This window comes from Psychrobacter nivimaris, from assembly GCF_009812035.1.
GTDB lineage: Bacteria > Pseudomonadota > Gammaproteobacteria > Pseudomonadales > Moraxellaceae > Psychrobacter > Psychrobacter nivimaris.
In genome coordinates this window covers 1-97373 of the sequence record NZ_VZIZ01000022.1, presented here as the reverse complement: position 1 = coordinate 97373, position 97373 = coordinate 1, and the positions used below count along the sequence as shown (strand labels likewise).

Annotated in this window: 85 protein-coding genes, 1 other RNA gene and 2 pseudogenes; 46 read left to right on the top strand and 42 right to left on the bottom strand. The window is 42.3% G+C overall.

Annotated elements, in window-relative coordinates:
* The first annotated feature begins 170 nt into the window (after nucleotides 1-170).
* From FQV37_RS10000 to FQV37_RS09980, 5 genes are read left to right on the top strand one after another with little or no spacing between them, the layout of a single operon-like run.
* Nucleotides 171-422, top strand: coding sequence for a hypothetical protein (locus tag FQV37_RS10000; protein ID WP_160022744.1), 252 nt, complete (start codon nucleotides 171-173; stop codon nucleotides 420-422).
* Complete coding sequence (locus tag FQV37_RS09995) at nucleotides 415-1020, top strand: HNH endonuclease signature motif containing protein (protein WP_160022742.1); 606 nt, start codon at nucleotides 415-417, stop codon at nucleotides 1018-1020. Before FQV37_RS10000 ends, FQV37_RS09995 begins: the two co-directional genes overlap by 8 nt.
* Nucleotides 1017-1592, top strand: coding sequence for a hypothetical protein (locus FQV37_RS14160; protein ID WP_205962080.1), 576 nt, complete (start codon nucleotides 1017-1019; stop codon nucleotides 1590-1592). The genes FQV37_RS09995 and FQV37_RS14160 overlap by 4 nt, the downstream gene beginning before the upstream one ends.
* A gap of 1 nt (nucleotide 1593) precedes the next feature.
* Nucleotides 1594-2373, top strand: a complete 780-nt coding sequence (locus FQV37_RS09985; RefSeq protein WP_160022740.1) for a GIY-YIG nuclease family protein — start codon at nucleotides 1594-1596, stop codon at nucleotides 2371-2373.
* A gap of 11 nt (nucleotides 2374-2384) precedes the next feature.
* Nucleotides 2385-2618, top strand: coding sequence for a carbamoyltransferase HypF (locus tag FQV37_RS09980; protein ID WP_160022738.1), 234 nt, complete (start codon nucleotides 2385-2387; stop codon nucleotides 2616-2618).
* A gap of 114 nt (nucleotides 2619-2732) precedes the next feature.
* Here the strand turns inward: FQV37_RS09980 and ffs are convergent.
* Nucleotides 2733-2829: signal recognition particle sRNA small type (gene ffs / locus FQV37_RS09975), an RNA gene on the bottom strand.
* A 308-nt stretch (nucleotides 2830-3137) separates the two neighbouring features.
* Here ffs and FQV37_RS09970 point away from each other — a divergent pair.
* Nucleotides 3138-3854, top strand: a complete 717-nt coding sequence (locus FQV37_RS09970) for an SIMPL domain-containing protein (protein WP_102091728.1) — start codon at nucleotides 3138-3140, stop codon at nucleotides 3852-3854.
* A gap of 118 nt (nucleotides 3855-3972) precedes the next feature.
* On the opposite strand, the gene FQV37_RS09965 is transcribed toward FQV37_RS09970, so the two are convergent.
* Nucleotides 3973-4716, bottom strand: a complete 744-nt coding sequence (locus FQV37_RS09965; protein ID WP_160022736.1) for a DUF4124 domain-containing protein — start codon at nucleotides 4714-4716, stop codon at nucleotides 3973-3975.
* Nucleotides 4717-4917: 201 nt separating this feature from the next.
* Nucleotides 4918-6327, bottom strand: coding sequence for a type I glutamate--ammonia ligase (gene glnA / locus FQV37_RS09960; RefSeq protein WP_057760355.1), 1410 nt, complete (start codon nucleotides 6325-6327; stop codon nucleotides 4918-4920).
* An 827-nt stretch (nucleotides 6328-7154) separates the two neighbouring features.
* On the opposite strand from glnA, the gene FQV37_RS09955 reads away from it, so the two are divergent.
* The 5 genes from FQV37_RS09955 to FQV37_RS09935 all read left to right on the top strand — a co-directional run bounded on the left by FQV37_RS09955 (nucleotide 7155) and on the right by FQV37_RS09935 (nucleotide 11718).
* A complete protein-coding gene (locus tag FQV37_RS09955) occupies nucleotides 7155-7778 on the top strand; it encodes an anthranilate synthase component II (RefSeq protein ID WP_160022734.1) in 624 nt (207 codons plus the stop codon).
* A 98-nt stretch (nucleotides 7779-7876) separates the two neighbouring features.
* Nucleotides 7877-8998, top strand: a complete 1122-nt coding sequence (gene trpD, locus FQV37_RS09950; RefSeq protein ID WP_160022732.1) for an anthranilate phosphoribosyltransferase — start codon at nucleotides 7877-7879, stop codon at nucleotides 8996-8998.
* A gap of 170 nt (nucleotides 8999-9168) precedes the next feature.
* On the top strand, nucleotides 9169-10038 hold the full coding sequence (gene trpC / locus FQV37_RS09945) for an indole-3-glycerol phosphate synthase TrpC (protein WP_160022730.1): 870 nt from the start codon (nucleotides 9169-9171) through the stop codon (nucleotides 10036-10038).
* Between the two features lie 108 nt (nucleotides 10039-10146).
* Nucleotides 10147-10878 carry a Smr/MutS family protein gene (locus tag FQV37_RS09940; RefSeq protein ID WP_102093003.1) on the top strand — a complete coding sequence of 244 codons (732 nt, stop codon included), beginning with the start codon at nucleotides 10147-10149 and terminating at the stop codon, nucleotides 10876-10878.
* A gap of 207 nt (nucleotides 10879-11085) precedes the next feature.
* Nucleotides 11086-11718 carry a DNA-3-methyladenine glycosylase family protein gene (locus FQV37_RS09935; RefSeq protein WP_160022728.1) on the top strand — a complete coding sequence of 211 codons (633 nt, stop codon included), beginning with the start codon at nucleotides 11086-11088 and terminating at the stop codon, nucleotides 11716-11718.
* Between the two features lie 61 nt (nucleotides 11719-11779).
* On the opposite strand, the gene FQV37_RS09930 is transcribed toward FQV37_RS09935, so the two are convergent.
* Nucleotides 11780-13705 (bottom strand): mechanosensitive ion channel family protein, encoded by a 1926-nt coding sequence (locus FQV37_RS09930; protein WP_420877005.1) that lies wholly within the window; start codon nucleotides 13703-13705, stop codon nucleotides 11780-11782.
* 497 nt (nucleotides 13706-14202) lie between these two features.
* On the opposite strand from FQV37_RS09930, the gene FQV37_RS09925 reads away from it, so the two are divergent.
* The 9 genes from FQV37_RS09925 (at nucleotide 14203) to FQV37_RS09885 (ending at nucleotide 29524) form a co-directional block, all read left to right on the top strand.
* Nucleotides 14203-16095 (top strand): TonB-dependent receptor plug domain-containing protein, encoded by a 1893-nt coding sequence (locus FQV37_RS09925; protein ID WP_160022724.1) that lies wholly within the window; start codon nucleotides 14203-14205, stop codon nucleotides 16093-16095.
* Nucleotides 16096-16448: 353 nt separating this feature from the next.
* Nucleotides 16449-17873, top strand: a complete 1425-nt coding sequence (gene ahcY / locus FQV37_RS09920; RefSeq protein WP_160022722.1) for an adenosylhomocysteinase — start codon at nucleotides 16449-16451, stop codon at nucleotides 17871-17873.
* Nucleotides 17874-17886: 13 nt separating this feature from the next.
* Nucleotides 17887-18735 carry a methylenetetrahydrofolate reductase [NAD(P)H] gene (gene metF, locus FQV37_RS09915; RefSeq protein ID WP_160022720.1) on the top strand — a complete coding sequence of 283 codons (849 nt, stop codon included), beginning with the start codon at nucleotides 17887-17889 and terminating at the stop codon, nucleotides 18733-18735.
* 300 nt (nucleotides 18736-19035) lie between these two features.
* A complete protein-coding gene (locus tag FQV37_RS09910) occupies nucleotides 19036-19902 on the top strand; it encodes a 16S rRNA (uracil(1498)-N(3))-methyltransferase (protein ID WP_160022718.1) in 867 nt (288 codons plus the stop codon).
* A gap of 153 nt (nucleotides 19903-20055) precedes the next feature.
* Complete coding sequence (locus tag FQV37_RS09905) at nucleotides 20056-21768, top strand: putative bifunctional diguanylate cyclase/phosphodiesterase (RefSeq protein ID WP_160022716.1); 1713 nt, start codon at nucleotides 20056-20058, stop codon at nucleotides 21766-21768.
* A 594-nt stretch (nucleotides 21769-22362) separates the two neighbouring features.
* Nucleotides 22363-24156: an acyl-CoA dehydrogenase C-terminal domain-containing protein gene (locus FQV37_RS09900; RefSeq protein WP_160022714.1), complete on the top strand. Its 1794-nt coding sequence runs from the start codon at nucleotides 22363-22365 to the stop codon at nucleotides 24154-24156.
* A 348-nt stretch (nucleotides 24157-24504) separates the two neighbouring features.
* Nucleotides 24505-26289, top strand: a complete 1785-nt coding sequence (locus tag FQV37_RS09895) for an acyl-CoA dehydrogenase C-terminal domain-containing protein (RefSeq protein WP_160022712.1) — start codon at nucleotides 24505-24507, stop codon at nucleotides 26287-26289.
* Between the two features lie 237 nt (nucleotides 26290-26526).
* Nucleotides 26527-28971, top strand: a complete 2445-nt coding sequence (locus FQV37_RS09890) for a site-specific recombinase (RefSeq protein ID WP_160022710.1) — start codon at nucleotides 26527-26529, stop codon at nucleotides 28969-28971.
* Between the two features lie 193 nt (nucleotides 28972-29164).
* A complete protein-coding gene (locus FQV37_RS09885) occupies nucleotides 29165-29524 on the top strand; it encodes a hypothetical protein (protein ID WP_102092992.1) in 360 nt (119 codons plus the stop codon).
* A gap of 382 nt (nucleotides 29525-29906) precedes the next feature.
* On the opposite strand, the pseudogene merA reads toward FQV37_RS09885, so the two are convergent.
* The 8 genes and pseudogenes from merA to rsmA all read right to left on the bottom strand — a co-directional run.
* Nucleotides 29907-31298 (bottom strand): annotated as a pseudogene (gene merA / locus FQV37_RS09880) (mercury(II) reductase); the annotation flags it as partial.
* A 68-nt stretch (nucleotides 31299-31366) separates the two neighbouring features.
* The gene (merC, locus tag FQV37_RS09875) at nucleotides 31367-31786 is read right to left on the bottom strand and encodes an organomercurial transporter MerC (protein ID WP_008467331.1); all 420 of its coding nucleotides are present in this window, start codon (nucleotides 31784-31786) and stop codon (nucleotides 31367-31369) included.
* Nucleotides 31786-32070 (bottom strand): mercury resistance system periplasmic binding protein MerP, encoded by a 285-nt coding sequence (gene merP, locus FQV37_RS09870; RefSeq protein ID WP_008110847.1) that lies wholly within the window; start codon nucleotides 32068-32070, stop codon nucleotides 31786-31788. The genes merC and merP overlap by 1 nt, the downstream gene beginning before the upstream one ends.
* Before the next feature lie 46 nt (nucleotides 32071-32116).
* Nucleotides 32117-32464 (bottom strand): mercuric transporter MerT family protein, encoded by a 348-nt coding sequence (locus tag FQV37_RS09865; RefSeq protein ID WP_016899520.1) that lies wholly within the window; start codon nucleotides 32462-32464, stop codon nucleotides 32117-32119.
* A 187-nt stretch (nucleotides 32465-32651) separates the two neighbouring features.
* Nucleotides 32652-33023 carry an Hg(II)-responsive transcriptional regulator gene (merR, locus tag FQV37_RS09860; RefSeq protein ID WP_033011277.1) on the bottom strand — a complete coding sequence of 124 codons (372 nt, stop codon included), beginning with the start codon at nucleotides 33021-33023 and terminating at the stop codon, nucleotides 32652-32654.
* Between the two features lie 376 nt (nucleotides 33024-33399).
* On the bottom strand, nucleotides 33400-34236 hold the full coding sequence (locus FQV37_RS09855; RefSeq protein ID WP_160022708.1) for a symmetrical bis(5'-nucleosyl)-tetraphosphatase: 837 nt from the start codon (nucleotides 34234-34236) through the stop codon (nucleotides 33400-33402).
* Between the two features lie 76 nt (nucleotides 34237-34312).
* Nucleotides 34313-35064, bottom strand: a protein-coding gene (locus FQV37_RS09850; RefSeq protein ID WP_420877004.1) for an IS5 family transposase whose coding sequence is annotated in 2 segments (ribosomal slippage) — nucleotides 34313-34833 and nucleotides 34833-35064 — 753 coding nt in all. Because the reading frame shifts where the segments join, the coding sequence is not laid out codon by codon here.
* A 156-nt stretch (nucleotides 35065-35220) separates the two neighbouring features.
* A complete protein-coding gene (gene rsmA, locus FQV37_RS09845) occupies nucleotides 35221-36084 on the bottom strand; it encodes a 16S rRNA (adenine(1518)-N(6)/adenine(1519)-N(6))-dimethyltransferase RsmA (RefSeq protein ID WP_102091795.1) in 864 nt (287 codons plus the stop codon).
* A 520-nt stretch (nucleotides 36085-36604) separates the two neighbouring features.
* Here rsmA and FQV37_RS09840 point away from each other — a divergent pair.
* Complete coding sequence (locus tag FQV37_RS09840; RefSeq protein WP_102093417.1) at nucleotides 36605-37384, top strand: transglutaminase-like domain-containing protein; 780 nt, start codon at nucleotides 36605-36607, stop codon at nucleotides 37382-37384.
* A 161-nt stretch (nucleotides 37385-37545) separates the two neighbouring features.
* Here the strand turns inward: FQV37_RS09840 and pdxA are convergent, their stop codons facing one another.
* Nucleotides 37546-38646 carry a 4-hydroxythreonine-4-phosphate dehydrogenase PdxA gene (gene pdxA / locus FQV37_RS09835; RefSeq protein WP_160022704.1) on the bottom strand — a complete coding sequence of 367 codons (1101 nt, stop codon included), beginning with the start codon at nucleotides 38644-38646 and terminating at the stop codon, nucleotides 37546-37548.
* Between the two features lie 297 nt (nucleotides 38647-38943).
* Between pdxA and dnaB the strand changes: the two genes are divergently transcribed.
* The 3 genes from dnaB to argF all read left to right on the top strand — a co-directional run bounded on the left by dnaB (nucleotide 38944) and on the right by argF (nucleotide 42773).
* Entirely contained in the window at nucleotides 38944-40347 is a 1404-nt protein-coding gene (gene dnaB / locus FQV37_RS09830; protein ID WP_057760393.1) for a replicative DNA helicase, read from the top strand.
* Nucleotides 40348-40525: 178 nt separating this feature from the next.
* Nucleotides 40526-41632 (top strand): alanine racemase, encoded by a 1107-nt coding sequence (gene alr / locus FQV37_RS09825; protein WP_160022702.1) that lies wholly within the window; start codon nucleotides 40526-40528, stop codon nucleotides 41630-41632.
* A gap of 217 nt (nucleotides 41633-41849) precedes the next feature.
* Entirely contained in the window at nucleotides 41850-42773 is a 924-nt protein-coding gene (gene argF / locus FQV37_RS09820; protein WP_057760398.1) for an ornithine carbamoyltransferase, read from the top strand.
* Nucleotides 42774-42909: 136 nt separating this feature from the next.
* Here the strand turns inward: argF and rpiA are convergent, their stop codons facing one another.
* Nucleotides 42910-43569: a ribose-5-phosphate isomerase RpiA gene (rpiA, locus tag FQV37_RS09815; RefSeq protein ID WP_057760400.1), complete on the bottom strand. Its 660-nt coding sequence runs from the start codon at nucleotides 43567-43569 to the stop codon at nucleotides 42910-42912.
* 306 nt (nucleotides 43570-43875) lie between these two features.
* Here rpiA and ilvA point away from each other — a divergent pair, with 306 nt between their 5' ends.
* From ilvA to FQV37_RS09780, 7 genes are all read left to right on the top strand, one after another.
* Complete coding sequence (gene ilvA / locus FQV37_RS09810; RefSeq protein WP_101205019.1) at nucleotides 43876-45429, top strand: threonine ammonia-lyase, biosynthetic; 1554 nt, start codon at nucleotides 43876-43878, stop codon at nucleotides 45427-45429.
* Between the two features lie 244 nt (nucleotides 45430-45673).
* Nucleotides 45674-46102, top strand: a complete 429-nt coding sequence (locus tag FQV37_RS09805; RefSeq protein ID WP_057760405.1) for an RNA-binding S4 domain-containing protein — start codon at nucleotides 45674-45676, stop codon at nucleotides 46100-46102.
* A gap of 207 nt (nucleotides 46103-46309) precedes the next feature.
* The gene (locus tag FQV37_RS09800; protein ID WP_160022700.1) at nucleotides 46310-46810 is read left to right on the top strand and encodes a low molecular weight protein-tyrosine-phosphatase; all 501 of its coding nucleotides are present in this window, start codon (nucleotides 46310-46312) and stop codon (nucleotides 46808-46810) included.
* A 315-nt stretch (nucleotides 46811-47125) separates the two neighbouring features.
* The gene (murB, locus tag FQV37_RS09795) at nucleotides 47126-48166 is read left to right on the top strand and encodes a UDP-N-acetylmuramate dehydrogenase (RefSeq protein ID WP_240991006.1); all 1041 of its coding nucleotides are present in this window, start codon (nucleotides 47126-47128) and stop codon (nucleotides 48164-48166) included.
* A gap of 49 nt (nucleotides 48167-48215) precedes the next feature.
* On the top strand, nucleotides 48216-48944 hold the full coding sequence (locus tag FQV37_RS09790) for a YdcF family protein (RefSeq protein ID WP_240991004.1): 729 nt from the start codon (nucleotides 48216-48218) through the stop codon (nucleotides 48942-48944).
* A gap of 115 nt (nucleotides 48945-49059) precedes the next feature.
* The gene (ccoS, locus tag FQV37_RS09785; protein ID WP_240991003.1) at nucleotides 49060-49320 is read left to right on the top strand and encodes a cbb3-type cytochrome oxidase assembly protein CcoS; all 261 of its coding nucleotides are present in this window, start codon (nucleotides 49060-49062) and stop codon (nucleotides 49318-49320) included.
* Nucleotides 49321-49417: 97 nt separating this feature from the next.
* Nucleotides 49418-50305 (top strand): sulfite exporter TauE/SafE family protein, encoded by an 888-nt coding sequence (locus FQV37_RS09780; RefSeq protein WP_160022696.1) that lies wholly within the window; start codon nucleotides 49418-49420, stop codon nucleotides 50303-50305.
* Between the two features lie 107 nt (nucleotides 50306-50412).
* On the opposite strand, the gene FQV37_RS09775 is transcribed toward FQV37_RS09780, so the two are convergent.
* Nucleotides 50413-51567: a DEAD/DEAH box helicase gene (locus FQV37_RS09775; protein WP_102091784.1), complete on the bottom strand. Its 1155-nt coding sequence runs from the start codon at nucleotides 51565-51567 to the stop codon at nucleotides 50413-50415.
* 290 nt (nucleotides 51568-51857) lie between these two features.
* Nucleotides 51858-52073 (bottom strand): cold-shock protein, encoded by a 216-nt coding sequence (locus FQV37_RS09770; RefSeq protein WP_057760416.1) that lies wholly within the window; start codon nucleotides 52071-52073, stop codon nucleotides 51858-51860.
* Nucleotides 52074-52519: 446 nt separating this feature from the next.
* Here FQV37_RS09770 and aroQ point away from each other — a divergent pair, with 446 nt between their 5' ends.
* Nucleotides 52520-53053, top strand: coding sequence for a type II 3-dehydroquinate dehydratase (gene aroQ / locus FQV37_RS09765; protein WP_160022694.1), 534 nt, complete (start codon nucleotides 52520-52522; stop codon nucleotides 53051-53053).
* Nucleotides 53054-53176: 123 nt separating this feature from the next.
* On the top strand, nucleotides 53177-54478 hold the full coding sequence (locus FQV37_RS09760) for an ABC1 kinase family protein (protein ID WP_160022692.1): 1302 nt from the start codon (nucleotides 53177-53179) through the stop codon (nucleotides 54476-54478).
* Between the two features lie 33 nt (nucleotides 54479-54511).
* On the opposite strand, the gene FQV37_RS09755 is transcribed toward FQV37_RS09760, so the two are convergent.
* Nucleotides 54512-55342, bottom strand: coding sequence for an ion transporter (locus tag FQV37_RS09755; protein WP_057760421.1), 831 nt, complete (start codon nucleotides 55340-55342; stop codon nucleotides 54512-54514).
* Nucleotides 55343-55659: 317 nt separating this feature from the next.
* Between FQV37_RS09755 and FQV37_RS09750 the strand changes: the two genes are divergently transcribed.
* Nucleotides 55660-56409 (top strand): YebC/PmpR family DNA-binding transcriptional regulator, encoded by a 750-nt coding sequence (locus tag FQV37_RS09750; protein WP_160022690.1) that lies wholly within the window; start codon nucleotides 55660-55662, stop codon nucleotides 56407-56409.
* An 86-nt stretch (nucleotides 56410-56495) separates the two neighbouring features.
* Here the strand turns inward: FQV37_RS09750 and FQV37_RS09745 are convergent, their stop codons facing one another.
* Complete coding sequence (locus tag FQV37_RS09745; RefSeq protein ID WP_160022688.1) at nucleotides 56496-57062, bottom strand: methylated-DNA--[protein]-cysteine S-methyltransferase; 567 nt, start codon at nucleotides 57060-57062, stop codon at nucleotides 56496-56498.
* 54 nt (nucleotides 57063-57116) lie between these two features.
* Nucleotides 57117-58028: a signal recognition particle-docking protein FtsY gene (gene ftsY, locus FQV37_RS09740; protein ID WP_227526712.1), complete on the bottom strand. Its 912-nt coding sequence runs from the start codon at nucleotides 58026-58028 to the stop codon at nucleotides 57117-57119.
* Nucleotides 58029-58802: 774 nt separating this feature from the next.
* On the opposite strand from ftsY, the gene FQV37_RS09735 reads away from it, so the two are divergent.
* The 3 genes from FQV37_RS09735 to FQV37_RS09725 all read left to right on the top strand — a co-directional run bounded on the left by FQV37_RS09735 (nucleotide 58803) and on the right by FQV37_RS09725 (nucleotide 62159).
* Entirely contained in the window at nucleotides 58803-58952 is a 150-nt protein-coding gene (locus FQV37_RS09735; protein WP_160022686.1) for a hypothetical protein, read from the top strand.
* Nucleotides 58953-59017: 65 nt separating this feature from the next.
* The gene (locus tag FQV37_RS09730) at nucleotides 59018-60514 is read left to right on the top strand and encodes a M16 family metallopeptidase (RefSeq protein WP_160022684.1); all 1497 of its coding nucleotides are present in this window, start codon (nucleotides 59018-59020) and stop codon (nucleotides 60512-60514) included.
* 67 nt (nucleotides 60515-60581) lie between these two features.
* Complete coding sequence (locus FQV37_RS09725; RefSeq protein ID WP_160022682.1) at nucleotides 60582-62159, top strand: M16 family metallopeptidase; 1578 nt, start codon at nucleotides 60582-60584, stop codon at nucleotides 62157-62159.
* A gap of 148 nt (nucleotides 62160-62307) precedes the next feature.
* Here FQV37_RS09725 and FQV37_RS09720 read toward each other — a convergent pair whose 3' ends face one another.
* Both FQV37_RS09720 and FQV37_RS09715 read right to left on the bottom strand, forming a co-directional pair.
* Entirely contained in the window at nucleotides 62308-62883 is a 576-nt protein-coding gene (locus FQV37_RS09720; protein ID WP_102093395.1) for a hypothetical protein, read from the bottom strand.
* Nucleotides 62884-63151: 268 nt separating this feature from the next.
* Nucleotides 63152-64099 carry a D-Ala-D-Ala carboxypeptidase family metallohydrolase gene (locus FQV37_RS09715; protein ID WP_160022680.1) on the bottom strand — a complete coding sequence of 316 codons (948 nt, stop codon included), beginning with the start codon at nucleotides 64097-64099 and terminating at the stop codon, nucleotides 63152-63154.
* Between the two features lie 284 nt (nucleotides 64100-64383).
* Here FQV37_RS09715 and rodA point away from each other — a divergent pair, with 284 nt between their 5' ends.
* Complete coding sequence (gene rodA, locus FQV37_RS09710; protein WP_160022678.1) at nucleotides 64384-65526, top strand: rod shape-determining protein RodA; 1143 nt, start codon at nucleotides 64384-64386, stop codon at nucleotides 65524-65526.
* 1107 nt (nucleotides 65527-66633) lie between these two features.
* Nucleotides 66634-66975 (top strand): annotated as a pseudogene (locus FQV37_RS14385) (septal ring lytic transglycosylase RlpA family protein); the annotation flags it as partial.
* Nucleotides 66976-67137: 162 nt separating this feature from the next.
* Here the strand turns inward: FQV37_RS14385 and radA are convergent.
* The 11 genes from radA to FQV37_RS09650 all read right to left on the bottom strand — a co-directional run bounded on the left by radA (nucleotide 67138) and on the right by FQV37_RS09650 (nucleotide 77982).
* The gene (radA, locus tag FQV37_RS09700) at nucleotides 67138-68574 is read right to left on the bottom strand and encodes a DNA repair protein RadA (protein ID WP_102094543.1); all 1437 of its coding nucleotides are present in this window, start codon (nucleotides 68572-68574) and stop codon (nucleotides 67138-67140) included.
* Between the two features lie 392 nt (nucleotides 68575-68966).
* A complete protein-coding gene (gene lptB / locus FQV37_RS09695; RefSeq protein WP_379544987.1) occupies nucleotides 68967-69677 on the bottom strand; it encodes an LPS export ABC transporter ATP-binding protein in 711 nt (236 codons plus the stop codon).
* A gap of 143 nt (nucleotides 69678-69820) precedes the next feature.
* Complete coding sequence (gene lptA / locus FQV37_RS09690; RefSeq protein WP_057760441.1) at nucleotides 69821-70378, bottom strand: lipopolysaccharide transport periplasmic protein LptA; 558 nt, start codon at nucleotides 70376-70378, stop codon at nucleotides 69821-69823.
* An 89-nt stretch (nucleotides 70379-70467) separates the two neighbouring features.
* Nucleotides 70468-71052: an LPS export ABC transporter periplasmic protein LptC gene (gene lptC, locus FQV37_RS09685; RefSeq protein ID WP_102094540.1), complete on the bottom strand. Its 585-nt coding sequence runs from the start codon at nucleotides 71050-71052 to the stop codon at nucleotides 70468-70470.
* Entirely contained in the window at nucleotides 71049-71615 is a 567-nt protein-coding gene (locus FQV37_RS09680) for a KdsC family phosphatase (protein ID WP_102094539.1), read from the bottom strand. The genes lptC and FQV37_RS09680 overlap by 4 nt, the downstream gene beginning before the upstream one ends.
* A 77-nt stretch (nucleotides 71616-71692) precedes the next feature.
* Nucleotides 71693-72685, bottom strand: a complete 993-nt coding sequence (locus FQV37_RS09675) for a KpsF/GutQ family sugar-phosphate isomerase (protein ID WP_160022676.1) — start codon at nucleotides 72683-72685, stop codon at nucleotides 71693-71695.
* A gap of 220 nt (nucleotides 72686-72905) precedes the next feature.
* On the bottom strand, nucleotides 72906-73433 hold the full coding sequence (gene hfq, locus FQV37_RS09670; RefSeq protein ID WP_160022674.1) for an RNA chaperone Hfq: 528 nt from the start codon (nucleotides 73431-73433) through the stop codon (nucleotides 72906-72908).
* A 327-nt stretch (nucleotides 73434-73760) separates the two neighbouring features.
* Nucleotides 73761-74927 carry a tRNA (adenosine(37)-N6)-dimethylallyltransferase MiaA gene (gene miaA, locus FQV37_RS09665; protein ID WP_160022672.1) on the bottom strand — a complete coding sequence of 389 codons (1167 nt, stop codon included), beginning with the start codon at nucleotides 74925-74927 and terminating at the stop codon, nucleotides 73761-73763.
* A gap of 82 nt (nucleotides 74928-75009) precedes the next feature.
* Entirely contained in the window at nucleotides 75010-76788 is a 1779-nt protein-coding gene (gene mutL, locus FQV37_RS09660; RefSeq protein ID WP_160022670.1) for a DNA mismatch repair endonuclease MutL, read from the bottom strand.
* Between the two features lie 53 nt (nucleotides 76789-76841).
* A complete protein-coding gene (gene tsaE / locus FQV37_RS09655) occupies nucleotides 76842-77372 on the bottom strand; it encodes a tRNA (adenosine(37)-N6)-threonylcarbamoyltransferase complex ATPase subunit type 1 TsaE (protein ID WP_160022668.1) in 531 nt (176 codons plus the stop codon).
* Complete coding sequence (locus FQV37_RS09650) at nucleotides 77365-77982, bottom strand: 6-pyruvoyl trahydropterin synthase family protein (protein WP_160022666.1); 618 nt, start codon at nucleotides 77980-77982, stop codon at nucleotides 77365-77367. The genes tsaE and FQV37_RS09650 overlap by 8 nt, the downstream gene beginning before the upstream one ends.
* 393 nt (nucleotides 77983-78375) lie before the next feature.
* On the opposite strand from FQV37_RS09650, the gene FQV37_RS14315 reads away from it, so the two are divergent.
* A complete protein-coding gene (locus FQV37_RS14315) occupies nucleotides 78376-78498 on the top strand; it encodes a hypothetical protein (protein ID WP_021815223.1) in 123 nt (40 codons plus the stop codon).
* Nucleotides 78499-78606: 108 nt separating this feature from the next.
* On the opposite strand, the gene FQV37_RS09645 is transcribed toward FQV37_RS14315, so the two are convergent.
* The 4 genes from FQV37_RS09645 to FQV37_RS09630 form a co-directional block, all read right to left on the bottom strand.
* The gene (locus FQV37_RS09645) at nucleotides 78607-78939 is read right to left on the bottom strand and encodes a YnfA family protein (protein ID WP_057760460.1); all 333 of its coding nucleotides are present in this window, start codon (nucleotides 78937-78939) and stop codon (nucleotides 78607-78609) included.
* Nucleotides 78940-78945: 6 nt separating this feature from the next.
* Entirely contained in the window at nucleotides 78946-79758 is an 813-nt protein-coding gene (locus FQV37_RS09640; RefSeq protein ID WP_160022664.1) for a PhzF family phenazine biosynthesis protein, read from the bottom strand.
* 244 nt (nucleotides 79759-80002) lie between these two features.
* Nucleotides 80003-81277: a saccharopine dehydrogenase family protein gene (locus tag FQV37_RS09635; RefSeq protein WP_160022662.1), complete on the bottom strand. Its 1275-nt coding sequence runs from the start codon at nucleotides 81275-81277 to the stop codon at nucleotides 80003-80005.
* A 275-nt stretch (nucleotides 81278-81552) separates the two neighbouring features.
* Nucleotides 81553-82794 (bottom strand): carboxynorspermidine decarboxylase, encoded by a 1242-nt coding sequence (locus tag FQV37_RS09630; RefSeq protein ID WP_160022660.1) that lies wholly within the window; start codon nucleotides 82792-82794, stop codon nucleotides 81553-81555.
* A 99-nt stretch (nucleotides 82795-82893) separates the two neighbouring features.
* Between FQV37_RS09630 and FQV37_RS09625 the strand changes: the two genes are divergently transcribed.
* Nucleotides 82894-83559, top strand: a complete 666-nt coding sequence (locus tag FQV37_RS09625) for a DUF924 family protein (RefSeq protein WP_101205049.1) — start codon at nucleotides 82894-82896, stop codon at nucleotides 83557-83559.
* Between the two features lie 267 nt (nucleotides 83560-83826).
* Here the strand turns inward: FQV37_RS09625 and FQV37_RS09620 are convergent, their stop codons facing one another.
* Together FQV37_RS09620 and lpxB are read right to left on the bottom strand one after the other, a co-directional pair.
* Nucleotides 83827-84705, bottom strand: a complete 879-nt coding sequence (locus FQV37_RS09620; RefSeq protein ID WP_160022658.1) for a ribonuclease HII — start codon at nucleotides 84703-84705, stop codon at nucleotides 83827-83829.
* 22 nt (nucleotides 84706-84727) lie between these two features.
* Nucleotides 84728-86044: a lipid-A-disaccharide synthase gene (lpxB, locus tag FQV37_RS09615; protein ID WP_160022656.1), complete on the bottom strand. Its 1317-nt coding sequence runs from the start codon at nucleotides 86042-86044 to the stop codon at nucleotides 84728-84730.
* A gap of 429 nt (nucleotides 86045-86473) precedes the next feature.
* On the opposite strand from lpxB, the gene FQV37_RS09610 reads away from it, so the two are divergent.
* A complete protein-coding gene (locus FQV37_RS09610; protein WP_160022654.1) occupies nucleotides 86474-87556 on the top strand; it encodes a 3-deoxy-7-phosphoheptulonate synthase in 1083 nt (360 codons plus the stop codon).
* A gap of 72 nt (nucleotides 87557-87628) precedes the next feature.
* On the opposite strand, the gene FQV37_RS09605 is transcribed toward FQV37_RS09610, so the two are convergent.
* Together FQV37_RS09605 and pepN are read right to left on the bottom strand one after the other, a co-directional pair.
* Nucleotides 87629-88285: a hypothetical protein gene (locus FQV37_RS09605; protein WP_160022652.1), complete on the bottom strand. Its 657-nt coding sequence runs from the start codon at nucleotides 88283-88285 to the stop codon at nucleotides 87629-87631.
* Nucleotides 88286-88410: 125 nt separating this feature from the next.
* Nucleotides 88411-91011, bottom strand: a complete 2601-nt coding sequence (pepN, locus tag FQV37_RS09600; protein WP_240991005.1) for an aminopeptidase N — start codon at nucleotides 91009-91011, stop codon at nucleotides 88411-88413.
* A gap of 420 nt (nucleotides 91012-91431) precedes the next feature.
* Between pepN and FQV37_RS09595 the strand changes: the two genes are divergently transcribed.
* The 3 genes from FQV37_RS09595 to FQV37_RS09585 all read left to right on the top strand — a co-directional run bounded on the left by FQV37_RS09595 (nucleotide 91432) and on the right by FQV37_RS09585 (nucleotide 93742).
* Nucleotides 91432-92040 carry a DUF6231 family protein gene (locus FQV37_RS09595; RefSeq protein WP_160022648.1) on the top strand — a complete coding sequence of 203 codons (609 nt, stop codon included), beginning with the start codon at nucleotides 91432-91434 and terminating at the stop codon, nucleotides 92038-92040.
* Nucleotides 92041-92181: 141 nt separating this feature from the next.
* Nucleotides 92182-92700: a peptidoglycan-associated lipoprotein Pal gene (gene pal, locus FQV37_RS09590; protein WP_057760480.1), complete on the top strand. Its 519-nt coding sequence runs from the start codon at nucleotides 92182-92184 to the stop codon at nucleotides 92698-92700.
* Nucleotides 92701-92926: 226 nt separating this feature from the next.
* Entirely contained in the window at nucleotides 92927-93742 is an 816-nt protein-coding gene (locus FQV37_RS09585; RefSeq protein ID WP_160022646.1) for a 4'-phosphopantetheinyl transferase family protein, read from the top strand.
* 131 nt (nucleotides 93743-93873) lie between these two features.
* Here FQV37_RS09585 and FQV37_RS09580 read toward each other — a convergent pair whose 3' ends face one another.
* Nucleotides 93874-94752 carry a hypothetical protein gene (locus FQV37_RS09580; RefSeq protein ID WP_160022644.1) on the bottom strand — a complete coding sequence of 293 codons (879 nt, stop codon included), beginning with the start codon at nucleotides 94750-94752 and terminating at the stop codon, nucleotides 93874-93876.
* Nucleotides 94753-95345: 593 nt separating this feature from the next.
* Here FQV37_RS09580 and FQV37_RS09575 point away from each other — a divergent pair.
* Nucleotides 95346-96104 (top strand): IclR family transcriptional regulator, encoded by a 759-nt coding sequence (locus tag FQV37_RS09575; protein ID WP_102078462.1) that lies wholly within the window; start codon nucleotides 95346-95348, stop codon nucleotides 96102-96104.
* Nucleotides 96105-96304: 200 nt separating this feature from the next.
* Here FQV37_RS09575 and mmsB read toward each other — a convergent pair whose 3' ends face one another.
* A complete protein-coding gene (gene mmsB / locus FQV37_RS09570) occupies nucleotides 96305-97255 on the bottom strand; it encodes a 3-hydroxyisobutyrate dehydrogenase (RefSeq protein ID WP_160022642.1) in 951 nt (316 codons plus the stop codon).
* Between the last annotated feature and the right edge of the window lie 118 nt (nucleotides 97256-97373).

Genomic DNA, 97373 nt, shown 5'->3' with positions numbered 1-97373 from the left:
GCAGTGCGGGCTAATACACTGACGCGCATAGCTAGATGGTGGCGTACAACTACTAGCAGCCAAGATTGACACTCCTTACGTGTGAAAGCATGTTGCTCTGAAAAAGCAGTCGAGGCAAAGCCGATTGACCTACGAGACAGGTCATCTATTTACTAATGAGGATAATAAGAATGAGTAATACACGTAGAGATATTCACGCGGTTATTGGTTTTTCGCACGATATGCTGAACAACTTAATGAATCCCGATCTAACACCCGAGCAGCTAGACGCTGAGATTGCTAGAGCAAAGGCCGTTACCCCTATTATTGCACAAGCCATTGATGGTGAACGCGTTATCAATGAGCGCGTAAAGATTGTCAGTGAGTACGCCCCTGAAAAGGTGGTCGATGTCATGCGTAATCAGGCGCTCGGTTATGATTAAATGCAGCGTTTACAATAAAGAGTTAGTTGATTGGGTTCGTAGCAATCAAAAAGGCATATCGAGAGCTGAGCTTACCGCCAGGCTAAATAAGCGGTTTAATACTGATTTTAGCGTTAATGTCGTTTCATCTTTTTGCAGACGATGCGGATTTAAGAGTGGCGTTAATGCTGGTCAGCTTAAAAAAGGCGGCACACCTTGGAATAAGGGCAAGCCGCACCGCACCAATTCCGACTACTTCTTTAAAAAAGGTCATGGCGGATTTAAGACAAAAGAAGTCGGTGCTGAGAGATTTTGCAGTAAAGATGGTTATGTGATTATCAAGACCAAGCAGCCGCGAACCTGGCGACGTAAGCACGTTGTTGTATGGGAGCAGCATCACGGGAAAATACCGCAAGGTCACTGCATACGGTTTTTAGATAATGATCGCACTAATTGTAATATTGATAACCTGGTGTGTATTCATCGTGGCGCAAATGCTGTTATAAATCATCAAAATCCTGCCAACAGCGATAACCCTGACGTTAATCACGCAATCATACTTACTGAGCAAATCAATCACACCATTAAAAATATAGATAGATATAGGAGTGCAATATGAGTAATTTACAGCCGTTGAAGTGGGTTGACCACACTACAGTTGATTATATAGACCATAGAGCGCAGGGCGCAGGTGTTTTATATCGAGTGTGCCATTTTGCAGACAAGTTTAGGGTTTATTGGGTCGACTCAATGGGTGGCAGCGATGGCAACAAGGAGTTTGATAGCTTGGACGAGCTAAAGCATTGGGTTGATACTGACCATTACCCTCACAAGATGCAGCCGTATGTTAAGCCATCGCCTACTAAGGTGCTTGAACTAACTTATGACTACGATGACGGATATTTCACCGTGCTTATGACGACTGATAAGCAAGTTGCACTTGATTTTATCGAGAGCGTACAAGTCCATGATGCTGGTTTTGCTAAATGGCATGGTATCAAAGATGATGCTGACGAAGCGATTGCTGATCGGTACAACGACACTCACCCACTCAAGCCGTATGCGAGTAAGATATTTAACTCGCTATATGAGGATAGTTTTAGCGAATGGGCAATGTCATATGCGGGTAACTCTCTTGTATCGCAGATGAGCATTATTGAGCATAAATTATTTGTAAAACAAGGAGAGTGATGTGAGTAAATTACGACGACTGCGAGTTGACCAAGTAGCTGACAAGGTAGCTTTGCCTGATTTTATAGATGCAGAAATGCTGGGCCAAAGGCTAACTACTACTGCTATATCGAAGTTATTTAGTGTAGGCGGAATGGCGGCCAGTAGTTATATCTATAAACTCGAAAGAGAGGACCGACCGCTGTCCTTTATAAAAGAAAGCTGTAGCAATGTCCACGGCTTTAGAAAACTGTTTTTAGTAAGTGATGTTTTAGATGCTGCTATCAAAGACGGAATACCTATCGGCGCCCCAAAAAAGAAAGCCGAAAAAGAAAAGACCGAAAATTTGACGCTGACGCAGAAAAGACTAAAAAGCGAAATATCAGAGTTAAAGCAAATAAAAGCGGATTTGCAAAAAGAGCTTAAATTGATGACCGGCAATCTGTCAGATATTGCACCTGTACTTAGTCAAACTAGATTTTCTTTGGTGCCGCAAGCGGACTTGATAAAAAAATCGCTGTCTTACGGTGATGCGTGTGGCGTCTACTTCTTAATTAAAGATAGCGAGATTGTCTATATAGGCCAAAGCATAAATATAGCTAGCCGTATAACGCAGCATAGAGATAAAGAGTTTGACAGTGTTAGTTATGTTGCTTGCCATAGATCAGAGTTAGACGTACTAGAAAGTTTATATATTTTAGCTTACAAACCGCCGCTTAATGGCGTGGCAGGTGGCAACGGCGATAATAGACCATCAACACCAATATCGCTACAAATGATAATCAGCAAGTGTAAAAGATAGGAGGAGGCAAAGTGAATAACGATAAAATCAATTTTTCCGAAAACCCTGACGCGCTTACATCGTTAAAAAATGTTGCTAAGTTTTTCGATGTGACCAATCAGACTATCAAAAACTGGTACAAGGCAGGTAAGTTTCCATTACCGGTGGTAAATCCGCTAGACGACTCTAGCAGCTCTCATAAGTTTTTTAGAAATAAAGATTTGATAGAGTTTCAAGAGAGCTTAACTTACGAAGAACCCGCTTAACGCGGGTTTTTTTATGTCTAAATTTTAGCTAGTGGTAATCAAAGAGGTAATCAAAATATCGTTATTTGTACGCATTGCTATACAAATCAACGTCTTACAGAAATGAAAAAGCGACTCCATCAGCACATCCTCGGCACACACTATAACTATTACCGTTGCTACCTTCCGGTCCTGGCGGGATTCATAGAACAATGTTGCGAGGCTACCAATGGAGCCACCAGTCGCAAATTATACAAGAAATTTTTAATTTTACAACCCCTATCTTAAAACTGTTTGCTTTAGACCCTAAATAGCACTGTTAATCAGTTCATTATCTTATGTCAGCAATGTATGAGCACAAATTATATCAGTAACTTAGGTCACAAAATTCTCACAGCAACTTATATGAATTTTGCTATTTTAGTGAATGAAGTTGCACCCATGTCGATTTCTAGAGAACAATAGGGACGACTTTTCATGTATAAATGAGCGTTGATAATTGTCATTTATATATTATTAGAATCAACTTAGGAGATAATAATGAAAAATACTTTATTGAATAAAGCAGCACTAGCTTCTGGTACGGTTTGTCTCATGACAGCGATGATGGGTAGCGCCCATGCAGAGCCAACAGGCTATGATCAACTGACATTTCAGACAGAAATAAAAGAAGAGATTCAGAACGATGAAGTACGAGCCAGCTTGTACAAGAAAGCACAAGCAACTGACTCTAAGACTTTAGCTACAATGCTTAACACCTCAATCAACAATGCCATGAAAATTGCCAAGCGCTACCCTAGCGTGACCGTGAGCACAGGGCAACAGCGCACCTATCCACGCTATGACAAAAACGATAAAATCATCGGCTGGACAGGTCAAGCAAACATAGATTTAAAAAGCACAGACTTTTCAGCGACTAGCCAACTAATTGCTGACTTACAAGAAACCTTGGTGATGGACAATCTTAATTTTGGCGTATCAGATACCAAAAAAGATGCGCTAGAACAAAAATTAATGACCGAAGCTTCTCGCGCTTTTCAGCAGCAAGCTAAGAGCCTTACCCGCGCTTGGGATGCTCGTGGCTACCGCGTCGTCAATGTTAACCTAAACACAGGTAGCAACTATCCACGTCCGATGTATAGCGCTATGAGCATGAAATCAGGAATGGCAGACGAGTCAGTACCAAGCCAAAGCTTTGAGTCTGGTAATAGCACTATTTCGGTGACTGCTAACGGTACCATCGAGTTAACTAAATAAGACAGCTTATAGTTAAAATAAGTGATTTACATTAAAAAAGGCAAGCATCGTTAACGGTGCTTGCCTTTTTATTTTGCTAGCGATATCTATCCATTATATTCAATCATTATTGAGACCATTATTGTGACTGAGCAACTTCCTGTTGACGCAGCTTTAACATCAATTTTTGATACCAAGCTAGCTTTTGATAAGCCAATAGCTGCGCTGCCTTTCTTTTGTTGTCTTGCAATGTGGTTGTATTTTGAATCACATATACAGTACGTGTGATTTGCTCAAGTGTTTGGCCAGTTTCGCTTTGTATAATGGCCTTAATTGTATGAGTACCTGGCAAAACATCAACAGTAGCAATAGACGCGCTCAAACCTTGTGCAACCTCTTTATCATCAAAATAAATACGGGCATTATCACCTGCCTGTAACGCAGGCTTAATCTGCACATTGACATCGATATTCTGTACGGGACGACGATAGGCTCTCTCTTCGCTAGGTTCAGTAATGGCTAACTGATAGTTTACTGGCGTGGTAACCTTAGTATTTATCGCAGGCGACTCAGTAGCAGTCACTGTCTGCGACGCATTTGATGATTGGCGACTTGTATTAGGATTGGTTGTCGTATTCAGACTAGTTGACGTGCTCGTCTCATTACCCGTCGTAATAGCCATTTGACTGACTTGTTTGCCAACTTGCTGCTCATAATCCTGTGGACGGTCGGTAAAAGTAACTTGACCGGTTTGCTCATCGACCACCTTATAAATGGGTGCAGCATTCGTGAGAGATGTACAAAGACTAGCGAGAGCAACCGTAGTCCATAACCCAACTCTAATCTTATCCTTCAAGAAACTCGGTTTTGCTAATAAAGTCATAATCCATCAACCTAGATAGTGTCTACTATTAATATAATTTTATAAAACTATTATGCGTGAGTTTTGACATGAAATCAGTAGCGATTTCAAAGAAAATTCAGCAATTGGACTGATACACTTTATTAATACGCATAAAAAAACCAGCCAAGTTAACCTTAGCTGGTTTTGTGACTCAAAATAAATGAGTGTTTTAGCGACTAATTAGCAGCTGTAGTACATGTCAAATTCAACAGGGTGTACAGTTACGTTCAAACGTTGTACTTCTTCTTCTTTCAAAGCGATAAACGCTTCTAGCATGTCTTCAGTGAAGACATCACCTTTTAATAAGAAGTCATGATCGTCACGCAGTGCTTGCAATGCAACATCTAAGCTCTCTGCAACCGTTGGGATTTGTGCTTCTTCTTCTGGTGGCAAGTCATACAAGTTTTTGTCAGCAGCTTCACCTGGATGCATTTTGTTTTGGATACCGTCAAGGCCGGCCATCAACAATGCAGCAAACGCTAAGTATGGGTTAGCCGTTGGATCAGGGAAACGTGCTTCTACACGTACCGCTTTCGGGCTGCTTACGTGTGGAATACGAATAGATGCTGAACGGTTAGATGCTGAATAAGCAAGTTTAATAGGCGCTTCATAATGAGGAACTAGGCGCTTATAGCTGTTCGTTGATGGGTTGGTAATCGCATTCAACGCACGAGCATGCTTGATAATACCGCCAATGAAATACAATGCTGTTTCAGACAGACCAGCATACTCATCACCAGAGAATGTGTTTACGCCGTCTTTTGAGATTGACATATGTACGTGCATACCTGAACCGTTATCACCAACGATTGGCTTAGGCATAAAGGTCGCTGTTTTGCCAAACTGATGCGCAACGTTATGAACAACATATTTCAATTGCTGAACTTCATCCGCTTTACGTACCATCGTGTTGAATGCAACACCGATTTCAGATTGGCAAGAAGCCACTTCATGGTGATGAACTTCAACCGAACCTTCACCAACGATTTCTTCGATGCGTTCACACATAACAGCACGCATATCATGTGAGCTATCGATCGGTGGTACTGGGAAATAGCCGCCTTTCACACGTGGGCGATGCGCCATGTTGCCCCACTCGTAAGTCTCGTTAGTCGACCATGCTGCTTCTTCAGCCGTGATTTTATGACTAACGCCAGACATATCAACTGACCATTTAACATCGTCAAATACAAAGAATTCAGGCTCTGGACCGAAGTAAGCAGTATCACCGATACCAGTAGACTTTAAATACTCTTCAGCGCGACGTGCGATAGAACGTGGGTCACGGTCATAACCTTGTAGCGTTGATGGCTCGATGATATCGCAAGTCACTACCACAGTCACCGCGTCAAAGAACGGGTCAACAAAAGCAGTTTCTGGATCAGGACGCAAGATCATATCTGACGCTTCGATACCTTTCCAACCAGCGATTGATGAACCATCAAACATTTTGCCATCTTCCATGACATCTTCATCAACGGTATGCGCTGGGAAGCTGATGTGCTGCTCTTTGCCGCGTGTATCAGTAAAGCGAAAATCAACCCATTTAGCATTAGAGGATTGGATAAGATCTAATAGTTTATTCGACATGAATAGTCTCCGTTGTGTTGATCACGTAATTGCGATTTAAAATTATTAATATGATGTTCTTGTCCAAGAATGTCAGATGTGCTCTCAATACTAAAACAGCGCATTCGATATTATGCTTATTATCAGCACTATTTTACGTATTAGTCAAGATGCTCATCTAAAGCGTTTACTCAATCAGACCAATATTTGTGCACATGGTCCAACATACGCCAATTCAATCCTAACGACATTCTAGCAATATATAACTCATAATGCTGAACTCTTCGGGCTCTTGTTAATAATTATTTTTAGACCAGTTTTTGGCTTTAAAAATAACCATAACAGCAATAATGCAAAGGCTATGCCAATGTATTAACACTCTGATAACAGATATAGTTATAGATAGATTTAATTATCAATATTTACAGTGATTTATACGATTAATATCGTTATATATTCATTAATTCTCATCTAGTTCAGTTTTAGAATAGCACTTAATTAGAGCACCAGTTGAGAACTAAACGCACTTAATCGGTGCAAATACAAGTATGTTTATCGTTATAATGCTATTTACTGGTGCAATGCTAATAGTTGAATTTATAACATTGTCTCTGACTACATTATTTTATGCGTCAAAAAAATAATAAAAAATATGTTTTTACTTGGTGCTTACTTAGATAGCCCGTACCCTACATTTGATAGAGAACAAAATAGTGGTAAGATAACCGCGCGCAATAACCCCCTCTGTTATAGTCATAGCTATTTATGTTTGGCAATCAAGTGACTCGATAACAGTGAGAACCAATTTTATGTTAAAAATATAATAAAACTGATAAGTTGAAGCCTTAATGATTTTGATGATCGATAATTACGATAGCTTTACGTACAATATCGTACAGTACTTCGGTGAGCTAAAGCAGGACATCACTGTCTGGCGTAATGATCAGGTCAGCATTGAGCAGATTAAAACCCTTGCACCTGATGTTATTGTGATTGGCCCAGGTCCGTGCGATCCTGACCGTGCGGGTATTTCTCTGCAAGCCATTGAGACATTTAAAGGGGTTATTCCTATACTGGGTATTTGTTTGGGTCATCAAGCGATCGGTCAAGCCTTTGGCGGTCAAGTGGTTAAAGCTGGCGAAGTCATGCATGGCCGCTTATCAGCTATCTATCACAACGAGCAAGGCGTGTTTGCTGGATTACCTAATCCGTCACAGGTTACGCGTTATCATTCGCTCGTCATTGACAAGACAAGCCTACCAGACTGCCTTGAACTCACCGCATGGACACAGAATGCTGATGGTAGTATTGAGGAAATCATGGGTATTCGCCATAAGGAGCTGCCTGTAGAAGGCGTCCAGTTCCATCCTGAGTCGATATTGAGCGAAGCAGGTTACCAATTACTCAATAACTTTTTACAGACTCATGGCTTGGCTACTCTGACATCCGATGAGCTACCACAAGTTGGCTAGATTTGACTAAAAGCACCTTGGTAAAAAATGCTGCTTTCATAAGCCTATGCCAAATTTCACACAGATTCATATAAAAAATAATAGTAAGTGAGACCATAATGAGTACGACAAGAATAGAAGAAACGCATACGCCAGAGAGTATTGCAAAATTGTCTGATGAGCAAATACATCAACTGTTAACCACAGCTTTGGGTAGAATATTTCAACACATCGATTTAACTTTTGATGAGATGTATCAAGTGATGCTGATTATCATGCAAGGTAGATGTAGCGACGCTATGATGGGCGCTATCTTGACGGGACTACGTATGAAGGGCGAATCCATTGACGAGATTACTGCTTCAGCCAGCGCCATGCGTGCACTAGCCGCCAATATTGAACCAAAGAACTGTGATTATTTGGTAGATATCGTTGGTACTGGCGGCGATGGTGCTAACTTGTTCAATGTCTCAACTGCATCGGCATTGGTTGTTGCGGCAGCTGGTGCACAAGTTGCTAAGCACGGCAATCGCGGCGTCTCGACCAAATCTGGTAGTTCAGACTTACTTGAGCAAGCAGGTATCAGTCTTGCGCTCACGCCAAAGCAGGCGAAAGACTGTATCGAAAACCAAGGTATCGGGTTTTTATTTGCACCCAATCATCACAGCGCCATGCGTTATGCCAACCCTGTACGCCGTGAATTAAAAGCGCGTACCATCTTTAATATTCTGGGCCCATTGACCAACCCTGCTGGCACGCCAAACTTAGTCATCGGTGTATTTACTGCGCAGCTATGTGAGCCGATTGCTAAGGTGATGAAAAACTTAGGCGCACGTCATGTCATGGTAGTAGGCGCAAAAGATGGTCTTGATGAAATCAGTCTTGCGACTTCGACCACAGTCGCTGAGCTAAAAGATGGCGAGATATCAGTCTATGACATGATGCCAGAAGATGCGGGTATCGAGTCCCAAACCCTTATTGGCCTCGATGTCGACTCTCCAGCACAAAGCCTTGAGTTGATTCGTGCTGCGCTATCTGGAGCCGACACTCATGACCGTGCCGTACTTAAAGCACGTGACATGATTGCGCTAAATGCAGGTGCCGCGATATACACTGCAGGACTTGCCAGCAACTACCCTAACGGTGTTAGCCGAGCACAAAAAATCATTCAAAATGGCGATGCTTTACTCAAACTTGAGTCTTTAGCCAACTATACCCAACAGCTAGTCGCTCAAGGTTAACTTATAAGCACTCATCTACTGTCTATAGTCAAAGAAATCTAAAACGGATACAAGGCAGCCAACCACAGATTGTACAAATCGTACATCTAGGAAGGGAAACGCCGTATCCGCTTAGTAATTACTAATAGCTCTCTGACTGTATTTACATTTAACGATATTCGGATACCAGTATGACCACAACCCATTCAGACATACCATCAGTGCTACAGCGCATTGTCACCACCAAAGTAGAAGAAGTAAAAGCCGCTCGCGAAGCATTGTCTTTAGAGGACTTGAAAGCACAGGTCGCAGCTGATGATAAACCGCGTCGAGGTTTTGCCGCGGCATTACGTGCTGCTGGCACTAAAGGAAATGGTATCGGTATCATTGCTGAGATTAAAAAAGCCTCACCGTCTAAAGGCATTATCAATCATAACTTTACCCCTGCTCTATTTGCGCAGCAGTATGAGCAAGCGGGCGCTAGTTGTCTGTCTGTATTGACCGACCGTGATTACTTTCAGGGCGATGACATCTATCTTATTCAAGCAGCTAATACCTCAAGCTTACCGATATTACGTAAAGACTTTATGATTGATGTCTATCAAATCTATCAATCTTACCTAATGGGCGCTGACTGCATCCTCCTCATTATGGCTTGCCTAGATGATGCGCAGGTACAAGAGCTACATGCACTCAGTACTGAGCTTGGTATGGACGTATTGATAGAAGTACATACTCAGTCTGAGCTTGAGCGTGCGCTACAGTTGCCACGCTCAGCGCACAATATTTATGGTATCAATAACCGTGATTTGAACACCTTCGATGTTGACCTGCAAACCACGCTTGATCTTAAGAATATTTTAAACGACGCACTCGCTGCTGATAGTGCTGAGCAAAAACCACTTATCGTGACTGAGAGTGGTATTCATAGCAGTGATGATATTCGTCTCATGTTAAATAACGAGATTCAGCACTTTTTGATCGGTGAGCAATTTATGAAAACTGATCATCCTGGGCAAGCGTTACAATCCTTACTTGCGAGCGTCGCAGCAGACGGGTAAAGTAACTCAATAATTTATGCTTAAATAAATGCTCAATAGCTTGAACAATGTCTATGCTATATACACAGTTCAATCAACCATTCATCAATCAACGATACGTTAACTTTTATGTCAAACTCTCTGTTTTCAAAAGAAATGCAAGACCAGCTCAAAGAACTCAAAGGCCAGCTGAGCAAGGGCCGTGATACTAATTCACCTGAAGGTGAGAATCAAAAGCCAACTGAGCCGGTGTCGCTACCGACTCAAAAGCAAGTAAAAAAGACAGTCAAGCAGCTAGATAGTGAACATATCGATGACGATAAAGTTCTGTTTATGCAAGCCATGCACGGTGTCAATCAGCTAGAAGACAAAAATGTTCGCTCACCTGCCAGCGCAACTAGAGCAGGCAAACCTGATGCAGCGACACTATCAAAACGTGCTGCGGCTCAAGGTAGTGAGGCCAGTGATTTAGGCGCAGGCTTGTCAGATATGCAAGCACTACTGAACCCTGTTGCTGCTGAAGCTTATTTGTCTTATAAGCAACCAACACTGCAAAATAAAATCTTTGATCAGCTCAAAAAAGGCAAGCTGCGTTGGTATGATGCGGTAGATATCCATGGCTGTACGATAGAAGAAGCACGTGAAGCGATGACTCAACTATTGAGCCAAGCCAAGCAGAAAAACGAAACCATGGTAAAAATCGTCCATGGTAAAGGTAGCGAAGCGATTCTAAAAACCTGTATCAATGGCTGGTTACGTCAATTGCCAGAAGTACTGGCATTTTGTTCTGCTCCACCAAAAGATGGTGGTAACGGTGCTGTACTAGTACTACTTAAAAAACCTAAAGCAGATGGCGAATAGGTCTATTGTTAGTGATACGGTACTACATAAAAAGGACTGCTTATTTGCAGTCCTTTTTTTATCAATCACTTATGGTCTAGACGTAGACTATAACGATGTTTCCTTTAATGAATGCTCTCTTTCATGTACATTCCATTTAATCTGAGCTTCTCACCCTCTATTAGTATATTGACTGAAGCACCTTCTAATTAGCAAAGCGAAATCACTATGAATATACAGACTATTGAAAACATTAACGAACTAGAACAGCAGATTGCTGCGCTGATTGCCATTGAACCAAGGTTTGCTCCTGTCCATAAGCAGGTCGGTACACCTAACCTTAGGCATAATGCAGGTGGGTTTGAGCAGTTGATGAGAGCGATGGTCGGTCAGCAGTTATCAGTTGCCGCCGCTGCCAGCATTTGGAAACGGTTGGTTGATGCAGAATTAATCACTCCGCAAGCTATACGCGAGGCGACAGATGATACTTTGAAGACACAAGGATTGTCTAAGCAAAAAACTCGTTATGTGCGTTCATTAGTAGATCATGATATAGACTTTGCAGCCTTAGAAACCTTGCCAAATGAAGAGGCCATAACAACCTTGACAGCTGTGACAGGGATTGGACGTTGGACAGCTGAGATGTATTTACTATTTTCGCTAAAACGTACAGACATACTCGCTGTCGATGATTTGGCCATTAAAGTTGCAGCCATGGAGTTGTTAGGCTTAGCAGAGCGCCCAACACCCAAGCAGCTTAAAGATCTAACTCAGCACTGGTCACCTCATCGCAGTGCTGCCAGCCTATTGCTTTGGTCGTACTACGGCTCATTACGTAATAAAACCGCAGTACCTTTATAACTAATAGAGCAAAAAACATAGCTAGTGTTATTCACTAGCATTCGTGAGCAAAAAGTCTCTTTTAAGGCTGGTTCCATATAGAAAAGCCAGATTTGTTTTTAGTGTGCTTAAACTTACTTTTTCTTAGCATATGACTTTTATGCTTTAGTGCCTTAAGCGCACCACTTCTGCTGACGGTCGCCATAGAGAATTTGTGGTGACTTGCAACATCATTTTTAGCCTTGTCACTATCTTTACGAATATCAACGCCATCGTCGTTGTAATCTTTCCTGTATACGCTTGTGTTTACTTCCTTGTTATCAGACACTTCATTATTAGCAGAGTTACTACTGTTGTCTGATTCATCTCCTTCTGCTGATTCATCAGTGCTACTTCCCACATGATGTTCAAGCTCCGTTTGATTAACAATCAACTGCTGAGTCGGCAATGCATGTTCTACTTTATATTTCGCGACTTTCTTTAATATATCGACAAACAAAGCGTTTTGTTTGTCATAGAACTCAATGATACCAATAGCATTCACATAAGCTTGCAACTGAATAACATAGCAATCTTGGCGCAGCTCTAAAATATTGACCTGATTCCACTCCTGATTGGTCAAATCATGCGCTTTTATAAATTCATCCAAGTCATTAACCATTTTGAATATTACGTCAAGATCAGCGGTACGCTTAATATATAAGTAATGGAAAAAACGAAACATATCACGCGAGGTAAAGTTTTCAATTTGCATCGATGAAAAATCACCGTTTGGCACCGTGACAACGGTCCGTGTCAATGTGCGCACACGTGATGAGCGAATACCGATGTCAATAACAGTGCCTTCATAAGTACCAAACTTACAATAGTCACCGATACGTACTGGTGAATCCGCGACGACTACGACACTACCAACGAGATTTTCAATGGTTTTTTGTGCACCAAGTGCCAATGCCAAACCACCCACACCCAGTGCAGCAATACCCGTGGTTAAGTCAAAACCCAAATTACCAAAAATGACAATGACCGCAAATATTAAGAGTAGCGCTTTGACGACTTTTCGCATCAATCCCAAGATTGAGACACGCTCAGTATAGTTTTTCTTATAGCTTAGATTTACCGCTCGAGTAAATATCGCATCGATCACTCGTAATAGCAGCCAAGTTAGCGCAAGCCAAGAAGCAATATCAGTAAAGCGATTGACTGGTTCACGCAGCGTGACGGACACGCCTGCATAGACCATCACTTCAGATAAGATCAGCGCCATAATAACCACAGAAAGCGGCAGTATCACTTTGTCCGGTAAAGGCAAAGGCACACCGCGCACACGAGGATAAACAATCCTCAATAGATGGTATAACAGCCATACTGCGATATAAGTCAGGACAAAGCTACTCACAATCATGGATAGCGCAGCGACCAAATCAGCCAGCTGATAACCAAAGAGCTTTTTGCCATCTAATGAATCCACCGTATAGCGCGATACCAAGGTCGGCTCTGAGTTTTCTATCACTTCCGGTATAGAACTCAGCGTCTCACTCGAGAACTGCCAATACTGCTCGTTCTCCTTGGAGACCACTCTTTCTAGTAACAACGACACACTTTTTTCACCGATGTTAATCACACCGACATTTTCTTGACTTGGTGGTAGTTGATCGGTGAGATTGCCCTCAGGGGTATTACTGATTTGCAAATCAGGTTGGAATCGCCCACCCGCATCGAGCGCTTGTTTAAACTGGCGTACGACAGTCGTTGGATTATCAGACTTGGATAAATTTAGATAGTTACTTGCCAGCAAGTAGTCGTTTTCGCCCAGCGCACTGATAAAACCCTGTACAGTATGACGCGGCGTATCTCGGCCAAACGAATCAGGCAATGGCGTACTTACTGTCTCTCCACTACTGTCATTACCCACTCCAAGCGCACCAGCCTCGACAGCATAAGCATTATTTGGCAAGGCAATGCTCAACAGCATAGTCAATAATAGCATTGCGACTATAAATGGCATCTTAGTAATAGCAGAGAATAAATTAGGCGAAGGACTGGGAGTCAGATTATGCTTGATAGACAAAACAAACCTCTTAGTTTAAAAATGGCATGATAAATGACAGGTGGCGTCCATACTATAGTAACAATTATTTATAACAGCAGTGCTTTTGATTACGCAATTTTGTAGCTAACTGTATTAATATTCGGTTTCTTACTCTAGGTGCGCTTCTAATAGTATGTATCTTTAAGGATAGGCTTCTCAGATAGGGTTGAATTATTTCTCCTAGAATATATAAGTAAAGTAACTTTTAATAGACTATTTAGTAGGCTAACATGAGTAACATTCAGCCTAACCTGAATAAACATTAGGTTAAAGTAGTTTATAAAGCAGGTTAATTTGTAGATAATGAGCGCAGTTTTGCTTATATACTGTTTTTTGTAACTTTTGACCCTTTTTACGTCATAATAGTTACCTCTCATTTCTGCATTTTTAACTTGATTACTTTGGAATCGACTATGTCTGTATCACGTGCATCTTCACGTACCTATCTTCGTTTAAGTATTTTGAGCGCGCTTGGCTTACTTGCAGTAAATACTGCAATGGCAGCCATTTCTGAAAACGCTTCCATCAACGATAGCAATTTGCCACAAGTTGAGCTTGATGAAATTGTCGTGACAGCCACTCGCACACCTACTAAGACAAGTAATGTAATTGCGCAAACACGAGTAATTAATAAAGAAGAGTTACAACGTTATCAAGGTCAAACTGTTTTGGACGTACTCAAACGTCAGCCAGGCATTGCTTTTAAACAAAACGGTGGTCTTGGCGCTTCTTCAAACTTTTATATGCGCGGCTACGATAGCAAACAAGTCCTCGTATTGATTGATGGTATACGTTATAGCTCAGTCAGTGCTGGAGGCGCCGCGTTAAACTTGCTACCTGCTGATCAAATTGATCGAATTGAAGTTCTCTATGGTGCATCAGGTTCTAGCATCTATGGTGCGGATGCGATGGGTGGTGTGATTCAAGTATTCACTAAAGGCAGCAATATAGATCGAAGTAGCATGTCAGTTACCGCAGGTATCGGCTCAAACGATCATTACGTATATGGTGCGAGCGCACAACTTGCCAATACTAATGGTACTACATTAAGCCTTTCAGCCAGTCACAACGAAACAGATGGTATCAATGCGACCCGACCAGATCCCAGTAATCAAAACGACCCTTATAACAAAGACGCTGATGGTTTTGAGAGCGACAGTGTAAGCCTAGCAGTCAATCAGCGTTTTGGCGATACGTTACTGACAGGTGCTAGTATCTTGTATAGTAAATCCACTACTGAATATGACGACGGTATTTTTGAAGACGTTCATGCTGATCAAGAAAACGGCGCAGCGCAAGCTTATGTCGACTGGCAATATATGCCTGATGCCTCTGTTAAGCTCCAATATGGTCACTCTGTTGATAAAAGTGAGTCTTATGCTAAGTATCCGAATGTATTCGATGGTACTCAAGACCAGATTAGCTTAGTTGGTAAAAACAAGCTGCTAGCTGGTGAAGCTGTTTATGGTCTCGAATACCTCACTCAAGACTTAGACAGTACGGCTTACAGTATTGATGACCGTAATGTCAAAAGTGCCTTTGCTGGCTATGTCGTCGCCAATGACCGCTTTGATGCTCAAGCTAACCTACGCTACGATGATGACTCACGCTATGGTGATGAAACCACCTATAATTTGGGCGGTGCGATGCATCTTAGTCCTAATTTTCGTGTTGGTGCGAGCTATGCTAAAGGCTTCCGCGCACCTGTCTTTAATGATTTAAGCCCTGCATATGGTGGCGATCTTAACCTTAACCCTGAGACTAGCGACAACTATGAAGTATTTGCTCAGTACGATAGCACTCGGCACAGCACACGTCTGACAGGTTATCGCAGTGATGTGGATAATTTAATTGCTTACTCTAATTTCAAAGCAAAGAATATCAATAGCGCTAAGATTGAAGGCATATCATTAACCTCTGACTGGGAAATGAACGACTATCTGTTTGGCGGCAGCTATGATTACCAGAAGGCAAAAGACAATAGTGGTGGAAGTGATGATGGCAACTATCTTCCCTATCGCCCTAAGCATCAGGGATTGGTATATGTCGGATACCGTCTACCAAGTTTAGATATACGCGCTGAATATCAGTATGTGGGAAACTATTACAGCAGAATTACCAATACTGACGCTCAATTTGTGGACAATTATGGATTGTTGAATATCAGTGGTAACTACAAACTTACTGATAACTTGTCTATGACTGCACGTCTAAATAATATTACTAACGAAGATTATATAACAGATATTGGCTATAATACTGACGGTATTAACTACTTTACCTCTCTAACCTACAACTGGTACTAAGTTTAACTTAGTCTGATTAAAACCATCTGAACTAAAATAAAAAAGGTCATCTAAAGGTGGCCTTTTTTATGGCTATAGATTCCTGTTTAAAGTTTTATCTGCATAAGCCGTCAGCTATTTATCTCAGTCAATAGGTGACAATTAACCACTCATCTATTACAATAACGACCTCCGAGAGGTGTTGCGCCATAATAGTGATTTACTGCATTAACATTCTATAGTTATGCAATCACAGGTTATGTTAGGCTCGGTTAACTGTCGAGAGTCCATATTTTTGGTCGCTCACAGCGCAAACAACGGCACCTGCGTTTTTATTCTTTTTATCATTCGTTAACCACTGATAGGAGCATATTATGGACGCAGTGTCTACTACACCATCTGCCCATACGATCGATCCCTCTTTCACTGACTACAAAGTCGCTGACATCAGCCTTGCTGATTACGGCCGCCGTGAAATTACCCTTGCTGAAGCCGAAATGCCTGCCCTAATGGGTTTGCGTCGTCGCTACGAAGCAGACCAGCCGCTTAAAGGCGCGAAAATCGCTGGCTGTATCCACATGACCATTCAGACAGCCGTACTTATCGAGACACTCGTCGCGCTTGGTGCTGAAGTACGCTGGACATCATGTAATATCTTCTCAACTCAAGACCATGCTGCTGCTGCAATTGCTGCTGCTGGTATCTCTGTTTATGCTTGGAAAGGCGAAACAGAAGAAGAGTATGAATGGTGCCTACGTCAGCAAGTCCATGTTGGCGGCGAAGCATCAGGCCAACTTTGGGATGCTAACTTAATCTTGGATGATGGCGGTGATTTGACTGCTTTGATTCACAATGATTATGCAGAGCTTCTTGATAACATCCACGGTATTTCAGAAGAGACCACCACTGGCGTTCATCGCTTGGTTGAGATGCTTGGTAAAGGTACGCTTAAAGTACCAGCCATCAACGTCAACGATGCAGTTACCAAGTCTAAAAACGACAACAAATACGGCTGCCGTCATAGCTTAAACGATGCTATCAAACGCGCTACCGATATGTTCCTTGCTGGTCGCCGCGCTTTGGTTATCGGTTATGGCGATGTAGGTAAAGGCTCTACACAAAGCTTACGCCAAGAAGGCATGATCGTACGTGTCTCAGAAGTCGATCCTATCTGTGCCATGCAGGCATGTATGGATGGTTTTGAAGTCTTATCACCATACATCGATGGTGACAACACTGGCGGCGCAGACAACATCAACAAACGCTTGCTTGAAGACACTGACATGATCGTCACGACCACTGGTAACTACCATGTTTGTGATAGACATATGCTAGCAGCTCTTAAGCCTGGTGCTGTGGTATGTAACATCGGTCACTTTGATACCGAAATCGACACTCAGTTTATGCGTGATAACTGGCGCTGGGTTGAGATCAAGCCACAAGTTCATCAAATCTTCCGCTCAGACGATGAGAACGATTATTTGATCTTGCTTGCTGAAGGTCGCCTAGTAAACCTAGGTAACGCAACTGGTCACCCATCACGCGTTATGGACGGCTCATTTGCCAACCAAGTATTGGCTCAAATGTATCTGTTCGAAGAAAAATTCGCTGACCTGCCAGCTGACCAACGTACTGACAACCTATACGTAAAAGTATTGCCTAAGAAGTTAGACGAAGAAGTGGCCGCTGCGATGGTTGCAGGCTTTAACGGTACGCTAACTAAGCTGACCCAAAAGCAAGCTGAATATTTGGGTGTGCCAGTTGAAGGTCCATTCAAGCCTGACGCTTATAAATACTAAAAGGAGCCTGACTGTGAGTAAGCCTGCTTTCTCCTTTGAGTTCTTTCCTGCAAAGACCGAGCAAGGTCACGAAAAGCTTCTCAGCACTTATGATGAGCTTAATAAGTTGTCACCAGCTTATTTTTCGGTGACTTACGGTGCGGGCGGTTCAACCCGTAGCCGCACCTTAGATATCGTACAGGCACTAAGTACGCGTGGTACCACTGAAATCGCACCGCACATGTCCTGTATTGGTGATGACAAAAGTGAAATCGCTGAATTGCTTGAGTATTATAAGACTTTAGGTATTAGACGCTTAGTAGCGCTACGCGGCGACTTGCCATCAGGTCAGGTGGGCATGGGTGAACTACCATTTGCGGTAGATTTGGTAAAGTACATTCGTGAGCATTCAGGTGACCACTTCCATATTGAAGTGGCCTCCTACCCTGAAATGCACCCACAAGCGCGTAGCTTTGAGTTTGATATCGATAATCTGGTAAATAAATACCAAGCTGGTGCCAATGCGTCGATTACCCAGTTTTTCTACAACGCTGACAGCTATCTGTACTTGCGTGATAAGTTAGAGAAACGCGGTATTGATACAGTAGCTCAGCCTTTGGTCGCTGGTATCATGCCAATTACTAATTCAAGTAATCTCTTGCGTTTTGCTGATAGCTGTGGCGCTGATATTCCGCGCTATGTACGTAAGCAGTTGACAGATTTTGGTGATGACAGTAAGGCTATTCGTGAGTTTGGCTTTGATGTGGTTTATCGCTTGTGTGAACGCTTGATTGCCGAGGGCGTACCTGCCATGCATTTTTATAGCATGAATAAAGTCGAGCCAAACAAACGCTTAGTAGAAGCTTTGGGATTGACTGCTTAAGCACTTAAGCATTCTATAATATCCTTTAATCATTCTTGAATACATTATTAATGACTGGCGCTTCTAGGAGCGCCAGTTTTTTATTGTCAAAATTTTGACCAATAACCCTTTACCGTTTTATTCATACACTTTATCTTATTTGATTTTTAAAAATTTCTTCACTGTGTAATAATGCTGCTCTAAAAATAATTATCTTTATTAAGAAAAATTCTCATAAAACAAATGTCATTAATTGTCTCAAGTGATATTCTATAGATCTAATAATAACTATACTCAATCAAATAATAGGAATAAGACCACGTGCGACGTTTTTTTTATGCCGTTAGCAACGACAACGCTGATGCCTCAGCACTACCTAAATTGGGTGAGTTACCGATAGGTAGCAATGTCGAATTACCCGATAGTATTGTTCATCACTGGTGCCGTGTACTACGAGCCAATATTGGTGATCAAGGGATTTTGTTCGATGGATTTGGTGGCGAATATATAGTAGAGCTACAGGCAATCAGTAAAAAAAATGCCACTGCTACTTTGCTTACACATATAGACGACGATCGTACGCCGCCTACTATCACTCAGATTGGTTTGGTAATGAGCCGCGGTGAGCGTATGGACTATGCTATCCAAAAAGCAACTGAGCTTGGAGTGACTGCCATTCAGTTGCTCAGCAGCCACCATGGCGAAGTCACATTAAAACCTGCTCAAGTAGACAAAAAACTCGCACATTGGCAACAAGTGGCTATCGCTGCCTGTGAGCAGTGCGGTCTCAACCGCCCACCGTTGATTCTCTCCCCTTTGTCTATTAATGACTGGCTAAAATCTTTAGATTCTGATACTTCTAATAGACAGCTGACCGTTAGCCCCATTGTTGCTCTGCTCAGTCAAGATACTTATTATCAAGCCTTACTACAACCTGCAGACCTGTGTATGCAAATGAGTGTGCCAGCAGCGGGGCAGCCTGCAATGCCTGATAACTTACTCCAAATCCTTAAACAAGAAACCCCTTATATTAAATTACTGATTGGCCCTGAAGGCGGTTTAAGTCCTGATGAGCGTCAGCAGGCATCATCCGTTGGTTTTAGACCTTGGCAAATTGGTCCCAGAGTACTACGTACCGAAACAGCACCCGTGGTCGCACTGTCTACCTTGCATGCATTAAGTGTTTGATAAAACTGATAAATAATGGAATAACAATAGCATTTTAGATCATTTACACCTACTATCTAAGAGCCTGCTGTTTTTTATTTGTCACTGATTAAGCATGCCTTGATAGTTCAATTCTTATTTCCTATAAGCCATTCTCTTTTGTGAGATCTTATTATGAGCAATTTTGAACCCTTGTCAGTATTGACCAAACAACAATTAATGACCGAACTGTGCGAACGCCTCGAAGATGCCATATTTATATTAGATAGCAATTTACGCTATCTATCTGTTAATGCCAGCTATGAGCTTATGATAGGCTATAAAGAGGCCTTTTTGGTTGGTCGACCACTAGGTATTTATGCTGCTGAGTTTTTATCAGTTGAAGAACAGTCTATTTTAAGAGACATCCATCACAACTTAGATGAGCACGGGTTTTATGAACTTGATTTTTCGATGGCCAACCGTTATGGACAGAATATTGACTGTCATATTACTTATCGCAGAATTTATATAGATCAAATGGCTTATCATATTGGTATGCTGCGTGATATGTCTGCAGTTATTAAAGATCAAAAACAGGTCGCCCATTTACTCAACTATGATCAGCTCACAGGTCTCCCTAACCGCAAGGTATTTTTGAGTCAGACAAGTGACATGCTATTGGATAGTTACCAAGAGGTTGTCCTTGTACGCTTAAACATTGACCGTTATCGCAATCTTGCCAGCCTATTAGGGCCTGATGGTGCCAATGATTTAATAAAAAACTTTGCAGAAGGAGTCGAAAAGCTCAAACTGCATAATTTACGCTCCTTTTCTCACTTTGGGGGTGATGATTTTGCGCTATTATTTGAAGTTAAAGATGCCAATATGGTACGTCATCAGCTAGACACACTCATGCAAATGTGTGAGCGTCCCTTCTCTACTGACAAGAGCCATGCGACAGATGCAAATATCTATTACCATATTTCTGTGGGTGTGAGCTGTTTTCCAAAAGACGATAACGAAGTAACGGGTTTATTGACCAAAGCAGAAAAAGCATTGGACTATGTCAAGCAGCATGGAGGCGATGATATACGTTGGTACGATGAGGCCATTGAAAGCGCTACCGCTGGCAGTTTAGAGTTAGAATCTGAGCTTAGGACTGCTACCATTGAAGGTCAATTCGTTCCTTATTATCAGCCAAAGTTCTCATTAGAGACTGGAGCTATCACAGGCTTTGAAGCATTGGTACGTTGGCAACACCCTACTCGTGGATTGCTCAAGCCCATTCATTTTATCAATGCCATTATCGCGCATAAGCTCTCCTTTGATTTGTTTTCGCAACTGGCCATTAAAAGTGTCAAACAACTCTCCCTTTGGCAACAGCAAGGGTTTCATCAACACGTCTGTATCAACGCTGATGCCGCGGAATTTAGCCACCCTGACTTTTTTGATATGGTGAGCACACTACTGACCGAGAATGACGTTGCTGCCCATCAGTTACATATCGAAGTGACCGAGTCGTCTTTGATTCAGCGTCATGATAATGTAAAAAAACAGCTTAACTCGCTTAGAGAGCTTGGCGTACGTCTAGCGCTCGATGATTTCGGTACTGGTTATGCGTCATTGAGCTACTTGCAAGAATACCCATTTGATTTTATCAAGATTGATAAGAGCTTTATCTCCAATATTGAAACCGATCGTACCCAGCATGCGATTGTAAAAGCCATTTTAGACTTAGCAGTCGCCTTAGACATGCAGGTCGTTGCTGAAGGTATCGAGACTGAGCAGCAGCGCGATGTGTTGTTAGATATGGGTTGCAAAATTGGTCAGGGCTATTGGTTTAGCAAACCCGTGGCTGCTGATGTCGCCACTGCTATGCTGATTAAACAAAACACTTCTGAGTAAATGCTAAGCTATTCGCTATAACTTATTAACCATAAGCTACTATGTTCAGACTCCTAGCATACGAGCATGTTTAATGTTTATCGCATTTATACCTGTGAAATAACTTACAGGCTCGGTTCTACCAAATAGTGTTGTAATTTATACCGATGCGTTTGTCTTTATGGCGAACGCTATTTTTTTGGCTGTCGTTTTGTCACGTTAATACTAATCATATAAAGGACTATCTGTCTTAGTAACGTTAGAGTTTTCATATGCTTAATGCTGCTGCTTCCTAGCGCCTAACGTCGATTGCATAACCGATGCAAGATAGGTTCATGACTTATCAGTCCTGTCACCAAACTTGTATAATCACCTATGAAAGCCTATCTTTTATAGTGAATTTGTTAGAGCACATTTAATCTTTCTTTGACTCTGACAATCACCACTCTTTTTAACACTATTTTATGTAATCGATAGCATGGTTGACCTGCTTTACTGTTTATCATTTATTTAGATTTCCAGACTGGCTAGGTAAGAATAACGCACTAGAGGATAGTGCGACCATATGCTCATTATTGGCTATACTCGGTTACATTACAAAAAGGACAGGAAGTTATGCAATACAAAGCGCCCTTACGTGATATCCAATTCGTTATGCATGAACTACTCGATAGTGAAAGCCACTACAAAACTTTGCCTGCGTTCCAAGAAGCTGACCGTGAGCTAATGGACAGCCTATTTGAAATGGCTGCAAGCTTTGCTGAAAACGAACTGTCACCATTGAATCAAAGCGGTGATGCTGAAGGCTGTAAGTTTGACAATGGTAAGGTCACCACGCCAAAAGGCTTCAAAGAAGCTTATGATGCGTATTGTGAGCTTGGCTTCCCTGCTTTATCTGCTGAAGAAGATTTTGGCGGTCAAAACATGCCGTTCTCATTATCTACTGTCATCAATGAAATGGTTGGTACGGCTAACTGGTCATTCTCTATGTACCCTGGCCTATCACATGGTGCTATTCAAACCATCGAGCATCATGGTACTGACGAGCAAAAACAAACCTATTTAGAAAAAATGGTCACTGGCGAATGGTCAGGCACCATGTGTCTTACTGAAGCGCATGCGGGTTCTGACTTAGGTATTATCCGTACCAAAGCTGAGCCTAAAGAAGATGGGAGCTATAGCATCACTGGTCAAAAGATTTTCATCTCTGCCGGTGAGCATGACCTAACCGGTAACATTATTCACATTGTATTGGCTCGTCTACCAGGCGCACCTGCTGGTACCAAAGGTATCTCGTTGTTTATCGTCCCAAAAATGACGGTTAACGCAGATGGTAGCGTTGGCGAAAGCAACAATGTCGTTTGTGGCTCTATCGAACATAAAATGGGTATCAAAGCCTCTGCAACTTGTGTGATGAACTTCGATGGCGCAACAGGTTACTTGATTGGACCTGAAAACCGTGGCCTACAGTGTATGTTCACCTTTATGAACGTGGCACGTATCGGCACTGCCGTGCAAGGTTTGACTGCAGCAGAGTATGCATTCCAAGGTTCATTGACTTATGCAAAAGACCGCTTAGCGATGCGCTCACTATCAGGTACGAAAGCACCAGAAAAAGCGGCTGATCCTATCATCGTACATCCAGCGGTTCGTAACATGCTATTGACTGAAAAAGCCTTTGCTGAAGGTGGTCGTGCGCTAGTTTATTATCTCTCACATTTTGCAGATACCGTCGCAAAAGGCGAAGGCGAAGAGTTGAAGTTTGCTGACCAAATGTTATCACTACTGACACCAATTGCTAAAGCGTTCTTGACTGAAACAGGTTTAGAAGCTGCTAACCATGGTATTCAGGTTTATGGTGGTCATGGTTTCGTTAGCGAATGGGGTATGGAGCAGAACGTACGTGATACGCGCATTTCTTGCTTATACGAAGGTACCACAGAGATTCAAGCGCTTGACTTGTTAGGCCGTAAAGTCCTAGGTTCACAAGGTAAGCTACTTGCTAACTTTGTAAACGTTATCAAAGAATTCTGTGAAGAAAACAAAGAAAATGACGAGATGGGTCAGTTCATTCGCCCACTTGCCAAGCATCTTAAAGAATGGGGCGATTTGACTGCACGCATCGGCATGCAAGCAACTGAAACGCCAGATGCTGTCGGCGGCGCTGCAGTAGACTATATGTATTTCAGCGGTTATGTAACTCTAGCTTACTTATGGGCGCGTATGGCACTGGTTGCTCAAACTGCTATCGCAAACGGTACTGGCGAAAAAGCATTCTATGACGCTAAAGTTAAAACGGCTCAGTTCTACTTTGCTAAGCTATTGCCACGTACTACTACGCACGTACAGCGTATCAGCACTGGTGTAGAGCCATACATGAGCATGGACGTTGATCAGTTTGCCTTTTAATTAAAGCGCTAAACTTCGCTATCGTATAATCTTGAGCGGCAACATACTTCGGTGTGTTGCCGCTTTGTTTTGCAGATACTTATGACAACTATCAACATAGTTTTGACTATAGCAACTGTCTATAAGTACCGACCCGCCTACCTTCTCACATTATAGTTATCAGCGAGGTGTCTATAAGCACTTCAATAGCCGTTGCTAACTTTTGGTGTACGCACAATTCACGAAGAAATACACTCGCTCACAAGCTTATTTGTTAAACTTTGATTATTAATCGCTAAGGTTATACCAAAAGAACAGTTGATAATCTTAACAACTTCAATTTTAATTATTTGAACCAAAGGAATGTTTATGGCTGTTTATAATGCCCCTCTTAATGACATGCGCTTTATCTTAAATGACGTATTCAAGGCGCCAGAGTTTTGGCAAAACAACGAAAACTTGGCTCATGTCGACATGGAAACTGTCGATATGATTTTAGAAGAAATGGGAAAACTGTCAAAAAACATTCTACTTCCTATTAACCGTAGCGGTGATGAAGAAGGCGCAACTTTCGAGGGTGATGGCGTCGTCACGACTCCGACAGGATTCAAAGAAGCCTATAAGCAATATGCTGAGTCAGGCTGGGTCGGCTTAAGCGGTAATGCTGAATACGGCGGTCAGGGCTTCCCTAAAATGGTTACCATGCTCACCGAAGAGATGGTTTTTACTGCTAACCAATCATTTGCTCTGTATCCAAACCTAACGGTTGGTGCGACGCTTTGCTTAAATGCGGCTGGCTCTGAAGAGCAAAAGCAAACTTATCTAGAAAAAATGTACAACGGTGAATGGGCTGGCACCATGTGCTTGACAGAGCCGCATGCTGGTACTGATTTGGGTATTATCAAAACCAAAGCCGTGCCTAATGATGACGGTAGCTATGATATCTCTGGTACCAAAATATTTATCACTGGTGGTGAGCATGACCTTACTGACAACATCATTCATTTGGTATTGGCAAAAACACCAAATGCACCAGAAGGCTCAAAAGGTATCTCGCTATTTGTCGTACCAAAATTCTTGGTCAATGCAGATGGTAGCTTAGGTGAGCGCAACACATTAGCGGTAGGCTCTATCGAACACAAAATGGGTATCAAAGCCTCTGCGACTTGTGTCATGAACTTTGATAATGCCAAAGGCTGGATGGTTGGCGCGGAAAATACTGGTCTATCATCAATGTTTATCATGATGAACTATGAGCGTGTCACTATGGGCTTGCAAGGCCTTGGTGGTTCTGAGCTTGCTTATCAAAATGCAGCGTTATATGCCAATGACCGTGGTCAAGGCCGTAGCGATACTCAGCTACAAAGCCCAGAAAAACCTGCTGACGCTATTATTCATCATGCTGACGTCCGTCGTATGCTATTGAACGCCAAAGTAAACACTGAAGCATCGCGCTGTTTTGCGATGTATGTTGCCAAAAACCTTGATGAAGAGAAATTTAGTACCGATCCTGAGTCAGCCAAAGCGGCTGCAGCTCGTGTTGCTCTATTAACACCAGTTGCTAAAGCGTTCCTGACTGATAAAGCACTAGAAGCCACTGTTGATTGTCAGCAAGTATTTGGTGGTCATGGCTATATCCGCGAATGGGGTATGGAGCAGATCGTTCGTGATACACGTATTGCGCAAATTTATGAAGGCACCAACGGTATTCAAGCGCTTGACTTACTAGGTCGTAAAGTTGCTCGTAACAACGGCAAGTACGTCACTCACTTCTTGGGTGAGATTCGTGACTTTGTTAGCAACATGCAAGCAGACCACGCTATTAAACAAGCTACGTTAGATGCAGCGGATACCATCGAAGAGCTAACCACAACTGTGCTTAACAACATCGGCGAACGCAAAAACGAAATCAATGGCTGTGCGGTTGACTACATGCATGCGTTTGGCTACCTCGCCTACTCGTACATGTTTGCGTTGATGGTAGAAGCTGCTAATGGTAAAGAAGGCGAGTTTTATACCAATAAAGCCAAGCTTGCTGACTATTTCGTCGGTCGTGTCTTACCGCGTATCGATGCTCATGCACAGATGGTCAAAGCTGGTAGTGACCCAATGATGAACTTTGATCTTGCTTATTTTGATGTTCCTGCAAGCTAAGTTAGCTTTAAAACTAACCTAAAATACCTTGATTAAAAGGACAGTCGTGTTACTGTCCTTTTTTTTGTCAAAATAACTGCTAACAAAATAATTCAATATCAATTGGCAGTTCCGATTAAAATAACGCAAGACAAGATGTCGCTCGACTACAATTGAACGATTGGCAAACATTACTCAACCACTTATACCGACTTAAATAATAAAAACGATTGAAACAACCATGATAAAGGGTGCGACGTGTCAGAATTAAAACGCATTTTACAACAGATTACCGCCTTGAGCGACGTGCCAGATCCTGCGGTACTCAAACGCTTGATTGATGAGCTACGAGTCAGTGATAAAGAACCTGCATTGGCCAACGAAAAAATTCAATCCCTTATTGATATCATACATCAGCATCCAGAATATGGAGATGGGCTGTCTAGTTTTGTGCTAAAACTGATTATCCAATATCGACAAATTGCGTTGTATACCGATACTGGTATCATGTCCGATCAAGGATTCTTCAACAGTTTACGCCGTTTAATAGGCCATCGGTTTTTACCATTATTACCGCAAGATGACTCTGTCGTTGAATTGGTGGGCTACTTATTTAATAAACGCTCTGATGAACGTTGGCTGGCCAATATTGAAAAGGAAAAATGGGACAAACTGGTTGAGCTGGTTCGCGTAGAAGAGAAACATTTAAATCTAGTGGCTACTGCAAAAAATAGTATTTTAAACGCCATTATCATTTTGTCTTATCGCATCAGCGGTATCGGCTTGCATCCTGATTTGATGGAGTCCTATCCACAAATACTGAACTATTCCGCATCTTTCGTTGCACAAAATCAAGAAGCCGTACTCTTCGTCAATCAATATCGTCAAGCACATGAGCTTGATACCTTGACAGATATTACGCCTGAGCAAGCAGTCGATCCTGCACCTCTATTGGTTATGCTTGAACAGTGCGAAGATATCGTCGCTACCGTACGCAAGCGGATTTATAAAACTGGTATCTCTATCCGTTTGACTAATATGATGCTGCGTTTAGATCAAAGCTTGCAGCGTATGCGAATTTTGACTGAGCTGGTCACAGACGATAATCAAAAGCGAGATCGCGCTGTTATCGAACTGATACAGGCGCTCATCACTACGGCTAATCAGCGCTATAGTATTGGTTATTTGATTGATAACAATACCAAACTGCTCTCTCGAAAAGTCACAGAAAATGCCAGCCGCGTCGGTGAGCATTATATTAGTACCGATAAAGCTGGCTATCAAAAAATGCTCAAAAAAGCCTCTATCGGTGGCTTTATCATCGCATTTATGGCAACCATAAAAATACTGGCGTATCACTTAGCGCTCGCACCCATGGGTCGCGCGTTCATCAACAGTATGATTTATGGGTTGGGTTTCGTATTTATTCATGTTATTCGCGGCACAGTAGCGACCAAGCAGCCCGCCATGACCGCGGCTGCGATTGCCTCCACCATATCTGAAGGCTCTGGTAAAAAATCACATCAGTTAACTAAGCTATCAGAATTGGTCGTCGATATCTTGCGTACCCAGTTTATCGCTATCATGGGTAACGTCATGTTGGCCGTACCCGTCGCTTTGATTATCTCTTTTGCTTGGTTGCAATATACTGGCGCGCCAATGATTGATACCGAAAAAGCAGGACACTTGCTACATGATCTCGACCCGTTCCACTCATTAGCACTGCCCCATGCTGCCATTGCTGGGGTTTACCTGTTCTTATCTGGTTTGATTGCCGGCTACTACGATAACTTGGCAGTTTATAACAACGTAGGCGCGCGTATACAACGTCACAAATTATTAAAATACATATTGCCTAGTTCATGGCTTCAGCGTTTAGGCGGCTTTATAGAAGCCAATTTGGGCGCTATCATGGGTAACTTCTTATTCGGGGTGTTCTTAGGTAGTACCGCGACTATCGGCTATATCTTCGGCTTACCAATTGATATTCGTCACATTGCCTTTGCTTCAGCAAACTTGGCACACGGACTATTCAACATATCTGCTGATGATATCAGCTGGAGCCTCATTCTAATTTCTATACTTGGTGTGGCACTTATTGGTCTGGTCAACTTAATCGTTAGCTTTTCACTGGCACTGTTTGTCGCCCTACGTTCTAAAGAAGTTCGCTTTTTTGAATGGAGTCGCCTCACAAAACTGGTGTTTGGCCATATTATTAGTCATCCGTCTGACTTTTTCTGGCCACGTGATAAGCCAATGAAATATGCGCGTATCGACAGTCAGGGTCACATGATATTTGATGACACTTCCGCACAAAAAAATGGCAAATCTATACCAAGTAATTATGTGGTGAGGCGTTTGTCCGATGTCAGAATCTTGCCTGAATCTAAACATGCTGATGCTCAACACTCCCAGACGAATACCGACATCAACTATGAAAAACAGCCGACAGATGAGCATACGCAGCCGTATAACTCTCCTGAAAAGATCATGGATCTGGATGATGGTTTAGTCGATGACGAACTAAACAGCGTTCCTTATACCGATGATATCCAATACGATAAGGCCACCAAAACGATAAGTGCGATTGATAGCGATGTCGTTAGTGATGAGCCATACCACACTGACTCTGATGACAAGCAGACTGGTGACGCAAAAACACCTCTACCAAAACCTAAAAAACCACCAAAGCTGCCTAGTTAAATAGGTAGTTGCGGTGGGTTTTTGCTCGATCGACTGTTGTTACTAAAATTATTTGTCATAACGTCTGTTATCAGAGTATGTTCGATGCGCTATAAAGGTAGCGAAGCATTGGCTATATAATTAGCATTCTTTTGTCTATCATCCTAAATTGTACTAAATTAATTGACCACAGACTTTGATCATAGGAAAGAAAATGTCGTTCTTTTATCCTAAAGATGTAGATTTTATGGAGATGTTTGGATGCGAGAGTCATATAGATAATGATGGTTTGCTAGAATCCACATTCATTGATACACAAAATAAAAAAATGGTTTTTTCTATCAGTGATATTCAGAACTCAATATCTGCTTATATATATCAAGATGAAGCATTAATATTTAAGATATATGAAGAAGGAGCGATGAGGGTCATGATATATGAAAATCAGATCATTATAGAATATCTGAATTATCAGGATTTATACGCTAAAAGACTTACTATTATTGATGTGTATCCAATATTTAAAATTGACCACTCTACTCTGATAGACAAGGATATGAACCAGCTAAACTAAATACTTTAAAGGTATTATCATATTAAGATGTACCTACAGCGAACCAATCAGGTGCTTTCACTGGTTCGGTACCCTAGTAAGGACTTGAATCTTGGACTGTATGCTAATGATAGCAATAGTTTGAGTTATTGAAGCAACATCGGTGTACTTCGTTGTGTACATCCAGTGAGTTTTTCGAGAGTGAATTAGCTTATTTTTGATTTCTATAAGTACTGTTATGGAGACCATCCCAGATTCTGTGTAACTGACGTTTAGATTAAATACTTACACAAAATTTAGGAAGGTCTCAGATTTTGAGAAAAAACCGCTAGAAAATTATTTGAAATAACAGCTATTAATGGCACTCCATTAACATTTCTGTAAGTACATTACCGTTAAATGATTACCCTGCGCAGCAAGATAGCTCTTTAACGTCTTTGCTAAAGGTTTGAGCGCATAACTTCAATCCTTCAACCATCGTCAAATACGGAAATAGTTGACCTGCCAATTCTTCGACTGTCATTTTATTATGAATAGCAAGAGCCGCACTTTGAATCAGTTCTCCGCCTTCATGGGCTAAAATTTGTGCGCCTATCAGTTTTCCCGTGGATTCTTCAGCTACCAACTTGATAAAACCATCCGTTTCAAAATTTGCTAAAGCTCTTGGTACGTTTTCCATATCAAGTACACGACTTATCGTATTTATTCCTACCGCTGAAGCTTGTACTTCGGTTAGACCTACCGTAGCAACTTGTGGGTCGGTGAATATAACAGCAGGCATGGTAGATAAGTCGAGTTGCGCATTTCCACCTGTCATATTAATTCCAGCCCTACTTCCGGCAGCAGCAGCAACATAAACAAATTGTGGCATATTGGAGCAATCTCCAGCGGCATAAATGTTAGCTGTTGATGTTTCCATCATACTATTAACAACAATGGCACCACTTTTATCTGTTTCAACACCAACATTTTCTAAACCAAGCTTTCCAGTATTTGCATGGCGACCCGTAGAGATAAGCAATTTTTCAGCGATTAATGTTCCTTCGTTAGTTTCCAATGAAAAACCATTGCTATCATAAGAAACATGACTTGCTTGCGTATTATTAAGTACCCTAATACCTTCTTTTTCAAAGCACTCTGCCAGTTTTTCACCTAATAACGGATCTTCAGCATATAAAAGGGTATGTCTGGCTAGAATTGTCACACGGCTACCTAAACGGGCATAAGCTTGCGCAATTTCCAGAGCAACAACGGAGGAGCCGATGACAACTAGACTACTCGGTAACTCTTCTGCAAATAAGGCTTCTGTTGATGTCCAATAAGGTGTATCAACTAAACCCTTAATTGGCGGAATGCTTGGTGTAGAGCCTGTTGCAATTAAAATGCGATCTGCAACCAGCTCTTCTTCACTACCATCAGACTTGTGAACTAGCAAGGTATTTTGATTTTTAAAACGTGCATAACCTTTAAGTAAAGATAGCGCGGGATTACTCTCTAAAATACGTTGATATTTAGCATCGCGTAGTTCTTCGACGCGAGCGTTTTGCTGATGTGCTAATAAGGAGCGGCTAAGTTGTGGCTGAATATTTTCTAAACCATCAAACGGGTTAGTACGTTGCTGATGCGCTAATTGCGCAGCACGGATCAATATTTTTGAAGGAACACAGCCGACATTTACACAGCAACCTCCGATTACATCGGCTCCTTCAATGATAGTAACTCTTGCTCCGCCTTCTGCTGCTTTAATCGCACTGGCAAAGGCCCCTGAACCACTACCAATAATGGCTACATGTAATTGTTCTGGCTGGATGTCATTTGGCGAGCAACAACTATTCGTTGACATATTTTATTCTTCTTAAAAAGTTAAGCGGTACAAGTTTCATCATCACAGCGTTTATTCGCAGGAGAAACCATGTCCCAAATTGATACAGCAACCATTAGTCCTAGCCCCGTATAAGTAACGTATGAACTCCACCCGTACTGGAACCAAGGGTATAAAGAGAGTAAAACCAAAATGGGGCCAATTGAACCGATAAAACTACGGTGCCATTGACGATGGCTAAACCAGCCTAAGATATTCATTGCCAGCGCTAATACTGCAAACAGTGGTAACAACGTATTGATAAATACCCCTTCCCACTGACTAAGAAATCCCATCCCAATTGCCGCACCAAGACTAGCTATCGCGGGAAAACACATGGCGCATCCCATTGCCGAAACAAGTGCACCTATAGAGCCTGCTTTATCTCCGATACGCGTAACTAGTTCTAAGGGGCTAAATATTACTTATTTTCACTTTTTAAATTTGAAGGGTAGCCAGCGTTGGTAGTCGCTGCAATTAATGCATTGATGTTGGTTTTAGTGTCATCAAAAGAAACAACAGCTAGCTTAGGCTTGTAGGTAACTTTCGCATTTTCAACGCCATCAACATTTTCTAATGACTTTTTAACTGTGATTGGACATGTCGCACAGTTCATCGTTGGCACTTCCAGTGTAACTGTTTTTACTTCAGCAAAAGCACCAAAACTAGAAAGTGAAAGCAGTGCGGTTAATAATAATTTTTTCATAATTAGCTCCAAATTTTAAAATGTTATAAATTTCTTGATCTGTATATTAAGCAAACAAAAGTATCCAATAATTACTGGTCACTAAAATTGTCGCAACTATAGCGCTCAGCCAGAAAATGACTTTTCGTTGTTGCTGTTTCTTAGGAATTGCACAGGCCGTTCCCGGCTCACACTCTTCTACAGGACGGTAAATTTTCCAACCTGAGTAACCAAACAACAACACTACAAATGCGATAAATAATGGCCTATAGGGTTCAAATGCAGTTAAATTACCAATCCATGAGCCACTTACCCCAAGTAATAACAGGAGCAAAGGACCTACACAGCATACGCCTGCGCCTAATGCTGCTATGATGCCTCCTATCATTGGAAGGTTTGATTCTTTTTGATTCATATAGATACCTCATTAGATAATGCAAGTGTATTGCATGTACCTAAGTACGGAGTCAAGGGTGATTTATAAAAAATTTATCTTTGATAATCTGCTACGACAGATACGGGGAATAAGCTAACTTGAATTAAGGCGCAGAAGTAAAATTGGATATGCTGTTTTAGTGGGAAATGGTAGTTAAGTGAATCATTTACTTCGGTTGCAACGAATCAATTATTGGGCAGTGGCTATCGTCATCATTATTTTGGCATTGTCCTAAATGTTCTTCCAAAGCGTGTTCTAACAACAACAAGTCAGCCATCTTTTTTTGTACTGCGATCAGTTTTTTATTAGCTAATTCTTGTACTTTACTACATGGACTATCGTTTAACGCAAGTAACCCTTCAATCTCATTTAGCGTAAAACCTAATTCTTGAGAACGCTTGATAAAATGTATTCTATTTACCGTTTCTTTCGGGTAATGTCTATAGCCCTGCATAGGCTTTGGTGGTTGTTTAATTAAGCCTTTGCGTTCATAAAAGCGAATTGTTTCGACATTTACACTCAGTTCTTTAGCCAACATACTTATGGTTCGTTTAGACACGTTATCAATTACCTTACTGACTTTTTGTTTACTTACTTTATATCTAATTAAAGTGACCATCAATGAATACCAGTTTAAACATCGCTAATTGATTTTGTTTTTTCTTCTATTAAATAAGTAAAGTTACCGTTGTTACAACAATATTAAACCACAACAATGTATGGTTTATCCTTTTTCATTATCAAAGTCCAAATTAGTGTTATTACATGCAGTTCTACATGAGTATACTCCAAGGGAACCAGGTATTTTACCTCTCAAACCCATTAACATACCACTTAAAATAGACTGGTATAATGGAACTACTTATAACAGACTGTTTATTTAGCCTTATATATTAAGACGCTTATAACCCTCTTTATGGACTCGGGCACTGTGCGCTTGAAGTAAAAACCTTGCCGTCACCCAATCGATAAGCCAATAGATAATTACCCCACACGCAGCCACCGTCGAGTGCGCGCGCATGTGGCAAATCAATTTCGCCTTTTAGCGCAGCCCAATGTCCAAATAGTATCTTACGAGTGCGCGGTACTTGCCACTCAAACCAAGGCAAAAAATCGGTTGGCATAGCCTCATCTAAACCTGCTGAAAAGCTAAACTCAAGTGACCCGTCCTGCTTACACAAGCGCATACGCGTAAAGTAATTAGCAATTGCACGCATCTTGGTAAATCCTTCGATACCTGCATGCCATTCATCCGCTTCTTTGCTATATAGATTCGGTAGCAATTGGTCGAGCTGCTCCAATCTACTTTGCAGCTGAGCTTCTAATTGCTGTGCATATCCTGCGGCAGCTTCAATACTCCAATGCGGTGGAATACCCGCATGTACCAACACCGTGCACTCATCAGGATAGGCTAATATCGGCTGCCTGCGTAACCATTCGAGTAACTCATCACAGTCATCCGCAGCAAAGATAGGTGCTGTTTTGTCTTTATTTTTAAGCTTGGCGGCCCCGCGCCAGACTGCTATCAAATTAAGATCATGATTGCCCAATACCGTTGCCGCAGCGCCTTGCTCACACAACGCTTTGACATGGCGCAGCGTGTTCAATGAGTCCTCGCCGCGTGCTACCAAATCACCAGCAAACCATAATTTGTCTTGGGCAGGATCGAAATCCAGTGTCTTTAGCAATTGTAGATATGCAGCATAGCAACCTTGTAAGTCACCGATAACATACTGATGGCGAAAACTCATAACACCTCAACGATTTAAATACGATAGTTAAAGACAGCTCGATAAGAAATAAATACTTAAGTACTAGGGCGTGTCTTCAATTCATCTTACAATGAACGATAGTACACGCCAGATAAAGCATTGACTTAAAATTACGAGCTAACTTTTCATAGCGAGTAGCGATACTACGAAAATGCTTGAGCCTTGCAAACATATTTTCAACAAGATGACGTAGCTTGTATAAGTAGCTATCAAATTCTGGATTAGGCTGTTTGGCATTCTTCCTTTTAGGGATGACAGGTATCATATTATGGCTTCGAGCTTTATCTCTGATAGCCTCTGAGTCATAGCCCTTGTCAGCAATAAAGTAATCAGCTTGTCCAATCATGTCAATCAATTCACCTGCAACTTGACTGTCGTGGACGTCACCCCCAGTGATTTTAAAATTGAGCGGATATCCATCGGCATCACAGGATAGGTGTATCTTTGTAGTTGCTCCGCCACGGCTTTGTCCAATTGCTCGTTCTTCACCAAGCCGAGCTCCACTTGCATGCTGATGACAGCGAACATAGCTTCCGTCTGTGAATACCCATTCCGTATCAACTTCTTTTCGTAAGCCAAAAAAAAATCCGCCCATAAGCCAGTTTTCGACCAGCGGTTGAAACGACTATAGGCTGTTTTCCACGAACATAATTCTTCAGGTATGTCACGCCAAGGCGCCCCTGTGCGTAGTTTCCACAGTATGGCTTCCATGATCTCTCGGCTGTTTTGAGTTTGATAGCAGCCGTACTTTATCATCGTCGATTGCAATTGATCCCAAAGCGTATCTGTTAATGCTTTTCTTGCCATAACTTGTATTTCTCGCATCGACTCAATAGATGCGGTATTGTAACTATTATTTAGGGCTTATCCAATTGAAGACACGCCCTAGTCATAAAAATAAAGCATAAAAAACCGCCATTATAATTGACGGTTAGTAGCATGCTTTTATGTATCAAAAATACATTATACGTCTAGCTGTTGTGAATGATTGCTTAGGTTCACAAAGTCTGTGACGCTTAATGTCTCAGGTCGTGCCTGCGGATCAATACCACAAGCCTCAAAATCGTCTTCGCTCAATGTCGGTAGCAACGTTGATTTTTTGAAGATAGCACGTAGCGTCTTGCGACGATGGTTGAAAGTCTCACGCACGACAATGGCAAAATGCTCTTCATCATTTGCGACTACTGGTTTGTTGATATGCGGCGTCAGGCGGAAGACAGCACTAGTCACCTTGGGTGGTGGATTAAATGCACCGCGAGGAACGGTTAGCAAATAATCTGTATCACAGTGGTACTGCATGATGACTGATAAACGGCCATAGGTCTTGCTACCCACGTCGGCCGTGATACGCTCGACCACTTCTTTTTGCAACATAAAATGCATGTCTTGGATCACATCGGCATAGCTAAGCAGATGAAATAAGATAGGCGTTGAGATGTTATATGGCAGGTTACCTACCACGCGCAGCTTACCGCGCTCTTCACTATATAGCTCACGGTAGTCCACATGCATCGCGTTATCTTTGATAATCTCAAAGTTTGGATGGCTATTGGCACCGATACGAATACGCAAGCTATCTGCCAAATCGCGATCCAGCTCCACCACGGTCATCGCATCCACTTCTGCCAATAACGGCTCGGTCAATGCGCCCATACCAGGCCCAATCTCGATCAAATTGTCATCGCGCTCTAGACGAATACTTTCGACGATTTCGCGAATGACGCTAGTATCATGCAAGAAGTTTTGGCCAAAGCGCTTACGCGGCTGATGTTTGGCAGCACGTAAGCTGTTAGAAATAGTTTGAGCATCAAATGAAGTTTTGGACATAAAAGAGTCTTAATGTATAAAAGATAAATGGGCGATGATAATGTCATGGCAGCGATATACTGACTTTATAATAACAAATTATAGCACAGCTCATAATTAGGCTGTATTTTTGAATAATTATTATCGATAGACGAGCCATGCTTTTGAGTAACTGACTCGGTAACTTTTTATCCCTACATCCATATAATATAAACTCTGATTATGCTAAATGGCAGCGTCAAATCAAGTGCTAGCAGACAGAAACAGGTACAAAGATGGAGTCATCATAACGATTGCGGCGTAAAAATAAATCGATAATTAATCAATTTCTGACACTTCTCAGGTTTAATAAAGCCCGACTGCATAACGCAATTGGTTATGTTTCACCTTTTGAGTTTGAAAAGCGCTATTATGATAATTTAACCCTGTCAGGCATTGCTGTCTGACTCCAGTAAAGTAAGCCAGTCTCTGATATAGTCGAGGCGGTTCAGCCCTACGCGATCGTCAGCCCGCCAGATAAATACCCTTAGGGAATTCACATATGATCCTGAAACTTAACGTCACCCTCCATTATCGACTCTCAGAGCCAATGGATCTTTTGCTTCAGATCGAAGCTGCTGATCTTGCGGATCAACGGGTACGGTCAGCCGAGATTTGGACATCAGACGTTGCGCATTTTTCACGGGTTACCGCCGATGATGGCATAGGAGAGCGGATTTGGATTCACGCTGAAGGGGATTTTAGCTGCACTTATCTCGCAGAAATCGCCGTTGACCGTCCTGCCTTAGACATATCGGTACTGTCCCAAACGCCCCTGCATCTTTTGCCCGGAGAGACGATCAGGCATTTAATGCCGTCTCACTATTGCCCGTCAGAACAGTTCCATGCCTTCGTGGACGCCGAGTTTGGCAATCTCGCTGGCGGCGCACGAATTGCCGCGATGCGCGACTGGATCGAGTCGGCATTTAGCTACGTACCCGGATCAAGCCATGCACAAACCACCGCGCTTGACAGCTTTGCTCAACGTCAGGGCGTATGCCGCGACTTTGCGCATGTTCTCGTAACCCTAGCGCGCGCGTCGTCGATACCAGCTAGGTTTGTGAGCGTTTATGCGCCCGATATGACACCACAAGACTTTCATGCCGTGGCCGAGGTCTATCTTGAAGGGAGCTGGCACCTCATTGATCCGACTGGCATGGCAGATGCCGACACAATGGCCCGCATCGGTGTTGGGTCCGATGCGTCCAGCGTCGCGTTCTTAACTTCGTTCGGATCCATGGATCTGATCAACCAATCGGTATCCGTAACCAGACAAGCTTAGGGTCCTGATCCTAGGCTTTCGAGCCTGTGTTTAAGACAGATGCTGTTCCTCATGCACGATAAAAGCTTTACTAAATCGTCTTAAGTGGCTGCCTTTTTAGATAGGCATTACTGATACTAAAATTATTAAGTACTATGTGAAAAATATCTATAAGCACTGATTTATACAGCAGGTACATCGATAAGTGATTTATCAGCCATCTCATTAGCCATATTTAGTGCTTGATATAAGCTAGTCGCACTCGCACCGCCACTTCCTGCCAAGTCTAGCGCCGTACCATGATCGACAGAAGTACGAATATAAGGCAAGCCCAAGGTTAGATTGACCGTATCGCCAAAACCGTGCGATTTTAATACTGGCAATCCTTGGTCGTGATACATGGCAATGACCGCATCACAGTTTGCTAAATGTCTGGTGGTAAATAACGTATCCGCTGGCATCGCCTCTGATATATTGACGCCTGCATCGATGAATTCTTGCAACACGGGATTGATAATCTCAATCTCCTCGCTCCCCAAATGCCCGCCCTCGCCTGCATGTGGATTGAGGCCGCAAACCAAGATGCGAGGCTGCGCGAGACCAAACTTTTCTCGCATATCATCGATGACAATTTGTACCGTTTGGCGCACGTTCTCCGCGGTGATGGCAGCAGGGATGTCCTTTAATGGTAAATGCGTAGTGACAAGCGCGACTTTCATCGCTTGGTTGGCAAGCATCATGACGACTTTTTCACAGCCACTTTGCTGCATGAAAAACTCGGTATGACCACTAAACATGGTGCCATCTAATAGCTTGATACCAGCATCTATCAACGCTGATTTTTGCAATGGCCCAGTGACGATGGCAGCGACTGTATTATTTATTGCCAGTTTATGAGCAATATCTAATTGCTGAGCCACCATCGCTGAGTTAGCGATATTGATTTGCCCGCAGACAACTGGTGCGGCACAAGGAATATCCAGTAGGATGAAAGCACTATCAGCGTCTATATCTTGCTGCGATATCTGATCTACCAAGTTAACATCGACGTTATCGGCATTTATATCTGTATTGATAGTATGCCAACTAGGTATGCTTTTGAGAACGCTAGCTGCAACCAATTCCTCCGCGCGAGTTTGCATCGCTTTAGCATCAGCAGTCACCCAAATTGGTCGAGCAAAGTCTTGCAACTTACTCTCTGTTGCTAGTCTTAGTACTACGTCCATGCCAATACCCGCAGGCTCACCTGTGGTGATTAATAGCGGGCGCTTTTCTTCTGTCATAACAATAGCCTTTTTTATTTAAATTACTGATTTTATTATATTTATAATTATTATTCTAAGTTTTTATACTTAGACATTGTATGGTATCTCTTACTTCATAAAAAACAATCACTTCAGATTTAGTGCTTTATCAAGTCTAAAAAACCACATTATGTGTTAAACTTTCGCATCTGATTGTAGCATTTACAGACAAACCTGAGACCGCGTTTTGGTACTTCTATCGTAGAGGCGCGCTACGTTTGTATTGCTCTATCATCGACATCTTTTTTCATACCCATTTTAACTCATTAGGCACTCATGGCAGAAAACGACAAAACCGACGACTTACTCAATCAGACACCGCCACACAATATCGATATTGAAAAGGCATTGCTCGCGTCTTTGATGAGTATCGAAGAGGCGTACGACAAGATTGCCGATATTGTCACCAAAGATGACTTTTATGCTGGGCGACATCAATACATTTTTGATGCCATTGCTCATTTGGCGGCAGTGAATGAGCCTTATGATACGGTCATGGTACACGACTGGTTAGAAGCGCAAAAGCTACTAAAAGGCGCAGGTGGTGACAGTTATTTGGCTGATATTTTGAGCCAAAGTCCTGCGACTTTGTTTAACCTGACTGCCTACGCCCAGCGTGTGCGTGAGCTATCAACCCTACGCCAGTTAATTACCACTGGTAATGACATGCTGACGCTTGCCTATAATCCAAAAGACCAAAGCGTTAGCGACATTCTAGACAATGTCGAAGGCAAGATATTTAGTATCAATGAGCAGCATAACAAACGTGCGGAACAGCGAGGACCTGTTGGTATTACCTCTGTCTTAACCAATGTTATCGATAAGATTCAAGAACTCAAATCAAACCCCGATGGCATGATTGGTTTGCAGACACCATTTGCCGAGCTGAATAATAAAACCCAAGGCCTACAAGCGGGTGACTTGATTATTGTCGCTGCGCGTCCTTCGATGGGTAAAACCACTTTTGCGATGAACTTGGCAGAAGGGATTTTGTTTAATGAAGATTTGCCCGTCGTGGTGTTTTCGATGGAGATGCCCGCTGAATCAATCGTCATGCGTTTGCTGTCCTCATGGGGCGCGATTAACCAGACGCACCTGCGTTCTGGGCAAATGAATGAAGATGAATGGGCAAAGATGATGAACGCCATTCAACATTTGCAATCAAAGCATTTATATATTGATGATAGTACTGCGCTACCGCCGTCTGAGATGCGTTCTCGCTGCCGCCGTATCGCCAAAAATCATGACGGTCGCTTGGGTGCTATCGTAGTCGATTATCTTCAGCTGATGAAAGTGCCAAGTCTAGATGGTAACCGTGTTGGCGAGATTTCTGAGATTTCTCGTAGTCTAAAGGCGCTCGCACGTGAGCTTGAATGTCCTGTGATTGCGCTATCACAGCTTAACCGTAGTCTAGAAAACCGTCCAAATAAACGCCCTATCATGTCGGATCTACGTGAATCTGGTGCGATTGAGCAGGATGCCGATTTGATTATGTTCATCTATCGTGATGAGGTTTATAATGAAAACTCAGACCACAAAGGCGTGGCGGAAATCATTATTGGTAAACAGCGTAACGGCCCTATCGGTACTATTCGTTTAGGCTTTGAAGGTCAATTTACCCGCTTTATCAATCTAACGCCAGAGTACTATCAAGGCGTGAGTTTTGAGAATGATGAGTAACTAACCTTATAAAATTTAACCCTAACAGAGACTAAGCCTTATATAGACTCAGTTTCAATTATAGGTTAATGAATAATTTTACATAACCAGTTTTAATACAATAGCCAGTACCGCATCAACTCAATCGATGTAGTACTGGCTTTATAACTTCATAATTCTACTCATATAGAAGGCGATTATGCGCACAATTACTATAAAACCAAAAGCCCTTACTCATAACCTAAATCAAGTCAAACAACGAGCACCCCAATCTAAAGTGTTGGCTATGGTCAAATCCAATGCTTATGGACATGGCGTGGCGGCAGTCTTGCCAGCCCTGCAGCAAGCAGATGGTATAGGCGTCGCTACTCTGACTGAAGCGCTAGAAGCCAGACAGTTAGGTTGGGAGAAAACCATCGGTCTAGTAGAAGGTGCGTTTACTGCTGATGAGTGGCAACAAGCGATTGATCATGAGATTAGCTGCGTGATTCACCACGGACCACAGCTAGAGTGGGCACTACAAAACATCCCGCCAGCCAGCAGTGCAACTAGAGTGGCTTGGCTCAAATACAATACGGGTATGAACCGTTTGGGTTTTAACGCTGAGGGTGTGCTTTCAGCAGCTAAGCGTTTGCATGAAGCAGGTTATCAGCTGATCCTAGCCACGCATTTTGCCAATGCTGATGATCATGATCATCCATTAAATGCGATGCAGATTGAGCGTTTCTCGAGCGTACTAGCGACTTTGAAAGACACCATTAGCCCAGATATCCAAGGCTCATTATGCAACTCTGCTGGTATCGTCAACTTCCCAGAGTACCATTATGACTGGGTACGTCCAGGCATTATCTTATACGGTAGCTCACCTGTCGTCGATAAAAGCGCACAAGAATTAGACTTGCAGCCTGTGATGGAATTTAGTGCTCAAATCATTGCTCTACAAACCGTTAGCGCCAAGGATGCGATCGGCTATGGTAGCCGCTGGCGTGCGCAGCAAGACACCAGAACGGCATTGGTCAGCGTTGGATATGGCGATGGCTATCCACGTGTGGTCACGGATGATGCGTATGTCACTGTCATGGATGCTAACGACAGCCAAAGCTACCGCTGCCCAGTGATTGGGCGCGTGGCTATGGATATGATTGTTATTGATATCAGTAGCGCACCTGAGAGTCTTGCTATAGATAGCAAGGTCATGCTATGGGGCGATGCGCCGCGTGTCGATGAAGTCGCAGGTCATGCTGGGACGATTAGCTATGAGCTGTTATGTCGCCTTAGCATACGTCCAAACCGTACACAGGCATAATCATTAGCGGTACAGTCATTAGCGTACAAGGTATCGTGGCTTGCTAATGTGATTTCGGTCTATTTAACAAGCCATTTGATCTTGATAAAAATGAACGTTTACATTGAAAGTAAATACGCTATACTAAAAGTTTGTTGTCAACCCAGTATACGCACTGACGCGATGCTATTGAAGACTGATGACGTTTCACTGACTGCGATCGACTGCTAGGATTACTATGAGTTTGCGCCATTTTTTAACCTTATCTGATTTAACCAAACAAGAACTAGAAAACTTAATCAAACGCGCAAGCGAATTGCGTAAGATGCAACACGCAGGCGAGATATACCAGCCTTTTGTTGGTCGTACGCTTGGTATGATATTTGAAAAATCTTCAACGCGTACCCGTATCTCGTTTGAGACCGGTATGGGTCAATTTGGTGGTAACGCCATATTTTTATCACCAAACGATACGCAGCTCGGTCGCGGCGAGCCATTAGAAGACTCAGCACGCGTGATTTCTAGTATGGTAGATATCATCATGATTCGTACCTTTGGGCACGAAAAAGTTGAAACCTTTGCTGAATACTCCAGTGTACCGATTATCAATGCATTGACCGATGACTATCATCCATGCCAGTTGCTCGCTGATATGCAGACCTATTACGAGCATCGCGGTAGTATCGAAAATAAGATTGTGACTTGGGTTGGTGATGGCAACAATATGTGTTCATCATTTATGCAAGCTGCCAATCAGTTTGGTTTTGAACTACGCGTGGCAGCGCCTTATGGGTTCGAGCCTGATCCGAAACTTATGGAGCGCTTTTCACACTGCGTCAGTCTGGTAGAAAACGTACAAGATGCGGCAAAAGATTCTAATCTAATTGTCACCGATGTGTGGGCAAGTATGGGTCAAGAGTCAGAGCAAAACACACGTGCACGTCGTTTTGCGCCTTATCAAGTGACGCCGTCTCTATTAGACAAAGCTGACCCTGAAGTGGTGTTTATGCATTGCTTGCCAGCCCATCGTGGCGAGGAAATCTCTCATGACATGCTTAATGACCCGCGCTCTGTCGTATGGGACGAAGCTGAAAACCGCTTACATGCACAGAAAGCATTGATGGAGTTTTTACTTAAAGACAAAATCAAGTTACCTGCATAACTTAGGCTATTCTATAAAAAGACAGTGAGATCAATAGTAAGATAACTTGCTAATAAACTCCTAAATAAGTTCCCAAATAAAAAAGCCGTCCAGATCTGGACGGCTTTTTTGTTTATACAAATGATTTGATCATAGATTAACGCGTGAGCGTTGTCACACCATTAGCACCTGCTTTTAATAGAACATCCGCTTGGTTTGCTGCAAAGATACCATTACATACCACACCTACGATATTATTTAGCTCTTTTTCGAGCGCGATTGGATTACTCACATCCAAGTCATAGGTGTCTAAAATGACATTACCATAATCAGTGACAAAATCTTCACGATATACGGGTTCACCGCCCAATTTGGCCAATTGGCGAGCCACATACGAGCGTGCTTGTGGCAATACTTCAATCGGTACTGGAAACGCGCGACCTAAGATATCAACGCTTTTACTATCATCGACCATACAGACGAACTTGTTTGAAGCTGCGGCCACAATCTTTTCGCGAGTCAATGCACCGCCACCGCCTTTGATAAGTTGCAAGTGCTCATTGACTTCATCAGCACCATCGATATAAACATCTAACGTACCAGCAAAGTTCAAATCGACTATTTCGATACCAAGCGCACGAAGTTTGTCTTCTGTCACCTGTGAGCTAGCGACGGCGCCAGCAAGCTTTAATTGTGGCAACAACTCAATCAAACAGTTGACCGTACTACCTGTCCCTACCCCAAGTATCATATCGTCTTCGATATAGCTTAGAGCAGCTTTGGCCGCGGCTTGCTTTTGTGCTTGCTGATCACTCATCATAAATCCTTGGAAAATAAACGTATGGTCTTAAAAAAAGTAAAAGGCTAAAAGAGTTAAAATGCGCGGCTATTATAACCGATGATATTAATGGATGTTAGCGCATCATGACGCTAATTTGTGAGTCTTATAGTACGTAGCTAAGGCTTAACTTCGGCAAATACCTGCACTTCATGTAAATTCAAGCACGAAATCCCAAGAAAACTGCAATTGAGTCTTGCAAGATACTAAAAATCGGCATAGGCTAATCTATTTCGTTTTTATATTCATCTACACTTTTTATATTCACTCTGTTTAGGGATTACTATGCTGTCACACTGGGTACGAGCCATCTTACAAGCCACCGTCTATGACGTTGCTATTCAAACACCACTTGAAACGGCGCCCAAGCTGACCCAACGTTTTGCCAATGACATTCGATTTAAGCGTGAAGACTTACAACCGGTCAAATCATTTAAATTGCGCGGTGCCTATAACCGTATCAGTCAGTTGAGCGATGAGCAAAAAGCGCGCGGCGTCATCTGTGCGTCAGCAGGTAATCATGCGCAAGGCGTGGCTTACTCTGCACGCAAACTATCACTAAATAACATCATCGTCATGCCAACCACGACTCCCGACATCAAAGTGGATGCAGTAAGAGCACTTGGTGGCAATGTAGATCTACACGGAGATAGTTTTGATCAAGCAAACCGTTATGCGATCGATCGTGCTGAACGCGAAGGACTGACCTTTATTCCACCTTATGACGATGAACTGGTCATCGCAGGACAAGGCACCATCGGTCTTGAGCTGACCCAGCAGTGGCGTAATATGGACTATGTATTCGTTGCCGTTGGTGGTGGTGGTCTGATTTCAGGTGTGGCCGCATTTTTAGGTGAAGTGGCACCACATGTCAAAGTGATTGCGGTAGAAGCCGAGCAGTCAGCTTGTCTAAAAGCAGCACTTGAAACAGGTGAACGTGTCAAACTTGAGCAAGTAGGATTGTTCGTCGATGGGGTGGCAGTCGCGCAGATTGGTGAATTGCCTTTTGATGTCGTCCGTACGCAAAAAAGCGATAACTCAGGCCCTATCGTTGAGCCTGAAGTGATCACTTGTACCAATGATGAAGTGTGTGCGGCTGTCAAAGATATCTTTGAAGAGAATCGCAGTATCGTTGAGCCTGCTGGCGCGTTGTCAGTCGCTGGTATGAAAAAATATATCGAAGCCAATAATATTCAAGATAAAAACTGCGTCGGTATCATTTGCGGTGCCAATATGAATTTTGACCGCCTGCGTTATATCGCTGAGCGTACCGAAATCGGTGAGAAAAAAGAAGCCATCTTTGGGGTTACTATTCCTGAACAAACAGGCGCTTTTTTGAACTTCTGTCGCAGTCTACATGGCCGTAACATCACAGAGTTTAACTACCGTGCTGACAGCAAAAAGTCACCAGACTCAATGGAGCCTGCCTCAATCTTCGTAGGTATCGCTTTAAAAGAAGGCGAAAAAGAGCGTCAAACCATCAGTAACCAATTGTCAGACGATGGCTACACTGCTCACGACCTGACTGATGATGATATCGCCAAATCACATATTCGTCATTTGATTGGTGGTCATGCTCATGTCGAAAACGAACAATTGCTACAAGTAGTATTCCCAGAACGTCCAGGCGCATTGCTAACGTTCTTAGAAAAATTGGGTGATGACTTCAATATTACTTTATTCCATTACCGCAACCATGGTGCTGCTGAAGGTCGTGTGCTGGTTGGCCTGCAAGCCTCTGAAGGTAACTCTCGTCAGCTACAAGACGCGCTTTTAGATATTGGTTATGACTGTGCCACGGTCAATGACAACATTGGCTATCAGTTGTTTTTAAGATAACCTCTTAAGAGTATGTTCCTAAGATGAATAACAAAAGCGGCTTCTCTTATGATTAGCCGCTTTTTGCATCATATAACCCGATACTAGGGAATGTCCCTATTTTAAAAATGGTGATAAACGTTTGAACTGGGAACACGTCCTAAGCACTACAATCACAAAAATACATTTGCAAATAGTAAAGTTGCCCTAATATTATTTATATAAAACTATGATTTAATATAAAAACGAATGCAGAGTGACTCTTATGAAGAAAAATGCTAATGCTGATGATAATAACCAAGGTTTGGTGAAAATCCGTCTCGATAAATGGCTTTGGGCAGCTAGGTTTTATCGTACACGCACCCTAGCCAAACAAGCGATTGAAAGTGGACGCGTGCACTATGCTGGTAGCCGGGTAAAAACCAGTAAAGAGATTTCAGTCGGAGATGAGCTAACCATTCGTCAAGGCTCAGCGACCGCTATGACTGAAAAGACTGTCGTTGTTGAGGCGCTATCTGCACAGCGTGGCAATGCGACCGCCGCTGAGGTACTATATTCAGAGACCAAAGAAAGCGAGACGCGCCGTGCTTACTATGCCGAACAGCGCAAACTAGCCAACCTTGCTCGTCCTGACAACAAACCCAACAAAAAAGAGCGACGCGATCTACAGCGTTTTAAAAGTAATCAAGATTAAAACCGTTTCACTATCTCACCTTTTGGCCATGCATCATATGGCCAAATTTCCATTGTTAAATGACGCTATTGTTTAGTCTCTATCCTTGCCATTCCAAGCATTAAGCGTTACGCTAGCAGCTGATTCAATCGATTGCATGCTAATAAAAGCCGCATTAACAATGCTGGTCTCTTATAGCATGTTTTTTTTGTTATAGAAGGTCATATTATGCTGATGAAAGCCTGTACTCCCTCGTCTGTATTATTGGTATGTTTGGGAAATATCTGCCGCTCCCCTACTGCTGAAGAAGTTTTTCGTCAGCAAGCAGCGATTGCTGGACTATCTATAAAAGTAGACTCAGCAGGCACCAGTGATTGGCACGTTGGCAGTGCGCCTGATGCTCGCTCACAACGTCATGCTAAGTCACACGGCTATAAAATTAATAAGCTGGTCGCTCGTCAAGTCAGTACCAGTGATTTTCATGATTTTGATTTAATCTTAGCCATGGATTCACAGAATTTAGCTGATCTACAAGCTATTAAAGACAGCATTACAGCAAAGTCAGAGGATAATTTGGCAACACTAGCACTGTTCAGTGAAGAAGACCCTACCTATTGCGGCAGTGATGTGCCAGATCCCTATAAGGGCAATAACGATGATTTTGAAGAAGTGATCGAGCGTATCGAATCAAGCGCCCAAGCTTGGATAGAAAGCTGGAAAGCCTGCTAGCCATACTGTCTATATTTCTGCTACTCTTGCATCCGGTATCCTCTATAATAAGGTTAATCTTCTATAAAAGAGCTACAGCGTTAACCTCGCTTGAAGTATCACAGTTACGTCTGCACTCAGTTGCTTTGTATCTCTTTTAAATTGAAACAACTATAACTACCTTATCATTTATTATCCTTTTGCCACATAGGCTATGTTATGACCCAAGCTTCACGCCTTGACCACAGTACTCAGTCTACCATCAGCTCTGATGTTTCGAATGTTTCAGCGACTGCCGTAGTTAATGATTCAATCGATTTGTCACATGATAATACTATGGCATTGGCTTGTGTTGCTGACTCTGTAGTGACATTAGAGAATGAAGCGCAGCTTGATGATTTTATGGCAGCTTATATAGAGGATACAGCAGACAAGCTACCACTGTTTGTACTGTCTGGCGGTAGCAATGTTTTATTGCCTGCCGCGTTGAAGGCTATAGTATTGCAGCCAAAGATGCGTGGTATTCATCTGACCAATCAAACCGACAATTATGTTGATATCGAGGTAATGGCTGGTGAGAACTGGCATGATTTGGTCGTACATACGGTCAATCAAGGTTGGTATGGATTGGAAAACCTTGCACTAATACCGGGCCTGACGGGCGCAGCACCCATACAAAATATCGGTGCATACGGCGTACAATTAGAAGACCGCTTACAGTATGTACGCGCCTATCATTTGCCGACACAAACTTGGCACCATTTATCAGCTGCCGATTGTCAATTTGGCTATCGTGACAGTATCTTTAAACGCACACCAAACACATGGCTTATTAGTCGTGTGGGTTTCAGATTACATACTGATCCTGCCAATATTCTAGCCAGTTATGGCGATGTACAGACTGTGGCGCAGCGCTATGCGGAGCAACAAGGGCGCGAGCAAGCGATGCCTCATGATGTTATGCAAGCCATTATAGATATTAGACAACAAAAACTGCCAGACCCAAAACAGCTACCTAATTGTGGCAGTTTTTTTCAAAACCCTATTATCGCTCAGGAGCAGTTCACAGCGCTGCAAACAACTTATCCAGCTATCGTTGGTTATGCGATGCCTGATGCAATGGTGAAGGTTGCTGCAGGTTGGCTCATTGAGCAAGCAGGGTTAAAAGGCGGCGGCATTGCACCTATTTTTACGCATAAGCAGCAAGCACTAGTACTGACCAACCATACGCCTCAGCAAGCCACGCAAGAGGATGTAGCTATAGCGCAGAAATATATCGCTGCTACTGTCTATGAAAAATTTGCCATTCAATTGTCACGTGAGCCAGTCTGGGTAAATGCTGATGGCTCAATTGGATATGCTGAGCATGTGGCCTAAAAAATCATGGTCTAAGCGGCTATTATCTAAACGATTATGGCGATATTACTTGCGGTTTTCTGAACGCATGGTGACGCTTTTTCGCATTATCAATATTACTTTTATACTGGGCTCTACGTCCGTCATTTTAGTGATTATTAGCCTATTTACCCCGCTATTTTCGCAAGCAATCGTTTATATCTTTTCTCTATTGCCGCTACCTGATATGCCTGCTGCTGCCATGAGCTCACCGCCTACCGCTTATGTAGTCCTAGGCGGCGGTCTGACCAATGACCACAACAACCAAATTATCCTAAACCGCTATAGTCTCAATCGTGCCCGTACCGCTGCAGGTGCTTACCATGACTTACCCCTACCGATTGTACTGAGTGGTGCTGAAGCTCCATGGCTCGGTCAATGGTTGATGGAACACGGTATCGACGGACTGATAAGTGAAAATGCCAGCATGAATACATGTGAAAACGCCCGTTTTACAGCCAAACGCATTCCGCTACGCCATGTATATCTGATTACTGATAGCTATCATATGGCACGTGCACGCAGACAGTTTGCCTTAAATGGTATCAATAGCACACCACTTCCTGCGCCATTGCCAGTTAGACGAGACTGGATGAAGCCTGCGCACAACTTAAGTCACTCACGGCGCGCTGTCTATGAGGTCGCAGCCTACCTGCGCGATGTGATACGTCCACAAATGGACTGCCGCCATGCCAATGATGTGACTTCGCAGCAGCTATTGACCCCAAGAGGCAATGCTGCAAAAGACTCTGACGAATAAACGTTAAAGATATATACGATACTATTGAGAGACGCATTCTAAATGCTACCAGTCATCCACTACATTTGTGATGGGTGTATAATAATAAGAGACACTGCTATTTAAGAGATTTGCCATGCTCAGTATATTTTTATTAATACCATTAAGTCTTATGCTGTTTGTGGTTGCTATTTGGGCAGTGCGTTATGCGGTCAAGTCAAATCAATTCGAAGATCTGGACAATGCATCACAGCGTATTATATTGGATGACCGTCAAGAACGCCGCCAAACTATGCAGGCTCATGAACGCTCAGCACCTACCCAGCAGCAAGATAAAACAGCCGCAATTGATGGAAATAACGATCATTCTGAGATAAATAAAGATTCAGAAATCTAATTTATCTGCCTTATAAATGCGTAATTTATTGGTGCCGTTTTATTAAATAATTCAGCACTAGCAAGTTCGCCCTTTACTATTCTTAGGAGACGCATTCATGACCATCGCTTTACTTGTGGCGGCATTACTAATGGGATTCTTTGGTTCACCGCATTGTTTAGGCATGTGTGGCGGTCTTGTGACCGCATTTGGTCTGTCTATGAAAGATGTCAGCCCCGCCAAACGTCGTGCTTTGGTGGCCACGTATCATTTTGGGCGTTTAACGAGTTACGCATTATTGGGTTTAATTGCAGGGCTAATCGGTATTACCGTATTAAAGCCATTGATGATGGGTAATAGTACACCGCGTATTTTATTAGGATTGGTACTGGTATTCGTCGGTGTGACGATGCTTGGTGCGCCGTTTTTGACTAAGCTTGAACGTTTTGGTATGCGCTTTTGGCAGTATCTTAGCCCATTGCGTCAAAAGGTATTTCCACTTAATACTTTTCCGCGCGCATTAACAGCAGGGTTGCTTTGGGGCTTTTTGCCTTGTGGTTTGGTATATGGCGCTCTACTAATTGCGGTCGTTGCTCATAATCCATTAAGCGGTGCTGCGTTGATGTTTGTCTTTGGTCTAGGAACCATACCGATGTTGGTTGCGACGCACGAAACGGTCGGTTGGCTACGTGATAAGATCGGACGTTTTCGCTTAAGGCAGTTAAATGGTGCGGTTATGGTCATATCAGGGTTGGCAGTAGCAGTCGTGCCGATGGTCATGGCAAATATGCATGGCGGCCATGGTGAGATGAATCATGGTAGCCACACTGCTATGATGTCTGATATGGACTCTCACGACATGAGCCAAATGAATCATGATACGGATATGGCAGCAGACATGGATCACAACATGCAGGATATGGATCATAGTATGAATGACATGAGTGATGAATCAGTGGACATGAATCACCATGAGCATACTGAAATGATGGAACACGCTCAATAAAGTTATCGGTAACAGATACTATTAACACTTAGCATATAAAAAAGCCCTCAATACCATTTTCGATATTGAGGGCTTTTATTTTTTGAATAATGCTCAGTTTATAGCAATTATTCCTGCCATTGCTCAAGCGTAAACTTGGTTTCTAAATGCTTCTCTAATGCCGGTATATTAAAAGCATCATCCTCACTCACAAAGCTGATACTAATACCTGTCTGGCCCGCACGGCCCGTACGTCCAATGCGATGCACATAATCATCTGGCTGATCAGGCAAAGTAAAGTTAACCACATGACTGATATCATCGACATGGATACCGCGCCCTGCTACATCTGTCGCCACCAAGATAGACGCGTGACCATCTTTAAAGCGCTGTAAGTATTTCTCACGTTTTTGCTGAATGACATCGCCCGAGAGCATCACGATATTATGCGCTTGACGCAGTTTGTGATATAGACGCTTTACTTGATCTTTGCGATTGGCAAAGACGATGACTTTCTCTACTGCTTCATCACTGATAATACGCTGCAAGGCGTCCAGTTTTTGATCTTCTGTCAGCAAATAAAAATGCTGATCTACTAACTCGCTGGTCTTGTGTTCAGGCTCAATTTCAACAAACTGAGGCTCATGTAACCAACGATAGGCTAAATTCATCACATCTTGGTTAAAGGTTGCAGAAAACAGCAAGCTTTGACGATCCGTATTGGCAGGCATTCGACCAACTAGGCGCTTGATATCAGGAATGAATCCCATATCTAACATGCGATCTGCTTCATCAAGTACCAATACCTCTACTCTATCTAGATACACCATGCCTTTATTAGCAAGGTCAATTAGACGGCCAGGCGTCGCTACCAAGATATCAACGTATTGACGTTCAAGCTCGTGCTGCTGAGTTTCATAATTAGTACCGCCCATAATACAGACGCTATGTAGCGAGGTATATTTGGTTAATGCAATGCAGTCATCAAATATTTGCTGAGCCAATTCGCGAGTTGGCGCCATGACCACAGCGCGCGGCTCACCAAGATAGCGCTCTTCGTCATTAGTAAATGGACGCTTAAGCAAGGCTTCCATAATAGTCAGTAGAAAAGTTGCTGTTTTCCCTGTGCCCGTTTGTGCCTGTCCAATAGCATCTTGATGTGCCAATGTATGCGGTAGTATCTTTGCTTGAATCGGCGTCAATTCAGTAAAGCCTAGATCACTTACTGCACGCAGGGTCGCTGTTGAAAGTGGCAAATCAGTAAACGTTGTAAAATTGCTCAAAAAAATATCCTTTTAAATGAATTGCTCGTATTTTATTAATTATACATAGGCTCACAATGAACCTTTATAGTGTCAAATGTAGCGTTTAAACCGTAATCAGTAAAAGTAGCCTTATCGAGTCTGCGGAAAACCATCAGCCATATAGGCACAAAAAAAGCCAAGCCCAAATCCAATCCTACCAAATATGCTGCAGTTCACTCAACATAGGTAAGATAAGATGGGCTTGACTCAGTAGTATATCAGTAGTTTGTACAGACATTATAACTAAACCGCTTTAATGCCTGAGTAAATTACTCTTCTATCTTTCTGACTTCTTCAGCTTGCAGACCTTTGTCACCTTCTACTACGCTGAACTCAACTTTTTCGCCATCCTTTAGAGAACGATAGCCATCACCCTGAATCGCGCGGAAATGGACAAAAATATCTTCTCCGCTGTCACGTTGAATGAAACCAAAGCCTTTTGAGTCATTAAACCACTTAACGATACCTTGCTCACGAGCTGACATAATATTACTTCCTAAAAAAGTCCGCTTAGCCCTAGCTTCCTTTGCGACATTGCATATAAACAGGGTCTAAGATTATGAAATCAAAAATTAAGAGTATTACTACTCTACTTACCATCGTCTATGTAGTTCTTGAATTACATACATAGTGTTTCCATAACGAATTCGCCAAACGCACTTATCGTCATGAAATTTGATGATAGCAACAAACTTGCAATATTTATTGCATAAAAAATATCATAGCACGGGTTTTTAGCAACATAAAGACTTTTAATATGCTTTTTGATATCTAAATAATTTTTTTAGACAAATTTTTATAACCTAGCTATCAAGCTGTTATGATAAAGAGCAAAATGCGTTGAAGCCATTTTAGCTTAACGCCGCGCACCTTAGATTATTCTTATAATATAATAAATTATTAACATCGCTCAATAGTTACCGAGACCATTATGACCTCTACTCCATCAAAAACAGCCGAACAATCGACTAACGAAAATTCAAATCAAATACTGACTCATAAATTACTACTGGTAAATGGGGTAAATTTGAATTTACTAGGCAAGCGAGAACCGCACATTTATGGTCATACAACACTTGCTGATATAGAAAAGCAACTAGTTGAGCACGCGGCTCACCACGGTGTAGAGTTAATATGTATACAGTCCAACCATGAGGGTAAGCTAGTAGATGATATTCAGCATCATGGATTATTAGCGGACAAACCTGCCCAAGTCGATGCTATCATCATCAATCCGGCTGCCTTTACACATACTTCAGTGGCTCTGCGCGATGCGCTGTTGGCCACCCAAAAACCATTTATAGAAGTACATTTATCCAATGTTCATGCCCGTGAGCCTTTCCGTCATCATTCATATTTAAGTGACATTGCGGTCGGTGTCATTTGCGGTTTGGGACAATTAGGCTATCAAATGGCGCTTGATTACTGGTTGAGCAATATGTATGCAGTTGACACAAGCAAATGATATGACTGTGCTTACTTTTTTATAAAAAATTGCTCGCGTCTTCACACATTAGTCAAACAGTAATCTTGCAAGTAAAATAATAGAATTACGACTGAGTAAACAACCCATTATACGGTGACATGAATGGCAAAATCGTCCGGAAAACGCTTTATGAAACTCGCTGGCATGACAGCGAGTATTGCTGGCAAAGCCGCCAAAAACTCATTTAAGCATCTCTCAAGTGACGAAGAAAAACGTCTGCAGGCTCGCTCAGATCTGATGCAAGACGTGGGCGTTCAAATTGCCGAGACGTTAGGTGAGATGAAAGGTGCAGTGATGAAAGTCGGACAGATTGCTTCACAATATAAGGATGTGTTCCCGCCTGAGGTTGCGTCAGCACTTGAAAAGCTACAGAAAGATGCGCCGCCAATGCCATATGCGCAGATACAAGCCCAAGTTGAACGCGAACTGAAAGCGCCGATCTTAGAATTATTCAGCGAGTTTGAAGAGACACCTTTTGCCGCAGCATCTATTGGACAAGTGCATAAAGCGACGTTGCCATCGGGTCAAAAAGTAGTGGTCAAAGTTCAGTATCCTGATGTCGATGAAAACTGCGATAGCGATCTCAAACAAGTACGTATGGCATTAAAAATCGCTGGCGTGCTCAATATGAGTAAGCAACTACAAGAGCAGCTTTTTAATGAGATTCGTCAGAGCTTGCATGATGAATTGGACTATGTCAAAGAAGCTCATAATTTACGTGTGTTTGGTGCTTTTCATGCAGAAGATGAAGGGCTTATTATTCCCAAAGTGATTAGCAGCCATTCTTCTAGACGGATTTTAACGTTGACCGAAGAGATGGGAGAGACATTGACTGTCGCCGCGACATGGGACAATGGCGTCAAACAAAAAATAGCAGAGCGTCTGTTTCATTTTACCGCAGGGCAGCTGTTTGGCTTATACCGTATGCACTGCGACCCTCATCCAGGTAACTTTGCGTTCCGTCATGACGGTAGCGTCGTGGCATATGATTTTGGTGGCATCCGCAGCTATAGCGATAGCGAAGTGCAGCTATTCAAACGCTTTGTCAAACATGCGCTAAGAGGTGACGTCACTGCACTTGAACAAGATTTGATTGCCCTAGATATTCGCCGCGAAGATGATAAGAACATCCCTGGTGAGTTTTATGAAAAGTGGCTATCGATTGGGCTTAAACCTTTATCCATTAGCCCCTATCAAGAAGGTGAATTTGATTTCGGTAGTAGCCAAGTACATCACGAGGCCATTGCCCAGATGCGTACGTCTTTAAAGTACTTTGGTCAGTTTCAACCCTCAGCCACCACTATGATGCTAGACCGTACTGTATCAGGACAATACTGGAATTTGGTCAATCTAGGCGTCGAGATCGACCTGTCACCACTGGTTGACGAATACATCGATGCGTAGTAGGTATATTGACTGTCAGGATCAAATCTATCTCTAGATATGTAGCGCGTGTCCACAACGATCGCAAAAGTCTGCCCCTACTGCATGGCCGAATTTACCACAGTTTGGACAAGTCACTGGGTTCAACTGTGGACGCATGTTACGTGCTAACTCTGACGTAAAAATACCTGTTGGTACAGCAATAATAGAATAACCCGTGATCATGACCATGGTGGCAATTGCTTGGCCGAGCGGTGTTTTAGGTGACATATCACCATAGCCAACCGTCGTCATCGTGACAACTGCCCAGTAGATAGACAATGGAATACTGGTAAATCCATTTTCCGGCCCTTCTACGACATAAATAATTGAACCAAAGATGGTTACCAACAATACAAGCGATAGGAAGAAAACCGTAATTTTCTGCTGACTGGTTTTTAATGCAGACGCCAAAAACCCAGCCTGTTGCATATAGGCTTTGAGCTTAAGAACACGAAACACACGTAAAATACGTAATACCCGTATCACGAGTAGATACTGTACGCCTACAAACATCAGGCTCAAATAACTTGGCAATACAGACAGTAAGTCTACTATCCCAAAGAAACTAAAAGCATAGCGTAAGCGGTTGGGTGCTGAAAATAACCTTAACGCATACTCAATAGTAAACAAAATGGTAAAAAACCACTCTGCATAAAAGAACAACGTGCCATACTGCAAACGCATATATAGCACACTATCAAGCATGACGACGGCCACACTGGCTAAAATTGCAATCAGCAATACAATATCAAAGAGCTTACCCAGACGAGTATCTGTGCCTTCAATAATGATATGCGTACGGTTACGCAAGTGTGTAAGAGCTTCGGCGGTTGGTTGCTTCATAGAATCAGTACTTTATAAAATCAATGGCTTGATAGCACGCAATGACTTAAAATGTGATGGATAAGGGCAAGTTGGTCAAAATAGCTAAAACTGGTTTATAATATCGCTCACCTATCACAGTGAATACAATCTATAAGTTGCCACAGTGTAGCAAAAAAGCACTCTCAACAACATACAAATCGTTAACGTGCCAGTAGCGCTACTACCTCAAATAGACAAAGTAATGATAGTATAAAATCAGGCAAGCAGGTATCGAAGGTTGTTGTTGATCACTCTTTTTACCCATAAAAATAGTACGTAGAACTTAAGGATGTTATATGGCAGGCCATTCAAAATGGGCAAATATTAAACACCGTAAAGCCCGTCAGGATGCAGTAAGGGGTAAGATATTTACCAAGATTATTCGTGAAATCGTTTCAGCTGCCAAACAAGGCGATCCCGATCCTGACAAAAACCCACGCTTACGTGCCGTTATCGAAAAAGCCCTATCCGTCAATATGACGCGCGACACGATTAATCGTGCTGTGGACCGTGGTACAGGCGGCGGCGATAACGAGAATATGGAAGAAGTCAGTTACGAAGGCTACGGTGTTGGTGGTGTGGCTGTACTGGTCGAAACCATGACGGATAACCTTAACCGTACGGTCAGCGAAGTACGTCATGCTTTTACCAAGAATGATGGTAATCTTGGCACATCAGGCTCAGTGGCGTATCTATTCACCAAACGTGGCGAAATCACTTTTAACGATGTCAGCTTAGAAGATGAAGTCATGCTCGTTGCACTAGATGCGGGCGCCGTTGATATCGAAAATGATGGCGAAAGCTTACTCGTTATCACTGAATGGGAAAGTTTCGGTCAAGTTCAAGATGCCCTTAATGCAGCTGGTCTTGTTTCTGACAACGCCGAGGTCACTATGTCACCATCTACCACGGCTGAGATCGACAATGTCGATGATGCTGAAAAAATCATAAAGATGATTGATATGCTAGAAGATGCTGATGATGTGCAAGAAGTTTATACTAACGTGAACTTCTCTGCTGACGTCATGGCTCAGCTTGAAGCATAAGCATAAGCGTATTAATTGTTCAGTAAAAAGGGCCAGATACTAAAAGTATTTGGCCCTTTTTTATTAAGACAGATTTGGACTCATTTTTACGTCCAACTGCCTTCTAGCGCTAGTAAATACTCTTTTTTATCTAGCCCGCCTGTATAACCACCAAGCTTGCCGTCGCTCGCAATCACTCGATGACAAGGCACGATAATGCTAAAAGGATTTTTGCCATTGGCCTGCGCGACCGCACGAAACCCTTTTGGACTGTTGACACGCTGCGCAAGTGTGGCATAGCTGATGGTTTCTCCATACTCAATACCTTGTAGTGCCTGCCATACTCTTTGCTGAAACTCAGTACCCATAGAGAAGTCTAAAGGCAAATCTAATATCTTACGTTTACCATCAGCATAATCTTTGAGTTGGAAAATCGTTTCTATCAATAATGCTTGAGCAGGTTCATTCATGCTTAGGCTATTTTTATCTATAAAGGTAAAGTCTTCGTCTGTCAGGCCATAGTACTTTTTAAGTTTGGGTACAGATTTTGAGCTATGCCATGAGTTACCTGCCAGCAGCCAGTTGGCTTCAACGAGCATAGGCTGACCATGCCCATTGACACGAGCAATCAGTGTTAATCGATGTGACCCAAAGGCTGCTGTGGTAACTATCATAGCGTCTACTTCCAAATTATCTCAAAAATGATTTACCAATTAAAACTGGCTCTCTTATTCTTTATCGTCGGTCTCGAACAAAGCGGCGACAAATTGTTTCGGACTAAAAGAACGCAAGTCATCAATCGACTCACCCACACCAATATAGCGGATAGGCACATCTGTCGTTTCGGCAATATTAAATACCACACCACCTTTAGCAGTACCGTCTAGCTTAGTAATAGTAATACCTGTCAGTGGCACAACTTTATTAAACAGTTCGACTTGGTTGATAGCATTTTGACCCGTGCCAGCATCTAGCACAATCATACCTTCATGCGGGGCACTTGGATCCGCTTTACGCATGACACGTACGACTTTCTCCAACTCTGCCATTAAATGTGTCTTGTTTTGCAGACGTCCCGCAGTATCGGCGATAAGCACATCGATATTTTTTGCTTTGGCTGACTGCATTGCATCAAAAATGACAGAAGCGCTGTCAGAACCATGACCTTGAGCTACCACTGGAATATGATTGCGCTCGCCCCAAATCTGTAGCTGCTCAGTAGCTGCCGCACGGAACGTATCGCCCGCTGCCAGCATGACTGATTTGCCTTCACCTTGTAGGCGCTTGGCAAGCTTACCAATCGTTGTGGTTTTCCCTACGCCATTGACCCCTACTACCAATATAACAAACGGCTTTTTGCTAGTATCAATCACCAATGGCTCAACTTTTGGTGTAAGGATATCAACCAACTCACTTTGCAATGCTTTATATAGAGAGTGTGCATAGATCAAGTCACCACGATCTGTCTGCTCGGTGAGGCTCTTGATGATACGGTTCGTCGCGTTGACGCCGATATCGGCTACCAATAGCTGATCTTCGACTTCTTCTAATAGCTCGTCATCAATCTCTTTACCACCGATTAAGATACTGACCATGCCTTCAGCTAAGTTTTTGCGTGACTTACTGAGGCCCGTTTTCATACGGTTAAACCAGCTGCCCTTTTTCTTATTTTCTTTAGTCTCTTGTGACTCTTGTAACTCTGTAGCAGGCTCTTTGGTAGTAGCTGCCTGTACATTACTGTCAGCCACTGGGTTTACGCTTGGTGTATCACCCAATTGCTCTTGCAATGGCATAGCAGGAATGGTTGACGCAGTATTAGTTTGACTTGTAGCAGCGGCTGTCTCTTTAGCGCTCGAAAAGCTTTCAGAATTACCTTTAGGGACATTATGCTCTTCTGTCATAACAATTGGCGTCGCTAAAGCAATATTGTCCGCAGCATCATTACTAGAGACGTCTTGGTTTACCGTACTGTCCTTTTGCGGAGCAACACTCTCTGTTTCATCAATAATGGGCACAGATTGCACCGGTAGACTGGGTAAGGTAATATCATCGTCATCTAAGTCGTCAAGACCAGTATCAAGGTTAATGACTACGCGGTTGCTATTGTTTGGGTTGTTCATAAGTTTGCCCTAAAAGTTATCACAATCAATTATTTGTTTATTGTTAATGGATTTGCATATTGTCATCTGGCTACGAGCGACATGACGCTTAATTTTGACCTATTTTAGCATAATTCAAGTCATGCTCAGCCCTTACCCTATTAGACTATCGTCAAAATTTATCTGTTTAAAAAATCACTCAATGATTTGAGAAAGTTTTGCTTAAGGTTTAGACACAAAACTCTGACCTGCTACTTGTCAGACTTCGCCTACTCTACCAAGACTTATTCGATAAATACTTATTAGGAATCCGTTATGTCATTATTCTCTAAGCACTACAAAAAAATCAGCAGCATCAGTGTGGCTATTTTATTAACGACGACTATATTGGTGACAGGTTGCACCACGACGCAAGAGTTTAGACCGACTGCTAGCGTTATGGTTGGTGCTCAGACCTCTTTGTAATGTCTTCTATCGCTATGATTAGCATTTAATTCTTCTATTATTATTTTATATAAGTAGACCATACCATGCCATTGTCTTTACCTCTAGCAGCTGCGCCATTACGCATTGCTTGTGCCTTAGCAGTAGCAGCGTCACTTGCTGCATGTCAAACCAATACGATGCCTATTAACTCTGCAACTGCGACAAGCTCAATCGCAACTGATAGCTTGGCTCAAAACATATCAGATGAAAATAAAACGAGCAAAGACACTCAGCCGTCTGAGTTGACAATGGATATGTCAGGTCGACATGAATATCAGTTAGAAAATGGTCTAAAAGTCGTCATAAAAGAAGACCACCGTGCCCCAGTCGCTATGACACAAATCTGGTACCGAGTGGGCTCAGCAGATGAGCCTCTTGATAAAGGTGGTATCTCTCACTTACTCGAGCACATGATGTTTAAGGGCACGACCAACGTTTCTAGTGATGATTATGAGCGGCTAATTGCTAAGTTTGGTGGTGTCAATAATGCCTTTACCAGCTATGACTATACCGGATACTACGAGCTATTCCCTGCCAATCGTATGCCGTTAGCGCTAGAGCTTGAAGCAGATCGCATGAAAAACCTTATATTTGATGACAAAGAATTTGCTAAAGAGCATCAAGTGGTCATGGAAGAGCGTCGCCAACGTACTGATGACAATCCGCTTGCTAAAGCGTATGAGTCATTTCGTCTGCTGGCCTTACCTGACAGCCCAAAAGGCGAATCTGTCATTGGACCTATGAACGAGCTAGAATCGATTAAACTTTCAGATCTAAAAAATTGGTATAAGACGTGGTATGCACCAAATAATGCAACGTTAGTCATCGTCGGCGACGTGCAACCACAAGAAGTACTTACTCAAGTCAAACGTTACTTTGGTGATTTAGAAAAAAGCAACCTACCCAAACGTACCTCTGTGACTCAAAAAGGCTTCCGTGGTTATCAAAAGGTAGACTCTGAGCAAGCCGTTCAAGTGCCCGTTCTACTGATGGGTTACAACGTGCCAAGCCTTGCCACGGCAGGCACCAACAATGAAAAACAAGCTTATGCCCTTTCACTTGCGCAAGATGTGCTCGATGGCGGCTTATCTGCACGCTTAGAGAGTCGACTGATACGTGAGCAAGGTATATTGACGACGGTTGGTACTTCTTACGACTTGCTAGATCGCGGTGATGGGCTGTTTTTGATTCAAGCAACACCGCGTGAAGGCGTCAGCTTAGAGCAAGCACAACAAGCTATAACTTCGGAAATAGAAAAGCTAAAAACCGATCCTATTGCCGATGACGAGATCAGTCGCGCCAAGACCAATACGGTTACTGGTTTGATTTATGCGCAAGACAGCATGGAAGGACAGGCACGTATGATTGGCTCATTACAATCTATCGGTCTAGATGACAGACTACTTGCTAAGTTGCCAACTAAGCTCGACGGTATTAGTGTGGCTGACATTCAGGCTGCCAGCAAAAAATATTTGGTCAAGGACAACTTAACGGTGATGCATGTCGTACCACCTAAAGACAATAAAACCTCAGCGAAATAGTCGCTGCCTATTATCAAACGTCTCATAGAAATGACCATAACACCGTATTCTTAATAAGAAGAAACTCATGATTCAGAATAAATACGACTCTAAAGCAAAACCAAAATCTTTTAAGACTGCTTCATCCTCTGTAAGCAGCACTATCGCATCTAAAAAGCGAGCCTACCTCAGTGCTAGCGTAATTCTTGCTTTTAGCGTCTTGGCTACTACTGCTCAAGCTGATACAACAGCTGCTGAAGATTACCGTACACCTGCTGCAGTCGATGCAAGTGCGCCAATTGCTGCTCTATCTAAACTGACCAGCTTAGACGATGACGAACCTTTAAAAGTCACCGTGCCAACCATTCAACAGTTTAAGACCAAGTCTGGCGTACCTGTTATGTTTGTACAAACGACCACCTTGCCAATCGTCGATGTTGATTTGCGTTTTAATGCGGGTAGCGCGCGTGATGGTAGTATCAAAAAGGATGGTTTCGGTATTGCGAATATGACAGCGACGATGCTCGAACAGGGCTCAAAAAGCCTAGATGAAAATGCATTTACTCGTGCAGTGGAAACGTTGGGCATCAATCTAAGCAGTAGCGCCTATAAGGATATGTTTATTGTTTCACTGCGTAGCCTATCTGATGATAAGCATCTCCTGCCAGCCATTGACTTAATGACACAGATGGTGAGTGAACCTACCTTTGACGAGCAAGTTCTAGCTCGCAATAAAGCAAGACTGTTGGTAGGCCTGCAGCAACAAAAACAAGATCCTAATAGCTTAGCAAGTATCGCTTTCAACGAGGCTCTATATGGTACTCACCCTTACGCGCATCCATCAGTCGGCACGCTAGAAAGCGTTCCTACGATTGAGAAGCAACAACTGATAGACTTTAAAAATAAATATCTAGTTGCAGCAAACGCGTCTGTTGCTATGACCGGCAACCTGACATTAAAACAAGCCAAAAAACTGGCAGAAGACATCACTGCTAAATTGCCTACTGGCCAAGCTGCCACTGATTTACCTGAGCCGAAACCGCTTACCAAAGCGCAGCACGTTCATATTCCATTCCCAAGCACTCAAACCACTGTACTCATGGGACAGCTAGGTAGCAAACGAGCTACCGACCCAATAGCACAGCAGCAGCAAACCAACTTTGCTGTTGGAAACGAAGTCATGGCAGGCAGTGATTTTAATGCGCGACTAATGACTGAGGTGAGACAAAACCTTGGCTATACTTATGGAATCTCAGGATCGATGAACCCAATGCTCTCTCGAGGTCCCTACCAGATTGGTTTTTCGACACGTAATGACAAGGCGCGTGCGGCCATTGATGCAAGCTTAGCGGTTATCAACGAAACGCTGGACAAGGGTATCACCACTGAGGAGATGCGCTTAACTACAGATAATCTGAAAAATAGCTTCCCGATGGGATTTGCGAGCAATGTAGGTATCAATAGCTTACTTGGAATGATGAATTTTTACCAATTACCGAATAATTACTTAGCTGACTATACCAATCGCATTGATCAAGTCACACTTTCAGAGGTCAATCAAACCATGCGAGATACGCTAAAGCCTGATAACTTTTTAATAGTTACGGTTGGGCAAGAAGATCCTTGGAAAGAAAAGAAAGTGGTAGAAAAAACCAGTAAGAAATAAATCGCTAGGAAGCAATATTAGAAATAAGCGTTATCAATCCAATGGACGTATTATAAATGGTAAAAAATACTACTCATAATATGTCCATTTAAATATTTGAACGGCTATAATCTTTAAATAAGAAGCAGAACATTCTTAATGCTTGGCATTAGGAATACTTGGCGTCAGAAATTTTTAGCGCAACATCATAGACAAAATGCTCAGGCTTATGGGTAGCCCCGTTATAGCTCAAACGGATAACATGCTTATCATAAGACGTCACTTTATAATTACCATTGGCAAAGTTATGTAGCGTCGGCACAATTAATAGCGCTTCTATTTGACGGTTATCTACTTTAACATTGAGGCGCTGACCCTCTCGCGGATATAAGAAATAATCACAGTAGTCATTTACCATGACCTCTGATATACGTTCGATAACCTGATTACCTGTTTCTTCTTGAATTAATTTTGGACAGACATCAGAGCGCTTAGAGGCTAAACGAGCGTAAGAGTTCTTGATACTATCTTCTATCTCTTTAGAGCTTTGTATATGTCTATCAGCTTTATCCGTCACTATCATATTGTTTTCAGAGGACATCTCTGTACTACACGCATTAATCAATAATACCGACATAAGTGCAGAAGTAAACAAAGCGCCATACTTATAGTTCGAGTGCAAAAAACTTTGCTTCTCGTTATTTAATTTATGATAGTTTTTCATTGTCAAGCGCTGATTTTTCATAGTTTTCGCTTAAAGTAAATTTGGTGGTTTTCTTTATAAGCCATGAAAATATAAAGGCGATTGATAACAGATATTATTAAAGCATAGTTTTTAAAGACCAAACAAATTTTTAATGAACTTATGCGTCTATCCTATGAATCCTACCAAATAATTACAAAATTATTATTTTTAGTAAACACCGGAATAGTATATATAAAAATGAATATATATCTAGCGTTATCTCGGCTAACTTTATAATTATTTGAATTCTCGATTCTTGATAAATCAATTAATAGCGGCAAGAAGAGGAACTACTAGCGTGATTGAATCCCCATTTACGATAACCATCCGTATCTAAATGAATAGCCCCTGTCGCATATAATCCTAAACCAAAGTTATAAGGCTGTCCTTGATACTGCCAAAACTGGCATAAGCCATCATGCATGGTACTCAAGCGCCATAGATTGTCTTCATACTCAGGCACCCAGATATCCATAGCACTTGCATTCATATGCTTACTACTGTCTGCCCCGCCTGCACAGTCATTCAAACCCGGGTTACGATATACCGAACGTATCTCACTGCTGAGTGGTAAAATACCTTGGTTTTTCAACTCACTATAAAGGCGCAATGTTGGTACAATGTTAGACCATAGCTCTTGAGGTGGCAATTGATACGGTTCATACCCGCATTTACTCCAACTACGGGCAGTCGTCAGCAGTTGCGATAATGGCGGTACATTCTGCGACCCGACTCGTGCGCTAAGATAGCGTTCGTACTCTGCTACTTGTCTGGCACGATAGCTATTGCTATTTAACCATGCATTAAAGTCCATACTCATAGAATCGTTATAAGCACCATTATAGGTGTTGTTTGCTGTACTATAAGTAGTACCGCGTCTCACTACATTCACACGTTTGTTTTCTTCAATAGACAACCTAGCATCAATTTCGAAATCACGCTGTTTTTGTACAATCAAGTTTTGCATACTGTCGCCATTTGATGCATTCGCACCACTCAACATGGTGACACCAGGACGCTGATATGAGCTGTTGGTAGATGGCGTTATATACGCATTAGTGTTATTGCTTGTACTGCTACTTTGACGTATTTGGATACGGCGTTCACTGTCATCACTGATAATAACGGCATGAGCACTGACACTGCCAGCACATAGGATAAGAGTAATAATAGGTTGGCGAATTTGCTTATACGCATGGATTTTTGATTTTATCATTGCAAGAAACTACCGCTAAAAACGTTTTATCGATACTATCAAATTTTTAACAAGCAGGCTAAACTATCGCTTCTAATTTGAAGTCCAATATTGATAATTAACACTTATCCTTACAACTTTTATAATTGAGTGACTTTATTATTATTTGTGAATGATATAGCCATCGCTTGCTCGCATACTTTTATTAAAGTCGGTACTTTTTAGTACGATTCTCATCCTTATTTATAATGAGATAATTTAGTTAGTACTTCCCTCCTACACCAATTGTTAGCCAAATTCTGCCTATGTCTTCTAACCCGCAATATCGTTTTTCACGTCAGAGCCATCATTTGGGTCAAGGTCATGCACCGACACTATGGCAACGTATTCATATCGACCCATGGTTAACTTTACTGTTATTGACGGTTTGTTGTATTGGTCTAACGATTCTATATAGCGCCGCCAGCCAAGATATTGGTATGGTCATTCGCCAAATGGTCAGTTATGGTGTGGCATTCGCTGTGATGTTTACTATGGCGCAGATACCACCTAGTCTCTATCGTACTTTCACGCCTATATTTTATGTCTTAGGACTTATACTATTAGTATTGGTAGATATTATCGGTGAAGTACGTATGGGGGCTCAGCGCTGGATCAATTTGCCTGGGTTCGGTAGTGTGCAGCCTTCAGAGTTTATGAAGCTCGGTATGCCAATGATGTGTGCTTGGTTTTTGTCTAAGCGTGATTTGCCACCGTCAGCGTCTAGCATTGCTATTACCTTGGCATTAATTATTGTACCTGTGCTATTAATTGCCAAAGAGCCCGATCTTGGTACATCACTACTGGTCGCTGCTAGTGGCATATTTGTGCTTTTCTTAGCAGGCCTTTCATGGCGATTGATTTCTGCTGCTGTAATTTTGGCTGTGCCGTTTATTGGTTTTGCTTGGAATTTTTTACTCCATGACTATCAGCGTACGCGGGTATTGACACTCCTTAATCCTGAAGCAGACGTGCAAGGTGCCGGGTGGAACATCATGCAATCGAAGACAGCCATTGGTTCTGGTGGCCTCACTGGAAAAGGTTATCTGGAGGGCACGCAGTCACACCTACATTTCCTACCAGAAGGCCATACTGACTTTATCATTGCCGCCTTCTCCGAGGAGTTTGGTTTACTCGGTGTGATGCTACTGATGTTCATTTATTTCTGCCTTTTATCACGCGCCTTATATATCGCTTTCACCCATCCTGACGTTTACAGCAGATTGTTGGCTGGTGCTATCGCTATGTCTTTCTTTGTTTATATATTCGTCAATGTCGGCATGGTTGGCGGTATTTTGCCTGTCGTAGGTGTTCCACTACCATTCATTAGTTATGGGGGTACGGCTATCGTCACCTTGATGGCAGGATTTGGCTTGCTCATGTCTATCCATACACATAAATCCGGCTAATTTGTATAAGATACTTTCTGTATAATTCGTCTTTCGAGTAAGTCATTGTAATAACTATGGTAGTACCATTAAGATAAATTGTTTTGTATTACCCATGGTTCGATAAAAGACAATGAGCTATAGCGCGAAGAAGAATTTCTTTCTGAGCGCTATGGCTTTTTTATTTTAATGGTTTTCATATAATGTATGTTCGTATCAATCACTATAATAGTTACAAATCTGAAATAATTGTTCGTTTTAGCGCCTCTTATTTTTAATAGTAAATAGACACAATTTCCGATATTAGTTAACCACCTATCAGTCTAGAAAGATTTTATTCCTTGTTTTTTACAAAAAATTGCGTTAACCTCGTTTTACTGTACTCTGATACATAACCCGTACATAGCTACTAATAAACTTTGCATTTAAATATATTTAGGTTGTAGCATAGCCGTATAGTTAGCATCTTGTAGATTCCAGACTTTCAAATACACTACTTAATTAACGGTTTGATAACAAAGCGATACGCGATGTCCTCTGAACCTTTTATTAATGTAGCATTCTAATGAAGTTTGTATATCGCACATCATGTAAATACGACATATAGTGACATTGTCATTCAGTCCTGATTTTGGACTTTGTATTCAATGCTTATCGCTAACTATCATTTAAGCGTATCGTCAGTCACTCTATCTACTAGATGTACTGAATACTGATGATAATGAAATGAAAAATTACCATATATTAATATCTATAAGAGCCGCTCATTAATCAATATGAAAACAATAGATTAATGCCATGCTCAATCTAAAATATTTAGAGTTAGGTTTTGATGTATAAGTTATAGAGGTATTTATGAACAAGCGTTTATCTGGTTTACTTACAATGTCAGCAATGTTATTTGCTGGCTCTGCAGTCGCTACCAATGCAAATGCTGTAGAAGCAAAGACCACACTTGCTATGATTTCGCAAGATAACGCCTCCCACATTGACCGTGTACTTGGTGAACTAAGCCGTCAGCATGATGGTGCATCAAGTTTGGTAAAGTCAGCTCGTCAGCCGACTTCATTGGCACTTAGCAGCTCATTGTTAGCCAATGATACGACACAAGTTACCAATGATGAAGATGTATTAGAGCGCTTAACAGCTGTTGCTTCTAACTCTGTCAGTAAGTTCAAGCAGACTGGCCTTGCGTCTTGGTATGGTCGTAAGTTTCATGGTCGCAAGACTGCCAGTGGCGAAACTTTTGATATGAATGGTTTAACTGCAGCGCATCGCTCATTGCCATTGAACTGCTATGTCAAAGTTACTAACAAGACTAATGGTAAAAGTGTCGTGGTAAAAGTGAACGATCGTGGCCCATTTCATGGTAACCGTGTATTAGACTTATCTTATGGTGCCGCCAAAAAACTCGGTATTACGAGTAAAGGCGTGGGTAACGTTGCTATTGAGCGCGTTGCAGGACCTTAACTTTAGGTATCAGTTTTAAAGACCAATAATATTGCTAGCCTATATAGCAAAAAAAGCCTAACTCATCATTAGTTAGGCTTTTTTTATGGTCTATATTTATCGTTCCAAACTAACAGTAGCGACTAAACTACTCAAAACGAAGTACTATTAATTCTGTATACCTTATAACTCAAATGCGCTTTCAATAGCATCATCAAGACGTTCAACAGCAATCACATTGATACCTTTAAACTGAGGCGCATCCTTAGCAGGTGCATTGGCCTTTGGAATGATGGCATGCTTAAACCCATGTTTCATCGCTTCCTTTAGGCGTTCTTGTCCATTAGGTACTGGGCGTATCTCACCTGATAGACCAACTTCGCCGAACACGGCTAATGAAGATGGTAACGCTCTCTCTTTAATACTTGAAGCACAGGCCAACAGTACAGCCAAATCAGATCCTGTCTCTATGACTTTAACGCCACCAACGACGTTGACATAGACATCTTGTCCACTGGTATGTATTCCGCCATGGCGATGCATCACTGCTAGTAACATGGATAAACGTTGGAAGTCTAAACCCAGTGCCATTCTTCTAGGCGAGCCTTGTGAATCATCTACCAATGCCTGCACTTCTACTAGTAACGGCCTTGTACCTTCACGACTGACCATGACAACTGACCCAGCAACAGGTTTGTCATAACGACTCAAAAATATCGCTGATGGATTAGCGACTTCTTTGAGCCCCATATCAGTCATACCAAAGATGCCCAGTTCATTAACCGCACCAAAGCGATTCTTGACCGCACGAATCATACGAAAACGCGAGTCAGACTGGCCTTCAAAATAAAGTACGGTATCAACCATATGCTCCAATACTCGCGGACCCGCTAGCGTACCTTCTTTGGTTACATGTCCTACTAAAAACAGCGCTGTCCCTGTTTGCTTAGCATAGCGAGTCAAAATCGCAGCAGACTCTCTAATTTGACTGACACCACCTGGCGCAGAGTTAATAGCGTCCGTATAAATCGTCTGGATAGAATCAATAATAGCGATGGCTGGCTGCTCTTGCGTTAATGCAGCACAGATAGTTTCTACGTTAGTTTCGGCCAACACACGCAGTCTATCAGCAGGCAAGTCTAATCGTTTGGCTCGCATGGCTACCTGTGCAAGCGACTCTTCACCCGTCACATATAGTGCACTACCTGCCAGTGAATCCGCCCGTGCCATATTGGTCGCCGTTTGCAGCAAGATAGTTGATTTACCAATACCCGGATCACCACCGATTAACACCACAGAACCTGCCACTAGTCCACCGCCGAGTACGCGATCAAACTCACTGATACCGGTTGGTAGGCGCGTGTCGAGCGTCACACTTACTGCATTAAGCGGCATGACAGCACTGTGAGTACCAGAGTAGTTACCAGCTGGCGCACTGGTACCACGAGTAGCAGCTCGTGCGTTATTGGGCTTCGCGGTGCTCTTATTATGATGTGGCATGCTGACATTTGGGGCTTCGACTAAACTGTTCCATTCCCCGCAATCCGTACACTGCCCAGCCCATTTACCAAAATGCGCACCGCAATGCTGACAGACATAGCTGCTTTTATTTTTTGCCATAGCTTATAAGCCTTATTCAGAGGATCAATCGAGAATAATGAAGGTAATAATGTCACGCTTTATAAGCGCTGATTCAAAAATATTTGTCATGATAAGTCAGCCATTGGTTTTGCAAGCTGTACTTGAAGAGGATGGTGTTAATTGTAGAGATATTAATTGTAGATATAAGTAGTAACTGGCTTATAAGCTCTATATAAAATAGTTTTAGCCTGCTCTATTAGTTAATCAGAAAATACAAAACTGTTGGTATAAATTTTACACAGCATTTGGAAAGCAAAATGAATAGGAAGTAAGGAAAATCCATACCAGCATAACTCTACTTTAACGGCACCTTTTTGTTTTGAGCGCACTATATAAAATAGAGTATGAGATAAGGAATTTAACGCTCTCACTTATACTTGAAAGTCTTTACCTAGATAAACAGATTTTACTAAATCATTTTCTAACACTTCAGCCGAAGTGCCTTCTGCAATGATAGCGCCTTCTGATACGATATAAGCTTTTTCACAAATAGCCAGTGTATCTCGAACATTATGATCCGTGATTAAAACGCCAATGCCGCGATTTTTTAACGTCAAAATAACGTCTTTAATATCACCGACAGAGATAGGATCTACCCCTGCAAAAGGCTCATCCAATAAGATAAACTTAGGATCAGCGGCCAATGCTCGCGCAATCTCACAGCGTCGACGCTCACCGCCTGACACGCTCATACCCTGAGACTTGCGCACATGTTCTAAATGGAACTCGCCAATTAACTTTTCAAGTTCTTGCTGTTGTTCAGCTTTACTTAATTCTGTACGAGTCTGTAGGATAGCTAAGATATTATCTTCGATAGACAATTTACGAAAGATTGATGCTTCTTGTGGTAGATAGCCGATACCCGCACGCGCTCGCTCGTGCATTGCATATTTAGATAAATCCATTTTACCTAGCGTAACGCGGCCCTTATCCATATTGACCAGTCCCACCACCATATAGAAGCTAGTCGTTTTACCAGCACCGTTAGGCCCCAACAGTCCGACGACTTGACCCTGTTCGACAGAAAATGAAACGTCTTTGACTACCCAACGCTTTCCATAGCGCTTGCCTAAATTTTGCATAGTCAATCGAGCGACAGGCGCCGTATTGGTATTTGATGCCGATAGGTCTAGATTTTTATCATCGCTCATAACTTACTCTTACTTTCACAAAATTTAAGCATTGCTAAAGGCAGACTTATTTACTCATAGCCTGTTTATTTGGATTAACGTACGCCACTCTGATTTGTACCATTGTTAGGCGGGAATACCAGTTCAACGCGCTGATTGCCACCAGCGGTTGCTTCAACATCACCTGCTTTTAGGCTATAACGGATAACATTACCAGCGAAGCTTGCACCATTTTGAACCAGTTTTGCATTGCCAGTTAGCGTAATAATCCCAGACACTGCATTATAGTCAATCTTATTAGCCTGCCCTTTTGCCAAGCCTTTTTCTTGCGTGACTACTTGCTGCATAGTCGCTGGACGGCCAGTTGCTACTGCTGAGTTAATGCTACGCTGCTGAGAAAGATTGACCGTGATGTTATCAGCCGTCATCTTAAACGTACCTTGGGTAATAATGACATTACCTGCATAACTGGTCACGCCGGTACGCTCACTATAAGTGGCTTTGTCCGCTAGCAACTTAATCTGCTGATTAGAATCTGATGGCAATGCGTGACTATATAGCGGTAGCGCCAATAACATCACCATTGGCAGTGCGCGCAATTTGTGCAAGCAGAGTGATGATGCGCGTAAAGTAGGCAAAAATTTAAGTTTCATATAAATAACTCATTTCATAATAGGTGGTAGGATTTGCAAACTTTATGCTAGCTGCTATTTTTTGACACAGTAAATAAGAAAGACTTTGATTAAAACAATGCTTTGTCTTGGCGTTCAGATGGAGAAAAGGCAACAGCAACTTGGCCAAATTCATACTCTCCCGTCTCAAGATTGGCAGTCATACTAGAGGCTTCAAATCGATTCATGCCTTGTTCGATTTTCACAGGCGCGTCACTGTATACTTTGCCTGATTTCGTATTACCTTTTAGCGTACTACCAGTCACTTTTATCGGTTCGATCTCAGGGGTACTCTTATTGCCTTCGCTCACCAGTGTAAATCCACCTGATAAACTAAGCTCCCCTGTCTGTTGACTAATAGCTGCACTGCCCGCTTGAATACGATAGCGTTGCTCTGCAGATGGTTCCCAATTCATGGTAATGCCTGACATTTCATCCTGATTGGTCTCAGGATTATGCGTCAAAGACTCAGCGGTAAGCTCGTATTCGGTTTCACCTTGTTCATTGGTCTGCACGGCTTTGATATCAGTGGCTTCATAATCGACATCTGTTGTTTCAATATTGACTGGCGGCGTTACGTCGCCTTGCTGCTGAAAAAACCAACCTGCGATACCAGCAATAATTAAGGCTAATACAATTAAGACACGTGTATTCACGACTGGTTATCCTGAGTTTGCGCCTCATCAAGCGTGTAATGCGCGATAAAGTCTTGATAATGTCCATGACCTTTTAAAATAAGGTCACATATCTCGCGCACTGCACCAGTACCGCCAGCACGAGTCGTTACCATGTCACTGCGCTTGATGACTTCAGCATGCGCATTAGGTACGGTTGCCGCAAAGCCTACTGTTTGCATTGCTTTGATATCTGGTAAATCATCGCCCATATAGGCACAGTCAGCAGCAGTGATATTCAGGGCAGGATCTAGAGAAGATAGCAGCTCGTTTAGCGCAACAAGCTTATCATCACGGCCTTGCACCACATGGTTGACGCCCATTTCTGCTGCGCGCTTATTCACCATTGCACTACTACGGCCCGTAATAATGGCTGTCAAAATACCGTAGCGTGCTAACGACTTAACACCCACACCATCATGTACTGAGAACGCTTTAGTCTCAACACCATTGGCATCATAGATAATTTGACCATTGGATAAAATTCCATCGACATCCATGACCAATAGTTTTACTTGTCCGGCTTTCTGTATCAAGTCCTGCATTATTTGTCTCTTTTTAATATTTATTTTCGAAGCGTTATTCTATATAGCTTAACTATTTCAACGGCAACTCACAAACCTTATTTGACCCCAGCTTGCAGCAAATCATGAACGGTAATAATAGCTTCTAAACGATCTTCATCATCAATGATCAATAACTGGCTAATACCACTCTCATTCATAACACTCAGCGCATCTGACGCACGCATCGTTTTACTGATATGGCGTGGATTGCTGACCATCACTTCATTCATTGGCGTTTGTAGGTCGATGCCTTTTTCTAACCCTCGGCGCAAGTCACCATCTGTGAACACACCGACGACCTTATTGTTATCATCAGTCACCACTGTCATGCCCAGTCGTCCGGCAGACATAGTAAATAAAGCTTGTTGCAATGGGGCTTGCTGATGAATAAAAGGCAATTTTTCTGAATTGGTGTGCATCAAATCTTCAACACGCGTCAATAGCTGACGACCCAAGGCACCAGCAGGATGCGATAATGCAAAATCTTCAGAAGTGAAATTACGTGCGTGTACTAAAGCAACCGCTAACGCATCCCCGAGCGCTAAAGTAGCTGTCGTACTGGAGGTAGGCGCTAGATTAAGTGGACAAGCCTCTTGCGACTGACCGAGCGTTAATACAATGTCAGCTGCTCGTGGTAGCATACCGCGCTTATCACGACTGATACTGATAAGAGGGATATTTAGATGTTTAACAACTGGCAGTAGCATCTTGATTTCATCTGACTCACCTGAGTTTGAAATAGCAAGCAGCACATCACCTTTCACAAGCATCCCCAAATCACCATGCCCCGCTTCACCAGGATGCATAAAAAAAGCAGGCGTACCAGTTGAGGCAAAGGTCGCTGCAATCTTGCGTCCAATCAGCCCTGACTTACCCATGCCTGTAACTACCACTCGACCCTTACAAGTCAGGATGATGTCACATGCTTGGGCAAATCTGTCGTCAATCTGCTCTGTTAGTAGTGCTAACGCAGATATCTCTGTGTTAATGGCCTCGATAGCAGTGGTAATAAATTGCTCATGGGTTAAGTTGTTTTTGGTATCACTCATGAATCCGCTCTATTTTTATAATGAATCAATACGCTATTTTACTACACTATGTTTGATATTAGTAATAGTCTACAAAATCTACACTAATATAGTGCTGCATACGGAATAAAAGAGCTTGCTGCTATCTATACAAAAAAAACCCACTATTATTAGCAGGTTTTAAACGAATAAATCATGTCTTAATGTTTTTTCAGACAACACGCTCGATTAATTCAATACGTTAGCTATTGCTATCATTAGAACCGTCGTTTGGCTTATCTTCGAAACCTGTGTTATCTGCCGTGGCATCAAAGCCACGATCTTGACCGAAGCCACCACGCTCGAAGCCGCGCTCTTGACCTTGTCCAAAGCTACCGCGTTCAAAACCACGATCCTGACCTTGGCTAAAACCACCACGATTGAATCCACTGCGACTCGATGCGAATCCGCGCTCTTCAAAGCCGCCAGCAGCAGGGTTACTACCACGTTCAAAACCACCGCCTTGATATCCAGTCGGTGCTGCGCTCTGAGGCTGAGCACTTGTACCTGTCGTCGTACTACTACGCGGGTTACGCGCTGGCACGACTGTTGAGATGGCATGTTTATATACCATTTGGCTCACTGTGTTTTTTAGGAGAACAACATATTGATCAAATGATTCAATTTGGCCTTGTAATTTAATACCATTTACCAAAAAAATAGAGACAGGAATGCGATCTTTGCGCAGCGAGTTCAAGAACGGATCTTGTAAAGTTTGTCCTTTTGACATGAAATCTCTCCTAAATATTATATAGTTATGTTTTGAGTGCCAATTATTTTAAGTGTTAATTTAATTATAATGGCTAAAAGGTAGATACAATAAGGTGTTTTCTTTATAAAACGTATCTAAATAAATATTCGTTGCTCTTAAGTGATTCCACTTTATCGCGAATACGTTATTATTGTAAATAATTAAGTAACTGGTTGTTTCGTTAATAATTTCTGTCTACAAAAGTTCATAAAAAAGACATCATAACAATGCTCAACGCACTGAGCCAAATTATAACAGCTATCTATGTCAATTTTTGAAACTAATTGTGTTAGCTATCATCGCACTTTAAGACAAGTACTCCCGTGCTTCGACCATGGTTTCAAACGTTTGTAATATCATACGACTGCTAGCATCAGCCCCGCTCTCAAACTCTACTGTCCCATTCGATGATGCACTGGGCAGTTGCATTACCTTTCTCAGCCACGTGTACTGACGTTTTGCTAGCTGTCTTGTAGCATATAATGCCTTATTTTGCATTTCCTGACAAGCAAGCGCCTCGGTCTCTTGGTTAGCCATGTTTGGTTGAGCAACTGACTGAGCAACATTATCTGAGATTTCTTTTTTTCCATTGACAGCTGTATGCTTTCTAAAAGCTTCATAAAATTGAGCTTTATCAAGATGAATCTCATCAAATATCGGATGATCAATATGCACCAAGTATTCTAGTACTTGCCTGTAACCCACACAGCGCATCGAAGGCATATTAGGCGTGAGCGGATACTTTTTTAGTAAGTCTATGACTTCAGCCACTAGCCCTTCATTCCACATGATATCTAGACGTTGTTCGATACGATTATGTAGCCATGAACGATCTGGCATTACCGATAGCGCGTGCCACTGCTGCTCTGGATTGTGGGCTAGGGCTTGCTTTGGCTTACGCTGCCAGTCGCTTATTGGAATATTTGTTTGTAGGTAGACCTCAATTGCTCGCGTGATACGCTGAGTATCAGTAGCATTCAAACGCTCATGACTTATAGGGTCTATACTCCCCAAATAATCATATAGAGCGCTAATACCTTCCTCTTGACGCCACTGCTCTACGCGCGCCCGTACGCTGTCATCGCTATCGGGCACAGGAGACAACCCATCGAGTAGCGCCATGTAATACATCATGGTGCCGCCTACTAATAATGGTATCTTGCCATTTCTATGACATTCGTCAATAAGACGGGCAACGTCACTGACAAACTCAGCCACACTATAGCTTTGCATAGGATCAACGATATCGACCAAATGATGTGGATAACGCGCCAACTCAGCCGCTGTTGGCTTGGCTGTGCCAATATTCATATCACGATATATCAGTGCTGAGTCCACTGAGATTAATTCAAAACGACCTGTATCGTATAGCTCGTACGCTAGTGACGTCTTGCCGCTAGCAGTTGGTGCCATAAGACAAACCACGCTGTTATCCGTCAGTTTGTGAGGTAGGCTATCAGACGAATGTTGCATAAAGTGGCCTTTCATAATATATGGATAACTCAAATAACGATGGGTTTGATTGCTTTAAGATGTTGTAATTATTTTCAGATATTCAGGATAGCATTAGCTTTACTAAGCGGTGACTATCTATCGCTTTAATAGCATTGCTCATGATTATTTCAGTAAGATCATTCGCAAAAACCATTGAATCTTGCGCAGACATTTGCGCATTGACCATTATAAGTTGCTGATTAAACTCAGTAGCCCTGTTTGGCAATCTATCTTTTTTGAATACTTGCTGACTAAAGGTAAGTGGCTCAAACAACTGGTTTATTTTAAGCTGCCAATCTTTAGCACTTATCAGTACATACTGCCCTTGGTGATAAAACAACAGCCAAGGTAGACTTTTATCCTCTATGCTTGAATCAATACCAATAGTCTCTACGTTTTCAATGATATCTAAGCAAATTGGCAAAGATGCAGAAGTAGCTGCTCCATCAGAATAATGTGACGTGCTGTTGTTACTGTTGTTACTTTGGTCTGATCGTTCATTGATATGAGATTGCACTGACTCTTGCAATGAAGGATTATTTGAAGATGATTGGTTTGCAGTAGTCTGATAAAACTGTCTAGTAGATTCTACTTGATTATTCTGCCTTTGGTTATTGCTAGACTGACTACTTGAGATGGGCACTTCAGACGAACGACCTTCAGAAGCATTATTACTTGCTCGTTCCGCAGATTTGTATTGGCTATCAGTTTCGGTCGTCGCTACGGACGCAGATGCAGACTCAGACCCAAACTTAGCTACATCAATCGTTTTCAACTGCGTACGAACTGTATGACCTAAGTGCGCCATAATATTATTCAATGGACTGATTTTGATACGTTGTTTAGATGGATGCACATTGATATTTAACCACTGAGTTGGTAAATCAAAATACAGTGCATACCCCATACCTGCTAGCTGCGCACCTTGTGCCAGTTGACGTATTTGATTGCTAATCAATGCTTCTTTTACCAGTCTGCCATTTACATAGAGCAGCTTGGGTAAGTCAGATTTGTCATGATGTAGCGGCCATAACCAACCACTAATCGCTACCTGATTAACATTGCTATTATCGTACCCTACAGACGACTGTACCAGACTCGACAAATCTATCGATATTGCTAATGCATTATCTGTCAATGCCATACCAGTCGCTTGTTCTAGACGCGGCAGTGGCAAGCGGCTGTCATTATTGCCACTAATACTCATAGCACTTGCAGATAATGATAGCCGCTGTTTATTGTCATGAAAAAGTGTCAAAGCAACATCGGCACGCGCCAGTGCAACCTCTCGGACGATGGTTTCAATATGCCCGAACTCAGTAGCAATAGATTTTAAATTGCCACGGCGGGCAGGCACATTGAAATACAAATCTTTTACGACAATCGTAGTACCGCAGTTATGCACAACTGGTAACAGTTTTGGTGTGTCATCTAATACGCCAGCGACCTGTAATTGACGGCCAATACCACTCTCATCATGACTACTGGTTAAGGTCAAACGAGAGACAGCAGCCATCGCCGCTAATGCTTCACCGCGAAAACCCAATGTCGTAATACCATGCAAGTTAGCAACGTCAGCAACCTTACTGGTCGCATGACGAGTGATGGCCATGACCATATCATCAGGATGAATGCCGACCCCATTATCAACCACTTCAATCAGGCCCATACCGCCTTGAGTGATGCGCACTTCAATATTAGTCGCACCAGCATCGATGGCATTCTCAAGCAACTCCTTGACCACTGCTGCTGGACGCGTCACCACCTCACCTGCTGCTAATTGATTGATCAGCAACGGCGATAGTTTTTTGATACGGGTATTAGGATGATTATCTGGCATGGATAGATGTCATATTTTTGGAAAGTAGCGATTGGTGTAATTTAGATATTCGTTTAGATGATAAGTTGTGATAAATCCAAACCCTGCGCTTGACCTGCCTTTGACAACCTCAACTGCACTTGGCGAGCTTCAGTGTCGTTATCATCACTTACACTTTGAGTCATATCAATGAATAACGTAGGCGGTGGCAGATAGCTATCAGCGCGGCTAGCCCATTCGATGATGACTAACGCCTCAGGCTCATCTAGATATTCATCAAATCCAATAAAAGACAGCTCTTCTGGATCTTGGAGACGATATAAATCTGCATGATAAACCGGCTTGATCGAACCATCTTTTCGCTGAATACTATAAGGCTCAACCAAGGTATAGGTTGGACTTTTTACCGCACCTGTATGACCAAGCGCTTGTAACCAATAACGCGTCAATGTCGTTTTACCAGCGCCCAAGTCCCCTGCCAGCCACACGCTACCTGTCAGTGGTAATGTCGCTAATTGCTCAGCCAATGCTTGAGTATCTTGCTCAGAGTTTAATATCAGAGTCTTTAAGTATTTGCCATTTTCTATAGATTGACCATCACACATTAGGCTGAACCTGCTCTGTCTGTACCTGCATGGTTACGGTTGGATTGGTAAAGCTTTCACCGCGAATCAGCTTGGCATACAGCTCAGAGTCAGTCCACTCAGCACGAACCTGCTCACTGAATTCAAAGTCTTCTAAGACTAGCTTACCCATTTGAGCGTTTGCAACATCATCAGCAAAACACTGTGCATACCCTGTCGCCGTCTCGTGGGCAATCACTGAGTACACGCTGACATCAGCTTCACCATTTTGCATTTGTGTCTGACGTAGTATTTCTTGCGCCCAAAAGAATATCACTCGTGAAAACTGCTCTGCCGATGGTGAAACTGGCAAGCTTATCCAACGTGCGCTAAATTTCTTACACGCTGCGACATACTCAGGATCATCTTTGTTCCAAAAACAAATAGCATGATCAAAGCTATCGATAATGTCTTTGATAGAAGATTTTAGTAGGCCAAAGTCATAAACCATTTGCCCATGGTCTAAACGAGTGGCCTCAAGGATCAGCTCAATCTGATAGCTGTGACCATGAATCGAATGCTTACAACGCTCAGAACTACAATTACGAACGATGTGAGCATTTTCAAATTTGAACAGTTTACGAATACGCATAATAATTTGACCAAAACAGTAAGCACTATGGTGCTAAATGTTAATAAATAAGAGTTTGCCGCGTTTATGAATCGGTTTATGACGCATTATAGCAAATCGCCATGTATCCGTAAGTAAGCACTTATTAATACAATGATTGATTGAACGAATCAATTGATGAACTAGGACTAACCGTATTGGGGTTGCTCGTCATTCTGCGCAGAGAACACTTAGCGAAAACCATAAACGATTTGAACGATAATTGAATCGTAGACGAATTGTGCGAGCGATATCTATTACTAAAGCTTAAGCCTATACTCTATTCAGTAAACAGCTATGTTAGCTGTATTCACACTGTCTTGAATTCGCTTGACTTGGCGTAATGAGTAGTGTGCTGTAAAAAAGGAAACGATGATGAGCAAAGGTCAAGATAGTAAGAAGAACGTTAAGAAAAAGCCCCTTTTGACTGCTAAAGAAAAGAAAGCTGCCAAACAAGCCAAGAAAGACGACAACGGTAGCATCTTAGGCAAACATTAATAATCAATATATTAATATACCAATCCGACCTAGCCGTTTGATTGGTATTTTTTTGATTCGTCATTGGCTTTTAGCTAAGTACTGTCTTTAATTAAGCTTAGGTTTTGATTAAGCTCCGCGCGGCGCAAACATAATAATCGCCATTCCTAATAGCGCAACTACCGAACCCACTATGTCCCACATGGTTGGTCGTATACCATTGACCGTCCACAACCACAAAATCGCCATACATATATAAACGCCACCATATGCCGCATAGACCCTGCCCGCAGCAGTCGGATGTAATGACAGCAGCCAAACAAACGCGACCAAACTCAGCGCACCAGGTATCAGTAGCCAGATTGACTTGCCTTCTCGCAGCCATAGATAAGGCAGATAACATCCTGCAATTTCAGCCAATGCAGTAAGCGCAAATAGCCCAACCGTCTTTAATTCTGTCAAAAATCACTACTCCTCGACCGTAATAAACCCAGTCAGATATGGTACAGCATTGCCAGAAATAAGCACTCTATCTCCTGTCACGATACAGTCAAGCACGCCGCCTCGACTAGATGCTTGATAAGCAACCAATTCATTTTTAGCTAAATGCTCCGCCCATAAAGGTGCAAGTCCAGTATGAATCGATCCCGTTACTGGATCTTCATCACCACCATTTGCTGGCCAGAAGTATCTAGAGACAAAGTCATAATTGTGATATTTTTCTGAGGTTGCCTCACAAGTTACAACCACATCATAAGGCGCTAGCTGCTTCAGCTTCTCATTATCACGCACAACATTCAATACATCAGATTCAGAGTCATATATGACGAAATACGCTTGAGCATTACGGTAAACTTTAGCAGGAGCAATGGATAAACTAAATAGTAAACTATCAGGAATGTCATCAACTTTTTCAGGCTTTCTATTAGGAAAATCCATTTGTATCTTGCCTGATTCTGTTTGGACAATGGTCATTGTGCCAACAGCTTTGGCTAAAAATTTAATCGACTGTACGTTTGAGTTTTTATTAAACAGTACAAAGGCAGCAGCTAAGGTCGCATGACCACAGAAGTCAATTTCAGTCAATGGTGAAAACCAGCGAATATGATAAACACCGTTATCATCAGCAACGATAAAAGCCGTTTCAGATAAGTTATTTTCAGATGCAATAGACTGCATCAAATTATCATTTAACCATTTATCCGTAATGATAACTGCAGCAGAATTACCTTTGAATACAGTATCAGTAAAAGCGTCAATGACGTTTATTTCTAGTTGCATGTGATGTTCTCATTCTTAGTTATATTTGTTGTACTTTTATCGTTGTTGTCGGGCAAAAACAGCTGGCCTAATGTCTATAAGAAAGTAGTATAGTATACTGTTTTAGCAACCGTAATTTAGATGGAGATTTATAGTAGCGAAAACCGATAGTAGCAAGAACATAATATCGCCGCTAGCTCTCATTACTTAGACATAAAAAAAGCCTGTCTCTAGTAGACAGGCTTTTCTAAATAACATTTGCTAATTAAATATCAAACTCAAGTGCTCTATCACCTTCGCTATCTTTGATACGCGTTGGTAGACCAATCTTATTTAGTAGATTGATAAATGGCTTGGCATCTAACTCTTCGACGTTGACCATCTTGCCTGCATCCCATTCGCCAGTCGCGACCAGTATCGCAGCAGCAACAGGTGGCACGCCTGCGGTATACGAGATACCTTGGCTACCAACTTCGTTGTAAGCATCTTTATGATCTGAGACATTATAGATAAACACTTCAGTCTCAACGCCATTGATCTTGCCTTTGACGTTATCACCAATGCAGGTCTTGCCTGTATAGTTCGGTGCAAGTGAGCTTGGATCTGGTAGTACTGCTTTAACAACTTTTAGTGGCACAACTTCTTGACCTTCAGCAGTCATCACTGGCTGCTCAGACAATAGTCCTAAGCTCTGTAGGACAGTGAAGACATTGATGTAATGCTCACCAAAGCCCATCCAAAAGCGAATGTTCGGTACATCTAGATTGGCTGACAATGAATGCACTTCATCATGACCGCTTAGATAGCTGTTTTGCACACCCACAACTGGCAAATCGTCCGTACGTTTGACTTCAAACATTTTGTTAGACTGCCACTTGCTGTCTTGCCAAGAGTAAACCGTACCGGTGAACTCACGGAAGTTGATCTCTGGGTCAAAGTTAGTCGCAAAATATTTGCCATGGCTACCCGCATTGATATCGATGATGTCAATATCAGTCACTGAACCTTTATCCATCATGTCATAGCCCAGACGCGCGTATGCATTGACCATACCAGGATCAAAACCTGCACCTAAAATAGCAGTGATATTGTTGTCTGCACAGCGCTGTTTGCGTTGCCACTCGTAGTTGTTGTACCACGGCGGTGTCTCACAAATCTTACGTGGGTCTTCATGAATAGCCGTATCTATATATGCCGTGCCTGTTTCAATACAAGCTTCTAGAACGGTCATATTGATAAATGCCGAGCCAACATTGATAAGTATTTGTATTTTTGTGTCTTGTATCAGCTGCACAAGTGCCTGGCTGTCCATCGCATCAACCTGATGGGTATGCAAGACTGCAGCTTGTTTAAAGCTGTCTTTTTCTTTTACGCTCTGCGCGATGGCATCGCATTTGTCTTTGGTACGTGAGGCGATATGGATCTCGCCAAGCACATCATTGTGCATCGCACATTTATGCGCGACCACTTGAGCGACACCGCCTGCTCCGATGATCAGTACGTCTTTTTTGTTGGGCTTAGCTTGTTGGTTTGTGTTCAATGAACAATCCTCCTTTGTGTCCCTGTCGATACCATTGATAGCGGCTATGCAAAACAGAAACGAGTGAATAATATGCGTGAATTAAAAAGGAAGACCGAGGAAAACCCACGCACCCGTCGGGCAAATAATACTCCATTATTTGCCCGACGCGATTATAACAATTTTTATTCCCTTATCGGTAAAAAATAATGTATCAATAGCAGATACCTTAAAATTACCCACTATTAAGACTAAGCCTTTGTTTTCTAATGTAGAAAAGTCACGAAAGTAACGCGTTAAGACAAGCTGGCTTTATAATCTTGATAATCAAACTCACGCTGGATATCGATACTGCCATCTAATCGGCAGATGACTATCGCTGGCATGTTGACACCGTTGAACCAGTTTTTCTTAACCATCGTATAACCAGCAGCATTACCAAAGGCGATTTCATCGCCTATCTGAAGATTACTCGGTAATGCATACTCACCAAAGATATCACCTGCCAAGCAAGAACGGCCGTAAATAAGGGTATGGTCTGCCGACTCAGCATCAGCTTCAGACGGTGCAGCTTCTGCAGGATTGCCAATAGGCGCAATATCGGCAGCTGTATGATTAATCGCAGCAATCGGTGCGGACTCACGATAAATCAATAGATCAAGCATATGCGCTTCGATAGAAGCATCGACGACTGCTAGATTTTTTTCATTATGCATAGTGTCTAACACCGTCGTCACCAAAGTACCTGCGCCATGAATACTGGCTTCACCTGGCTCAAGATACACTTGCACCCCATAGGTTTCGCTAAACGCTTTCAAACGTGCAGCTAGCTTCTCTAATGGATAATCAGGCGCGATAAAGTGGATACCACCGCCCAAGCTCACCCATTCAAGCTGCGCTAAGACATCACCAAATCTTTCTTCGATATCAGCCAAGCTTTCACTAAAGGCTTCAAAACTGTCATTCTCGCAATTGTTATGAATCATGACGCCAGTGATATCGCCAAGTACCGCTGCGATTTTATCTTTGTCATGTTCACCAAGACGGCTAAATGGGCGTGCAGGATCAGCAATCAAAAACGATGAGTTGCTGGTCTTAGGGTTGAGTCGTAGACCTACAGGTATATTTTGCGCGGCGGCTTGCGCTTTAAAAGCGTTGAGCTGTGAGATTGAGTTAAAGATTATTTTATCCGCATAGTTCAATACTTCAGGGATTTCGTCTGCACTATAGGCAACGCTATAAGCGTGCGTTTCTTTTTTATCGCTGTTACTGGCATCATCGTTATTGCCAAAGGTTTCATAGCCCAATCTGACTTCGTTAAGTGAAGACGAAGTCGTACCATGCAGATAAGGCTGCATCACATCAAAAACACCCCATGTGGCAAAGCATTTGAGTGCTAATAATGCCTTTGCACCAGACAGCTCACATAGCCTAGCGATGATTTTCATATTGGCAACGATGGCCGCTTCATCAAGCACATAGTAAGGCGTTGGTGGCAAGGTCGCGTTGATAGAATTCTCTAGATTTTTTGCATTCATAATAGATTACCTAATAGACACTCTGCTGTTGGTATCTTGACAGACAGATATAAATATTTGCGCTATAGTAGACTAAATTCATCATAATTAGAATATCTTATGGCACTCTCAACCGATTATTCCACCTCAGCCAGTCGATCCCATTCATCACAATTGGATCCGAAAAACATAGATTTGACTTACCTAGATCCTGATGCGCGTGCCGTGTTGGATTTTTGGTTTGATAAAAACAATGAAGCATACTGGTTTGAACAAAACGATCGTTTTGATAAGCAGATACAGGATAAGTTTGGCGGCATTTGGCATGCAGCGAAACAAGGCGAATGTGTCACTTGGCGTATCGCAGAGTCTTCATTGGATGGTAATAGCTCGATAACGGCATTGGCAGGACGCTTGGCAGAAATTATTGTGCTAGATCAGTTTTCACGAAATTTATGTCGCGGACAAGCAAGTGCATTTGCACAAGACGGTATGGCATTAGCACTCGCCCAAGAAGCCATTCAACAGCCTTATTTTGACACCCTACCGATGCAATGGCGTAGGTTTATTATCATACCGTTTATGCACTCCGAGTCGGCCATGATTCATAAGCGTTATCTACCGCTATTTGAACAATTAGATGATGCAAACACATTAGACTTTGAACATCGTCACAAACAAATTATTGATCAATTCGGGCGATACCCACATCGAAATGAGGTACTAAATCGCGACTCAACCGAAGATGAAAAGAACTTTTTAAAACAGCCTAATTCATCGTTTTAAGCCACATTCCTAGTATTGTATGAAGATAATTAAAGTTATTACACAAAAAGAAGGTCTGAATCATATCACTGGTTCAGACCTTCTTTTTACGATAGAGAGTTGGAATGTATTAGATACTTATTAGTAATTTACCTTACCAGTAGCAAACGTAAATGACTGCTGCTCTAATGTTTTATCGTCAACCAAAATATCAAAGCTGACCCCATCATATCTTTAAAACGAGATAATGCATGTTAGAAATCAGCTTTCTATCTACTTCTTTTATAGCTACTGTATTTCTAGCATTTTTCTTACTGGTGCGAAACTACGTCTATGCGTTGGCAAGATACCATGTTTTTCGATTGCTGCCATGTGCGCGCGCGTCGGATAGCCTTTGTGTTTGGCAATACCGTATTCCGGATATTTAGCATCCAGTGTATACATCGATTCATCACGACTTACTTTTGCTAATATACTGGCCGCTGCAATACTGGTATGACGCGCATCACCTTTTACCCACGCTTGACAATCAATCGCAGATGGCGCTACCTCTAACTTTTTAAAGCTATCATAATTCAAGTCAGGACAACGATTTCCATCAAATAGTACTTCGACTTTAAATTGATTGAGCGACGTACTTTTAGCATTTTCCGCGGTCGAAAAGCTTTTAAAAATCACTTCTAGCAACGATTCGGTACATAAGCGCATACCAAGCATTGTTGCTTGCAAGATGTTTACTTGGTCGATCACTGCTGCTGGTATATCAGCGATGATATAACCGATAGCATGCTGCTGAACCAATGGATAAAGGATATCGCGCTTTTTTTCACTCAGTTGTTTGGAGTCTGTCAGTATCGACAACGGCGTGTCTTTAAGCGGTTGTTCCTCAATCAAACCTGACCAAGTCGCAGGTAATATTGCCGCCGCCACATTGACACTACCTAGTAATGGCCCACGTCCTGCTTCATCAACGCCGATTTGTAGCATTGATTGCGCTGCATCTTGGTTATCATTAGACAGATATTGAGTGAGCAGTTCAGCGGTATTCATTTTCCCATATAAGTGTATGGGCGCTGCTAACTGAATATATTTTCCTTTGACATCAATATGCTCGATATTAATATCAATTATTTGAACTGAGCTTTCTGTATGTTGGTTGATATGCATAATATTAGGAGGTCTTTCTCGTTTAATTAGGATTGACGGTATCGGTATTTTGGATAAACCACTGTTCAATCACGCTGTTTGAAGGCTCATGGTTACTTTGCTGTTGTAGCGACTGCTTTGTCACTAGTAAGTCGTGTAATTGCTCGGCATAAGCGCGTGGTTGCAGCAATCGCATCACGGTACGGCATATATTGTCACCGCTTGCTTGCTCTTGAATCAGCTCAGGTACAATCGGTGCATTAGCCAATATATTAGGCAATGCCACATATGGTACTTTTACCAGACGCTTGGCAATTTGGTAAGTCAGCTGATTTAATTGATAGACCACTACCATCGGCCGTTCAAGCAGCATTGCCTCCAGCGTTGCTGTCCCAGATGCTAGCATCACGATATCTGACGCCGCCATGGCATGTTGGCTAAATTCTGGCTGGGTATCATCGTAGACCACCACGATTGCTGCACGCAGCTGCTCTGAGCGTTGGTCGATCACCTCTTGCACGATATATTGATGGTTTTGATCAACCGTTGGAATAATAAAGCACAGCTTAGGATCTAATAGGATTAACTTTTGGATACCATCAAGCATCAATGGCAGAATAGCTGTAATTTCACCGCGCCTAGAGCCTGGCATCACACAAATAAGCTGACTCACATCATCAAATCGTTCGATGAAGAACTGCTGCAACCCATCATTGTCCCAAACGAGCTCACTGCGACGTTGATTGATTGGCGTATCGATAAGGGTCTGATCAATGGTTCGTAGTAAGGGATGACCCACACAGATCGCTGGATGGTTATGTCGCTCATAAACTGGCAACTCAAACGGGAATAGACATAGCACCAAATTGGTCGCCGCTTTAATATTATGGATACGTGACTCGCGCCACGCCCAAATAGAAGGGCTGACGTACTGCACACAAAACACGCCTTGGGGCTTTAGTTTTTTGGACACGCGTAAATTGAAATCAGGTGCATCAATACCGACGAACCAATCAATATTAGCAGCCTTAAATGCGCTCAATAGCTCGCGACGTGCTTTGAGCAAATCCGGTAGCTGCGACATGACCTCAACCAGACCCATCACTGCCAAGCGCTCTAACGGAAAAATACTCTGTAGCCCTTGTGCTTGCATCTTTGTACCGCCCACGCCTACCCAGACAATATCATCACGTAGATTATTCATTTGCCGCATAAAATCTGCGCCTAAGCTGTCACCAGATACCTCACCTGCGACGATGCCTATCACTAGCGGCGTAGCATTTATATTTGCTACTTGAGAATCCGTCTCGGCTTGATAAATGAGGTCAGTATGGTGATGAGACGTAGCAGAATCTGTCATGACAAGCTCTCGATATTAGAAATACACAAAATAAAATAAACCGTTATTATAAAATATAACGCAATAAATCAGCGATACGACCTCATGAATAATATGCGCACTCATCCGTACTGTTTTAATACCACAGTTTGGGCCATCCATCGCTAATGTTGCTATCATACTTGACGATGGTACAAATAGCGAAATTCGTACATAAAATCTGAACGTTATGCATCAAAAACTCAACCAACTCTTATTAATAGATAGAAAAACCAAATGCTAAACGTGCATTTAGAACGTCAAATATCACGCTAAGTCTCTATAAGTATAACTAAGTTTTAGTTTCCTCATTCCAGTTATCAGTCAATTAACTGCTCGACTACCCTTGTCAACCAACACTTTTGTCCGCATAATGATTATTCCTATAAATCAGCTAGACGATATATAACCATGACAACATCAGTTACCCATAATGCAGATATTGACGACGTGAATATTGAAAAATTTATTCCTTTGATTACCCCCGCCGAGCTAAAAGCCGAGCTGCCTCTGTCAGACGACGCGTATAACACCGTACTAAAAGGTCGTAATACTATTCAAGATATCTTGGATGGTAAAGACAAGCGTTTGTTTGTGGTCATTGGCCCTTGCTCTATTCACGATATCAAAGCCGCTCACGAATATGCCGATCGTTTAGCCGTATTGGCAAAAGAAATCGAAGACAGTGTATTTGTAGTCATGCGTGTTTATTTTGAAAAACCTCGTACGACGGTTGGTTGGAAAGGCATGATCAATGACCCTGACATGAATGACAGCTTTGATATAGAAAAAGGCTTGCGCACGGCTCGTAAATTGCTACTTGATTTGAATGAAAAAGGTCTACCTTGTGCGACTGAAGCACTTGATCCAAATACGCCGCAGTACATCCAGGATCTAATCAGCTGGTCAGCCATTGGTGCACGTACCACTGAGAGCCAAACGCATCGCGAAATGAGCTCTGGTTTATCATGCCCAGTTGGCTTCAAAAATGGTACTGATGGTGGTATGACGGTTGCTGTAAATGCCATGCAAGCGGTTAAAGAAGGTCATAGCTTCTTAGGTCTATCATCAGATGGTAAAGTCTCTATCATCAAATCTAAAGGTAACCCTTACGCGCACGTGGTACTTCGCGGTGGTAACGGTAAACCTAACTATGATGAAACTGCGGTAGCCCAAGTTGAAAATGAGCTGGCAAAAGGCAAGACCAATAGCAAGATTATGATTGACTCAAGTCATGCTAACTCAGGTAAAGACCCTTACCTACAACCGATGGTTATCAAAAACGTTGCTGAACAAATTCAAAATGGTAATAAATCAATTATCGGTATGATGATTGAGAGTCACTTAAAGGGTGGCCATCAAAAATTGACTGCTGATTTAAGTCAGCTTGAGTACGGCAAATCTATCACCGATGGTTGCCTAGATTGGGATAGCACCGTCACAGCATTACGTGACTTACGTGATATGGTAAAAGATGTGCTACCAAATCGCTAATAGCTATCCGCGATAATTTATCGTCGAGCAAACAATAAAAAGCCCCTTTCGCACTGATGCGAAAGGGGCTTTTTATTTTACTAAATTCCCTGTTGCTAGCATATTACTTGCTTTATTTAAAAGATTCACATATTTTTGTGTGTTTTTTCCAATCCCATAAAATATAGTCCATAGATCGTCAATATCTGAAAACACTGGAACTGTAACTGGATCAGGTAATAACAACCTTAAACGTATAAGCTCATTAATGTATGTAGCTATATCTTCCTCATTCCAACTAGTGTCCTTATAACTTTCACTTGTAGCTTCTAATCGTCTGTAAGGTATGTCTGTAATATCTGAAATATTATTGTTATGCGTTGTTAGATAAAAATCTACTAGATCATCATCTAAATTTTTTGTAGCTCGGATAAAGTTTACTTTATTTAACTCGTTAAAATCATCTTTATTGCAATATAGTAATGCTAGTGCCATCATAACCCTATTGCTTGTAGTTTGAAGAATAGCATCTGCATAATTTACTAAGAACCTCTCCCCTTCTTTGCTATTTATAAAGTTATTCAGCTCCTCGTTATCTTCGACGCTCATGGTCTCATAATTAGTATCAACATGACTTAAAAACTCTGAAAATCTTCTTATTTGAATTTGCTCACGAGCTTTTATAAAAGTTTCAAAAACTTTTGGGGTTGACTTCAATACACTATATGCTACTTGGCTAATCGGTTCCATTTCTAAGTCTCGCGTAAAGCTATATATATTGACTAACGTTTTTATTGAATAATCTAAAGACTAATCCAGTTAACTGAATTAGCCTTTTATAATCTTCAAAAAAACATGACCTGACTGAATAGAAATCAGCTATTTGCAGCACCTAACACGCTCTCTAAGCTTTCGAGCACATGCTTAGATGAGACATTCTTCTGTAAATCTACCAACTGCTCGTGTGCCATTTGACGGCGAGGCTCAGCCAACGTATTCCAGCGGGCTAGTACTTGCAGTAAGCGTGACGCTAACACAGGGTTAGCATCATCTAATTTCTGAATCACGCCTGTATACATCTCTAGACCTTCTGCCGTCCAGAGTACCGTCGGTTGCGAGCTAAAAGCGCTGATAACCGAACGGACACGATTAGGCGTATTCCAATCAAAGTCTGTGTGCGTCAGCAGCGACTTGACCATATCAGGCGTTACGTCGTCAGCCGCAGCTTGGACACTGAACCACAAATCGATAACCAGATCGTTTGCTTGGAAACGCTCATAGAAGTCCGCTAAATACTTATCTGCATCTACCAGCTGATGATTGACCATGGCCTTCAGTGCACCAAAGCGCTCAGTCATACAGCTGGCATTATCATACTGCTGTTGTGCCCAGTCTGCTGCAGCATCTACATTGGCAGTCAACGCCATATCGAGCACGACATTACGCAGCGCACGAATACCTCGAGCTTCAGCGCTATCCTCATAAGACTGCATTGGCAGGTTGTTGTACAGCTCAGCCCATTGGCCTTTTAACTTATCAGCCACTTGCTTGTATAGCCCATCGCGCTGCTCTTTAACCAACACTGGATCGTAGTCTTTAGAAATAGCAGAAGCCAGCTCTTGCGCTGATGGAATATCAAGCAATCGTGCCGCTAGCATCGCATCGTCAGCCGCTAAGACAGGCAACGTCTGCGCCAATGCTTCCAAATATACATCAGGGCTACTCTTCGTACCTTGGCCTTGCAGCAAAATACGATTCACTAGCATTTGAGTTACTTGCCAGCGGTTAAACCCGTTGGTTTCGTGCTTAAGCAAAAACGCTAAGTCTGCATCTTGGTAGTCATAGTTAAGCTGTACTGGTGCACTAAAATCACGCAGTAATGACACGACAGGCTCGCTCGCTACATTCTCAAAGACAAACGTTTGCGTCGCCTCGTCAAGCAATAACATACGCTCAGCGACGATAGCGCCTGAGTCTTTATCAAACAATGCCGTTGCTACTGGTATCGGCAATGGTTTTGGCGCATCAAAGCCTTTGACATGGCGTGTTTGCTGATTCAAAGTAATGGTCAGCGTCTGTGCGGTGCTATCGTAAGTTTGAGAGCCCGATACCACTGGCGTACCAGGCTGACGATACCAATCAATGAAATTCTCGATTTTTTCATCAGTGATACTAAGTGCTGATAAAAAGTCCTCAACCGTTACCGCTTGTCCATCATAGCGACGGAAGTACTCATCTGTTCCTTTTCGGAAATCATTTGGCCCTAACGTATTGGCAATCATGCGTACAATTTCAGCGCCTTTCTCATAGACAGTCGTCGTATAAAAATTATTAATCTCAACAAAACTCTCTGGACGTACTGGATGCGCTAATGGGCCTGCATCTTCGCTGAATTGATGGGCACGCAAGGTCGCCACGTCATCGATACGCTGCACTGCACTTGACTGCTGATCTGCTGAAAATGACTGATCACGGTAAACGGTAAAGCCTTCTTTCAAACAAAGTTGAAACCAATCACGGCAGGTAATACGGTTACCTGTCCAGTTATGAAAATACTCATGAGCAATAATGGCTTTTACGCTAAAACTACGGGCATCAGTGGTCGTCTCAGGGCTAGATAACACGCAAGCAGTATTAAAAATATTCAAACCCTTATTTTCCATTGCACCCATATTGAATTGGCTGACCGCCACAATCATATAGCGATCTAGATCGTAGGCTCGCCCGTAATTGACCTCATCCCACTTCATGGCATCTTTTAGGGCTTGCATACCGACATCGCATTTATCGATATCAGCAGACTTGGCATACAACTCAAGCAATACTTCTCGACCTTCGCTGGTCGTATAAGAATCTGTCAATACATCTAAATCGGCTACCACACAGGCAAATAGATAGCTTGGCTTATTGGTTGGATCGTGCCAGATGGCATAATGGCGGTCTGGTGCATCGGCCACTTCGCCTGCTTCGACTAAGTTACCATTGGCCAACAACGTCGGATAGCGCTTATCTGCTTCAAGTCGCGTGGTAAATATCGCCAACACATCAGGGCGATCAGGATAAAAAGTAATCTTACGGAAACCCTCTGGCTCGCACTGAGTCACAAACATCGTGTCGTCACCGCTACCGGCCATATATAAACCTTCAAGCGCGGTGTTGGTCTGTGGGCAGATACGCACTTGAATGTCTAAAGTAGCTCGCTCAGGGGCATTATAAATCGTCAGCTTACCCGCTTCCTGCTGATAATCCTCAGTGTTCAGCGCTTTACCGTTCATCGTAATCGTTAGCAGCTCTAATGACTCACCAAATAAGACGATATCCCCTGCCGTTTGGCGTACCATTTCAAGCTTACTGTCTACCTGCGCGTAGTCTTCAAACAGCTTAATATCTAAATGTACTGTCTCGACATCAAAACTTGGTTTGGTATAGTCTTTTAGATTAATCTTGCTTGGCGCATGAGGCGGCACATCTGGCATTTCAGGATTGATGATTTGTGCATCAGTTTCAGCAGTAGACATATGGTGTCCTATTATTATCGTTGATTTGGTTATAAGTTATTTTTACTGGGAATGAGTAATATCATTTCGCTATTTACAGAAGACTCTAGTGCAAATAAAGACTTTGCCTTCAGGCTAACTACACCAGCTAAGCACTTAGTAAACTAAGCACATAGACAAAGCTTTGCAATGATTAAGCTAATTTTTATTACTAAATTGGTTTTCTTGTTAAGCTTATAGCTAGATTGACCTAAATCGCTAAATTTCAAGTATGCAGAATAAGATATCGTCGGTTCAATATGATTTAAATATGAAACATACGTTATCAATTGGATAATGTCGTTGAAAATGATTTAATAGTCGTACTGATGACCAATCATTTAACTAACGGCTTATTATATGACAAAAAATACGGTGAAACGCGCAGACATTACCTTACCTTTGCTTATAGAGTATGTTGACGCGCTACTACCCTCATTGACGACTCAGACAGAACTGTCACCTGAGCATAGCAAAGATAATAGTGAAGCATTATGGGTAACACATAACCATGCCGACTTATTAGCACTACAAGCACAACTTGACGATACTACATCTACTAATGAGAACACTGAATCGAAGCTGAACGCACGACACTTATCAACGTTATCAGATCTTGCTAAACAGCATGTGCCTGATCGTTATGAGCTTGCTTGCTTTTGGCTACCCACCTTGTCAGAAGAGCTGACTCAACACTATGTACCGCTACTCATGCGCTACCGTGACCTGTATGCCGCGCATTTACTTATCGCATTGGACAGCTCGATAGATTTGAAACCTTATGGCTTTACGCCATTTGATATATTGAATGAACCATCTCTAAATATTGATGACATTCAATCTATTACCTCATCAACCGTTACTGCGACGCTTTGGCAATTTAATCTATATGACTACAAACAACTGCCAAATTGGCTCAATGCTGATTACTGGGCTAACCCTGAAAACTGGGGCAAGCACCGCTGGTAATACACTCAATTTTATCTATCATAATTTACAGTAAAAATACTTACATAAATTAACATTTAGTATATTATAGATAGAGATTGCCTAAGTTTTATCGGAAGCAGTTTAAAAAAACAAATTTAATTAAAATTTTAGGAGCTCGTCATGTCAATCAGTTTTTCTAAGATCGCTGTTCTTGCTGTACTATCAAGCGCTGTTGCACTGACCACTGGTTGTGCTACCAAGCGTTCTACCTCAGAAGTTGTCGTTGCCCCGCTAGGTATTCCAGGTGGACAAGTTGGCTACAATGGTGCGGTTATCGTTGATAACTCAAACGCTGTCATTACTGGCGCTGAGAATATTCAAGCAGTGGTCTACTTTGCCTTTGATAGCAGCGAAATTACTGCTCAATCAGCGAGCGTCCTTAACCAACACGTAAGCCTGCTAAATTCAAACCCAGCAGCGACTGTCGTTATCGCAGGTCACACTGATGAGCGCGGTAGCCGTGAATATAACATGGCACTAGGTGAGCGACGCGCACAAGCTGCTCGTAACTACCTTGCTGCTCAAGGTGTCACTGCAAACAACATCCGTGTGATTAGCTATGGTGAAGAGCGCCCTGCAGCAGCTGGCAACACTGAAGACGCGTATGCACAAAACCGTCGTGCCGAGTTGTCTTACTAAATTGTGATTTAGCGTTATTTATAGAGTTTGATAGTTTAATTAAAGCCCAGCAATATACTATTGCTGGGCTTTTGATATTCTTGACCAGATAATTAAATATAGATTATTTAGACATAGCTATTGAGATATGACTATCTATGAGCAAAATACTAAATACATAGCGTTCAGACTTACACAATTTTATATACTCAATTCTATAATAATCATTTTTGATGACTATTAATATATGCCGACTTCCAACCTTACCCAGATACAGTACACTCAACTCGACACCACGACATGGTGTGTGACTGCTCAAGTGAGTGAGTCAATCAGTCATTTAGTCACTGGAATCTTATGGAACAAGTCATTATGGTTGTCATCATGTAATACGTCGTGTAAAGACATCATCAAGCTTAATAGCCTAAATTGGTACTATCAGGTGGCGACAGCAGCACCTAGACACTTAGTACCTGCTCTAGCACGTAAACAGCGTCAGCAGCAGCGGCAAGGCGTCAGGCAACTATTGCAAGAGCTGCTTAAAAAATTAGAAATAGATGACACCTTGGATGAGTCAAGCTTTCCCTATCGGCTCATCAACAGTCAGTATTACGTATGCTTTAGCCATACAGGAGCTAGTAGTTCAAAGCAAACTACAGAATCGAATCAGACAAATTTTACACATTTACACAGCAAAATAGCTGTCGTTATCAGTCGCCAGCGTCCTGCTGGTATCGATATAGAGACCCATAATATTGCATGGCATGTAGTCAAACGTTTCTATTCAAAGAGCGAGTTAGCTATTTTACAGGAGCTATCTACAGATCAGCGAGAACGCACTGCCAAACTGTTATGGCAAATAAAAGAAAGCTTTATCAAAGTCAAACAATATACATTAGCTCAAGGCTTAGGTATGGATTACTCTCACCTTATTCCTAGCTTGATTGGAAATAATAGAGAGATTAACGCTTCTTCTGTACTCAATGATAGTGAAGATACGGACTACCAATCTGTTTATCGCATTGCCACGTTACAATCGCAGCAGACTGTCATCGTTTTCTGAGCAAGGTTTTCTCAGTAAAGTTCAAATCCGACTTTTAGCATATCTTTTTTATTTTAAGCATAAAAAAAACGACCCTAAAAAGGATCGTTTTTTTACTTTCTACTAACGACAGTATTTAAACTGTGATTAGCTTAGAAACGGTAAGTTGCACCAACTTTAACGATTGGCAACCACTCTAACCAATCTTTGTCTTCTAGCTCTTGCTCAGCAAGTTTAGCAACTTGACCCGCATTAAGACCAGAAGGTATATCAGTAACACCGTTAGAAACTCTCACAACATTTTCTGGGTCAGTTGCATTTACTGTAGCATCTGTTTTACCCATGTAAGCTGCGCCAATTTCACCAAATAGACCAAAGTTATTTGTGATGTTCGGACGGAAACCGATAGTAGCGTAAGGAGCTAGCTTGTTACGATGCTCCATAGTACCTTGTAAAGTACCTACATCATCTGCGTTGTATGACACATCATTAATTTTGTAAGTACCGCCTTTAGAGTTAGCAGTTACATCAAAATCGTTGTCTGGAACGATGATACCAGCACCAACTGTGAACCAGTTACCAGTAGGACGTAATTGTACACCTAGGTATGGGTTACTAAAGTCAGCATCTACATCATAGTTTACGTCGTCTGCATCGAAATCACCGCCGAAAAGGTCAGCTACATCGCCACCTGCCCAACCAGCTTGTAGTTCAGTTTTCTCATTCATTGACCAACCGATATTCGCACCATAACCTAGAGTACCAACTTCAGCGCTAACAGATGCTGGGTTCACTACTTTACTGAAGAAACCTTTAGTGCCACCAACAACAGCGCCAGTAGTGTTGCTTACTACACCAGCGTTAGCATTGTATGCATAAGAAGCAGGTTCTGCTTGATAGGCAACAGCAACTGGCTCAACTTCATATGCAACTGCAGCGTTGTCATCAACAACGATAACTGGATCAGCAGCTAATGCAGCAGTTGATGCTAGAACAGCAGCAGAGATTGCCGTCAATTTAATCAATTTCATAATTATTCTCCTAAAGTGTGAAATAAACCCGCCCATAAAAAACGATGATTGTGCTTTTGTTAAACCATCATTTTGTTGAGGTGATTAAAACAATTCTGACTTAAAAAGTCACCCCTACTGATGCTGTTTTTATTTGCCATTATGTAAAGATTGCATAGGTACTGTAATAATTGCTACACCAATCTGTAAAAATTCGCCTTTATGTTACATAATGTCCTTAAAGTAACCAAACAGCGTAAACATGAGACTTTGCTTGCTTAATGTTTATGTAAGGGTATTGCAAAACATGTCCGCATAATTATCTAGAATGCGCTTTGAATCAATGATAGTTATATGGCTTAACCTTACCGAATAGTGTGCTTTGTTAGTTGACGTATCTATTGTTACTTATATAAGAAAATCTACACCAACAAATAAAACGATATAAATGATCTCATATAACGCGACTAACGCTTGCCTCAAGCGGATATTATGCTAAATTAGTTGTTATAATAGATTTGTTATAGAACGTCAGTATTGTCACCATTTGTCTTATTTGTGAAAATTTTGTGATGCTGTCTGCTCTATTTCTTTACTCCTACTGAGTCATATATATGCCTAAAGTATCGTCGATTACCCGTGTCCTAGAAATCATCGAAGCAGTGTCCTATGCTTCAAAACCGCTTTCTCCACTAGAGCTCTCACAGGAGCTAGATATCCCTAAACCGACCATTCATAGATTGATTCAAAATTTGGTTGATGATGGTTTTTTGACTGTTGATATTGGTGGCGGTATTATCCCTGGTAAGCGCGTACGCAATTTGAGCGTTGAGCTCTGGCAGCAACGGTTATTTTTTAACGAACGGCAGATGATTTTGCAAAAGCTGGTTGACGAGCTAAAAGAAACTTGCGGCATTGGTATTCCTTATCATATGAATATGATCTATACCAACCGTGCTCAAACGACCTTACCACTACAGATTTATCTTCCTGTCGGAGCAAAATCACCCATGTGGTGTACAGCGACTGGCAAGCTCTATCTAAGCCAATTATCTACGACTAGCCGTATGAAAATATTACAAGGGTTACCACTAGATAAGTTCACTAAGAATACGATTACTGATATCGATGCATTAAATGCCGAGCTTGATCGTATCGCTGATACTGGTATCGGCATCGATAATGAGGAGTTTATCTCTGAGATGGTCGCAGTGGCTGTACCTATACTGGACAAAAAGTCACGCTATCTGGCTTCTCTCTATCTGCATGCACCAACCATACGGGTATCACTTGACGATCTGCTGACTCATGTACCACGCCTACAAAAAGCCGCGCAAGACGTTCAGACGCTCGTCTACGATCTGCAAAGCTAATACTATCTATTAGCCATCAAAAAAGGTCTACGCTATGATTTTAGCGTAGACCTTTTTCTTTTTAGCAAATGCATTCTCTTAATTAATGCCACCTACTAATGATACGAAAAATTCTTAATATTAGTATCTTTAAGAATTGGTATTCCTAAAAATTGATATGTCTAAGAAGGTTACATTCAAAAGAGAAGCAGTCAAGAGAGTCATGTTTGAGACAATAATGAGACGTCATGACGTCCGATAATACTAGAAAAATCTTTATCACCATTCTCTACAGTATGTGAGGCATATAACTCTGTTGCTTTAGCACCCATTGGCGTCTCTACTTCAGTGTCTTGAGCAGTTTGCATCGCAAGGTTTAGATCTTTTTGCATCAATTTACTCATAAATCCGCCTTGATAGCCATTGCTAGAGGGCACATTTTCCATGACTTTCGGATAAGGGTTATAAACTTCTAGTGTCCAGTTACGCCCTGAGCTCTGTAGCATGATATCTGATAGCACTTTGGGATCTAAGCCGTTCTTAACGCCTAGATTAATCGCTTCTGCCGTACCTGCCATCAAAATACCTAACAGCATATTGTTGCAAATTTTTGCGACTTGTCCTGCGCCGTGCTCGCCAGCATGAAAGATATTTTTCCCCATGACAGCGAGAATAGGCTCAGCCTTAGCAAAAGCAGCATCATCGCCACCGACGATAAAGGTCAAACTACCAGCAACTGCCCCGCCTGTCCCACCAGAGACTGGTGCATCTAAAAAGTCTATCCCAAGCTTACTTGCCGCCTCTGCCACTGTCCTTGCATCAGCTGCCGCAATCGTACTACTATCAATCACAAGCGTGCCTTTTGGCAACTCTGCCAATAAACCATTAGAGCCACTATCACCCAAGTACACCGAATGTACATGCTGACCTGCAGGTAACATACTGATCACGACTTGAGCATTACTTGCAGCATCTTTAGGACTCTGTGCCACGCGAGCACCTGCTTTTTCTAAACGCTGGGTTGCCGTATCAGACAAATCAAAGACAGAAAGTGTATACCCTGCCTTTAATAAATTTTCTGCCATAGGCGCACCCATATTACCAAGCCCAATAAAGGCGATATTTGGTTTAGAGTTATTATTATCCATCGTACTTATATCCTTTGTACCCATCTCATCACTCCTTGATGATTTATGATGTAGCAATAGCTACATACTATTTAACAGTATTTACCCCACTCTCAACTTCGAAAGTGATTGAAAAAAGAAGAGCACCTCACTAATCTATTGT

Bases quoted from the DNA above. Each gene is read 5' to 3' on its own strand.
- rsmA (WP_102091795.1), bottom strand. From the start codon at position 36,084: ATGTCCAAAACTTCATTTGATGCTCAAACTATTTCTAACAGCTTACGT.
- FQV37_RS09895 (WP_160022712.1), top strand. From the start codon at position 24,505: ATGGCTGTTTATAATGCCCCTCTTAATGACATGCGCTTTATCTTAAAT.
- FQV37_RS09750 (WP_160022690.1), top strand. From the start codon at position 55,660: ATGGCAGGCCATTCAAAATGGGCAAATATTAAACACCGTAAAGCCCGT.
- argF (WP_057760398.1), top strand. From the start codon at position 41,850: ATGAGTTTGCGCCATTTTTTAACCTTATCTGATTTAACCAAACAAGAA.
- merR (WP_033011277.1), bottom strand. From the start codon at position 33,023: ATGTTGGCTAAAGAACTGAGTGTAAATGTCGAAACAATTCGCTTTTAT.
- FQV37_RS09955 (WP_160022734.1), top strand. From the start codon at position 7,155: ATGATTTTGATGATCGATAATTACGATAGCTTTACGTACAATATCGTA.
- FQV37_RS09855 (WP_160022708.1), bottom strand. From the start codon at position 34,236: ATGAGTTTTCGCCATCAGTATGTTATCGGTGACTTACAAGGTTGCTAT.
- FQV37_RS09995 (WP_160022742.1), top strand. From the start codon at position 415: ATGATTAAATGCAGCGTTTACAATAAAGAGTTAGTTGATTGGGTTCGT.
- FQV37_RS09625 (WP_101205049.1), top strand. From the start codon at position 82,894: ATGGCACTCTCAACCGATTATTCCACCTCAGCCAGTCGATCCCATTCA.
- FQV37_RS09735 (WP_160022686.1), top strand. From the start codon at position 58,803: ATGTCATTATTCTCTAAGCACTACAAAAAAATCAGCAGCATCAGTGTG.
- FQV37_RS09780 (WP_160022696.1), top strand. From the start codon at position 49,418: ATGACCATCGCTTTACTTGTGGCGGCATTACTAATGGGATTCTTTGGT.
- lptA (WP_057760441.1), bottom strand. From the start codon at position 70,378: ATGAAACTTAAATTTTTGCCTACTTTACGCGCATCATCACTCTGCTTG.
- FQV37_RS09580 (WP_160022644.1), bottom strand. From the start codon at position 94,752: ATGAAATTGATTAAATTGACGGCAATCTCTGCTGCTGTTCTAGCATCA.
- rpiA (WP_057760400.1), bottom strand. From the start codon at position 43,569: ATGAGTGATCAGCAAGCACAAAAGCAAGCCGCGGCCAAAGCTGCTCTA.
- FQV37_RS09905 (WP_160022716.1), top strand. From the start codon at position 20,056: ATGAGCAATTTTGAACCCTTGTCAGTATTGACCAAACAACAATTAATG.
- FQV37_RS09620 (WP_160022658.1), bottom strand. From the start codon at position 84,705: ATGCATATCAACCAACATACAGAAAGCTCAGTTCAAATAATTGATATT.
- ahcY (WP_160022722.1), top strand. From the start codon at position 16,449: ATGGACGCAGTGTCTACTACACCATCTGCCCATACGATCGATCCCTCT.
- ccoS (WP_240991003.1), top strand. From the start codon at position 49,060: ATGCTCAGTATATTTTTATTAATACCATTAAGTCTTATGCTGTTTGTG.
- FQV37_RS10000 (WP_160022744.1), top strand. From the start codon at position 171: ATGAGTAATACACGTAGAGATATTCACGCGGTTATTGGTTTTTCGCAC.
- FQV37_RS09840 (WP_102093417.1), top strand. From the start codon at position 36,605: ATGATCCTGAAACTTAACGTCACCCTCCATTATCGACTCTCAGAGCCA.
- FQV37_RS09800 (WP_160022700.1), top strand. From the start codon at position 46,310: ATGCTGATGAAAGCCTGTACTCCCTCGTCTGTATTATTGGTATGTTTG.
- tsaE (WP_160022668.1), bottom strand. From the start codon at position 77,372: ATGTGTGATGGTCAATCTATAGAAAATGGCAAATACTTAAAGACTCTG.
- FQV37_RS09575 (WP_102078462.1), top strand. From the start codon at position 95,346: ATGCCTAAAGTATCGTCGATTACCCGTGTCCTAGAAATCATCGAAGCA.
- lpxB (WP_160022656.1), bottom strand. From the start codon at position 86,044: ATGACAGATTCTGCTACGTCTCATCACCATACTGACCTCATTTATCAA.
- mmsB (WP_160022642.1), bottom strand. From the start codon at position 97,255: ATGGGTACAAAGGATATAAGTACGATGGATAATAATAACTCTAAACCA.
- alr (WP_160022702.1), top strand. From the start codon at position 40,526: ATGCGCACAATTACTATAAAACCAAAAGCCCTTACTCATAACCTAAAT.
- FQV37_RS09745 (WP_160022688.1), bottom strand. From the start codon at position 57,062: ATGATAGTTACCACAGCAGCCTTTGGGTCACATCGATTAACACTGATT.
- mutL (WP_160022670.1), bottom strand. From the start codon at position 76,788: ATGCCAGATAATCATCCTAATACCCGTATCAAAAAACTATCGCCGTTG.
- murB (WP_240991006.1), top strand. From the start codon at position 47,126: ATGGCATTGGCTTGTGTTGCTGACTCTGTAGTGACATTAGAGAATGAA.
- dnaB (WP_057760393.1), top strand. From the start codon at position 38,944: ATGGCAGAAAACGACAAAACCGACGACTTACTCAATCAGACACCGCCA.
- FQV37_RS09720 (WP_102093395.1), bottom strand. From the start codon at position 62,883: ATGAAAAATCAGCGCTTGACAATGAAAAACTATCATAAATTAAATAAC.
- lptB (WP_379544987.1), bottom strand. From the start codon at position 69,677: ATGCAAAATTTAGGCAAGCGCTATGGAAAGCGTTGGGTAGTCAAAGAC.
- FQV37_RS09640 (WP_160022664.1), bottom strand. From the start codon at position 79,758: ATGCAACTAGAAATAAACGTCATTGACGCTTTTACTGATACTGTATTC.
- trpC (WP_160022730.1), top strand. From the start codon at position 9,169: ATGACCACAACCCATTCAGACATACCATCAGTGCTACAGCGCATTGTC.
- ftsY (WP_227526712.1), bottom strand. From the start codon at position 58,028: ATGAAAACGGGCCTCAGTAAGTCACGCAAAAACTTAGCTGAAGGCATG.
- FQV37_RS09900 (WP_160022714.1), top strand. From the start codon at position 22,363: ATGCAATACAAAGCGCCCTTACGTGATATCCAATTCGTTATGCATGAA.
- FQV37_RS09970 (WP_102091728.1), top strand. From the start codon at position 3,138: ATGAAAAATACTTTATTGAATAAAGCAGCACTAGCTTCTGGTACGGTT.
- FQV37_RS09935 (WP_160022728.1), top strand. From the start codon at position 11,086: ATGAATATACAGACTATTGAAAACATTAACGAACTAGAACAGCAGATT.
- FQV37_RS09885 (WP_102092992.1), top strand. From the start codon at position 29,165: ATGTCGTTCTTTTATCCTAAAGATGTAGATTTTATGGAGATGTTTGGA.
- FQV37_RS09585 (WP_160022646.1), top strand. From the start codon at position 92,927: ATGCCGACTTCCAACCTTACCCAGATACAGTACACTCAACTCGACACC.
- FQV37_RS09760 (WP_160022692.1), top strand. From the start codon at position 53,177: ATGGCAAAATCGTCCGGAAAACGCTTTATGAAACTCGCTGGCATGACA.
- FQV37_RS09675 (WP_160022676.1), bottom strand. From the start codon at position 72,685: ATGAGTGATACCAAAAACAACTTAACCCATGAGCAATTTATTACCACT.
- FQV37_RS09930 (WP_420877005.1), bottom strand. From the start codon at position 13,705: ATGCCATTTATAGTCGCAATGCTATTATTGACTATGCTGTTGAGCATT.
- FQV37_RS09650 (WP_160022666.1), bottom strand. From the start codon at position 77,982: ATGCGTATTCGTAAACTGTTCAAATTTGAAAATGCTCACATCGTTCGT.
- FQV37_RS09630 (WP_160022660.1), bottom strand. From the start codon at position 82,794: ATGAATGCAAAAAATCTAGAGAATTCTATCAACGCGACCTTGCCACCA.
- FQV37_RS09610 (WP_160022654.1), top strand. From the start codon at position 86,474: ATGACAACATCAGTTACCCATAATGCAGATATTGACGACGTGAATATT.
- FQV37_RS09965 (WP_160022736.1), bottom strand. From the start codon at position 4,716: ATGACTTTATTAGCAAAACCGAGTTTCTTGAAGGATAAGATTAGAGTT.
- FQV37_RS09715 (WP_160022680.1), bottom strand. From the start codon at position 64,099: ATGATAAAATCAAAAATCCATGCGTATAAGCAAATTCGCCAACCTATT.
- aroQ (WP_160022694.1), top strand. From the start codon at position 52,520: ATGACCTCTACTCCATCAAAAACAGCCGAACAATCGACTAACGAAAAT.
- merP (WP_008110847.1), bottom strand. From the start codon at position 32,070: ATGAAAAAATTATTATTAACCGCACTGCTTTCACTTTCTAGTTTTGGT.
- FQV37_RS09865 (WP_016899520.1), bottom strand. From the start codon at position 32,464: ATGAATCAAAAAGAATCAAACCTTCCAATGATAGGAGGCATCATAGCA.
- FQV37_RS09680 (WP_102094539.1), bottom strand. From the start codon at position 71,615: ATGCAGGACTTGATACAGAAAGCCGGACAAGTAAAACTATTGGTCATG.
- FQV37_RS09770 (WP_057760416.1), bottom strand. From the start codon at position 52,073: ATGTCAGCTCGTGAGCAAGGTATCGTTAAGTGGTTTAATGACTCAAAA.
- FQV37_RS09730 (WP_160022684.1), top strand. From the start codon at position 59,018: ATGCCATTGTCTTTACCTCTAGCAGCTGCGCCATTACGCATTGCTTGT.
- pepN (WP_240991005.1), bottom strand. From the start codon at position 91,011: ATGCCAGATGTGCCGCCTCATGCGCCAAGCAAGATTAATCTAAAAGAC.
- FQV37_RS09805 (WP_057760405.1), top strand. From the start codon at position 45,674: ATGAAGAAAAATGCTAATGCTGATGATAATAACCAAGGTTTGGTGAAA.
- FQV37_RS09725 (WP_160022682.1), top strand. From the start codon at position 60,582: ATGATTCAGAATAAATACGACTCTAAAGCAAAACCAAAATCTTTTAAG.
- FQV37_RS09755 (WP_057760421.1), bottom strand. From the start codon at position 55,342: ATGAAGCAACCAACCGCCGAAGCTCTTACACACTTGCGTAACCGTACG.
- trpD (WP_160022732.1), top strand. From the start codon at position 7,877: ATGAGTACGACAAGAATAGAAGAAACGCATACGCCAGAGAGTATTGCA.
- FQV37_RS09940 (WP_102093003.1), top strand. From the start codon at position 10,147: ATGTCAAACTCTCTGTTTTCAAAAGAAATGCAAGACCAGCTCAAAGAA.
- pal (WP_057760480.1), top strand. From the start codon at position 92,182: ATGTCAATCAGTTTTTCTAAGATCGCTGTTCTTGCTGTACTATCAAGC.
- rodA (WP_160022678.1), top strand. From the start codon at position 64,384: ATGTCTTCTAACCCGCAATATCGTTTTTCACGTCAGAGCCATCATTTG.
- radA (WP_102094543.1), bottom strand. From the start codon at position 68,574: ATGGCAAAAAATAAAAGCAGCTATGTCTGTCAGCATTGCGGTGCGCAT.
- FQV37_RS14315 (WP_021815223.1), top strand. From the start codon at position 78,376: ATGAGCAAAGGTCAAGATAGTAAGAAGAACGTTAAGAAAAAGCCCCTT.
- miaA (WP_160022672.1), bottom strand. From the start codon at position 74,927: ATGCAACATTCGTCTGATAGCCTACCTCACAAACTGACGGATAACAGC.
- glnA (WP_057760355.1), bottom strand. From the start codon at position 6,327: ATGTCGAATAAACTATTAGATCTTATCCAATCCTCTAATGCTAAATGG.
- pdxA (WP_160022704.1), bottom strand. From the start codon at position 38,646: ATGACAGAAGAAAAGCGCCCGCTATTAATCACCACAGGTGAGCCTGCG.
- hfq (WP_160022674.1), bottom strand. From the start codon at position 73,433: ATGTCAAAAGGACAAACTTTACAAGATCCGTTCTTGAACTCGCTGCGC.
- FQV37_RS09595 (WP_160022648.1), top strand. From the start codon at position 91,432: ATGACAAAAAATACGGTGAAACGCGCAGACATTACCTTACCTTTGCTT.
- FQV37_RS09605 (WP_160022652.1), bottom strand. From the start codon at position 88,285: ATGGAACCGATTAGCCAAGTAGCATATAGTGTATTGAAGTCAACCCCA.
- FQV37_RS14160 (WP_205962080.1), top strand. From the start codon at position 1,017: ATGAGTAATTTACAGCCGTTGAAGTGGGTTGACCACACTACAGTTGAT.
- ilvA (WP_101205019.1), top strand. From the start codon at position 43,876: ATGCTGTCACACTGGGTACGAGCCATCTTACAAGCCACCGTCTATGAC.
- FQV37_RS09925 (WP_160022724.1), top strand. From the start codon at position 14,203: ATGTCTGTATCACGTGCATCTTCACGTACCTATCTTCGTTTAAGTATT.